The sequence below is a fragment of the Serratia sp. C2(1) genome (genome assembly GCF_036352655.1).
In the GTDB taxonomy this organism is placed as follows: Bacteria; Pseudomonadota; Gammaproteobacteria; order Enterobacterales; family Enterobacteriaceae; genus Serratia; species Serratia inhibens.
On the sequence record NZ_JAZFBA010000001.1, the window covers coordinates 1,151,418 to 1,265,409 of the forward strand.

Annotated in this window: 110 protein-coding genes, 2 tRNA genes and 1 pseudogene (2 of these 113 only partly in view); 60 read left to right on the forward strand and 53 right to left on the reverse strand. The window is 54.4% G+C overall.

The features are described from left to right. A protein-coding gene (pabB, locus tag V2S86_RS05315) for an aminodeoxychorismate synthase component 1 (RefSeq protein WP_330761546.1) crosses the window boundary here: on the reverse strand, positions 1–69 show its beginning. It extends 1,305 nt beyond the left edge of the window; the window shows 69 of its 1,374 coding nt (coding positions 1–69); it begins with the start codon at positions 67–69; its stop codon lies off the left edge, out of view. A gap of 499 nt (positions 70–568) precedes the next feature. On the opposite strand from pabB, the gene V2S86_RS05320 reads away from it, so the two are divergent. Further along, positions 569–1,576, forward strand: a complete 1,008-nt coding sequence (locus V2S86_RS05320) for a glycosyltransferase (RefSeq protein WP_330761547.1) — start codon at positions 569–571, stop codon at positions 1,574–1,576. A 63-nt stretch (positions 1,577–1,639) separates the two neighbouring features. Then, positions 1,640–1,885, forward strand: a complete 246-nt coding sequence (locus tag V2S86_RS05325) for a YoaH family protein (protein WP_330761548.1) — start codon at positions 1,640–1,642, stop codon at positions 1,883–1,885. A gap of 32 nt (positions 1,886–1,917) precedes the next feature. Here the strand turns inward: V2S86_RS05325 and purT are convergent, their stop codons facing one another. Next, the gene (gene purT / locus V2S86_RS05330) at positions 1,918–3,096 is read right to left on the reverse strand and encodes a formate-dependent phosphoribosylglycinamide formyltransferase (protein ID WP_330761549.1); all 1,179 of its coding nucleotides are present in this window, start codon (positions 3,094–3,096) and stop codon (positions 1,918–1,920) included. A 241-nt stretch (positions 3,097–3,337) separates the two neighbouring features. On the opposite strand from purT, the gene dbpA reads away from it, so the two are divergent. The 4 genes from dbpA (at position 3,338) to yebF (ending at position 5,911) form a co-directional block, all read left to right on the forward strand. Beyond that, positions 3,338–4,720, forward strand: a complete 1,383-nt coding sequence (gene dbpA / locus V2S86_RS05335) for an ATP-dependent RNA helicase DbpA (protein ID WP_330761550.1) — start codon at positions 3,338–3,340, stop codon at positions 4,718–4,720. Positions 4,721–4,809: 89 nt separating this feature from the next. Continuing rightward, complete coding sequence (locus tag V2S86_RS05340; RefSeq protein ID WP_330761551.1) at positions 4,810–5,133, forward strand: YebG family protein; 324 nt, start codon at positions 4,810–4,812, stop codon at positions 5,131–5,133. 39 nt (positions 5,134–5,172) lie between these two features. Continuing rightward, the gene (gene yqfB / locus V2S86_RS05345) at positions 5,173–5,481 is read left to right on the forward strand and encodes a N(4)-acetylcytidine aminohydrolase (protein WP_330761552.1); all 309 of its coding nucleotides are present in this window, start codon (positions 5,173–5,175) and stop codon (positions 5,479–5,481) included. A gap of 70 nt (positions 5,482–5,551) precedes the next feature. Then, positions 5,552–5,911, forward strand: a complete 360-nt coding sequence (yebF, locus tag V2S86_RS05350) for a protein YebF (RefSeq protein WP_330761553.1) — start codon at positions 5,552–5,554, stop codon at positions 5,909–5,911. Between the two features lie 82 nt (positions 5,912–5,993). Here yebF and V2S86_RS05355 read toward each other — a convergent pair whose 3' ends face one another. The 5 genes from V2S86_RS05355 to mdtH form a co-directional block, all read right to left on the reverse strand. Further along, a complete protein-coding gene (locus tag V2S86_RS05355; RefSeq protein WP_004945593.1) occupies positions 5,994–6,557 on the reverse strand; it encodes a lipoprotein in 564 nt (187 codons plus the stop codon). A gap of 153 nt (positions 6,558–6,710) precedes the next feature. Next, entirely contained in the window at positions 6,711–8,351 is a 1,641-nt protein-coding gene (locus V2S86_RS05360; protein WP_330761554.1) for an ABC1 kinase family protein, read from the reverse strand. Positions 8,352–8,381: 30 nt separating this feature from the next. Beyond that, a complete protein-coding gene (gene grxB / locus V2S86_RS05365) occupies positions 8,382–9,029 on the reverse strand; it encodes a glutaredoxin 2 (protein ID WP_330761555.1) in 648 nt (215 codons plus the stop codon). A gap of 128 nt (positions 9,030–9,157) precedes the next feature. Beyond that, a complete protein-coding gene (locus V2S86_RS05370; RefSeq protein WP_006316788.1) occupies positions 9,158–9,406 on the reverse strand; it encodes a hypothetical protein in 249 nt (82 codons plus the stop codon). Positions 9,407–9,492: 86 nt separating this feature from the next. Further along, complete coding sequence (gene mdtH / locus V2S86_RS05375; RefSeq protein WP_330761556.1) at positions 9,493–10,698, reverse strand: multidrug efflux MFS transporter MdtH; 1,206 nt, start codon at positions 10,696–10,698, stop codon at positions 9,493–9,495. Between the two features lie 345 nt (positions 10,699–11,043). On the opposite strand from mdtH, the gene rimJ reads away from it, so the two are divergent. The 4 genes from rimJ to murJ all read left to right on the forward strand — a co-directional run bounded on the left by rimJ (position 11,044) and on the right by murJ (position 14,896). Then, positions 11,044–11,628, forward strand: a complete 585-nt coding sequence (gene rimJ / locus V2S86_RS05380) for a ribosomal protein S5-alanine N-acetyltransferase (RefSeq protein WP_330763156.1) — start codon at positions 11,044–11,046, stop codon at positions 11,626–11,628. A gap of 8 nt (positions 11,629–11,636) precedes the next feature. Then, positions 11,637–12,281, forward strand: a complete 645-nt coding sequence (locus V2S86_RS05385; RefSeq protein ID WP_330761557.1) for a YceH family protein — start codon at positions 11,637–11,639, stop codon at positions 12,279–12,281. After that, entirely contained in the window at positions 12,274–13,194 is a 921-nt protein-coding gene (locus V2S86_RS05390) for a Gfo/Idh/MocA family protein (protein ID WP_330761558.1), read from the forward strand. Before V2S86_RS05385 ends, V2S86_RS05390 begins: the two co-directional genes overlap by 8 nt. A 166-nt stretch (positions 13,195–13,360) precedes the next feature. Next, on the forward strand, positions 13,361–14,896 hold the full coding sequence (gene murJ / locus V2S86_RS05395) for a murein biosynthesis integral membrane protein MurJ (RefSeq protein WP_330761559.1): 1,536 nt from the start codon (positions 13,361–13,363) through the stop codon (positions 14,894–14,896). Between the two features lie 74 nt (positions 14,897–14,970). Here the strand turns inward: murJ and argS are convergent, their stop codons facing one another. Beyond that, a complete protein-coding gene (gene argS / locus V2S86_RS05400) occupies positions 14,971–16,701 on the reverse strand; it encodes an arginine--tRNA ligase (RefSeq protein WP_330761560.1) in 1,731 nt (576 codons plus the stop codon). Between the two features lie 920 nt (positions 16,702–17,621). On the opposite strand from argS, the gene V2S86_RS05405 reads away from it, so the two are divergent. Further along, the gene (locus tag V2S86_RS05405) at positions 17,622–18,185 is read left to right on the forward strand and encodes a VOC family protein (RefSeq protein ID WP_330761561.1); all 564 of its coding nucleotides are present in this window, start codon (positions 17,622–17,624) and stop codon (positions 18,183–18,185) included. On the opposite strand, the gene V2S86_RS05410 is transcribed toward V2S86_RS05405, so the two are convergent. Continuing rightward, positions 18,182–19,333, reverse strand: a complete 1,152-nt coding sequence (locus V2S86_RS05410; RefSeq protein ID WP_330761562.1) for a MalY/PatB family protein — start codon at positions 19,331–19,333, stop codon at positions 18,182–18,184. The genes V2S86_RS05405 and V2S86_RS05410 overlap by 4 nt on opposite strands. Before the next feature lie 102 nt (positions 19,334–19,435). Here V2S86_RS05410 and cutC point away from each other — a divergent pair, with 102 nt between their 5' ends. Both cutC and V2S86_RS05420 read left to right on the forward strand, forming a co-directional pair. Continuing rightward, positions 19,436–20,194, forward strand: a complete 759-nt coding sequence (gene cutC, locus V2S86_RS05415; RefSeq protein WP_311992323.1) for a copper homeostasis protein CutC — start codon at positions 19,436–19,438, stop codon at positions 20,192–20,194. Positions 20,195–20,711: 517 nt separating this feature from the next. Beyond that, positions 20,712–21,209 (forward strand): hypothetical protein, encoded by a 498-nt coding sequence (locus V2S86_RS05420; protein WP_330761563.1) that lies wholly within the window; start codon positions 20,712–20,714, stop codon positions 21,207–21,209. 71 nt (positions 21,210–21,280) lie between these two features. Here V2S86_RS05420 and cmoB read toward each other — a convergent pair whose 3' ends face one another. The 5 genes from cmoB to V2S86_RS05445 form a co-directional block, all read right to left on the reverse strand. Further along, entirely contained in the window at positions 21,281–22,252 is a 972-nt protein-coding gene (cmoB, locus tag V2S86_RS05425; RefSeq protein ID WP_006316954.1) for a tRNA 5-methoxyuridine(34)/uridine 5-oxyacetic acid(34) synthase CmoB, read from the reverse strand. Then, entirely contained in the window at positions 22,249–22,992 is a 744-nt protein-coding gene (cmoA, locus tag V2S86_RS05430) for a carboxy-S-adenosyl-L-methionine synthase CmoA (protein WP_006316952.1), read from the reverse strand. Before cmoA ends, cmoB begins: the two co-directional genes overlap by 4 nt. 103 nt (positions 22,993–23,095) lie before the next feature. Continuing rightward, complete coding sequence (locus V2S86_RS05435; protein ID WP_330761564.1) at positions 23,096–23,491, reverse strand: MAPEG family protein; 396 nt, start codon at positions 23,489–23,491, stop codon at positions 23,096–23,098. A gap of 102 nt (positions 23,492–23,593) precedes the next feature. Then, positions 23,594–24,409 carry a DUF72 domain-containing protein gene (locus tag V2S86_RS05440; protein WP_330763157.1) on the reverse strand — a complete coding sequence of 272 codons (816 nt, stop codon included), beginning with the start codon at positions 24,407–24,409 and terminating at the stop codon, positions 23,594–23,596. 68 nt (positions 24,410–24,477) lie between these two features. Then, complete coding sequence (locus V2S86_RS05445) at positions 24,478–25,056, reverse strand: hydrolase (protein WP_330761565.1); 579 nt, start codon at positions 25,054–25,056, stop codon at positions 24,478–24,480. A gap of 241 nt (positions 25,057–25,297) precedes the next feature. Here V2S86_RS05445 and V2S86_RS05450 point away from each other — a divergent pair, with 241 nt between their 5' ends. The 7 genes from V2S86_RS05450 to ruvB all read left to right on the forward strand — a co-directional run bounded on the left by V2S86_RS05450 (position 25,298) and on the right by ruvB (position 30,903). Continuing rightward, positions 25,298–25,489 carry an FmdB family zinc ribbon protein gene (locus V2S86_RS05450; RefSeq protein WP_006316937.1) on the forward strand — a complete coding sequence of 64 codons (192 nt, stop codon included), beginning with the start codon at positions 25,298–25,300 and terminating at the stop codon, positions 25,487–25,489. A 73-nt stretch (positions 25,490–25,562) separates the two neighbouring features. Further along, entirely contained in the window at positions 25,563–27,347 is a 1,785-nt protein-coding gene (gene aspS, locus V2S86_RS05455) for an aspartate--tRNA ligase (RefSeq protein ID WP_330761566.1), read from the forward strand. Then, entirely contained in the window at positions 27,347–27,793 is a 447-nt protein-coding gene (nudB, locus tag V2S86_RS05460) for a dihydroneopterin triphosphate diphosphatase (RefSeq protein WP_330761567.1), read from the forward strand. The genes aspS and nudB overlap by 1 nt, the downstream gene beginning before the upstream one ends. Before the next feature lie 19 nt (positions 27,794–27,812). Beyond that, the gene (locus tag V2S86_RS05465) at positions 27,813–28,556 is read left to right on the forward strand and encodes a YebC/PmpR family DNA-binding transcriptional regulator (RefSeq protein ID WP_330761568.1); all 744 of its coding nucleotides are present in this window, start codon (positions 27,813–27,815) and stop codon (positions 28,554–28,556) included. Positions 28,557–28,630: 74 nt separating this feature from the next. Beyond that, the gene (ruvC, locus tag V2S86_RS05470; protein WP_004945529.1) at positions 28,631–29,152 is read left to right on the forward strand and encodes a crossover junction endodeoxyribonuclease RuvC; all 522 of its coding nucleotides are present in this window, start codon (positions 28,631–28,633) and stop codon (positions 29,150–29,152) included. Between the two features lie 112 nt (positions 29,153–29,264). Further along, on the forward strand, positions 29,265–29,879 hold the full coding sequence (ruvA, locus tag V2S86_RS05475; protein WP_006316691.1) for a Holliday junction branch migration protein RuvA: 615 nt from the start codon (positions 29,265–29,267) through the stop codon (positions 29,877–29,879). A 19-nt stretch (positions 29,880–29,898) separates the two neighbouring features. Further along, positions 29,899–30,903, forward strand: a complete 1,005-nt coding sequence (ruvB, locus tag V2S86_RS05480; protein ID WP_006316692.1) for a Holliday junction branch migration DNA helicase RuvB — start codon at positions 29,899–29,901, stop codon at positions 30,901–30,903. A 54-nt stretch (positions 30,904–30,957) separates the two neighbouring features. On the opposite strand, the gene znuB is transcribed toward ruvB, so the two are convergent. Further along, on the reverse strand, positions 30,958–31,743 hold the full coding sequence (znuB, locus tag V2S86_RS05485) for a zinc ABC transporter permease subunit ZnuB (protein ID WP_330761569.1): 786 nt from the start codon (positions 31,741–31,743) through the stop codon (positions 30,958–30,960). Then, positions 31,740–32,498, reverse strand: a complete 759-nt coding sequence (znuC, locus tag V2S86_RS05490; RefSeq protein WP_330761570.1) for a zinc ABC transporter ATP-binding protein ZnuC — start codon at positions 32,496–32,498, stop codon at positions 31,740–31,742. Before znuC ends, znuB begins: the two co-directional genes overlap by 4 nt. A gap of 78 nt (positions 32,499–32,576) precedes the next feature. Between znuC and znuA the strand changes: the two genes are divergently transcribed. The 3 genes from znuA to lpxM all read left to right on the forward strand — a co-directional run bounded on the left by znuA (position 32,577) and on the right by lpxM (position 35,995). Beyond that, positions 32,577–33,533, forward strand: a complete 957-nt coding sequence (znuA, locus tag V2S86_RS05495) for a zinc ABC transporter substrate-binding protein ZnuA (RefSeq protein ID WP_330761571.1) — start codon at positions 32,577–32,579, stop codon at positions 33,531–33,533. A gap of 21 nt (positions 33,534–33,554) precedes the next feature. Continuing rightward, positions 33,555–34,877 (forward strand): murein DD-endopeptidase MepM, encoded by a 1,323-nt coding sequence (gene mepM / locus V2S86_RS05500; protein ID WP_330761572.1) that lies wholly within the window; start codon positions 33,555–33,557, stop codon positions 34,875–34,877. Between the two features lie 149 nt (positions 34,878–35,026). Next, positions 35,027–35,995: a lauroyl-Kdo(2)-lipid IV(A) myristoyltransferase gene (lpxM, locus tag V2S86_RS05505; RefSeq protein WP_330761573.1), complete on the forward strand. Its 969-nt coding sequence runs from the start codon at positions 35,027–35,029 to the stop codon at positions 35,993–35,995. Positions 35,996–36,061: 66 nt separating this feature from the next. On the opposite strand, the pseudogene V2S86_RS05510 reads toward lpxM, so the two are convergent. From V2S86_RS05510 to V2S86_RS05520, 3 genes and pseudogenes are all read right to left on the reverse strand, one after another. After that, a pseudogene (locus V2S86_RS05510) lies at positions 36,062–36,945 on the reverse strand (leucine-rich repeat domain-containing protein). A gap of 110 nt (positions 36,946–37,055) precedes the next feature. Next, positions 37,056–38,498 carry a pyruvate kinase gene (gene pyk / locus V2S86_RS05515; RefSeq protein ID WP_065506321.1) on the reverse strand — a complete coding sequence of 481 codons (1,443 nt, stop codon included), beginning with the start codon at positions 38,496–38,498 and terminating at the stop codon, positions 37,056–37,058. Between the two features lie 180 nt (positions 38,499–38,678). Beyond that, the gene (locus V2S86_RS05520) at positions 38,679–39,551 is read right to left on the reverse strand and encodes a MurR/RpiR family transcriptional regulator (protein ID WP_330761574.1); all 873 of its coding nucleotides are present in this window, start codon (positions 39,549–39,551) and stop codon (positions 38,679–38,681) included. A gap of 395 nt (positions 39,552–39,946) precedes the next feature. On the opposite strand from V2S86_RS05520, the gene zwf reads away from it, so the two are divergent. The 4 genes from zwf to mdtI all read left to right on the forward strand — a co-directional run bounded on the left by zwf (position 39,947) and on the right by mdtI (position 43,454). Further along, positions 39,947–41,422, forward strand: coding sequence for a glucose-6-phosphate dehydrogenase (gene zwf / locus V2S86_RS05525; RefSeq protein ID WP_004945501.1), 1,476 nt, complete (start codon positions 39,947–39,949; stop codon positions 41,420–41,422). A gap of 154 nt (positions 41,423–41,576) precedes the next feature. Then, entirely contained in the window at positions 41,577–42,218 is a 642-nt protein-coding gene (locus tag V2S86_RS05530; protein WP_330761575.1) for a bifunctional 4-hydroxy-2-oxoglutarate aldolase/2-dehydro-3-deoxy-phosphogluconate aldolase, read from the forward strand. Positions 42,219–42,769: 551 nt separating this feature from the next. Then, positions 42,770–43,138 carry a multidrug/spermidine efflux SMR transporter subunit MdtJ gene (mdtJ, locus tag V2S86_RS05535; protein ID WP_004945494.1) on the forward strand — a complete coding sequence of 123 codons (369 nt, stop codon included), beginning with the start codon at positions 42,770–42,772 and terminating at the stop codon, positions 43,136–43,138. Continuing rightward, positions 43,125–43,454, forward strand: coding sequence for a multidrug/spermidine efflux SMR transporter subunit MdtI (gene mdtI, locus V2S86_RS05540; protein ID WP_020453871.1), 330 nt, complete (start codon positions 43,125–43,127; stop codon positions 43,452–43,454). Before mdtJ ends, mdtI begins: the two co-directional genes overlap by 14 nt. A 52-nt stretch (positions 43,455–43,506) precedes the next feature. On the opposite strand, the gene V2S86_RS05545 is transcribed toward mdtI, so the two are convergent. Continuing rightward, the gene (locus tag V2S86_RS05545) at positions 43,507–43,851 is read right to left on the reverse strand and encodes a RidA family protein (RefSeq protein ID WP_330761576.1); all 345 of its coding nucleotides are present in this window, start codon (positions 43,849–43,851) and stop codon (positions 43,507–43,509) included. A 248-nt stretch (positions 43,852–44,099) separates the two neighbouring features. Between V2S86_RS05545 and V2S86_RS05550 the strand changes: the two genes are divergently transcribed. From V2S86_RS05550 to rnd, 5 genes are all read left to right on the forward strand, one after another. Continuing rightward, the gene (locus V2S86_RS05550; protein ID WP_330761577.1) at positions 44,100–46,004 is read left to right on the forward strand and encodes an ATP-dependent DNA helicase; all 1,905 of its coding nucleotides are present in this window, start codon (positions 44,100–44,102) and stop codon (positions 46,002–46,004) included. 65 nt (positions 46,005–46,069) lie between these two features. Continuing rightward, entirely contained in the window at positions 46,070–46,771 is a 702-nt protein-coding gene (gene tsaB, locus V2S86_RS05555; protein WP_330761578.1) for a tRNA (adenosine(37)-N6)-threonylcarbamoyltransferase complex dimerization subunit type 1 TsaB, read from the forward strand. A 101-nt stretch (positions 46,772–46,872) separates the two neighbouring features. Further along, positions 46,873–47,463 (forward strand): Slp family lipoprotein, encoded by a 591-nt coding sequence (locus V2S86_RS05560; protein WP_330761579.1) that lies wholly within the window; start codon positions 46,873–46,875, stop codon positions 47,461–47,463. A gap of 209 nt (positions 47,464–47,672) precedes the next feature. Continuing rightward, positions 47,673–49,361 carry a long-chain-fatty-acid--CoA ligase FadD gene (gene fadD / locus V2S86_RS05565; RefSeq protein WP_330761580.1) on the forward strand — a complete coding sequence of 563 codons (1,689 nt, stop codon included), beginning with the start codon at positions 47,673–47,675 and terminating at the stop codon, positions 49,359–49,361. A gap of 89 nt (positions 49,362–49,450) precedes the next feature. Further along, positions 49,451–50,572, forward strand: a complete 1,122-nt coding sequence (gene rnd / locus V2S86_RS05570; RefSeq protein ID WP_330761581.1) for a ribonuclease D — start codon at positions 49,451–49,453, stop codon at positions 50,570–50,572. A gap of 236 nt (positions 50,573–50,808) precedes the next feature. On the opposite strand, the gene minE is transcribed toward rnd, so the two are convergent. From minE to minC, 3 genes are read right to left on the reverse strand one after another with little or no spacing between them, the layout of a single operon-like run. Then, positions 50,809–51,078 carry a cell division topological specificity factor MinE gene (minE, locus tag V2S86_RS05575; protein WP_004945472.1) on the reverse strand — a complete coding sequence of 90 codons (270 nt, stop codon included), beginning with the start codon at positions 51,076–51,078 and terminating at the stop codon, positions 50,809–50,811. A 3-nt stretch (positions 51,079–51,081) separates the two neighbouring features. Beyond that, on the reverse strand, positions 51,082–51,894 hold the full coding sequence (gene minD / locus V2S86_RS05580) for a septum site-determining protein MinD (RefSeq protein ID WP_013813311.1): 813 nt from the start codon (positions 51,892–51,894) through the stop codon (positions 51,082–51,084). 25 nt (positions 51,895–51,919) lie between these two features. Beyond that, positions 51,920–52,621, reverse strand: coding sequence for a septum site-determining protein MinC (gene minC / locus V2S86_RS05585; RefSeq protein WP_212556303.1), 702 nt, complete (start codon positions 52,619–52,621; stop codon positions 51,920–51,922). Positions 52,622–52,757: 136 nt separating this feature from the next. Here minC and V2S86_RS05590 point away from each other — a divergent pair, with 136 nt between their 5' ends. The 3 genes from V2S86_RS05590 (at position 52,758) to V2S86_RS05600 (ending at position 54,884) form a co-directional block, all read left to right on the forward strand. Continuing rightward, complete coding sequence (locus V2S86_RS05590; RefSeq protein ID WP_065506311.1) at positions 52,758–53,030, forward strand: YcgL domain-containing protein; 273 nt, start codon at positions 52,758–52,760, stop codon at positions 53,028–53,030. Between the two features lie 62 nt (positions 53,031–53,092). After that, on the forward strand, positions 53,093–54,145 hold the full coding sequence (locus V2S86_RS05595) for a lytic murein transglycosylase (RefSeq protein ID WP_330763158.1): 1,053 nt from the start codon (positions 53,093–53,095) through the stop codon (positions 54,143–54,145). 82 nt (positions 54,146–54,227) lie between these two features. After that, positions 54,228–54,884, forward strand: a complete 657-nt coding sequence (locus V2S86_RS05600) for a fumarylacetoacetate hydrolase family protein (RefSeq protein ID WP_004945462.1) — start codon at positions 54,228–54,230, stop codon at positions 54,882–54,884. Positions 54,885–54,958: 74 nt separating this feature from the next. Here V2S86_RS05600 and V2S86_RS05605 read toward each other — a convergent pair whose 3' ends face one another. Then, a complete protein-coding gene (locus tag V2S86_RS05605) occupies positions 54,959–55,207 on the reverse strand; it encodes a CsbD family protein (RefSeq protein WP_330761582.1) in 249 nt (82 codons plus the stop codon). A 403-nt stretch (positions 55,208–55,610) separates the two neighbouring features. Between V2S86_RS05605 and V2S86_RS05610 the strand changes: the two genes are divergently transcribed. Continuing rightward, on the forward strand, positions 55,611–56,057 hold the full coding sequence (locus tag V2S86_RS05610) for a YcgN family cysteine cluster protein (RefSeq protein WP_065506309.1): 447 nt from the start codon (positions 55,611–55,613) through the stop codon (positions 56,055–56,057). A 506-nt stretch (positions 56,058–56,563) separates the two neighbouring features. Here the strand turns inward: V2S86_RS05610 and dsbB are convergent. Then, positions 56,564–57,094 carry a disulfide bond formation protein DsbB gene (gene dsbB, locus V2S86_RS05615; protein ID WP_126483177.1) on the reverse strand — a complete coding sequence of 177 codons (531 nt, stop codon included), beginning with the start codon at positions 57,092–57,094 and terminating at the stop codon, positions 56,564–56,566. A gap of 124 nt (positions 57,095–57,218) precedes the next feature. Further along, positions 57,219–58,790, reverse strand: coding sequence for a sodium/proton antiporter NhaB (gene nhaB / locus V2S86_RS05620; RefSeq protein WP_330761583.1), 1,572 nt, complete (start codon positions 58,788–58,790; stop codon positions 57,219–57,221). A 243-nt stretch (positions 58,791–59,033) separates the two neighbouring features. On the opposite strand from nhaB, the gene fadR reads away from it, so the two are divergent. Further along, positions 59,034–59,753, forward strand: a complete 720-nt coding sequence (fadR, locus tag V2S86_RS05625) for a fatty acid metabolism transcriptional regulator FadR (RefSeq protein ID WP_065506307.1) — start codon at positions 59,034–59,036, stop codon at positions 59,751–59,753. An 88-nt stretch (positions 59,754–59,841) separates the two neighbouring features. Here fadR and V2S86_RS05630 read toward each other — a convergent pair whose 3' ends face one another. Next, on the reverse strand, positions 59,842–61,377 hold the full coding sequence (locus V2S86_RS05630) for a SpoVR family protein (RefSeq protein ID WP_330761584.1): 1,536 nt from the start codon (positions 61,375–61,377) through the stop codon (positions 59,842–59,844). A gap of 537 nt (positions 61,378–61,914) precedes the next feature. On the opposite strand from V2S86_RS05630, the gene V2S86_RS05635 reads away from it, so the two are divergent. After that, a complete protein-coding gene (locus tag V2S86_RS05635) occupies positions 61,915–63,219 on the forward strand; it encodes a D-amino acid dehydrogenase (RefSeq protein ID WP_330761585.1) in 1,305 nt (434 codons plus the stop codon). A 72-nt stretch (positions 63,220–63,291) separates the two neighbouring features. Then, positions 63,292–64,365 carry a catabolic alanine racemase DadX gene (dadX, locus tag V2S86_RS05640; RefSeq protein WP_330761586.1) on the forward strand — a complete coding sequence of 358 codons (1,074 nt, stop codon included), beginning with the start codon at positions 63,292–63,294 and terminating at the stop codon, positions 64,363–64,365. A gap of 3 nt (positions 64,366–64,368) precedes the next feature. Here the strand turns inward: dadX and V2S86_RS05645 are convergent, their stop codons facing one another. From V2S86_RS05645 to V2S86_RS05670, 6 genes are all read right to left on the reverse strand, one after another. After that, positions 64,369–65,562 carry a multidrug effflux MFS transporter gene (locus tag V2S86_RS05645; RefSeq protein ID WP_330761587.1) on the reverse strand — a complete coding sequence of 398 codons (1,194 nt, stop codon included), beginning with the start codon at positions 65,560–65,562 and terminating at the stop codon, positions 64,369–64,371. Between the two features lie 109 nt (positions 65,563–65,671). Continuing rightward, a complete protein-coding gene (locus tag V2S86_RS05650) occupies positions 65,672–66,235 on the reverse strand; it encodes a 3'-5' exonuclease (protein ID WP_330761588.1) in 564 nt (187 codons plus the stop codon). A gap of 62 nt (positions 66,236–66,297) precedes the next feature. Continuing rightward, entirely contained in the window at positions 66,298–68,001 is a 1,704-nt protein-coding gene (locus tag V2S86_RS05655; protein ID WP_330761589.1) for an ABC transporter permease subunit, read from the reverse strand. Between the two features lie 26 nt (positions 68,002–68,027). Continuing rightward, positions 68,028–69,536 (reverse strand): ABC transporter substrate-binding protein, encoded by a 1,509-nt coding sequence (locus V2S86_RS05660; protein ID WP_330761590.1) that lies wholly within the window; start codon positions 69,534–69,536, stop codon positions 68,028–68,030. A 24-nt stretch (positions 69,537–69,560) separates the two neighbouring features. After that, positions 69,561–70,343 carry an ABC transporter ATP-binding protein gene (locus V2S86_RS05665; RefSeq protein WP_330761591.1) on the reverse strand — a complete coding sequence of 261 codons (783 nt, stop codon included), beginning with the start codon at positions 70,341–70,343 and terminating at the stop codon, positions 69,561–69,563. Between the two features lie 4 nt (positions 70,344–70,347). Further along, positions 70,348–71,157 carry an ABC transporter ATP-binding protein gene (locus V2S86_RS05670; RefSeq protein WP_330761592.1) on the reverse strand — a complete coding sequence of 270 codons (810 nt, stop codon included), beginning with the start codon at positions 71,155–71,157 and terminating at the stop codon, positions 70,348–70,350. A 152-nt stretch (positions 71,158–71,309) separates the two neighbouring features. Here V2S86_RS05670 and V2S86_RS05675 point away from each other — a divergent pair, with 152 nt between their 5' ends. Next, entirely contained in the window at positions 71,310–71,465 is a 156-nt protein-coding gene (locus tag V2S86_RS05675) for a hypothetical protein (protein WP_330761593.1), read from the forward strand. A gap of 10 nt (positions 71,466–71,475) precedes the next feature. Here V2S86_RS05675 and V2S86_RS05680 read toward each other — a convergent pair whose 3' ends face one another. After that, on the reverse strand, positions 71,476–71,958 hold the full coding sequence (locus V2S86_RS05680; RefSeq protein WP_330761594.1) for a hypothetical protein: 483 nt from the start codon (positions 71,956–71,958) through the stop codon (positions 71,476–71,478). A gap of 871 nt (positions 71,959–72,829) precedes the next feature. On the opposite strand from V2S86_RS05680, the gene V2S86_RS05685 reads away from it, so the two are divergent. After that, entirely contained in the window at positions 72,830–74,947 is a 2,118-nt protein-coding gene (locus tag V2S86_RS05685) for a TonB-dependent siderophore receptor (RefSeq protein ID WP_330761595.1), read from the forward strand. A gap of 46 nt (positions 74,948–74,993) precedes the next feature. Here V2S86_RS05685 and V2S86_RS05690 read toward each other — a convergent pair whose 3' ends face one another. Next, the gene (locus V2S86_RS05690) at positions 74,994–75,170 is read right to left on the reverse strand and encodes a GhoT/OrtT family toxin (RefSeq protein ID WP_330761596.1); all 177 of its coding nucleotides are present in this window, start codon (positions 75,168–75,170) and stop codon (positions 74,994–74,996) included. A gap of 277 nt (positions 75,171–75,447) precedes the next feature. Here V2S86_RS05690 and V2S86_RS05695 point away from each other — a divergent pair, with 277 nt between their 5' ends. Then, on the forward strand, positions 75,448–75,606 hold the full coding sequence (locus tag V2S86_RS05695; RefSeq protein ID WP_330761597.1) for a YqaE/Pmp3 family membrane protein: 159 nt from the start codon (positions 75,448–75,450) through the stop codon (positions 75,604–75,606). A gap of 344 nt (positions 75,607–75,950) precedes the next feature. Beyond that, on the forward strand, positions 75,951–76,502 hold the full coding sequence (locus V2S86_RS05700) for a GNAT family N-acetyltransferase (protein WP_330761598.1): 552 nt from the start codon (positions 75,951–75,953) through the stop codon (positions 76,500–76,502). 79 nt (positions 76,503–76,581) lie between these two features. Here the strand turns inward: V2S86_RS05700 and V2S86_RS05705 are convergent, their stop codons facing one another. Next, positions 76,582–77,154: a type 1 glutamine amidotransferase family protein gene (locus V2S86_RS05705; RefSeq protein WP_330761599.1), complete on the reverse strand. Its 573-nt coding sequence runs from the start codon at positions 77,152–77,154 to the stop codon at positions 76,582–76,584. A 616-nt stretch (positions 77,155–77,770) separates the two neighbouring features. Here V2S86_RS05705 and V2S86_RS05710 point away from each other — a divergent pair. Continuing rightward, positions 77,771–78,202 carry a GNAT family N-acetyltransferase gene (locus tag V2S86_RS05710; protein WP_330761600.1) on the forward strand — a complete coding sequence of 144 codons (432 nt, stop codon included), beginning with the start codon at positions 77,771–77,773 and terminating at the stop codon, positions 78,200–78,202. Between the two features lie 28 nt (positions 78,203–78,230). On the opposite strand, the gene V2S86_RS05715 is transcribed toward V2S86_RS05710, so the two are convergent. Then, the gene (locus tag V2S86_RS05715) at positions 78,231–79,499 is read right to left on the reverse strand and encodes a YeaH/YhbH family protein (RefSeq protein ID WP_330761601.1); all 1,269 of its coding nucleotides are present in this window, start codon (positions 79,497–79,499) and stop codon (positions 78,231–78,233) included. A 64-nt stretch (positions 79,500–79,563) separates the two neighbouring features. Beyond that, positions 79,564–81,498: a protein kinase YeaG gene (gene yeaG, locus V2S86_RS05720; RefSeq protein WP_330761602.1), complete on the reverse strand. Its 1,935-nt coding sequence runs from the start codon at positions 81,496–81,498 to the stop codon at positions 79,564–79,566. A gap of 428 nt (positions 81,499–81,926) precedes the next feature. On the opposite strand from yeaG, the gene V2S86_RS05725 reads away from it, so the two are divergent. Beyond that, the gene (locus V2S86_RS05725; protein ID WP_330761603.1) at positions 81,927–82,691 is read left to right on the forward strand and encodes a MipA/OmpV family protein; all 765 of its coding nucleotides are present in this window, start codon (positions 81,927–81,929) and stop codon (positions 82,689–82,691) included. Positions 82,692–82,856: 165 nt separating this feature from the next. On the opposite strand, the gene V2S86_RS05730 is transcribed toward V2S86_RS05725, so the two are convergent. Both V2S86_RS05730 and gapA read right to left on the reverse strand, forming a co-directional pair. Continuing rightward, positions 82,857–83,732, reverse strand: a complete 876-nt coding sequence (locus V2S86_RS05730; RefSeq protein WP_330761604.1) for a D-hexose-6-phosphate mutarotase — start codon at positions 83,730–83,732, stop codon at positions 82,857–82,859. Positions 83,733–83,811: 79 nt separating this feature from the next. Then, positions 83,812–84,807 carry a glyceraldehyde-3-phosphate dehydrogenase gene (gene gapA, locus V2S86_RS05735; protein ID WP_311992366.1) on the reverse strand — a complete coding sequence of 332 codons (996 nt, stop codon included), beginning with the start codon at positions 84,805–84,807 and terminating at the stop codon, positions 83,812–83,814. Positions 84,808–85,155: 348 nt separating this feature from the next. On the opposite strand from gapA, the gene msrB reads away from it, so the two are divergent. Beyond that, entirely contained in the window at positions 85,156–85,569 is a 414-nt protein-coding gene (gene msrB / locus V2S86_RS05740; protein ID WP_330761605.1) for a peptide-methionine (R)-S-oxide reductase MsrB, read from the forward strand. A gap of 63 nt (positions 85,570–85,632) precedes the next feature. Next, positions 85,633–85,905, forward strand: coding sequence for a YeaC family protein (locus V2S86_RS05745; protein WP_330761606.1), 273 nt, complete (start codon positions 85,633–85,635; stop codon positions 85,903–85,905). A 37-nt stretch (positions 85,906–85,942) separates the two neighbouring features. Here the strand turns inward: V2S86_RS05745 and V2S86_RS05750 are convergent, their stop codons facing one another. The 4 genes from V2S86_RS05750 to sppA all read right to left on the reverse strand — a co-directional run bounded on the left by V2S86_RS05750 (position 85,943) and on the right by sppA (position 91,080). Further along, positions 85,943–87,223, reverse strand: coding sequence for a glycoside hydrolase family 18 protein (locus V2S86_RS05750; RefSeq protein WP_330761607.1), 1,281 nt, complete (start codon positions 87,221–87,223; stop codon positions 85,943–85,945). Between the two features lie 233 nt (positions 87,224–87,456). Beyond that, on the reverse strand, positions 87,457–88,089 hold the full coding sequence (gene pncA, locus V2S86_RS05755) for a bifunctional nicotinamidase/pyrazinamidase (RefSeq protein ID WP_330761608.1): 633 nt from the start codon (positions 88,087–88,089) through the stop codon (positions 87,457–87,459). A gap of 24 nt (positions 88,090–88,113) precedes the next feature. Continuing rightward, complete coding sequence (ansA, locus tag V2S86_RS05760) at positions 88,114–89,130, reverse strand: asparaginase (protein ID WP_330761609.1); 1,017 nt, start codon at positions 89,128–89,130, stop codon at positions 88,114–88,116. A 93-nt stretch (positions 89,131–89,223) separates the two neighbouring features. After that, on the reverse strand, positions 89,224–91,080 hold the full coding sequence (sppA, locus tag V2S86_RS05765; RefSeq protein ID WP_330761610.1) for a signal peptide peptidase SppA: 1,857 nt from the start codon (positions 91,078–91,080) through the stop codon (positions 89,224–89,226). A gap of 160 nt (positions 91,081–91,240) precedes the next feature. On the opposite strand from sppA, the gene V2S86_RS05770 reads away from it, so the two are divergent. The 5 genes from V2S86_RS05770 (at position 91,241) to V2S86_RS05790 (ending at position 96,325) form a co-directional block, all read left to right on the forward strand. Beyond that, positions 91,241–91,792 (forward strand): NAD(P)H nitroreductase, encoded by a 552-nt coding sequence (locus V2S86_RS05770; protein WP_330761611.1) that lies wholly within the window; start codon positions 91,241–91,243, stop codon positions 91,790–91,792. A gap of 156 nt (positions 91,793–91,948) precedes the next feature. Continuing rightward, positions 91,949–92,992 (forward strand): selenide, water dikinase SelD, encoded by a 1,044-nt coding sequence (gene selD / locus V2S86_RS05775; protein ID WP_330761612.1) that lies wholly within the window; start codon positions 91,949–91,951, stop codon positions 92,990–92,992. Beyond that, on the forward strand, positions 92,992–94,110 hold the full coding sequence (gene mnmH / locus V2S86_RS05780; RefSeq protein WP_330761613.1) for a tRNA 2-selenouridine(34) synthase MnmH: 1,119 nt from the start codon (positions 92,992–92,994) through the stop codon (positions 94,108–94,110). Before selD ends, mnmH begins: the two co-directional genes overlap by 1 nt. Then, positions 94,110–96,035: a DNA topoisomerase III gene (locus tag V2S86_RS05785; RefSeq protein ID WP_330761614.1), complete on the forward strand. Its 1,926-nt coding sequence runs from the start codon at positions 94,110–94,112 to the stop codon at positions 96,033–96,035. Before mnmH ends, V2S86_RS05785 begins: the two co-directional genes overlap by 1 nt. After that, positions 96,032–96,325: a DUF1496 domain-containing protein gene (locus tag V2S86_RS05790; RefSeq protein ID WP_330761615.1), complete on the forward strand. Its 294-nt coding sequence runs from the start codon at positions 96,032–96,034 to the stop codon at positions 96,323–96,325. The genes V2S86_RS05785 and V2S86_RS05790 overlap by 4 nt, the downstream gene beginning before the upstream one ends. A 17-nt stretch (positions 96,326–96,342) precedes the next feature. Here the strand turns inward: V2S86_RS05790 and V2S86_RS05795 are convergent, their stop codons facing one another. The 7 genes from V2S86_RS05795 to V2S86_RS05825 form a co-directional block, all read right to left on the reverse strand. Beyond that, a complete protein-coding gene (locus tag V2S86_RS05795) occupies positions 96,343–96,744 on the reverse strand; it encodes a pyrimidine (deoxy)nucleoside triphosphate diphosphatase (protein ID WP_330761616.1) in 402 nt (133 codons plus the stop codon). A 45-nt stretch (positions 96,745–96,789) separates the two neighbouring features. Further along, positions 96,790–97,596, reverse strand: a complete 807-nt coding sequence (xthA, locus tag V2S86_RS05800; RefSeq protein WP_330761617.1) for an exodeoxyribonuclease III — start codon at positions 97,594–97,596, stop codon at positions 96,790–96,792. 100 nt (positions 97,597–97,696) lie between these two features. Beyond that, positions 97,697–98,269, reverse strand: a complete 573-nt coding sequence (locus V2S86_RS05805; RefSeq protein ID WP_330761618.1) for a TIGR00730 family Rossman fold protein — start codon at positions 98,267–98,269, stop codon at positions 97,697–97,699. Positions 98,270–98,447: 178 nt separating this feature from the next. Further along, positions 98,448–98,532, reverse strand: a tRNA-Tyr gene (locus V2S86_RS05810). A gap of 127 nt (positions 98,533–98,659) precedes the next feature. Further along, positions 98,660–98,744: transfer RNA gene (locus tag V2S86_RS05815), tRNA-Tyr, on the reverse strand. Between the two features lie 289 nt (positions 98,745–99,033). Continuing rightward, positions 99,034–99,882 (reverse strand): formyltetrahydrofolate deformylase, encoded by an 849-nt coding sequence (purU, locus tag V2S86_RS05820; RefSeq protein ID WP_006321195.1) that lies wholly within the window; start codon positions 99,880–99,882, stop codon positions 99,034–99,036. 126 nt (positions 99,883–100,008) lie between these two features. Further along, complete coding sequence (locus tag V2S86_RS05825; protein ID WP_330761619.1) at positions 100,009–100,473, reverse strand: YchJ family protein; 465 nt, start codon at positions 100,471–100,473, stop codon at positions 100,009–100,011. Positions 100,474–100,620: 147 nt separating this feature from the next. On the opposite strand from V2S86_RS05825, the gene rssA reads away from it, so the two are divergent. From rssA to V2S86_RS05850, 5 genes are all read left to right on the forward strand, one after another. Next, on the forward strand, positions 100,621–101,523 hold the full coding sequence (gene rssA / locus V2S86_RS05830; protein ID WP_330761620.1) for a patatin-like phospholipase RssA: 903 nt from the start codon (positions 100,621–100,623) through the stop codon (positions 101,521–101,523). Between the two features lie 105 nt (positions 101,524–101,628). Further along, a complete protein-coding gene (gene rssB, locus V2S86_RS05835; RefSeq protein ID WP_330761621.1) occupies positions 101,629–102,645 on the forward strand; it encodes a two-component system response regulator RssB in 1,017 nt (338 codons plus the stop codon). 199 nt (positions 102,646–102,844) lie between these two features. Continuing rightward, complete coding sequence (gene galU / locus V2S86_RS05840) at positions 102,845–103,762, forward strand: UTP--glucose-1-phosphate uridylyltransferase GalU (RefSeq protein ID WP_119802550.1); 918 nt, start codon at positions 102,845–102,847, stop codon at positions 103,760–103,762. 43 nt (positions 103,763–103,805) lie between these two features. Next, entirely contained in the window at positions 103,806–105,149 is a 1,344-nt protein-coding gene (locus tag V2S86_RS05845; protein WP_119802552.1) for a UDP-glucose dehydrogenase family protein, read from the forward strand. A gap of 9 nt (positions 105,150–105,158) precedes the next feature. Continuing rightward, the gene (locus V2S86_RS05850) at positions 105,159–106,169 is read left to right on the forward strand and encodes an NAD-dependent epimerase (protein WP_330761622.1); all 1,011 of its coding nucleotides are present in this window, start codon (positions 105,159–105,161) and stop codon (positions 106,167–106,169) included. Positions 106,170–106,384: 215 nt separating this feature from the next. Here V2S86_RS05850 and hns read toward each other — a convergent pair whose 3' ends face one another. Next, positions 106,385–106,792: a histone-like nucleoid-structuring protein H-NS gene (gene hns, locus V2S86_RS05855; protein WP_006321188.1), complete on the reverse strand. Its 408-nt coding sequence runs from the start codon at positions 106,790–106,792 to the stop codon at positions 106,385–106,387. Positions 106,793–107,490: 698 nt separating this feature from the next. Here hns and V2S86_RS05860 point away from each other — a divergent pair. Next, a complete protein-coding gene (locus V2S86_RS05860; RefSeq protein WP_330761623.1) occupies positions 107,491–108,075 on the forward strand; it encodes a thymidine kinase in 585 nt (194 codons plus the stop codon). A gap of 126 nt (positions 108,076–108,201) precedes the next feature. Here V2S86_RS05860 and adhE read toward each other — a convergent pair whose 3' ends face one another. Next, positions 108,202–110,874 (reverse strand): bifunctional acetaldehyde-CoA/alcohol dehydrogenase, encoded by a 2,673-nt coding sequence (gene adhE / locus V2S86_RS05865; protein WP_330761624.1) that lies wholly within the window; start codon positions 110,872–110,874, stop codon positions 108,202–108,204. A gap of 521 nt (positions 110,875–111,395) precedes the next feature. On the opposite strand from adhE, the gene V2S86_RS05870 reads away from it, so the two are divergent. Then, positions 111,396–112,040, forward strand: coding sequence for a YchE family NAAT transporter (locus V2S86_RS05870; RefSeq protein WP_043912971.1), 645 nt, complete (start codon positions 111,396–111,398; stop codon positions 112,038–112,040). A 690-nt stretch (positions 112,041–112,730) separates the two neighbouring features. Beyond that, positions 112,731–113,992, forward strand: the 5' portion of a protein-coding gene (locus V2S86_RS05875; RefSeq protein WP_330761625.1) for an ABC transporter substrate-binding protein. 376 nt of this gene lie beyond the right edge of the window; 1,262 of the gene's 1,638 nt are visible here — the first part of the coding sequence; it begins with the start codon at positions 112,731–112,733; its stop codon lies beyond the right edge, outside the window.

Genomic DNA, 113,992 nt, shown 5'->3' on the forward strand with positions numbered 1-113,992 from the left:
AGCGAAGTGCTCCAGTAGGGCGGTACGGGTGTAAGGCAAAGACTTAAGATTCGGTGCGATCGCGCTCATGGGCCTCAATAAACCTGACTGACGGTAACGGCTGTTTCTGGCGGCTATTCTGCCATATTCGACCGACGGGCGCATGCCCTGGCGTTGGAAGCCTAAGCACACTTCACATAAACGGCGAATAAACGATTTTGTAATGAAGCATTTTTTGCGCCATTGACTAGAATCTTATGTGTTAGAAAATAATAAATTCTGCCGAGGTTAAATTAACTTTTACCTGCGGGCACTGATTGAACCATAAAGCGATGAGTTAGTTTTGTCTTGTTATTGTTTCAGGTTGTCATCAAAAATGGTGAGGGCAGATATGTTTTATTGTCGGCAGCATGGACAGCGGAGTTTCGATTTCTCGCATCTTTGTGGCCTTCACTTTTCTTTGCGGGAAATGCAGGTTAAAGACATTCATTTTGAGACAAAACGTATTCATAAAGCTTTTTTAATTATTTAACGCCATTTTTTTAGAAAAAAGAAATATTTATTCGTTACTTTTTGCGAAGAGCTGCCTATGCCCTTAATGTTGAGTGTCATTGTCCCGCTGCATAACGCGGGTGAACTGTTCGAGCCTTTTATGGCGTCTCTGCTGGCCCAGGATGAACAACGGCTGGAGGTGATCATCGTCAATGACGGCTCTACCGATGGCTCCGGCGCCGCCGCCCACCGCTATGCGCGACTGCATCCGCATATTACCGTGATCGACCAACCTAATTCCGGTGTTTCCTGCGCGCGCAATGCGGGCCTGGCCATTGCGCAGGGGAAATATGTGGCGTTTCCGGACGCTGATGATGTATTGGCACCTGAAATGTATTCAACGTTAGTGGCCCTGGCCGAACAAGAACAATTAGATGTCATGCAGTGTAATGGGGAGCGTTATTTTACCCATGGAGATGAATTGCAACCGATTATTCCGCAAAATCGACTGGGCGACACCGGCGTAATTAGCGGGGCGCAATGGTTGGATCGTGCGTTGAAAACAAGAAAGTTTATCCATGTGGTTTGGTTGGCGGTGTATCGCCTTGATTTTATTAAACGGCATCAGTTGTATTTCGAGCCGGGTTTGCATCACCAGGATATTCCCTGGACCACCGAAGTGATGTTTAATGCGCAACGGGTCAAGTACCTCAGCAAAGCCTTGTATCGGCAACGGGTGCACGATCAATCCATCAGCAATCGCCGCCGCACCGGCAAGGCGAACGTGGAATACCAGCGGCACTATATGAAAATAGTGGAAATGCTGGTGGTGCTTAACCAACGTTATGCCGGAAAAATGGTTATTCGGCCGGCGTTTCACTGGCAGATTGCCCGCGAGGCGTTGGGTATTTGCCACAGTATTCGTCGGGAGCCTGAACTGGCGGCGCAGTGCCGAATCACCGAGGAGTTTTATCAGCGTGGCATTGATCGAACCATGGCGGCTAACGCGCGCGGTCTCAAGCAGAACTGGCACGTTATGTTGTGGTTGCATCGCCTGAAACAGTGGCAAGGCGGCGATCATTGCTCGCAGCCCGCCGCCGAATAACAGGCGTTGGGATCCGCCGGTTTAAGGCGTATAATCCCCCTCCATTTTGCCGGAGAGAAACACATGCTTGCAGGTATGCCGTCATTGAGTCACCAAGAGCAGCAGGAAGCTGCGGACCGTATCCATCTGTTGATGGGACAAGGCATGAGCAGTGGTGAAGCCATCGCGCGCGTCGCGCAGGAAATCCGCGAAAAACACCAGGGCGACCAGGTTAGCGTTCTGTTTGATGACGAAGACGAAGACGAAGATTATCAGGAAAGGCCGGACGAGCAGGCTGACGACGATTCGGAAGAAGACGAAAACTATTGATGTAGCAGGGGCCGGCAAGCCGGCCCCAACGTTTACCCCTCAATCACTACCGCGGCGGCAGCCTGCTTGGCTAGCGCCACTGCATGCTCTACATTTTCCGCCGTTGCCAGTGCCACACCCATCCTGCGTTGCCCGTTAATTTCCGGCTTGCCGAACAAACGCAGCTGATTGTAGCCGGTCAGTGCGCGATCCAAACCGCTGAAGCGCAGATCGCTGCTGGTCATCTGTGGCAGGATCACCGCCGAGGCCGAAGGGCCGAACTGACGAATAGCGCCAATGGGCAGACCAAGGAAGGCGCGAACGTGCAGGGCGAATTCGGACAGATCCTGCGAGATCAACGTCACCATGCCGGTATCGTGCGGGCGCGGTGACACCTCGCTGAAGATCACTTCATCGCCGCAGACGAACAATTCAACGCCGAACAGACCGAATCCGCCTAACGCCTGCACCACGTTTTGCGCAATCTCCTGCGCACGGTTCAATGCCAGCTCGCTCATCCGTTGCGGTTGCCACGATTCACGATAATCTCCGTCCTCCTGGCGGTGGCCTATTGGCGCACAGAAATGGACACCGTCGATCGCACTGATGGTCAACAGGGTAATTTCAAAATCAAACTTCACCAGCCCTTCGACAATCACTCGCCCGCCGCCGGCGCGGCCGCCCTGTTGGGCATAATCCCAGGCGGTTTTCAACTGCTCCGGGCTGCGGATTAGGCTCTGGCCCTTACCGGAGGAACTCATGACCGGTTTGATAATACACGGATAGCCAATTTCGGCGACGGCCTGCCGGAAGGCTTCTTCGCCGTCGGCAAAGCGGTAGCTGGAGGTCGGTAGGCCCAGGGTTTCAGCGGCCAGACGGCGGATACCTTCACGGTTCATGGTCAGGCGAGTCGCTTTGGCACAGGGCACTACGCGGTGTCCTTGTTGCTCCAATTCAACCAGCATGCTGGTGGCGATGGCTTCGATCTCCGGCACGATGTAATCGGGGCGTTCCTGTTCAATCAGGGCTTTCAGCGCGTTGCCGTCCAGCATATTGATGACGTGGCTGCGGTGCGCCACGTGCATGGCCGGGGCGTCCGCATAGCGGTCTACGGCAATCACTTCCAGTCCTAAACGCTGGCATTCGATGGCAACTTCTTTACCCAATTCGCCGGAGCCGAGCAGCATGACGCGGGTGGCTGACGGGCGCAGGGCGGTTCCAATAGTTAACATAGTCTCGTACCTGGATCTGTGGATTTAACGCGGTCTGATAATGGGTGTGCAGTATATACGAAAACGTTTGCGCATGCAGGAGGGGAGACGGAGGGCGACGTTATTGCCCAAAAAACCTGCCCGGCGGCTTTTTTTATGCGTGAAATCCGTAAACCCTACTATCTCTGTTATCATCTGCGGCTGATTCGGCGCCAACCCGTGGGTGCGCCGCCATTCCATTTGCCATATAAGAGTTATCGCCGTGAGCACAGTATCTTTTTCTTCCCTGCCGCTGCCAGCCGAACAGTTGGCCAACCTCAACGAACTGGGGTACGCCGAAATGACGCCGGTGCAGGCCGCCGCGTTGCCCGCCATCCTGAAAGGGCAGGACGTTCGTGCCAAAGCAAAAACCGGCAGCGGTAAAACGGCGGCGTTCGGTATCGGCCTGCTGGACAAAATCAATGTTTCCCAGGTGGCGACACAGGCGTTGATCTTGTGCCCGACACGCGAACTGGCTGACCAGGTAAGCAAAGAGTTGCGCCGGCTGGCGCGTTTCACCCAGAACATCAAAATCCTTACCCTGTGCGGCGGCCAGCCAATGGGGCCACAGCTTGATTCGCTGGTGCATGCGCCGCATATCGTGGTGGGCACGCCGGGGCGTCTTCAGGAGCATTTGCGCAAGAAAACGCTGGTGCTGGATGAATTGAAAGTGCTGGTGTTGGATGAAGCCGATCGCATGCTGGACATGGGCTTTGCCGATGACATCGACGACGTGATCAGTTACACCCCGCCGCAGCGCCAGACTCTGTTGTTCTCGGCGACCTATCCGAGCGGTATTGAGCGTATCAGCGCCCGCGTGCAGCGTGAGCCGTTGAATGTGGAAGTGGACGATGGCGACGATCAGACCTCCATTGAACAACGCTTTTACGAGACTACCCGCGATCAGCGCCCGGCGGTGCTGGTGTCCGCCATTCGTCATTATCAGCCTTCTTCCTGCGTGGTGTTCTGCAACACCAAGCGCGATTGCCAGAGCGTATATGAAGCGCTGGAAGCCCGTGGTATCAGCGTATCGGCGCTGCATGGCGATTTGGAACAGCGCGATCGCGATCAGGTGCTGGTGCGTTTTGCCAACCGCAGTTGCCGGGTGCTGGTAGCGACCGACGTAGCCGCTCGTGGGCTGGATATCAAAGAGCTGGAGCTGGTCGTCAACTATGAGCTGGCATTTGATCCGGAAGTACACGTACACCGTATTGGCCGTACTGGCCGCGCGGGCCTGAACGGCCTGGCGATCACCCTGTGTACGCCGCAGGAGATGGAGCGTGCGCATGCGGTCGAGGAGTACCAGCGCAAGGCGGTCACCTGGGCGCCGGTGTCTGAATTGAGCGGTGCTTCCAATACCACGCTGGAGGCCGAAATGGTCACCCTGTGCATCGACGGCGGGCGCAAAGCCAAAATTCGCCCTGGCGACATTCTCGGTGCCTTGACCGGCGACGCCGGGTTGACGGCCGCTGAAGTGGGGAAAATCGACATGTTCCCGGTACACGCCTATGTGGCGATCCGCAAGGCCAGTGCTCGCAGGGCGCTGCAACAGCTTCAGCAGGGCAAAATCAAAGGCAAGAACTGCAAGGTGCGGTTGTTGAAATAATTCGCGTCAGGGGTGCGCCTTGCATCCCTGCGTAAAATCACCTTATACTGTATAAAAATACAGTATTCTAACCTTTGAGGAATGCACACATGGCCGTTGAAGTAAAATATGTGGTGGTGAGAAACGGTGAGGAAAAGATGACTTTCGCAACCAAGAAAGAAGCCGATGCTTACGACAAAATGCTGGATCTGGCGGACAGCCTCGGTGAATGGCTGCAGCAGGCGCCTTTGAACCTGGATGACGAGCAGCGTGAAGGGCTGAGCTTCTTCCTGGCGGAGCATAAAGACGCGCTGGGGCAGATTCTGCGTGGCGCCGCGCCGGCGGAAGCACCGAAGAAACCGGCCAAAGAGAAAACGGAAAAATCCGTCGCTACCTCAAAAGAGGGATCTGCGTCAGAAAAGCAGGCGGCATAATGACTTATGTTGCGGCAATGTGATGAAAAAGGATCTAGAATGACCCGTGAAATAACTTTCTTCAGTCGCTTTGAGCAAGACATTTTGGCCGGGCTCAAGACGATTACTCTCCGGGACGCCAGTGAATCCCACTTTCAGCCCGGTGAGGTATTGCGCGTTAGCCGTAATGAAGATGGCGTATTTTTCTGCTTTATTGAAGTGCTGTCAGTCACGCCGGTTCACCTGGATGCGCTAACCGAACAGCATGCCAAACAGGAAAATATGTCGCTCAGCGAGCTGAAGCAGGTGATCAAGGAAATCTATCCGGGGTTGGATGAGCTGTTTGTCATCAGCTTTGTAAAACGCTGATCCTTTGCCAGACCTGTTGTGAGCCAGGAGGCAAATGCCCATGGATAGTGTTAATCACACAGGAGGGCATATGAAAAGAACGGGACTGAGTGTGGCCGTAGCGCTGCTGACCATGGCAGGTTTGACAACGACGGTACAGGCACAGGAGCAGCGCACGGCCAAAGTGGCGCAATGTAGCGGCCTGCAACCGGTAGACGTCGCCGCTCAGGTAAAACGCGATTATCTGCAGAACCGCATCACGCGCTGGGCATCGGATAAAAAGTTGCTGGGTACGGCCACCCCGATAGCCTGGATCAGCCCGGAAGCCATCACCGGCAAGGACGCGATCTGGCAGGTGCCGTTGAGGGTACGGGGTACCAAGCAGGATAAAACCTATAACGTGACCCTTGACTGCAACGCGGGTGAAATCAGCTACAGCGAACCGCAGTAACGCCACTGCTTTCAGGCTATCGCCTGCCTGAAAACTAAAAAACCCGCCTTGTCAGCGGGTTTTTTAGTTTTAGCGATTTACCTTAGTCGGTGAACGGAATAACCAGTTCACCGGGCTTCACTTCCAGCCCTTTTGCCAGCTTCTTCGCCAGCGCTTCGGTCTTGCTATTATCCGGGTTCAGCACGTAGGCCGGTTTTTGATCGAAGTAGGATTTCAGCGACTGATTCAGATAGGGGGTCAGCGCTTTCATCACCGTCTGCATTTTTTCCGGTTGCACGCTATAGTCGGTCAGCTCCATGTCCTTCAGGAATACCGCACCTTGCTCACGGTCATAGACCGGCTGCGCCTTCAGCGTCAGTTTCAGGTCGGCCGTCTGCGGGCCGAGGATCGAGCTGATATTCACCTTGGCATCGCCGGAAAGGGTGACCTTGCCCGGCTCACTGCGGCCAATCTGGCTTTTTAACTGAGTCAGCACAATATTGGCATCCAACAGCCCCGGCACGCCGATTTGCTTCTGATAATCGTTGTGCTTTTGCAGGTAATCATTCACTTCCTGTTCGCTGAGCGTGTATTGAGTGAGTTGATTACAACCGGCCAATACGCCGGCGAACAGCAGGGCGGCCGCGCCCATCAGAATCTTCTTCATTTGTGCCTCATAGCTACTGCCAACAAAATGCTGCAGATAATTGATTTGTCATTATAAACGGTCACCGCCTGCGAGGGAAATCCCTGGCGGTGGCAAACAGAATGATAGTGCGCGTGAAAGAGGGCATCACCTATCGGATAACGCTGAAACTGCTCAGCGCCGCAGACGCAGCGCCAGCAACAGTACGCCGCTCAAACAGGCCAGCCCACCCAACGCGGGAAACAGCGGAATGCCCCAAAGCCGCAGCGAAGCGTGCATCAGGTAGGGGGAAAGCCCCAGCGCGAAGGCTGCGGTAACAATGGCGATAGCCAGCGTGACCGCGGCCCGTTCCAGCGCTTTGCTCAGCTGATCGATATTCTTGACGTTGATGTCGGCGCCGATTTGACCCCGCTTCATACGGCGCATCATCAGCCGCAGGGTTTGCGGGATCTCTTCACCGGCATCCAGCACTTCTGCACCCAACGCCAGCATGCGCCGCTGCACGGCATCGGGGGAGTAACGCTGCAACATCACCTGCTGCAGCATGGGTTTTAACGTGGCGATAATGTCAAAGTTGGGATCGAGCCGGTGCAGCACGCCGTCTGCGGTGATCAACGCCTTGAACAGCAGCACCAGGTCCGGCGGCATCGCCAGTTGGTGCTCACGTGCCATTACCAGCAGATCGGTCAACGCCTTGCCTAACGTCAGGGTGGCGGAGGCTTGCTTATCGAGGAAGTTTTGCGCCGCCAGTTCCAGATCCAACAGATCCAGCGGATCGCTATCCGACCAGGCAATCAGGGTATTAACGATGCCACCGGACTCGCGTTCAGCGATGGACTGCAACAGAAGTAACAGTTGATTGCGACGCCGTTCGGAAAGCTGCCCCACCATGCCGAAATCGATAAAACCGACGCGGTTACCCGCTAACGCCATGACGTTGCCGGGATGAGGGTCGGCGTGGTAAAGGCGATGCTCCAGCACCATTTTCATAAAAGCTTGTGCGCCGCGTTGCGCCAGTAATGGGCCGTCAAACCCGGCCGCCGCCAACTGCTGCGGGTTCTCCGGCGCTATGCCCGGCAAGAATTCCTGAACCAGCAGGCGTTTTGACGACCATTGCCAGTAAATCTTCGGGATTGCCACCTCCGGCTGCTGGGCAAAATGTTCCGCCATCCGCTCGCAGTTATTGCCTTCGTGGGTCAAGTCCAGTTCGTGATTGAGTGCGGTCGCCAGCGCTCGCACCATCTGGCGGGGGCGGTGACGGGCCAGCGCCGGGCTTTGCTGTTCAACGGTTTCCGCCAGATAAGTCAGCAGGCGTAAATCGGCGTGAATGGTTTTCGCCAGGCCCGGCCGCAGCACCTTGATCACCACCGCTTCGCCGCTGTGCAGGCGTGCGCGGTAAATTTGCGCCATCGAGGCGGCGGCCAGCGGCGTGCTGTCAAATTCGGCAAACAGGGTATGGGGATCGGCGCCCAGATCGGCCGTGACTTGCGCCGCCAGCTCGCGCCACTGCAGGGTAGACGCCTGGCTGTGCAAGCGATCAAGTTCGTCGGTCCAACTTGAGTCAAGCAGGTCCGAACGGGTAGCCAGAATTTGCCCGAATTTGACAAAGGTGGGCCCCAGCGCCTCCAGCGCGGCGCGCAAACGCACCGGCAAGGTTTGGTTGTCTGGTTGAACACCCCCGTTTTCGGCACCGCTCAGCAGGGAGCCCAAGCCCAGCAGGCGAATGATATCCTGTAATCCGTAGCGGATTAACACCGAGGAAATTTCTTTCAGTCGTGCCCGGTCGCGGGCGGTGACCAACACCATTTTCAGCATATGCGCGCTATATCCTTATTGCGAAAGGGCTTACTGTTCCATATCGAGCAGCAGTGGAACATCACTGAGCTGCGCCATATGGTTGCGGTAGGCCTCAACGTTTTCCGGTAGCGCAACCCCGGCGACGATCGACAAAGAACGCAGCAACGGAAACAGCTGAATGTCATCTTCCGACAAGGTGCCATTCACCGCATCAGGGGCGACAATCAGGCCGGAAAGCGCCTGGAGATCGATCTCCAGCTCAGCAATGAGATCGGCGCTGTTGGCCAGATGCTCGGCAAAATCACCGATCGAGGCCTGTTTCTTGCGGGTAAAGTATTGGCGTGCGCTGTCAGTGGCGAACTCTTCGAAATCGGCATTGGCAATGCGCGGCAGCAGTAATTTTGCGGAGTAAGCACCGACCCGTTGCAGCCAGTCGGCGATGGCCGGGTTGGTTTTACCGGTCAGCAGCGGCCGGCCGTCGAGGTTATCGACGTAGCGTACGATATCCATGCTTTCCGGCAGATAACTGCCATCGTCTTTTTGCAGAATGGGCGCCATTTTCTTGCCAATTATGCTGATGGGGGTGGCTTCATCATCGTTCAGCAAGGTGACGAGGCGGACAGGCAGATTCTTCAGGCCGAAAATCATGCGGGCTTTAACGCAGAATGGGCAATGATCGTAGATAAACAGTTTCATGCTTGCTCCGGTTGTCAGGTTTGAACAGCAATAGTTATCACAGCATACGGAGGCTGTCGCGAAGAGTTGTGTTGGAAGGTGCGTTATTGTGGCGTGGCCCGCGCATTACGCACGGGCCATAGCAGAGATTATTTTTTGGTCGGCACTGAATTGATGACGTCTATCAGGTGTGTACGCGCCTCTTCCAAATCGATTTTATCGCGCTCGTTGGCTGCGTTGACTATCTGCAACTGTTTGATGATGTCACTTTTCAAAGTGGCATTTTCAGCAATGATATGAGCCAGCGCTTTTTCTACCAACGTTGAGCGCGCGTAGATCATGCGCAAGTTAAGTACCATGTGTTCCAGTAGTTGAGGTAATTTTTCTTCATCTGTCATTGCCAACTTCTCCTGTTCCCGTTTTTACTATCAGGATAGCAGCTCTGGGAAATTCGGCTGATTTTCTGGCAACTTAGAGAAAAAACTCAGCCGCCGCGCAGGATCGCCGGTGCGGCAGTGCGCGGATTGAACTGCCAGTACAGAGCGAACAGGGTCATAAAACCCACGATACCCAACAGGATCCACGGCAGTTCGGGCATGTTCATCGTCCGTCCGGTGTCGTACATCCAACCGCCGCCGGTGTAACCGATCGCGCCACCCAACGCCAGGCCGAGGCGGCTGAATCCCATATAGCTACCGCGTGCGCGCGGATCCGCCAATGAGGCGCTGAGGGTTTCCCGCGCCGGTTCGGCGATGATGGAACCGAGGTAGAAGCAGCAGATCAGGATGAAGACGCCTTGCAGGCTGGTCGCCAGGCCGACGGGCAGCAGGCTGAGGGTCATCAGCAGCAGGCCTGCCATCAACCGCTGTTCCAGGCGAAAACGCTTTTCGCTCCAGCGTGCCAGTGGGTAGAGCAGTGACAGCGACAGCGCGGCCTCAATGGCATACATCCATTTTACCGCTGCCGGCGAGCCGGCGATTTCATTGACCACGATAGGCAACATCAGCATCACCTGAACCGACAGCATGTAGTAGCCGGTCAGCGTCAGCACATAAGTCAGGAAACGGCGGTCGCGCAGCACGCGCATCATGCCTTCTTTCATCGGGGCGCGGACGGTGGAAATACGGTAAGCCGGCAGCAGCCAGGCGTTCCAACCGGCCGCCAGCACGAAAATGGCCGCGCCAACCCAGCAAACAAAGTGGAAATCATATTGCAACAGCCAACTGCCGATCAGGGCACCAATCACTGCGCCGGCGCTGTCTTGCATCATCAACAGAGAGTAAAAGCGACCGCGTTCATGCGGGCGGGTGAGCTTAATCACCAGCGCGGTACGCGGCGGATCAAACAGCGTGCCACCGAGTGCGGAAAGGGCGCAAGAGAACCACAGCAGCCAAGGCTGATCGGCCATCGCCATGGTGGCGAAGCCTGCCGCACGCATCAGCATGCCGGTGACGATCATCGGTTTGGCGCCGAACCGGTCGGCTATCGCGCCGCCGAAGATCCCCAACCCTTGCTGAATCAACTGCCGTAAACCCAGGGCGACGCCAACCACTACCGCAGCCCAGCCGAGTTGATCGACAAAGCGGATCGAAATAAGCGGAAAGACCACAAAGAAGCCCAAAACCACTAACAAATTATCGAGTAACAGGAAATATTTACCCAAGCTCCGAGCTTGCGATACCAGAGACATGCTTCACCACGAGCAATTAAGTAGGGAGAGGAGAGTGACCCGTCTAGTTTGTACCCAATCGCCTGAGGCCGATAGGGGCGAGGTAGATAATATTTTTTATCGTCAATACGTTACCCGTACGGCAAAACAGCACGAAAATAGCCGTAAAATGATTAATCGCTTATTTACTGAGCTGTCGGGGTTTTACCTCCAGGGCAGGCTACGGTTATATTAAATGAGGGGAAGTGCGGTTCTGCGCCGGTCGTTGAAAAATAATGGCTCAGGATATGATCGTTACGGGATTATTATCCGGACGCGCACCCAATAAATACTTCTTATCGAACCGTTCTGACCGCGGGGGAAATGATGTTTGGCTACCGCTCTGCATCACCGAAAGTACGTCTCATCACCGACCGACAGGTCGTGCGTTTGGTTCATGAACGCGACGCTTACCGTATGGCGGAATACTATGCCGAGAACCGGGCTTTCCTGAAGCCCTGGGAACCGGTGCGGGATGAAAGCCATTGTTATCCTTCCGGCTGGCAGGCGCGGCTGGGGATGATCACGGAAATGCAAAAGCAGGGCAGCGCTTACTATTTTATCCTGCTCGATCCGGAAGAAAATGAAGTGCGGGGCGTGGCGAACTTCAGCAACGTACTGCGCGGTTCGTTTCATGCCTGTTTTCTCGGCTATTCGCTGGCTGAAAAGTGGCAAGGGCAGGGCTTGATGTATGAAGCCCTGCAGTCTGCGATCCGCTATATGCTGCGTCAACAGCGCATGCACCGCATTATGGCCAACTATATGCCGCACAATCAGCGCAGCGGCGCGCTGCTCACTCGTCTGGGATTTGAACGTGAAGGTTATGCCAAGGATTATCTGCTGATCGACGGGCAGTGGCAGGATCACGTCCTGACGGCATTCACCAATAAAGAATGGCTACCGCCACGCTGAGAGCAAAAATGAAATACGAATTAAGCGCTAAAGAAGCCCGAGTGATTGGCTGCCTGCTGGAAAAACAGGTAACCACGCCGGACCAGTATCCTCTCTCCCTGAATGGGATCACCCTCGCGTGCAACCAGAAAACCAACCGCGAACCGGTGATGGATCTGACGGAAAGCGAAGTGCAGCAGGTTCTCGACCTGCTGCTGAAAAAACATTTTATCCGTACTCTGAGCGGTTTCGGTAACCGGGTGGTCAAGTATGAGCACCGCTTTTGCAATTCGGAATTCGGTCAACTGAAGCTGTCTGCCGCCGAACTGGCGGTGATAGCCACCCTGTTGCTGCGCGGGGCGCAAACCCCCGGTGAACTGCGTACCCGTACCAATCGCATGCATGAATTCAGCGATGTCTCTGAAGTGGAGCAGGTACTGCAGCAATTAAGCGCCCGGGAGGATGGCCCGTTTGTCGTGCGTTTGGCGCGGGAGCCGGGCAAGCGCGAAAGCCGCTTTATGCATCTGTTCAGCGGCCCGATTGATGAGGCGGCGGCGGAGGTTGCGGCGATCGATGACGCTGAATTGAGTGGGCGCGTCAGCGTGCTGGAAAGCGAAGTCGCAGAATTGAAACAACAGTTGCAGGCGTTACTGGCTCGGGGGCAGCATGACTAAATTACGCGTTGGCGTAGTGGGTCTGGGGGGCATCGCGCAAAAAGCCTATCTGCCGATCCTCTCTCTGGCAGCGGATTGGACGTTGGTCGGCGGCTTTTCCCCTAATCAGCAAAAAGCGCAGCCGATATGCGACAGCTACCGCATGGCCTGTTTTTCCAGCCTGGATAGCCTGGCGCAGCAGTGTGACGCGGTATTTGTTCACAGTAGCACTGCCAGCCATTTTCAGGTGATAAGCGAACTGCTGCGTCATGGCGTGCATGTTTATGTCGATAAACCGCTGGCGGAGACCCTGGAGCAGGGCGAGCAGTTGATCGCCTTGGCCGAGAAGCAGCGCAAAACGCTGATGGTGGGTTTTAACCGCCGTTTTTCCCCCGTGTACCGCCAGTTGAAACAGGAAATGCAACGGCCGGCGTCGATTCGCATGGATAAGCACCGGGCCGACAGCGTCGGGCCAAACGGCCTGCGTTTTACCTTGTTGGACGATTATTTGCACGTGGTCGATACCGCGCTGTGGCTGGGGGGATGTGAGGGGCAGTTACTCAGTGGCAGCCTGCGTGCCACAGATGCCGGTGAACTGCTGTATGCCGAACACCACTTTGCCTGCGGCGAAACGCTGGTGACCACCAGCATGCATCGCCGGGCCGGTAGCCAGCGCGAAAGCGTGCAGGCGGTGGCCGAGGGCGCCGTGTATCAGGTGAACGATATGCGACAATGGTTGCGGGAAGATCCGCAGGGCTTGCTGGAGCAACCGCTGGCCGGTTGGCAAACTACCCTGGCGCAGCGCGGTTTTGACGGCGCCATCCGGCATTTTATCGCGTCTGTCAGCAACCAAACCGTGCCGGAAACGGCCGGGGAACAGGCCATCGCCGCTCAGCGGGTGATTGAACGGCTGCTGCAGGATGCCGGTTTGTAAGGCGACGCCCCAGCGTGGGGCGCACGCGCTATTGCGGGATGTGCCTATAACTCCATGTAACATATGGCGGTAGCTATTCTGCTGTGGATGCGTAAACTTATCCGCTAGTTTTACGGACGCCTGCTGATGCAGGCGTCGACATTTACGGGACACATCAGACAACCACATGAACCTACTAAAATCACTGGCCGCCGTGAGCTCTATGACGATGTTTTCACGGGTGCTGGGCTTTGCCCGTGACGCCATAGTGGCGCGCGTGTTTGGTGCCGGTATGGCGACGGATGCCTTCTTCGTGGCGTTCAAACTGCCTAACCTGTTGCGCCGTATTTTTGCCGAAGGCGCATTTTCTCAGGCCTTTGTGCCGATCCTGGCCGAATACAAAACCCAGCAGGGTGAGGAGGCGACTCGCACTTTCGTCGCCTACGTTTCCGGCTTGCTCACGCTGGTGCTGGCGGTGGTCACCGTATTGGGGATGCTGGCTGCCCCTTGGGTGATCTACATTACCGCGCCGGGTTTCGCCGATTCGCCGGACAAGTTCGCGCTGACGTCGTCGCTGCTGCGCATCACTTTCCCCTATATTCTGCTGATTTCACTGGCTTCTCTGGTGGGTTCGATCCTCAACACCTGGAACCGTTTTTCGATCCCGGCCTTTGCGCCGACGCTGTTGAACGTCAGTATGATTGGCTTTGCGCTGTTTGCCGCACCTTATTTCAACCCACCGGTGCTGGCGCTGGCCTGGGCGGTGGTCGTGGGAGGCGTGCTGCAACTGGGCTACCAGCTCCCACACCTGAAAAAGATCGGCATGCTGGTATTGCCGCGCCTCAAACTGGGCGATGCCGGCGTATGGCGGGTGATGCGCCAAATGGGGCCGGCGATCTTTGGCGTTTCGGTAAGCCAGATCTCGCTGATTATCAACACCATTTTCGCCTCGTTCCTGGTCTCGGGCTCGGTATCCTGGATGTACTATGCCGATCGTCTGATGGAGTTTCCTTCCGGCGTGCTGGGCGTGGCGTTGGGTACCATCCTGCTGCCGTCGCTGGCCAGGAGTTTTTCCAGCGGTAACCACGATGAGTATTCGCGCCTGATGGATTGGGGGCTGCGTTTGTGCTTCCTGCTGGCGCTGCCGAGCGCTATCGCACTGGGGATATTGGCCAAACCCCTGACCGTATCGCTGTTCCAGTACGGCAAGTTCAGCGCCTTCGATGCGGCCATGACCCAGCGTGCGCTGGTGGCGTACTCGATAGGCTTGATGGGATTGATCGTGGTGAAGGTACTGGCGCCGGGCTTTTATTCGCGGCAGGACATTAAAACACCGGTGAAAATCGCCATTATCACGCTGATCATGACGCAGGTGATGAATCTGATGTTTATTGGCCCGCTAAAGCATGCCGGCCTTTCGCTGTCGATTGGGTTGGGAGCTTGTCTAAACGCCTCGCTGCTGTACTGGCAGCTGCGTAAGCAAAAAATTTTCCACCCGCAGCCAGGCTGGGCAACCTTCCTCATCAAACTGGTGATGGCGGTGATCGTGATGTCAGCGGTGTTGGTGGGCGTGATGTGGCTGATGCCGGCCTGGGATCAGGGCAACATGCTGGAGCGCCTGCTGCGACTGGCGGTGGTGGTGGTGGCCGGCGTGGTCGCCTATTTTGGCGTGTTGGCCGGTTTGGGCTTCCGCCCTCGGGACTTCGCCCGCCGGGTGGCATAAACGGGGGATCCCCGGCAGCCATTGCGCAAAAAAAGGGTCGCCTCGGCGACCCTTTTTCATTTTTAAACGTTGTCTTACATGCGTTCGACAGTGTCGATACCCAACGTATCCAGACCGGTTTTCAACGTCCTTGCGGTCAACAATGCCAGTTTCAGGCGGCTTTGGCGCGCTTCTTCACTGTCTGCATTCAGGATTTGGCAATGTTCGTAGAAGCCAGAGAACAGGCCTGCCAGGTCGTACAGGTAAGTACACATCACGTGCGGCGTGCCATCGCGTGCGACCGTAGTGATGACTTCTTCAAATTGCAGCAGGCGGGTCGCCAGCGCAATTTCACGCTCTTCGCTCATCACCAGCGGCAGCGTCAGATTGCTTTCATCGAGACCGGCGCGTTTGAATACCGAAGCTACGCGGGTATAGGCATATTGCATATAAGGGGCGGTATTCCCCTCAAACGCCAGCATGTTGTCCCAGTCGAAGATGTAGTCGGTCGTACGGCTTTTTGACAGATCCGCGTATTTGACCGCGCCGATACCGACCACGTTCGCCAGGTGCTGCATTTCTTCTGCCGGCATATCCGGGTTTTTCTCGGCAATCAGTTTGCCGGCGCGATCGATAGCTTCATCCAGCAGGTCGGACAGCCTCACGGTACCGCCCGCACGGGTTTTGAACGGCTTGCCGTCTTTGCCCAGCATCATGCCGAACATATGGTGTTCCAGCGAGAGAGAGTCCGGGATGTAACCGGCTTTACGCACGATGGTCCATGCCTGCATCAGATGCTGGTGCTGGCGGGAGTCGATGTAGTACAGCACGCGATCTGCGCCCAGCGTTTCGTAGCGGTATTTGGCGCAGGCGATATCGGTGGTGGTGTACAGGTAACCGCCATCCTTCTTCTGGATGATGACGCCCATAGGTTCGCCGTCTTTATTCTGGTATTCGTCGAGAAATACCACGGTGGCGCCTTCGCTTTCCACCGCCAGCCCCTTGGCTTTCAGATCGGCGACGATGCCCGGCAGCATCGCGTTATACAGGCTCTCGCCCATTACGTCGTCTTCGGTCAGAGTGACATTCAGGCGGTTATAGGTGAGCTGGTTTTGCGCCATGGTGATGTCGACCAGTTTACGCCACATCGTCAGGCAGTATTGATCGCCGCCCTGCAATTTCACCACGTAGGCGCGGGCGCGTTCGGCGAAATCGGCATCTTCGTCGTAGTGTTTCTTCGCTTCACGATAGAACTGTTCCAGATCGGACAAGCCCATGTCGCTGGCATTTTCATTCTGCATTTTTTCCAGGTAGGCAATCAGCATGCCGAACTGGGTGCCCCAATCGCCGACGTGGTTGGCGCGGATCACTTTATGGCCCAGGAATTCCTGAGTGCGTGCAGCGGCGTCGCCGATAATGGTCGAACGCAAGTGACCGACGTGCATCTCTTTCGCCACGTTGGGCGCGGAGTAGTCGATGACGATGGTTTGTTGTTTAACCGGTGCAATGCCAAGCTTTGGCGCACTCAGCACTTGATCGACCTGCTGCGCAACCCATTCGCCGTTCAGGAAGATATTAATAAAGCCGGGACCGGCAATTTCTACTTTGCTGGCGATGTCGCCGAGATCAAGCAGCTGTACCACTTTTTCCGCCAACTGGCGTGGTGGCATGCCGAGTTTCTTGGCTACGGACATCACGCCGTTGGCCTGATAGTCGCCAAATTGTGCTTTTGCTGACTGACGGACCTGCGCTTCGCAATCGGCTGGCGCGCCTGCGGCAATCAACGCCTGGCTGACTTTATCTGAAAGAAGAACCTGAATATTCACCGGGTTACCTTAATGACGAACGAGGGGCCGTATGCCATGCCCCTGCGGGATTCAAAGGTGGTTTTCTGGCTGCGCGTCAAGACGGCGGCCCACCACAAAACAGCCTGTAATTGTAACCGATCTGATGTGTTACGTCAGCAGTTGGCGCGGGAGAGAAGGCGAAAGTGCAGGTTTGAAAATGCCCGCCCAACAGAGAGTATGTGTTTTAAAGAGAGTGTGTGCAGTACGAGAAGGTCAAGAGGAGCGAAAAGAAATAGGTGAGAAGGAAACGAAATAAGCAGTTCTACTGCTTTTTGTTATGACGTCGGGAGTCCAGAGTGTTAATGCGACGTGATTTGAAATGGCGGTATATCGCGTATGCGGCAATAACTATCAACAGCAAGGATGTGATTAAAAGAAACATAGGTATTATCTCAAGTTTTGATTTTACCCAAAGTAGCTTAATTGGTTTTTATAAGCAATTATTAAAGAGGTCTTTAAGATAAGTCTCAGCGATTTATAGGGTAAAAATCAATAAAAACAATAATGTGTCATTCCGTTTATCACTGTAATCTTATTGTATTATATTGTTAATGCTGTGGTTTTCATGTCGTGTTATCGGGTGTGAATGATCCGTTTTTGGCATTCGAAATGGCTTGTTAAGTTAATAGTCTCTGAAATGCTTCTATCATAAGAAAAAGATATGCATTATTGCGAATATTCTGAATTTTAATTAATTTATTAAGATTTTAAAATCGACGTTAATAAAATCTATAACGCTTATTCTTTTGTGCTCTTTCTCGGCATTAGCCGAAAGATTTTACGTGACGGTCATGCAGAGGACACAAATGTGACATTTTGCCCGGGCAAAACGTGGATAGCAGCGCCCCAGCCGTGTAAATTACCCCCCTGAATTTGCTTTCCGTTGTTTCGAGGACCTTATGACGACCTTCCCGGCCATTGCCGAGCTTAATGATTTAGCGCTGGATCTGCCGCGTTTCGAACTGGCGCTGAACCAGTTTGCGGAAAAACTGCACCTGGATTTGTCGCAGTTCAGTGCGGACCACATTTCGGTGCGTTGCCACCAAAACACCACCGCTGAACGCTGGCGACAGGGATTGCTGCAGTGCGGTTCGTTGTTGTCTGAAACGACGATCAACGGACGCCCGATTTGCCTGTTTGATCTAACGCAGCCGTTGCAGGTAGGACCGTGGTTAATTGACTGCGTGGAACTGCCTTATCCGGGGGACAAGCGCTATCCGCACGAGGGATGGGAACATGTGGAACTGGTGCTTAGCGGCGACCCTGCATCGCTGTATGCACGCGCGCTGAGCCATTTGCCCGACGAGGCATTGTTGGCACCGTGGATCAAGTTGAAACAGAGCTCGCCGCGGGGCGAGAGCGAACGGCTGCCGAATCCGACGCTGGCGATCACTGACGGTAGCGTGACGATTAAGTTTCACCCTTATTCCATCCGGGAAATCGTCGCCAGCGAACAAGCTTAACCGGGCATCAGCGCTTGGGTGGCCAGCATCATGCGATCCAGCGCCTGCGCAAGCAGCTCGCGTCGGCAGCCGAAATTCAGGCGTACAAAACGGCGGTTACCGAAATCCAGGCCCGCACTTAAGCCCACCCCGGCCCGTTCAAAGAAAGCGTGCGGATTGTCGGTCGCCAGTTGACTGCAATCGATCCAGGCCAGATAGGTGGCTTCGATCGGATGCAACAACAGGCCGGGCATGGCGTTAATGCGCTCGGTCACCAAATTTCGGTTGGCGCGCAGATAAACCAACAGGGCGTCCAGCCACTCTTGCCCGTCCTGATAGGCAGCCTGAGCGGCGACCAGTGCCAGCACGTCAACGTCCGGGACTATGCCGCTGCGCGCCCGCACCAGCTTTTGACGAAGGCCGGCGTTGGGGATCACCGCCATTGATGCACCCAGTCCGGCAATATTGAAGGTTTTCGATGGCGACATCAGCGTAATGCTGCGTTGGGCGGCATCTTCATTGAGCGTGGCAAAGGGGATGTGTTCACAGCCCGGTTCAAGCAACAGATCGCAATGAATTTCATCAGAACAGACGATCAAATCATGACGACGGGCGAATTCATGCTGGTGCAACAACTCCTCCCGTCGGTAGACGGTTCCGCCCGGATTTTGCGGGTTGCACAACAACAGCAATTTTTCGCTGCCGTTGAGCTGACCCGTTACCGCGTTGAAATCCAGCAACCAGCGCCCATCGTGCAGTGCGAGCGGGACCGGCAGATGCGGGCGTCCGGCGAATTTCGCCGCCTTGCGAAACGGCGGGTAGATGGGCGATGGCGCCAGGGGGCCTTCGCCCTCGGCGGTAAAGGCGCGGACGCACAAATTGAGCCCACAGACCAGGCCGGGCAGGAAAATCAGCCATTCGGGCAAAATGTGCCAGCCGTAGCGTTCTAGCATACGGCGGGCAAAAACCGCGATAAGTTCAGGGGAGGGATGGCCGTAACCGAACACGCCATGGGCCACGCGCCGCTGCAATGCGTCGATGATGACGGGCGGTGACGGGAAATCGGTGTCGGCGACCCAGAGCGGAATAATGTCGCGGTCGCGATATTTATCCCACTTAACGCTGTCACTGTGACTACGGTCTACCCATTGATCAAAATTGAATGCCATAGTTATTATCCTGAACCGGTTCATATCTACCAATGAGCCTACGCGAGAAATTCTGAAGTTAACAAACTGCCGTCACATTTTGGCCGTTATCTGGGGGTGACAATGATTAAACTGGAAGTTTGCTGCTATAGCGTCGATTGCGCGCTGACGGCTGAGCGGGCAGGCGCTGACCGCATAGAATTGTGTGCCAGCCAAAGTGAGGGCGGTTTGACGCCCAGCTACGGCTCTTTGCGTCTGGCGCGCGACAGGGTATCCGTCCCGGTGCATCCGATAGTCCGCCCGCGCGGCGGGGATTTTTGCTACGGCGCGGTGGATTTCGACGTGATCAAGCAGGATATAGTGCAGATCCGCGATATGGGCTTTGCCGGCGTAGTCGTTGGCATGCTGGATGAAGAAGGGCACATCGACCTGCCGCGCATGCGCGAAGTCATGCGGTTGAGCGGCAATATGGCGGTCACCTTCCATCGCGCTTTCGACATGTGTCAGAACCCGATGGTAGCACTTGATCAACTGACGCAACTGGGCGTGGCACGGATCCTGACCTCCGGCCAACAGCAAAACGCTGAGCTTGGACTGCCGTTGCTGCGCGATCTGGTGCAGGCCAGCCAAGGGCCGGTGATTATGGCCGGTGCCGGTGTGAGACTCAGTAATCTGCACAAGTTTGTGGATATTGGTATTCAGGAGGTACACAGCTCTTCGGGCCACGCGGTACCTTCGACCATGCGCTATCGCAAAGCCGGTGTGACCATGTGTTCAGACAATGAGTTTGATGAATTTAGCCATTATTGCGTGGATGGCGAAATGGTGGAGGCGATGAAAAACGCGCTGGCCTTGGTTGATCCCTTGGCGCAAAGCGCATAAACACGCAGCTAACCGTGTTCTGATAACCGGTTTCCGGGCCGCAAGACCCTTTAGCGTGTCGCTGAGTTTTCGGCGATTACGCGAGTACCAGGCCCCGACGTTTTGTCGGGGCTTTTTTTATGTCTGTAGTGCAAAGTTGAACCAGAGATCAATCGCCTATGATTCCCACTCCTGGAGTTTGTCGGTGACTATGTCATGACATGATCGTGATTTGCATGATCGGCGACAGACAACGTTTGTTGTGCAAGTGCTGGCACAAACGCCCCTTCATGACAGCTCAATAACGGAGCAGTAACCTTCTTATCGGCCATGTAAATGGCTGCATCAATAATAGGAGTTTGCTGAGTTATGGAGGAGAACATGAAGTTCTATCTGATTTTTCTGCTATTGACCTGCCTTTCATTATCCGGTTGTGTCGCGGCCTATTACCGTTAAGGAAAACACTATGCGATGTCTGATGGTTTTTTTGTTGGTATGTTCGTTAAGCGCCTGTGCAACGCTGTATTACAGGTGATAAATGAGACTACTAACGGTTTTTTCGATACTGATGTTGTCTGGCTGCGTGTCGGTTTATGGGCCGACAAAAACCGGTAACCAGCCTGCTGAAGGGGCAACCGCAGTTGAGCCAAGCCGGCCGGCCGCCGCCAGCGTCACTTTGATAGGTAATAGAAAGCCTGATGAACTGGTTGCGAAAGTGGTTGCCGTTCTTGACGGAAAAGGAATTACGCCTACGCTAACGGACAATCACTTGGGTGTCGTCGGTGCAACCGGCAGAGATCCCGAACTGGCAGGACTTTATCTGGACTGTGCCGCACAGGCCACGCCATCAAATCTGACTGAGGAGTATAGAATTCTGGTGCAAGTATACCGCGCCGGCGAGGGGAGCAATGTCATGGTGCAGGTTAACGGTATCGCCGGGCTGACAACCGTAGACGGCAATGACAAGGTCAAACCCTTTGAATGCAAATCCAGTGGGGTACTGGAAAAGGACTTGCTTGAAGCCCTGCAAAAATAACCTGTCAATAACGTCATCACCCCGGCAGACTTTATTTCTCAGGCTGGGGAGATGACGTTTTTTAGTGCCGTTTATGGCTTCTTCGCTACCAACACCGCACGTAACGGGGCCGGGTAACCTTCGATTGTCTTGCTGTTATCCTTGGGATCAAGGAATTCGGCCAGTGATTCGCTGGTCATCCAGTCGGTTCGGCGCTGCTCTTCGGTGCTGGTTACACACATGTCGGCGATCTTCACGTCGACAAAACCGCATTTTTCCAGCCAGCATTTCAAGGCTTCGGCCGAAGGAATGAAATAGACGTTGCGCATCTGGGCATAACGATCGCCCGGCACCAGCACCTGGTTGCGATCGCCTTCCACCACCAGGGTTTCCAATACCAGTTCACCTTCGGAGACCAACTGGTTTTTCAGTTGATACAGATGGTCCAAGGGTGAACGGCGGTGGTACAGCACGCCCATGGAAAATACCGTATCGAAAGCGGCCAGCTCAGGCAACTGCTCAATACCCAGCGGCAGCAGATGAGCGCGTTGATCGCCGCCCAGCAGTTTGCGAACCGCTTCGAACTGGCACAGGAACAGTTGCATCGGATCAATGCCCACCGCCATCTGCGCGCCGGCACCCACCATTCGCCACAGGTGATAGCCGCTACCGCAGCCGACGTCCAGAATGGTGCGGCCGGCCAGCGGCGAAATGTGCGGCAGAACGCGATCCCATTTCCAGTCGGAGTGCCATTCGGTGTCAATGTCGATGCCGTACAACGAGAAGGGGCCTTTACGCCATGGCATCAGGGTTCGCAGCATCTTTTCGATGCCTTCCAACTGGCCCGGCGACAGCGGGGCGTCCATCTCGGCGCGCACGCCGTGCAGCAAATCGAGACGGGTTGGCGTCAGTTCCGGCAGGTGTTCGACCGAGTTAAACCACTGCTTGAACTTGCCGTGCAGCGACTCGCGCTGCCAGGCGCTGAGCTGAGCGGGCAGGGTATCCAGCCAGTGGCTGAGGTTGCCTTTAGCGATGCGCTGATAGAAATCACCAAACTCAATCATTGCTCAGCTCCTGCTTTCAACGCGATCAATGAGCCGAAGTTAAAGCACTGGAACCACACTTCCGCATGTTTAAAACCGGCCTGCTTCAGGCGGGCTTTGTGCGCCTCTACCGAGTCGGTCAGCATGACGTGTTCCAGCATGCTGCGCTTTTGGCTGATCTCCAGCTCGCTGTAGCCGTTGGCGCGTTTGAAATCGTGGTGCATGTTGAACAACAGTTCGCCGACGTCAGCATCTTCAAAGCTGAATTTCTCCGACAGCACCAGCGCGCCGCCTGGGCGCAGGCCGCGATAAACCTGCTCCAGCAGGCGAAGACGGTCGGCCGGCTCGAGGAATTGCAGGGTAAAATTCAGCACCACCATGGAGGCATTTTCGATCTTGATATCGAGGATATCGGCCTCGATAACCTCTACCGGGGTGTCGGCGCGAAAGGCGTCGATATGGCGGCGGCAGCGTTCGACCATCGCCGGAGAGTTGTCGACGGCAATGATGTTGCAACCCGCCACCTTGATATTCCGACGCATCGACAGCGTTGCCGCGCCCAGCGAACATCCCAGGTCATACACCTGGCTGTCGGGCTGCACGAAGCGTTCGGCCAGCATGCCAATCATCGAAATGATGTTGGAATAGCCGGGAACGGAACGCTGGATCATGTCCGGAAACACTTCAGCGACGCGTTCGTCGAAGGTCCAGTCGCCCAGTTTGGCGATGGGGGCAGAAAAAAGAGTATCGCGGTTTGGCATAGCGGGAAGTCAGTTCAGAATTCGAAGGCGCGTATTCTAACAGATAACGGCAAAAAAGCGGAGCGGAAGCAGGCGGCGTGGCCGCCTGATGACGAACAGGAGATCAATACAGGCTGAAAATCAGATCCCAGGGCAGATAGAAAATGTTGGCCAACACCATCAAGACCAACGAAATATAGGTTGCCGCCATGCCTGAACGGCGCCAACGGACTTCACGGTTACGCAAACCGTAGTAGTGCACCAGGCGCCCGATCATCAACATCAGGCCGCAAATATGGATCATCCATATTCCTGCGCCGTTCATTTCCATGATCACCAGCAGTACGGCGGCGATAGGAATATATTCTACGGCATTGCCGTGAACGCGGATGGCGGTCTGCAGCTCATAAAAGCCACCGTCTCCGTAAGCGACACGGTATTGCATCCTTAACTTAACCACGTCATAAGAGAGTTTGATCAACAACAATGCGCCGAGCACGACATAAAGCGCGCTTACCATTTTTAACTCCATTCCCTAACCAAAACTGGCAGCGAGCATCATAGCGGCCATTGCAATCACTGTCGCGAGGAAAAATCTGATGTAATCGGTCAGATTAATAGGTCAAAACAGTGCATCCTGCTCAGGCCAGTCCGGGGGCGGGGGCAAATTAGGAATAGCCTGATGAAGCTGCTGCCAGATTTTTTGCGCCTGTTGCGGTGAATCGCCATTATCCGGCGTATGAATAAACAAGAAGGGGGTGTATTGCTGTTGCCAGGTGGGCAGCTTCTGCTGCCAGGCCTCAAACCACCGCAGATTGTCTTGCAACACGTCGCCACCGATAAAACGGACCAGCGGGTTGTTGGCGGTGACCAGTGCATGTACCGGCAGCTTGGGTTTCTTTTGCTGAGCGTCACGTACCGCCGCGCTGTCAGGGGCGGCATGATGCACCGGCCGGCTGTCGAGGATAACCCGGTTGATGCCGCGCTGATGCAAGCCCTGATTCAACAGGCGCTCTTCCTCGCCCTTGGCGAAGAATGCCGGGTGACGTACTTCTACGCCGTAGGTGAACTCTTTCGGCAACCCGTCAAAGAACTGCCACATTCGCGGCAATTCATCCGGCCCAAATGCCGAGGGTAACTGCAACCAAAGCTGCCCGATACGCTGATGGACCGGGTTCAGGCAGTGATAAAATGCCTGCAGCTCGGCATCGCAGTTACGCAGTGCGGCCTTATGGCTGATCTCTGAGGGGAATTTGAAACAAAACCGAAAATCATCGGTGGTCATGTCGCGCCAGCGTTGAACGATCTCCAGTTTGGGTAACGCGTAGAAAGTCGTATTGCCTTCCACGCAGTTAAAATAGCGGCTGTAATCCGCCAGATCGCGCAGCCCGATGCGATTCCAGGCTGTGTGCTGCCACTGTGGTAGTCCGATGTAGATCAACGCGTCATCTTCCTTAATGCTCTTGTGAGATAAACGTAGGCGCAGCATGCCGCGCCCTGTCATTGTTACTCGCCGAGTGCGGCAAGAATTTCGCCGGTGCTGCGCACGCGGGCCAGGCGCGGGAAGATATTCTCGACGGCAAACCTGTGCATCTCGGCATTTTGCGCGCTGCACAGGTCTTCGGCGATCACTAACTCGTAACCCTGTTCCCAAGCGGCGCGGGCGGTAGATTCAACGCCGATATTGGTGGATATCCCGCCCAACACAACGGTTTTAATGCCGCGGCGGCGTAATTGCAAATCAAGATCGGTACCGTAAAACGCGCCCCATTGACGTTTGATCACCAGAATATCGCCGTCGCTGACCGCCAGAGGGGCCGGGAATTCCCACCAGTTCGCCGGTAATCCACCCGCCGGCGACGGAGCGGGCTTGTCCACCGGCTGTTTCAGCGCATCGGCAAATGTATCGGACCAGCCAACGCGCACCAGGATCACCGGCGCGCCGAGCGAGCGAAAACGCGCCGCCAGTTGCGCGCCGTGGGCGACCACGCTTTCGGCGCTGTGCGGCCCACCGGCGTAGGGCAGGATACCGTTTTGCAAATCAATCAGCACCAGCGCTGTGGTTTGAGCGTCAAGTTTCAACATAGGGGCTCCCGTTATTGAGTGAATAAAATATGTGCAGCCAAAACGGCGCACTAAAACAAGGGGGAATTCAGGCTACGTGAAAAAAGGGTCACCGGTTAATGAGAAATTTGTTAATCAATGTGTTACTTCGAACAAAAACACGCCATTTAGTGTTGCAACAAAGCTGTGTTCGCACTTATCTGGAGCATGAATTTCCTTTATAATGATCGCCTTTTTTCAACACACTTTATTCCAACGACCTATGCCGATTTATGAATATGCATGTGGTGCTTGCAGCCTTCGGTTAGAGAAATTGCAAAAATTTTCCGATACGCCGCTGACTGACTGTCCGGCGTGTGGGCAGCCCGCGTTAACCAAGTTGATTTCTTCCACGGGTTTCCAGTTAAAGGGCACCGGTTGGTATGCAACAGACTTCAAACCGGGTAATAAGTAGAGTTCATCAGATAACAGCCGCGTGGCCGGCGCGAAAGCCCGCGCGGAATCGGCTTAAGCCAAAAGGATAGCGTATGCGTACTGAATATTGCGGGCAGTTGAATCTGTCCCACGTGGGCCAGGAAGTCACTTTGTGTGGTTGGGTCAACCGTCGTCGCGATCTGGGCGGCCTGATCTTTATTGATATGCGCGACCGCGAAGGCATCGTGCAGGTGTTCTTCGATCCGGACCAGAAAGCCGCGTTTGACAAGGCGTACGACCTGCGCAACGAGTTTTGCATTCAGATTGTCGGCACCGTGCGTGCACGCCCGGACAGCCAAATCAATAAAGATATGTCCACCGGTGAAGTGGAAGTGTTCGCTCATGCTCTGGAGATTATCAACCGCTCCGAGCCGTTGCCGCTGGACTCCAACCAGGTCAACACTGAAGAAGCGCGTCTGAAATATCGCTACCTGGATCTGCGTCGTCCGGAAATGGCCGATCGCTTGAAGACTCGCGCCAAAATCACCAGCTTCGTGCGTCGCTTTATGGACAGCAACGGCTTCCTCGACATCGAAACCCCGATGTTGACCAAAGCCACGCCGGAAGGCGCGCGTGACTATCTGGTGCCGAGCCGCGTGCACAAAGGTAAATTTTACGCGTTGCCACAGTCGCCACAGCTGTTCAAACAGCTGCTGATGATGTCGGGCTTCGATCGCTACTATCAAATCGTCAAATGCTTCCGTGATGAAGACCTGCGTGCCGATCGTCAGCCTGAATTTACTCAGATCGACGTTGAAACTTCCTTCATGACCGCCGATCAAGTGCGTGAAGTGATGGAAAAATTGGCGCGTGACCTGTGGCTGGATGTGAAGGGCGTGGATCTGGGCGATTTCCCGGTCATGACCTTCGCCGAAGCGATGCGTCGCTATGGCTCCGACAAACCGGATCTGCGTAACCCGCTGGAGCTGGTGGACGTTGCCGACCTGGTGAAAGACGTTGAGTTCAAAGTGTTCTCCGGCCCGGCTAACGACGCCAAAGGCCGCGTCGCCGCTATCTGCGTTCCGGGCGGCGCGCAGCTGACCCGCAAGCTGATCGATGAGTACGGCACCTTCGTTAACATCTATGGCGCCAAAGGTCTGGCCTGGCTGAAGGTCAACGACCGTGCCGCCGGCATGGAAGGCGTACAAAGCCCGATCGCCAAATTCCTCAGCGCGGAAGTGCTGGAAGCGATCCTGGCGCGCACCAACGCGCAGACCGGCGACATCCTGTTCTTCGGCGCAGACAGCTTCAAGATTGTGACCGATGCGATGGGCGCGCTGCGTCTGAAACTGGGCCGTGATCTGCAACTGACCAAGCTGGACAGCTGGGCACCGCTGTGGGTGGTGGACTTCCCGATGTTCGAAGAAGACGGTGAGGGTGGCCTGGCGGCGATGCACCATCCGTTCACCGCACCGCGCGACATGAGCCCGGAAGAACTGAATTCGGCGCCAACCACGGCCATTGCCAATGCCTATGACATGGTGATCAACGGCTACGAAGTGGGCGGCGGTTCGGTGCGTATTCACCGCAGCGAAATGCAGCAGACGGTCTTCAGCATTCTGGGTATCGACGAACACGAACAGCGCGAGAAATTCGGCTTCCTGTTGGATGCATTGAAGTACGGCGCGCCACCGCACGCCGGCCTGGCCTTCGGTCTGGACCGTCTGGTGATGCTGCTGACCGGCACCGACAACATTCGTGACGTGATTGCCTTCCCGAAAACTACCGCAGCCGCCTGTCTGATGACCGAAGCGCCAAGCTTCGCCAATCCGGCGTCGTTGCAGGAGTTGGGGATTTCCGTGGTCAAGAAAGCCGCGTTGCCGGAAGAGAACGAGTGATGAGTTACAAGCGGCCCGAGTCCATTTTGGTCGTGATTTACGCCAAATCGAGTGGACGGGTGCTGATGTTACAGCGGCGCGACGATACCGAGTTCTGGCAGTCGGTTACCGGCAGCCTGGAGGAAAATGAGTCGCCGCCGCATGCCGCACGGCGTGAGGTCATGGAAGAAGTCGGCATCGATATCGAAGCAGAGAATCTGCCGTTGTTCGATTGCCAGCGCTGTGTGGAGTTTGAACTCTTTGTCCATTTGCGACATCGCTATGCCCCGGGGACCACGCGCAATAAAGAGCACTGGTTCTGTCTGGCGTTGCCTGAAGAGCGCGATCCGGTGATTACCGAGCATCATGCTTACCGCTGGCTTGAGGCGGCGCAAGCCGTGAGGTTGACCAAGTCCTGGAGCAATCAGCAGGCGATTGAAGAGTTTGTGATTAATTCAGTCCAGTAATTTTTTTCGGAGATTTTTTATGGCAGGTCATAGTAAGTGGGCCAACACAAAGCACCGTAAAGCTGCGCAGGATTCCAAGCGCGGTAAAATTTTCACCAAAATTATTCGCGAGCTGGTGACCGCCGCGAAACTGGGCGGTGGCGATCCGGGGGCTAACCCGCGTCTGCGTGCGGCGATCGACAAGGCGCTGTCCAACAACATGACGCGTGATACCCTGAACCGCGCCATCGCGCGTGGTGTGGGCGGTGATGATGATACCAACATGGAAACCATCATTTACGAAGGTTACGGCCCGGGCGGTACCGCCGTCATGATCGAATGCCTGAGCGACAACCGCAACCGTACCGTGGCCGAAGTGCGTCACGCCTTCACCAAATGCGGCGGTAACCTCGGCACCGACGGTTCCGTGGCTTATCTGTTCACCAAGAAGGGCGTGATCACTTACGCTCCGGGCCTGGATGAAGACGCGGTGATGGAAGCGGCGCTGGAAGCCGGCGCTGAAGACATCGTCAGCTACGACGACGGTGCTATCGACGTGTTCACCGCCTGGGAAAACCTGGGTGAGGTGAAAGACGCGCTGACTGCGGCCGGTTTCACCGCCGACGCGGCGGAAGTTTCCATGATCCCATCGACCAAGGCCGATATGGATGAAGAAACCGCGCCGAAGCTGTTGCGTTTGATCGACATGCTGGAAGACTGTGACGACGTGCAGGAGGTTTACCACAACGGTGAGATCTCCGACGAGGTTGCAGCGACGCTGTAATAGACGTTGAAGTACGGCGCTGCTCTGTGGCAGCGCCTGGCGATGTTAATGCTTAACGCAAGGTGGGTGTAGGGATGACGATCATACTGGGTATCGATCCCGGATCGCGCGTCACCGGTTATGGCCTCATTCGCCAGCAGGGCCGCCAGCTGAGCTATATCGCCAGTGGCTGCATTCGCACCGTGGTGGATGACATGCCGACGCGGCTGAAATTGATCTACGCAGGCGTCAGCGAAATCATCACCCAGTTTAAACCGGATTTTTTCGCCATCGAACAGGTGTTTATGGCGAAGAACCCGGATTCTGCGCTCAAACTCGGGCAGGCGCGCGGCGTGGCGATCGTTGCCGCCGTGAACCAGGATCTGGAAGTGTTTGAATATGCGGCGCGTCAGGTGAAGCAAACGGTGGTCGGCACCGGCGCGGCAGAGAAGGCGCAGGTGCAGCACATGGTGCGCTCGCTGCTGAAACTGTCGGCCAATCCTCAGGCGGACGCCGCCGATGCGCTGGCTATCGCCATCACCCACTGCCATCTCAGCCAAAACGTGTTGCGAATGAGCGAAGGGCGGTTAAACCTGGCTCGTGGCCGTTTAAAGTAGCGCTGAATCCGTGACAACTCAGGCTGGATATTCATCCAGCCTTTTTTATGTTATAAGCTTTACCAGCACGGCATGACAGTCGGTCATGCTCAAGAATTCTGCAGGAGGGTAAATGATAGGTCGTCTCAGAGGATATATTCTGGAAAAGCAACCGCCGCTGGTATTACTGGAGGCAAACGGCGTGGGCTATGAAGTGCATATGCCCATGACCTGCTTTTATGAGCTGCCGGATCTGGGGCAAGAAGCTATCGTATTTACCCAATTCGTGGTGCGCGAAGACGCGCAGCTATTGTACGGCTTCAACGATAAACAAGAGCGCGCGCTGTTTCGCGAGTTGATTAAAGTGAACGGCGTGGGACCAAAACTGGCGCTGGCAATCTTGTCCGGGATGTCCGCACAGCAGTTTGTCAGCGCGGTCGAACGCGAAGAGATCACCTCGCTGGTGAAATTGCCTGGCGTTGGCAAGAAAACCGCTGAGCGCCTGGTGGTCGAAATGAAAGACCGCTTTAAAGGGCTTAATGGCGATCTGTTCAATAACAGCAGCGAAATCACGCTCCCCGCTACGGCAACGCAGGCGGCCGAGATGGATGCGGAAGCAGAAGCCGCTTCTGCGCTGGTGGCATTGGGCTATAAACCGCAAGAAGCCAGCCGCATGGTCAGCAAAATCGCCAAGCCGGGTGCCGATTGCGAAACCCTGATCCGCGACGCGCTGCGCGCCGCCCTGTAAGGTTGATAAGGGATAGAGAATGATTGAAGCCGATCGCCTGATTTCTGCTGAGCCGATCAACGAAGAAGAAATTCTCGATCGCGCCATTCGGCCAAAATTACTGACGGAATATGTCGGCCAGCCGCACGTGCGTGAACAGATGGAGATTTTTATTCAGGCGGCAAAGCAGCGTGGCGACGCATTGGACCATTTGCTGATCTTCGGCCCGCCTGGACTGGGTAAAACCACGCTGGCGAATATCGTCGCCAATGAGATGGGCGTTAACCTGCGCACCACTTCCGGTCCGGTGCTGGAAAAAGCGGGCGATCTGGCGGCAATGCTGACCAACCTCGAACCGCACGACGTCTTGTTTATCGATGAGATCCATCGTCTGTCGCCGGTGGTCGAAGAAGTGCTGTACCCGGCAATGGAAGATTACCAGCTGGATATCATGATCGGCGAAGGCCCGGCCGCGCGTTCGATCAAACTCGATTTGCCGCCCTTTACGCTGGTGGGGGCTACCACCCGTGCCGGCTCTCTGACCTCACCGCTGCGCGATCGCTTCGGGATTGTGCAGCGCCTGGAGTTCTATCAGGTCGCCGATTTGCAGCATATCGTTTCACGCAGCGCCAATTGCCTGGGGCTGGATCTCTCGGAAGAGGGCGCTCACCAGGTGGCACGCCGGGCGCGCGGAACGCCACGTATCGCCAACCGCTTGCTGCGCAGGGTGCGCGACTTTGCCGAGGTCCGTGCCAACGGCGTGATCAATGGCGAAGTTGCGATGCAGGCGCTGGACATGTTGAACGTTGACGCCGAAGGTTTCGATTATATGGACCGCAAGCTGTTGCTGGCGATAATCGACAAGTTCATGGGCGGGCCGGTGGGCCTGGATAACCTGGCGGCGGCGATTGGCGAGGAACGGGAAACCATCGAAGACGTTATCGAACCCTTCCTGATCCAGCAAGGTTTTATCCAGCGTACGCCGCGTGGACGTATGGCGACCAATCATGCCTATAAACACTTTGGTATTGAACGCGAAGAGTAAGCATTAAAAAGGGCCGCTGTCGCGGCCCTTGTCACGTCTGTCGGCAGCCCGGAATCAGGCCTGCTGCTTCCTGAATAAACTCAGCACAAACAGCACCGCAGCGCTCAGCACCACAGATGGGCCGGCCGGGGTATCGTAAAATGCCGAGAAGGCCAGCCCGCCAGTCACGGCAAGCATGCCTGTCAGCACCGCGAAGCCGGCCATTTGCTCAGGCGTACGGGCGAAACGACGTGCCGTCGCCGCCGGAATAATCAGCAAAGAAGTGATGATCAGTGCGCCGACGAACTTCATCGCCAGACCAATGGTCAGGGCGGTGACCAGCATCAGCACGGTGCGTGCCCGCACCAGATTAACGCCGTCTACATGCGCCAGCTCAGGGCTGATGGTCATCGACAGCAGGTTGCGCCACTGCCACCACAGGATCAGCAGCACGATGCTGACGCCGATGCCAATCATCCAGATATCGCTAAAGGTGACAGACAACAGATCGCCAAACAGGTAGGCCATCAGGTCGACCCGCACGTTGGACATAAGCGCCACTACCACCAAACCCAGCGACAGCGCGCTGTGCGCCATAATGCCGAGCAGGGTATCAACGGAAAGTTGCGGCCGGCGCTCCAGCCACACCAGCACCAGAGCCAGCACCAGCGTTACGGCAATCACCGCATAAAAAGGATTCACATCCAACAGCAGGCCGAAGGCGACACCCAACAGCGAGGCGTGCGCCAAAGTATCGCCAAAATAGGACATTCGGCGCCAGACGACAAATGAGCCTAGCGGACCGGCGGCCCCAGCCAGCAGCACCCCGGCCAGCCAGCCGGGCAATAACAGTTCGATCATGCCTCACGGCCCCCGGTTTTCTTCAACAGGATTCGTCCTTGCAGGTCGTGACGGTGGTTATGGTGGTGGCGATAAACCGCCAGCTGCTCCGCTCCCCGATTACCAAACATGGCGATAAATTCAGGGTGCATGGAGACCACTTCCGGCGCGCCGGAACAGCAGATGTGTTGGTTGAGGCACAGTACTTCATCGGTTTTCGCCATCACCAGATGCAGGTCATGGGAAACCATCAATACCGCACAGCCCAACTCTTTACGCAATTGATCGATCAGATCGTACAGCGCCAGTTGGCCGTTGACGTCGACCCCCTGCGTCGGTTCATCCAGCACCAGCAACTGTGGTTTATTCAACAGCGCACGTGCCAGCAGAACCCGCTGGTTTTCGCCGCCGGAGAGCTTTTGCATGGGTTGATCGAGCAGATGGGCCGCCTGCACGCGTTTCAGCGCAGGCAGAATATCCGCTTTTTTTACACCGGGTTTCAGGCGCATAAAACGGCTGACGGTGAGCGGCAGGGTGGCGTCAAGGTGCAGTTTTTGCGGCACATAACCGATGCGCAGGCCTGGCTCGCGCTCAATGGTGCCTTCGGTTGGCGCAATGAGCCCCAGTACCACCCGCACCAGCGTAGATTTACCCGCGCCGTTAGGGCCGAGCAGCGTCAGAATACGGCCCGGTTGGAGGCTGAGCGAAATATTCGACAGGACCTTACGGCTACCAAAGGAGACGGTGATATTTTTTAGCGTTGTCAGTGTAGACATCTCGTGATTACATTTTGCAGAACTAACCGAATGTTATAATATCACGCCTCGCTGATGAAAACGACGGGATTACTGAGAATGGCACAGAAAAATAAATGGCTGCAGCGTACGCTGCTGGCCAGCGCATTGATGATGGTCGGGCCGCTGAACGGCGCTAATGCCGCAGTAGTGACTTCCATTCGTCCGCTGGGATTTATCGCCTCTGCGATAGCCGATGGCGTGACACCCACCGAGGTGCTGTTGCCGGATGGTGCTTCGCCGCATGATTTTGCTTTGCGGCCTTCCGATATTCAACGCCTGCGAGCCGCCGATCTGGTGGTGTGGGTGGGGCCGGACATGGAAGCTTTTCTGACCAAGCCGCTAACCCCGGTTTCGGCCAATCGGCAGTTGGCTATCAGTGAACTTAGCGGGATCAAACCATTGTTGGTGAAGGGCGACGATGAACACGAACATGGCAATGATCATGCAGCCGATGCGCATAATCATGCGGACCATGAAGAAGAGGACGGCCATCATCACGGCGAATACAATATGCACGTTTGGTTGTCCCCGGAAGTGGCAAAAGTGACCGCGATCGCGATTCACGACAGGTTATTGGAACTTATGCCGCAAAATAAGGACAAATTAGACGCAAACCTGCGCCAGTTCGAGAATCTGCTGACGCAAACTGACAAAAATGTTGGTAACATGCTTAGGCCTGTGCAAGGTAAGGGATATTTTGTTTTTCATGACGCTTACGGCTACTTTGAGAAACACTTCGGCTTGAGCCCACTGGGCCATTTTACCGTTAATCCCGAAATACAGCCTGGAGCACAGCGCTTACACCAAATTCGAACACAGTTGGTTGAGCAGAAAGCAGTCTGCGTTTTTGCTGAACCACAATTCAGGCCGGCCGTAATCAATGCCGTTGCCAAAGGGACCAAAGTGCGTTCTGGAACGCTGGACCCGCTGGGCACCGGCATCGCACTGGGGAAAGACAGCTACGGGAACTTCCTGACTCAGTTGTCAAACCAGTACGTGAGCTGCCTGAAGTAAAGATTATGAGGATAATATCGAGTGCAGCAGATAGTCCGAACTATCGCTCTGGCGTATAACAATCTGCCACGGCCCCATCGCGTCATGCTGGGGTCGTTGACAGTGGTTACACTGGCCGTTGCCGTTTGGCGGCCTTTTGTTTATCACCCAGAACATAACCCCATCGTTAAGAACATCGAGTTAGAATCCAGCCAGTTGCGGTCCTTGCTGCCAGAAGCCAGTGAGCCGATCGACCTTGACCAAGCCACTCCCGATGATGACATCCCACAGGATGAGCTGGACCAGAAGGTCGCCGGCGAAGATGGCGTGCATGAATATGTAGTTTCTACCGGCGATACCCTGGGCAGCATTCTGACCCAGTACGGCATAGATATGTCAGACGTATCTCTGCTCGCATCGCAAAATCGCGACCTGCGTAATCTGAAGATCGGCCAGCAACTGTCGTGGACGGTAAACGATGCCGGCGATTTGCAACGTTTGACCTGGGAAGTCTCCCGGCGTGAAACTCGTACCTACGATCGCGTTGGCAACAGTTTCAAGGAAACTCAGGAAGCCCAGCAGGGCGAGTGGCGTAATAACGTGATCAGCGGCCGCCTCAATGGCAGCTTCGTCAGCAGCGCCAGCAATGCCGGCCTGAGCCGCGCTGAAATCAATGCGGTGATCAAAGCGCTGCAGTGGCAGTTGGATTTCCGCAAACTGCGCAAAGGCGACCAATTCTCGGTATTGATGTCCCGCGAACATTTTGACGGCAAGAGCGCGCAGAGCCAGTTGCTGGGCGTGCGCATGCGTTCCGGCGGCAAGGATTATTACGCTATCCGCGCCGAAGACGGCAAATTTTACGATCGTCAAGGCTCCGGCCTGGCGCGCGGCTTTATGCGTTTCCCAACCATGAAGCAGTTCCGCATTTCTTCAAACTTCAATCCGCGCCGGGTGAATCCGGTAACCGGGCGCATTGCGCCGCACAAAGGCGTCGATTTTGCGATGCCGGTCGGTACCCCGGTGCTGGCGGTGGGTGACGGTGAAGTATTGATCGCCAAACGCAGCGGTGCCGCAGGCAATTATGTGGCGATCCGCCATGGTCGCCAGTACACCACACGTTATATGCACCTGAAAAAATTGCTGGTTAAACCGGGACAGAAGGTGAAACGTGGCGACCGTATCGCGTTATCGGGCAACACCGGTCGTTCTACCGGGCCGCACCTGCATTTCGAAATGTGGACCAACCAACAGGCAGTCAACCCATTGACGGCGAAACTGCCGCGCTCTGAAGGGCTGAGCGGTAAAGATCGCAGCGATTATCTGGCGCAAGTGAAGGAAGTGGTTCCTCAACTGCAGCTGGATTGATCCTTCTGTTCGGGCGCGCCGCCGCGCCAGTGATCCCATCGGCCTGATTGCAGGCCGATGCTGTTTTATATTGGCGATTCGTGGTTGTTAATTGCAAAATCATTCTTTGCAATTATGATTAGCCGAACCGCTAAGTTAAGAGCTTGTGCATGCAAAACGAGAAAAAATCGAACCTGGAGTTCATTCCGCAATTTCAAAAAGCCTTTTACCATCCGCGCTACTGGGGCGTTTGGCTGGGAACCGGGTTGATGGCCGGCATTTCACTGATCCCAGCACGCCTGCGCGACCCGGTGCTCGGAGCCGTAGGCAAGCTGGTCGGTAAAGTGGCCAAAAGTGCGCGCCGCCGAGCGCGTATCAACTTGCTGTATTGCCTGCCTGAAGTGCCGGAAAACGAACGCGAGCATATTATTGACGAGATGTTCGCCACTGCACCGCAATCGATGATTCTGATGGCGGAACTGGCCTGCACCAAACCGGAGAAAGTGCTGAAGCGCGTGCGTTGGCACGGCGAAGAGGTGCTGGATAAGATCCGCGAGGAAGGCCGAAACGTGATTTTCCTGGTGCCGCATGGTTGGGCGGTGGATGTGCCCGCAATGCTGATGGCGGCGCGTGGCCAGCCGATGGCGGCGATGTTCCACAACCAAAGCAATCCCCTGGTGGATTATCTGTGGAATGCGGTGCGCCGTAAGTTCGGTGGCCGGATGCATGCGCGTAATGACGGCATCAAACCGTTTATCAGTTCAGTGCGTCAGGGATATTGGGGCTATTATCTGCCCGATCAGGATCACGGCGCCGAACACAGCGAGTTCGTCGACTTCTTCGCTACCTATAAAGCGACGCTGCCGGCGGTAGGCCGCCTGATGAAGGTGTGCCGTGCGGCAATCGTGCCTTTGTTCCCGGTGTATGACGGCAAAACCAGCATGTTGGATATCTATATTCGCCCGCCGATGGATGATTTGGCCGTGGCTGACGACCCCTATATTGCGCGCCGCATGAATGAAGAAGTGGAGAATTTGGTGGGGCCGAATCCAGAGCAGTACACCTGGATCCTCAAACTGCTGAAAACGCGTAAAGAAGGGGAAACCGAGCCCTATTCGCGCGACGATTTATACCGTTAAGCGGCATAGTCGCTTAAGATCAGGGCCAGTCATCGAAAGGTGGCTGGCCCTTTGTTTTTGCTGCGCTTATATATGCACCAGGCATCCCTGCGCCATCAGCGGCTCCAGCACCGCCGGCATCTGGGCGAAGTTGTTCCAGCGCAAATCCAATCGCCGCAGACGAGTCAATGCCGCCATGCTGTCCGGCAGTTCACTCAAGCGGTTGGCACGCAGGTCAAGCGTGGTGAGTGCGGTGAGTTGACCAAAGCTGTCTGAAAGCTGCCGTAGCCGATTGGAGCGCAGATTGAGGTCGGTCAGCTGGCTAAGTGGCAGAATGCCGCAGGCAGCTTGCTGATGGCGTTATTTTCCACGTCCAGTACCGCCAGCTCAGAGCATTGCGAGATTTCTTCCGGCAGCGTTTCCAGGCGATTGTTCATCAGATGCAGTTCCCGCAGCGCGCTCAACTGGCCGATGGCGGCCGGCAACGCGGTAATCTGGTTGTTATATAGCCTCAGTTCCTGCAAATCACTCAATTGAACAATGGCCGCAGGCAATTCGCTCAGTTGGTTATCGGTCACGTTCAGATAACGCAATTTATGCAGGCAACCCAGTTCGATGGGCAGCGTGCTGAAAGCGTTGTCGCTCAGATAAAGATAAGTCAGTTCGCTGAGTTGGCCGATGCCGGCAGGTATCCGGTCGGCTTTGTTGTGACCGCAATCCAGCATCGCCAGCTTTTTCAATTGGCCCAGTTCTTCCGGCAGTTCACTGAGTTGGTTGCAGGAGATATTCAGTACCTGCAGGTCGCGATGCTGAAAGATCTGCGCCGGAAACTGGCGGAGGCGATTGCCGTACAAGCTGATTTTCAGTAATGCGCTGCCCTGCAGGCGGGATTCCTCCAGGCTTTCCAACTCCTGGCCGTCAAGATCCAGTGCAAGCGAGCTGCAGTTTTGCTGTGGGTGTTGATGAAGCATCTTGGTTCTCCGCTTGCCGTAGTGGCGACTGGAGACGAGTTTATCAGGCGGAAAGAGCGGTGCGGGAAAAAATGCCGGCCGGGTTAACGGCCGGCGGCAGGTAAGCGCTATTACTCGACGCGCAGGATACGGCTGGTGTTGGTGGTACCAACGGTTTCCATCACGTCGCCCTGCGTCACGATCACCAGGTCGCCTGAAACCAGGAAGCCTTTGTCGCGCAGACGATTCACCGCATCATTGGCCGCGACGACGCCGTCGTTATGGCTGTCGAAATAAACCGGCGTAACGCCGCGATAGAGCGCGGTCAGGTTCAGTGTGTGCTCATGGCGTGACATGGCGAAGATCGGCAACCCGGAGCTGATGCGGGACATCATCAGCGCAGTACGGCCTGATTCTGTCATGGCGATCAGCGCAGTCACGCCTTTCAGGTGGTTGGCGGCGTACATTGAAGACATGGCGATGGCTTCTTCGATGTTGTCGAACTGCACGTCCAAACGGTGCTTGGAGACGTTGATGCTCGGGATCTTTTCCGCGCCCAAACAAACGCGCGCCATTGCCGCCACGGTTTCGGCCGGGTACTGGCCCGCTGCGGTTTCGGCAGACAGCATGACGGCGTCGGTACCATCCAGCACGGCGTTCGCCACGTCCATGACTTCGGCGCGGGTCGGCATCGGGTTGGTGATCATCGATTCCATCATCTGGGTCGCGGTAATGACGGCGCGGTTCAGCGTGCGGGCGCGACGGATCAGTTTTTTCTGGATGCCGACCAGCTCAGGATCGCCGATCTCGACGCCCAGGTCGCCACGGGCAACCATCACCACATCGGAAGCCAGGATGATGTCGTCCATTGCTTCGTCGCTGCACACGGCTTCGGCACGTTCAACTTTAGAAACGATCTTGGCGTTGCAGCCTGCATCGCGCGCCAGACGGCGTGCGTAGTTCAGGTCTTCGCCGGTGCGCGGGAAGGAAACCGCCAGATAGTCGACGCCGATTTTCGCCGCAGTGATGATATCGGCTTTATCTTTCTCGGTCAGGGCTTCTGCGGACAGGCCGCCGCCCAGCTTGTTGATGCCTTTGTTGTTGGACAGCGGGCCGCCAACGGTCACTTCGGTAAACACTTTCATGCCCTGAACTTCGAGCACTTTCAGCTGTACGCGGCCGTCGTCCAGCAGCAGTACGTCGCCCGGTACCACGTCGGCTGGCAGGCCTTTATAGTCGATACCGACTTTTTCTTTATCGCCTTCACCTTTTGACATGTTGGCATCGAGCAGGAATTTGTCACCAATATTGAGGAAGATTTTGCCTTCCTTAAAAGTGGAAACGCGGATTTTCGGCCCTTGCAGGTCGCCCAGAATAGCGACGTGACGCCCCAGTTTGGCAGCGATTTCGCGCACTTTATCTGCGCGAGCCTGATGATCTTCCGCGCTGCCGTGGGAAAAGTTGAGCCGAACCACGTTAGCGCCGGCGGCAATGATCTTTTCCAGATTATTGTCGCGGTCAGTAGCCGGGCCAAGGGTGGTAACAATTTTGGTTCTTCTGAGCCGTCTGGACATGTATTACTCCGTTGACTGGTGAAGCAAAGTATTGGTGTTGCGATAACGTCGGATAACGAAACCAGGAGTGAAATGTAATTTTACTACACTGATGTTTCACCCGGGTTACCCGCATGAGCGTTTTACAGGTACTGCCTCTAATACTGCCGTTCAAATTTTCCCGGCAGGTTTTTACATCGATTACGAGTCGAAATTATTCGGGATAACCGCACCCTTATCAAAGCGCGATTCTTTTAACGCTTCCTTGACCCGCTTCAAGTTATCTCTGAATTTAGCCCCTCTGCGCAAGGTAAATCCGGTGGCCAGAACGTCGATGAGCGTTAATTGCGCAATTCGGGACACCATCGGCATATAAACGTCAGTATCCTCCGGCACATCAAGCAGCAGAGACAGCGTCGCCGCGTGGGCGAGAGGGGTATTGCGTGAGGTGATGGCGATCACCGTGGCGTCGTTTTCACGCGCCAGTTGCGCCATTTCAACCAGGTTTTTGGTGCGGCCGGTGTGGGAAATCAACACCACCACGTCGCCTTCGCTGGAGTTCATGCATCCCATGCGCTGCATGACGATGTCATCGAAGTAGACCACCGGGATATTGAAACGGAAAAATTTGTTCATCGCGTCGTGAGCGACCGCTGCCGATGCGCCTAAACCAAAGAAAGAGATCTTTTTTGCCTGCGTAAGCAGGTCAACAGCACGATTGATTGCGGCAATATCTAAATTTGCCTTTACTGTATCCAGACAGGCCATGACCGATTCAAATATTTTACCGGTGTAGGAATCGACGCTGTCATCTTCCTCCACGTTACGATTTACGTAAGGGGTGCCGTTGGCCAGACTTTGCGCCAGATGCAGCTTGAAATCCGGGAAACCCTTGGTATCGAGACGGCGACAAAAACGATTGACGGTGGGCTCGCTGACGTCCGCCATTTTGGCCAGCGTTGCGATACTGGAGTGAATGGCGGTTTGTGGGGAGGCCAGGATCACCTCGGCGACTTTCCTTTCAGATTTGCTCAGGAGCTCCAGATGGCTCTGGATTTTTTCCAGCGTATTCATATAACGAGAGTCACTCATGGTTTTATACCCGCAATCTTTCAAGTTTCCACCTGAAATCCATCGGATATGTCGATTTCAATCAAAGGAGAAATCAATGCCGGTTTAATGAAAATATACTACGTGCCGGTAACCGTTGGCAGTCTCGACAGAGGGTATGCAGACTTTTTTCATCAGAACATGACCTGTGTCTAACTTTCATAATGGTAAAAGAGCGTCAAAAAAGACAGAAAATTACAGTTTTTAGTTTCGGCGGTGGCGTTTAGGCCCGATCGCGCTTAACACTGGAGTTTCTGGGGCTTTTTTTCTGCTTTTGATCCGGGTTTACTGGCCGTAGTCAAAGAGAGTACATTAGTAATGTAAGAAAATTACAAATATCCTGCAACGAGGAGATGAACATGGCGGTAACCTCTACAGCCCAGGCGTGTGACCTGGTTATTTTCGGCGCGAAGGGCGATTTGGCGCGTCGTAAGCTGCTGCCTTCCCTGTACCAGTTAGAAAAAGCCGGCCATATCCACCCGGAAACCCGGATTATCGGCGTTGGTCGTGCCGAGTGGGATAAAGAAGCCTATATCAAGGTGGTCAAGGAAGCGCTTGGCACCTTTATGAAAGAAAAGCTGGATGACGAACTCTGGGCCACGCTGAGCGCACGCCTGGATTTCTGCAACCTGGATGTGAACGACAGCAAAAACTTTACCAAACTGGGTAAAATGCTGGACCAGAAACATCGCACCACCATCAACTATTTCGCCATGCCGCCGAGCACCTTCGGCGCGATCTGCAAAGGGTTGGGCGAGGCAAAGCTGAATCACGACCCGGCGCGCGTCGTGATGGAAAAACCCTTGGGGACCGATCTGGCATCTTCCCGCGTGATCAACGATCAAGTGGCGGAATATTTCAACGAGTCCCAGGTTTACCGTATTGACCATTACCTCGGTAAAGAAACGGTACTGAACCTGCTGGCGCTGCGTTTCGCCAACTCACTGTTTGCCTCCAACTGGGACAACCGTACCATCGATTCCGTACAGATCACCGTGGCGGAAGAGGTGGGCATAGAAGGGCGCTGGGGTTACTTTGATCAGGCCGGCCAGATGCGCGACATGATCCAGAACCACCTGCTGCAAATTCTGACCATGATCGCCATGTCGCCGCCGGCTGATTTGACCACCGATCGTATTCGTGACGAGAAAGTGAAGGTGCTGCGCTCGCTGCGCCGCATTAATCAGACCAACGTGCGTGAAACCACGGTGCGCGGCCAATACACCGCCGGTTTTGTGCAGGGCAAAAAAGTGCCGGGCTATCTGGAAGAGGAAGGGGCGAACAAAAGCAGCAACACCGAAACCTTCGTCTCTATCCGCGTGGATATCGACAACTGGCAGTGGGCCGGCGTACCGTTCTATCTGCGCACCGGCAAGCGCCTGCCGACCAAATGTTCTGAAGTGGTGGTTTACTTCAAGAACCCACCGTTGAACCTGTTCAGCGACTCTTATCAGCAACTGCCGCAGAACAAATTGACCATTCGTCTGCAGCCGGATGAAGGTATCGAGATCCAGGTGCTGAACAAGGTGCCGGGGTTGGATCACAAGCATCGCCTGCAAACCACCAAGCTGGATCTGAGCTTCTCGGAAACCTTCAACCAGGAGCACGTGGCAGACGCCTACGAGCGTTTGTTGCTGGAGACCATGCGCGGTATTCAGGCGCTGTTCGTACGCCGTGACGAGGTGGAGGAAGCCTGGAAATGGGTGGACTCCATCATGGACGCCTGGAAAGCGGACAACGAAGCGCCGAAGCCGTACCAGTCCGGTACCTGGGGCCCGGTAGCCTCGGTCGCGATGATCACCCGCGATGGCCGTTCCTGGAACGAGTTCGAGTAACAGGCCGCCGGCAGTTTATCTGCCGGCATTTTTTTGCCCGTTGAACGCGGGACAGCAACCTCACTTAGGGTACGGCCGGACGCCCGCATTAACTTGCGGAGCCCTGTGGCAGGGGCGTGCCATTCATAAACCGTAAGTAGTGGAGAAGGTATTGATGAAAAACTGGAAAACCAGCGCAGAACAAATCCTGACGGCAGGTCCGGTGGTTCCGGTCATCGTGATCAATAAACTGGAACATGCGGTGCCGCTGGCCAGGGCGCTGGTCGCCGGTGGCGTTCGCGTGCTGGAGGTGACATTACGTACCGCCTGTGCCATGGAGGCAATCCGCGCCATCGCCAAAGAAGTGCCGGAGGCGATTATCGGTGCAGGCACGGTAATTAATCCCCAGCAGTTGCAAGAAGTGACCGAGGCCGGTGCGCAATTCGCTATCAGCCCGGGCCTGACAGAGGTGCTGCTGAAAGCCGCTACTGCAGGAACCATTCCGTTAATTCCGGGCATCAGCACCGTTTCAGAGCTGATGTTGGGCATGGATCACGGCCTGCGCGAGTTCAAGTTCTTCCCTGCAGAAGCCAACGGCGGCGTAAAAGCGCTGCAGGCTATCGGCGGCCCATTCCCGCAGGTGCGTTTTTGTCCGACCGGTGGCATCACGCCGAATAACTACCGAGATTACCTGGCGCTGAAAAGCGTGCTGTGCATCGGTGGATCCTGGCTGGTGCCTGCCGACGCGTTGGAGAGCGGCGACTACGAACGCATCAGCGAACTGGCGCGCAGCGCCGTCAAGGGCGCTGCGTTGTAACCCGCGCAGGGCCTGGGTTTGGCGATAGTTTGCCCACGAATTAAATCACCAAGGTTCAACGGCTCGTTGAACCTTTTTTTATTTTTAAAATGCTTAACTTTCTTATTTTTAACCCGTTTTTTTCTGCTTCTTGTGAAAATGGCAGTTTGCTTTCTTATTTTGGCTGTGGTACAAATATCGCAGTTGAAAATTTTACTTTTATGAGGATATTGGGCAAATCGCACGGTGTGCGGCTGAGAATAGAGAATAATTATGATGAAACTTAACGGAACTACCCTCAGAACCTCTACTTGCCAGCTTTTCCTGTCTGCCATCCTTGCCAGTGAGCATCACTGGTGCAGCGAGCTATAGCGTCTTTCTCCCTTAACCGGTGCTGGTGACAGGCTCAGTCCTCCGTCATTCCGCGTAGCCGGGCAAACATTCTTATTGCGTTTGGGTCAGTTTATCCCCAGGGATCTCTGCGTCGTCGGCGCCTTGTTGCGCCTGTCCGACGAGATAAATCGGGATAAATACGCCTTAGCGTGCGTTATTCGCCGTTTGGGAGAAAAATTATGATTTATTGGATCTTTTTAGGTTTGGCTATCGTGGCCGAAATTATCGGTACTCTGTCAATGAAATACGCCAGTATCAGCGGCGGCATGACCGGGCATATTGTGATGTATGTGATGATCACCGCTTCTTACGTAATGCTGTCGCTGGCGATAAAACGCGTCGCCCTTGGCGTGGCTTATGCGCTGTGGGAAGGCATCGGTATCCTGTTTATTACGCTGTTCAGCGTGCTGTGGTTTGATGAGCCGATCTCTGCTTTGAAAGTGTTGGGTCTGGTGACGCTGATTGCCGGCATCATGCTGGTGAAGTCCGGTACCCGCAAAGTACGAAAACAGGTCAGCCCGCGAGGTGACAACCATGCAACAGCTTGAGTTGTACCACATCGGGTTTCTGGCACTGGCGATTGTCCTGGAAATTGTCGCCAACATCTTTTTGAAAATGTCGGACGGCTTCCGCAAAGTGTGGATGGGCCTGTTGTCTCTGCTGTCGGTGTTGGGCGCGTTCAGTGCGCTGGCGCAGGCGGTGAAGGGGATTGATCTCTCGGTGGCCTATGCGCTTTGGGGCGGTTTCGGTATTGCCGCGACTATTGCCGCCGGTTGGATCCTGTTCGGCCAGCGGCTGAATGCCAAGGGCTGGATCGGCCTGGCGCTGCTGTTGGCGGGAATGGTGATCATCAAACTGGCTTAATCAGAGCGCAAGACAAAATAAAAACCGCAGGGCACTCCCTGCGGTTTTTTGTTTACAGCGCGGCGATAATCTTGATTTCAACCTTGTACTTCGGGTTCATTAATTTGGCCTGCACGGTACAGCGTACCGGTGCGCTGCCGGCGACCACCCAGGCATCCCAGGCGGCGTTCATTGCGGCGAAGTCGGCAGCATCAGCCAGGAAAACAGTGGCGTCCAACACTCGACTCTTGTCGGAGCCAACGCGGGCCAGCAGCACGTCAATGGCGGCCAGGGCGTTTGCCGTCTGTGCTGTGGCGTCGTCATCCAGATTTTCCGGCACGCTGGTGTAATAGACGGTGTCGTTGTGTACCACGGCTTCGGACCAGCGCTGATCGGGGTCAATACGTTCGATATTCATTCAGTTATCTCCATATCATCATCATCTTAAGGGTAACACAGCCACCGATAGAAATGCGTGGCGATAAACCCGTCGTCTTTCAAACTACAGCTTTGTTACCTGCACTGTGCTGTACAGAGATGTACAAATGCCGCGAGCGTATGGATGCGCCAGAGCGGCCAACTTGAAAGCCATCGGCTAAAAGTCGGTGGTAGCCGTGCGGCAGGATTGGCATAATCACCGCTGAATTACACTGGCAGAGAGATAGCGTGACGGACGATTTCGCAACAGACGGCGCACTGGCGCAGGCAATCAAGGGTTTCAAACCGCGCGAACCTCAGCGGCAGATGGCGGAAGCCGTAACCGAGGCCATTAATTTCAAACAGGAGCTGGTGGTCGAAGCGGGCACCGGCACCGGTAAAACCTTCGCCTATTTGGCGCCGGCGCTGCGTGCCGATCGCAAAGTGATTATCTCCACCGGTTCAAAGGCCCTGCAAGACCAGCTTTATGCGCGCGATCTGCCTACCGTCGCCAAAGCGCTCAACTACAAAGGCAAGATGGCGCTGCTGAAGGGGCGCTCCAACTATCTGTGTCTGGAACGCCTGGAGCAACAATCGATGGCCGGCGGGGAGTTGGCCGGGCAGACGCTGATCGATCTGGTTCATCTGCGTAAATGGTCGTCATTGACCAAAGAAGGCGACATCAGCAGTTGCAGCGACGTGGCGGAAGACAGCTTTATCTGGCCGCTGGTGACCAGTACCAACGACAACTGCCTGGGCAGCGACTGCCCGCTGTATAAAGATTGCTTTGTGGTCAAAGCCCGCCGTCGAGCCATGGATGCGGACGTTATCGTGGTGAACCATCATCTGTTTCTGGCGGATATGGTGGTGAAAGAGGGTGGGTTTGCCGAGTTGATCCCTGAAGCCGACGTGATGATTTTCGACGAGGCCCATCAGATCCCGGATATTGCCAGTCAGTATTTCGGCAAGCAGCTGACCAGCCGCCAACTGTTGGATCTGGCTAAAGATATTACCATTGCCTACCGTACCGAAGTCCGTGACGCCGCACAGTTGCAAAAAAGCGCCGATCGCCTCAGCCAGAGCACCCAGGATTTCCGTTTGATGTTGGGAGAGCCGGGGTTTCGCGGCAACCTGCGCGACGTGCTCAGTCAACCGAACGTGCAGCGCGCCCTGCTGCTGCTCGATGATGCGCTGGAGCTGTGCTACGACGTGGTTAAACTGTCCCTTGGCCGCTCGGCCTTGCTGGATGCCGCTTTCGAGCGCGCCACGCTGTATCGCGCACGCCTCAAGCGACTGAAAGAGGTCAACGAGCCGGGCTTCAGTTACTGGTATGAATGCAATTCACGCCATTTCGTGCTGGCGCTGACGCCGCTGACGGTGGCCGATCGCTTCCGTGAGCTGTTGGATGAAAAACCGGGCAGTTGGATCTTCACTTCGGCCACGTTGTCGGTCAATGAGCAAATGGGGCACTTTACCGAGCGGTTGGGCCTGACCAAAGCCAAGACCTTGCTGCTGCCCAGCCCGTTCGACTACGCCAAACAGGCGTTGCTGTGCGTACCGCGTTTTCTGCCTTCGCCCAATCAACCCGGCGGCGCCCGCCAGCTGGCGCGCATGCTGCGACCCTTGATTGAAGCTAATAACGGGCGCTGTTTCTTCCTTTGCACCTCGCACCAGATGATGCGCGAACTGGCGGAGGAGTTCCGCGCCACCATGACACTGCCGGTACTGTTGCAGGGGGAAACCAGCAAAGGCCAACTGTTGGCGCAGTTTGTCGAAGCCGGCAACGCGTTGTTGGTGGCGACCAGCAGTTTCTGGGAAGGGGTGGACGTGCGCGGTGACGCGCTGTCTTGCGTGATCATCGACAAACTGCCGTTCACCTCGCCCGACGATCCGCTGTTGAAGGCGCGAATTGAAGATTGCCGGCTGCGGGGCGGCGATCCGTTCAACGACGTGCAATTGCCGGATGCGGTCATTACCCTGAAGCAGGGTGTCGGGCGCCTGATCCGCGATACTGACGATCGCGGCGTGCTGGTGATCTGCGATAACCGCCTGGTGATGCGGCCTTATGGCGAGGTGTTCCTCAATAGTCTGCCGCCGACGCCGCGCACCCGGGATATCGCCCAGGCGATTGCCTTCCTGCAGGCTGAACGCTAGCGGATAGGCGCGGAGACGGGGCTGTGCTACAATGCGCGCCCTGTTTTTTCCCGCCAGAGGTTGGTATGTCCACGCGAATTTTAGCGATCGATACGGCGACGGAAGCCTGCTCCGTTGCCATCTGGAATCAAGGCGAAGTCCACGCCCTGTTTGAGCTGTGCCCACGTGAGCATACGCAACGCATTTTACCGATGGTACAACAAGTGCTGGCGGAAGCCGGTTTAACCCTTGATCAACTCGACGCACTGGCTTTTGGCCGTGGGCCCGGCAGCTTTACCGGCGTACGTATCGGCATCGGCATCGCGCAAGGGCTGGCGCTGGGGGCCGGGTTGCCAATGCTGGGCATTTCAACGTTGCAAACCATGGCGCAAGGTGCCTGGCGCGTTACCGGCGCCGACCGAGTGCTGGCGGCGATTGACGCGCGGATGGGGGAAGTCTACTGGGGCCAGTTTGAGCGCCGGCAAGACGGCAGTTGGCTGGAAAGCGAAGGTGAAGCGGTGCTTTCACCACAGCAAGCGCTGGAACGTGCACAGGGCCTGCAAGGCAACTGGGCGCATGTTGGGACCGGCTGGCAAACCTACCCGGACTTGATTGCAGGCTCTTCTCTGAGCCTGCGCGACGGGCAAATGCTGCTGCCGCAAGCGGAAGATATGCTGCCGCTTGCACTGCTTGCCTGGCAGCAAGGATTGGCGGTGACAGTAGAAAATGCCGAACCGACTTACTTGCGTAACGAAGTCACCTGGAAAAAACTGCCCGGGCGCGAATAACGGTGCCCTATTGTGCTGCGGTTGAGTCCGGGCTATGAATGATCTGCAACTTGCTCAGCGATTTGCTGTCAAAGTTACAGTCATTTCAGGAGATTGCGACGATGTTAACCCGCACTGTAAGTAAAAAGATGTCGCTGCTGGCCATGGCCGGCGGCGCGCTGGCATTGTCAGGTTGCGTAACCGTACCGGATGCGATTAAAGGCAGTACGGCAACGCCGGTGCAGCAGCTATCTTCGGTGCAGAATGCGCCGAATCTGTTTGCCGGAGCTGAAGCCCGCTTTGGCGGCACCGTAGTAAACGTCGCTAACGAACAGGGACGCACAGTGCTCGAGATCGCGGCGGTGCCGCTCGATTCAGGCGCCCGGCCGATTTTGGGCGAGCCGTCGCGGGGCCGTTTGCTGGCCACGGTTAACGGTTTTCTGGAGCCGGTTGATTTCAAGGGGCAGTTGGTTACCGTTGTCGGGCCAATCACTGGGGTGAAAGAAGGCAAGATCGGCACGACGCCTTACAAGTTCGTGACGATGAACGCTACCGGTTACAAGCGCTGGCGCCTGACCCAGCAGGTGATGATGCCACCGGCGCCGATGGGGCCATGGGGCTGGCGTAGCGGTACCTGGGGCCCGGGTTGGGGAGTAGGGTACGGCTGGTACAATCCTGGTCCGGCGCAGGTGCAAACCATCGTTACCGAGTAGGCTTTTGCTTGAGGTCAACAAATTTTAATAGGGCGGCTCCGGCCGCCTTTTCTTTTGGCGCAGGGAAATACCGCCAATTAGTGATGTATATCGCAACCTGAATTAATGTTTAAAACCCAAACTGGTCTGCTGAGTTAAAATATTGTTATGGTTTGGCTGCGTTTTTGGGGGCTGCGATGATAATGAGCAATGATTTGAGGAGTAATACCTTGGATAAGGTCTGGTTAAAACGTTACCCGGCGGATGTTCCGGCAGAGATCGACGCCGATCGTTATTCATCTTTGGTCGAAATGTTTGAAAATGCGGTTCAGCGCTATGCCGATCAACCGGCTTTCATTAACATGGGCGAGATGATGACCTTCCGTAAGCTGGAAGAACGCAGTCGGGCCTTCGCCGCTTATCTGCAAAATGAACTGGGCTTGCAGAAGGGCGATCGCGTTGCCCTGATGATGCCAAACCTGCTGCAGTATCCGATCGCGCTATTCGGTATTTTGCGTGCCGGTATGGTGGTGGTAAACGTTAACCCGCTGTATACGCCGCGCGAACTGGAACACCAACTGAATGACAGCGGCGCCAGCGCCATCGTAATCGTCTCCAACTTTGCTCACACGTTGGAAAAAGTGGTGTTCAATACCCAGGTAAAACATGTGATCCTGACGCGTATGGGCGACCAGCTCTCCACCGCCAAAGGCACGTTGGTTAACTTCGTGGTGAAGTACATTAAGCGATTGGTGCCGAAATACCATCTGCCTGCCGCGATTTCTTTCCGCAGCGCTTTGCAGCGTGGGCGCCGCTTGCAGTATGTCAAACCTGGCATCATCAATTCCGATCTGGCTTTCCTGCAATATACCGGCGGTACCACCGGCGTGGCGAAAGGCGCGATGCTGACGCACCGCAATATGCAGGCCAATTTGGCGCAATGCAACGCCGCCTACGGGCCGCTGTTCCGCGATGGCCAGGAATTGATCGTCACTGCATTGCCGCTCTACCATATTTTTGCGCTGACGGTGAATTGCCTGCTGTTCCTCGAGTTGGGCGGTCGTAATTTGCTGATCACCAACCCGCGCGATATTCCGGGGTTGGTGAAAGAGCTGGCCAAATACCCCTTCACCGCTATCAGCGGCGTCAATACGCTGTTTAATGCGTTGCTCAATAATGAAGATTTCCACAAGCTGGATTTCTCGACCTTGCGTTTCTCGGTCGGCGGCGGGATGTCGGTACAAAAGGCGGTTGCGGACAAATGGGAGAAAGTCACCGGTCGGCATTTGCTGGAGGGCTATGGCCTGACAGAATGTGCGCCGCTGGTCACCTGTAATCCGCACGATCTGACGCACTACAGCGGCAGCATCGGCCTGCCGGTATCCTCCACCGATATTCGGCTGGTGGATGATAATGGGCATGATGTGCCGGTGGGGGAGCCGGGCGAACTGTGGGTTAAAGGTCCGCAAGTTATGTTAGGCTATTGGCAGCGGCCGGACGCCACCGATGAAGTGTTAAAAGAGGGCTGGCTCGCAACCGGCGATATCGTTACAGTGGACGAGTCGGGCTTTGTACGCGTGGTCGACCGCAAGAAAGACATGATTCTGGTTTCCGGTTTTAACGTTTACCCGAATGAGATCGAAGATGTGGTCAGCCAGCATCCGAAGGTGCTGGAATCCGCGGCGATTGGTGTGCCGAATGACGTATCCGGTGAAACGGTCAAGATTTGCGTGGTGAAGAAAGACGCCTCTCTGACCAAGGAAGAGCTGTTGACCCATTGCCGCCGGTACCTGACCGGGTATAAAGTGCCTAAAATTGTTGAGTTCCGCGACGAGTTGCCGAAATCTAACGTCGGTAAAATTTTGCGGCGAGAACTGCGTGATGAGCAGAAAAAGCCGCCAGCGGCAGATGCCGCCTAGGCTATCATCCACGCCTTACAGATCAACAACGCCGGTGAATGCCGGCGTTGTTGTGTTTGAATCATGAAAACGACCAAGAGAATGACGTTTTGAACTATCAGTTGATCACTACCGATGCCGGATTGCAGCAGGTCTGCGAGCAGGCGAGAAACCATGCCCAGATTGCGTTGGACACCGAATTTGTCAGAACGCGCACCTATTATCCGCAGTTAGGCCTGATTCAGTTATACGACGGTGAACAACTTTCCCTGATCGATCCCTTGCCGATCAAGCAATGGCAGCCGTTTATCGATCTGCTGAGCGATACCCAAATTGTGAAATTCCTGCACGCCGGCAGTGAAGACCTCGAGGTGTTCCTGAATGCGTTCAAAACGCTGCCGACCCCGATGGTCGACACCCAGATATTGGCAGCCTTCACTGGCCGACCGCTGTCTTGCGGTTTTGCGACGCTGGTGACGGAGTATATGCAGGTAGATCTGGATAAAAGCGAATCCCGCACCGATTGGCTGGCGCGCCCGCTGACGGAAAAACAGTGCGTATACGCCGCGGCCGATGTGTTCTACCTGTTGCCGATGGCTAAACAACTGGTGCAGGAGACCGAAGACGCCGGTTGGACCGCCGCCGCCGCCAATGAGTGTCTGCTGCTGTGTCAACGCCGCAGCGAGTCGCTGGCGCCGGAATTGGCCTACCGTGAAATCACCAACGCCTGGCAGTTGCGTCCGCGCCAACTGGGTTGTTTGCAGAAGCTGGCGGAATGGCGGCTGCGCCAGGCGCGTGAGCGTGATTTGGCGGTCAACTTTGTGGTTCGCGAGGAAAATCTCTGGCAGGTGGCGCGCTATATGCCAACGTCGCTGGGGGAATTGGATTCGCTTGGCCTGAGCGGCCCGGAAATTCGTTATCACGGTAAGACGTTGCTGGCGTTGGTGGCCGAGGCCAGCGAGCTGGATGAGGCTGCACTGCCGGCGCCGTTGTCCAACCTGATCGACCAGCCGGGTTATAAGAAAGTGTTCAAGGATATCAAAGCGGCGATCGTTATTGTCAGTGAACAAAGCGGGTTAAGCAGTGAATTGCTGGCATCGCGCAGGCAGATTAACCAACTGCTGAACTGGCACTGGAAATTGAAAAGCGGCGATAGCCTGCCTGAATTAGTCAGCGGTTGGCGCGGTGATTTATTAGCGTCACCACTTCAGGACATTCTGAAAAATTATTAATCGGTAGGTAGGAAAATCGGGGCAGGGTAAGGAAACGCTGCTCTGGTTATTCGTGAAAAATAAGCGAAGAAAATATTTTTCGACAGGATTTACTTTAAACAACTGCGGCGCAACATTAATTGAGATTAATCCCAAAGGCAAAAAAACGATTAATGGGTGTTTTTTATCTCAATAACTGGATGTGCATACAGTTACCCCCTGCAAAAAATATACAGGGGGTAATTAATGCGTCGCAATCATTTAGCTGCTTCTTCCGATTCCGGTAATGTCACGTTGAGTTCAAGTACCGAAATATCATCCCCTTTCTGCTCAAACTGCACGTGCAGCATTTCAGGGTCGATTTGAATGTATTTGCAAATCACCGCCAGAATATCGCGTTTTAAATCAGGTAGATAGTGGGGCTCGCTGTCCCCACGACGACGCTCTGCGACGATAATTTGCAGCCGTTCCTTGGCTATATTGGCTGTCGGTTTTTTGCGGGACAGAAAGAAGTCTAGTAATGCCATGGTTTATCCCCCAAAAAGGCGTTTCAGGAAGCCCTTCTTCTCTTCTTCAATGAAGCGGAAGGGGCGTTCTTCTCCTAACAAGCGGCTAACGGTATCGTCATAGGCCTTACCGGCATCTGACTCGATATCAAGAATTACAGGCTCACCCTGGTTAGAGGCGCGCAGCACGGACTGGTCTTCCGGAATAACGCCGACCAATGGAATGCGCAGAATTTCCAGTACGTCCTCCATGCTTAGCATATCGCCACGGCTGACGCGGCCCGGGTTGTAACGGGTCAACAACAGGTGCTCCTTGATAGGAGCTTCGCCTTTCTCAGCGCGACGGGATTTGGAAGACAGGATGCCCAGGATACGGTCAGAGTCACGTACCGATGAGACTTCCGGGTTAGTGGTGATCACCGCTTCATCGGCGAAATACAACGCCATCAGCGCACCGGTTTCGATGCCAGCAGGGGAATCGCAGACCACGAAATCAAAATTCATCTCGCCCAGATCGTTGAGGATTTTCTCAACGCCTTCCCGGGTCAGTGCGTCTTTGTCGCGGGTTTGCGAAGCCGGCAGGATATAAAGGTTATCAGTGCGTTTGTCTTTGATTAACGCCTGATTCAGCGTGGCGTCACCCTGGATCACGTTGACGAAATCATACACCACCCGGCGTTCACAGCCCATGATCAGGTCAAGGTTCCGCAGACCGATATCGAAATCGATCACGACGGTTTTCTTGCCTTTTTGGGCTAAGCCGGTAGCGATGGCCGCGCTTGAAGTGGTCTTGCCAACGCCCCCTTTACCCGATGTAACAACAATAATGCGTGCCATGAAATGGATTCCTTGTCAAAAGGGCTTAATTTAAAGGTTGTATGGTTAAAGCGTTATCCAACAGGCTGAGCCGTGCTGCCTGCCCGAGATAATCGGACGGGATTTGGTCGCTCAACCAGTATTGCCCTGCGATAGAGACTAGCTCAGCACCCAGGTGCGTGCAAAAAATCTGGCACTGCGTATCGCCTGAAGCACCGGCCAGCGCACGACCGCGCATCATGCCGTAAATGTGAATATTGCCGTCGGCAATTAATTCGGCCCCGGCGCTGACGCTGCTGGTCACGATCAGATCGCAGTTGCGGGCATAAATTTGTTGGCCAGAACGAACAGGGGCACTGATGATTCGCGTCTTGGCAGGGGCGTTGATATCCACCACCGGGGCTGGCGCAGGGGCCGGTTCCGGGGCGGCCATTTTCTGGCCTTTGCCTTCGTTCAGTAACGGCAGCCCGGCACGGGTTATAGCGCGTTTCTGACGCTCATCTCTGCAACCGCTGATGCCAACAACGCGCAGACCCGCAGCCGTGACAGCCTGTTGAAGTTCTTTCCAGTTTGCATCGCCGTTCAGCGTTGCAACGTTGATAACAACAGGAGCGTTTTTCAAAAAAGCGGGCGCTTGCTCCACTTTTTCCAGTAACGCCTGACGAATTACCTCGGGTTCCGAATTATGCAAATGAACAACCGATAGGGTAAAACTGCTGCCTTTTAGCTCAATTGGCGATTGTGACATCTATCCTGACTCAGTCTCAGCAACTTTAAATCCCCGGAATACCAATCGGGGTGCGATATTCCGATGTACTATAAGCATGTTATAGTCAGAGTTATATCCAGGCAAGACGCTGCCCCAATTAAATAGAGTTAAAAAAATGCTTTGTGTGATCTATAGAAGCCCAAAACGGGATCAAACTTATCTTTATGTCGAAAAAAAAGACGATTTCTCCCGAGTGCCGGAAGATCTGATGAAAAGTTTCGGTACGCCGCAATTGGCGATGGTGCTTTCCCTCGAAGGCCGGGAAAAGTTAGCTTCGGCGGATATTGAGAAAGTGAAGGAAGCCTTGAAAGAAGAAGGGTTTTATCTGCAATTCCCACCGCCAGTGGAAAATTTATTAAACCGGCATTTGTCAGAGGACAAAAAATAATCACCGCCGGCGCGTAGGGGCCAGGCTAAGTCAGCCCCCTAAAACGGCTAAGGAGCCCTGTGATGAAATTGTCGGCGATAGTAGTGGCATCAACCCTGCTGGCGCTGGGATGCGGCGTCTGCCAACAGACGGCGGCTCAGGTTGCTCCGTCGAGCGTGCCTGCGTCGACAACTGCTGCTGTGAGCACATTGGCCGAAATCGGTCGCGATCCGGCGCAATTTCCGGCCTATGTCGAGCAGTTGAAAGGCAAAGCGCTGGCACAGGGGATCAGTCAGAAAACCATCGACAACGCCTTCGCCAACGCACATTTCGTTGACCGTGTTATAAAGGCCGATCGTAATCAACCGGAAAAGAAAATCACGCTGGACGATTACCTTAAACGCACACTGCCGGCCGCCAAAATCCAACAAGGTCGAACGCTATCCCGGCAATATCGGCCGCAACTGCTGCGCGTTACCGCTCACTACGGCGTCCCCGGGCGTTATATCGTGGCGTTGTGGGGGATGGAAAGCGCCTTCGGCAAGATTCAGGGCCGTGAAGATGTCATTTCGGCTCTGGCCACGCTGGCGTTTGAAGGCCGGCGTGAAGCCTTCTTTAGCCAACAGCTGATGGCGGCGCTGCAGATCCTTGAGCAGGGGCATGTCAGCAGTTCCCAGCTAAAAGGGTCTTGGGCCGGCGCGATGGGCCAATGTCAGTTCATGCCGACCTCGTTCCTGAACTATGCGGCGGATGGCGACGGCGATGGCCGCATCGATATCTGGAACAATCCTGGCGACGTATTCGCTTCCACCGCCAACTATTTGGCGAGCGAGGGCTGGCAACGGGGTATCGGCTGGGGTAGGGAAGTGAGGTTGCCGGCCGGCTTCGGCGCCGATAGCCTGGGGTTGAAAGATCGTCAGGCTCGCAGCGTAAACGAATGGCAAAAACAGGGCGTGCGGCGGCCTGACGGTTCAGCGCTTCCGCACTCCACCCTGCGAAGCTGGGTTATCACACCGGATGACATGCAGGGCCGCGCGTTTCTGGTTTATGATAATTTCCGAACCATCATGCACTGGAATCGCTCTTACTATTTTGCGATTGCCGTGGGTATGATGGCTGACGGTATCGGACAATAAAATAGCGCTACGGTACCCCACCAGAGCGTGGAATAACGGGCTTAGCATGCTAAGCCCCTACATGATTGTAGGGAGAGGCGGTATGTATCAACATAGAGACTGGCAGGGTTCACTACTTGATTTCCCGGTTAATAAGGTGGTTTGCGTCGGCAGTAACTATGCCGATCACATTAAGGAAATGGGCAGTGCGGCCTCGGCAGAGCCGGTAGTGTTTATCAAACCTGAAACAGCGCTGTGCGACATTCGCCAGCCGGTGGCGATCCCCAAAGAGTTTGGGTCGGTGCACCATGAGGTGGAACTGGCCGTGCTTATCGGTACGCCGTTAAAGCAAGCGAATGAAGATCGCGTAGCTCGTGCTATCGCCGGTTATGGCGTGGCACTCGATCTGACGCTGCGCGAATTGCAGGCGGGTTTCAAGAAGGCTGGGCAACCCTGGGAAAAAGCCAAGGGTTTTGACGGTTCTTGCCCGATCTCAGGTTTTATTCCGGTAGCGGAGTTTGGCGACCCGCAAAATGCCGAGCTGTCGTTGACGGTAAATGACCAACTGCGTCAGCAGGGCAACACTCGCGATATGATTACCCCAATCTTGCCGCTGATCAGCTATATGAGCCGTTTCTTCACACTGCGCGCGGGCGACATCATTCTTACCGGCACGCCCCAGGGCGTCGGCCCGATGAGTTCTGGCGACATGTTGAAAATTACGCTTAACGGCAAATCACTGAGCACCCGGGTGATTTAACCGCGTGACTAAAGAAAACTAAAAAGGCCCTTAAAGGGCCTTTTGTTTGTCCGTATTTCGCATCGGTTACCTGATTACTTGCGGCCCAATAGGAAGCCGAAAACGATACCGACCGCGGCGGCGATGGCGACGCCGGCAAGCGGATTTGACTCAACCTGGGTCCGCACGGTGTCCGCCGCGTCGCGAGCCGCATAGGTGGCCTGAGAGGCGTACTTGCGGGCTGCACCCTTGGCCTGGTGTTCCGGCGAATCTGTCGCCTCACCGAAGGCTTCCTGAACAGCGCCGGCAGCTTCATTGACCTTGTTTTCTGCTTTTCCAAACATGTTTAGCTCCTTATCTCTGTTCTAAAGGCGAACATTAAACATAGCAGCATTATCGCAGGTCGGGCGGCATAACCTGCTTTATGAGAAGAATCCGAGCATTACGCAGGGGTAGCTGACAGCGCCAGACGGCAGAAGCCAAAAAGGTGATGGGTCTGAAATTTGTTCGTATAATGGAGAAAAGGGGGCGGTTTTCCCGCCAGATAAAATCGGCAACACCTTGATATTCCGGTTGCCCAAAGTTGGACGTCATTGTTTTAAATAGCGTTTTTTTTAAGCGAAAATTGCGTTATCATTATGATTGTATTGTGTTTTTAGCCTTTTCATTCGGCTGAAATATCTATATAGTGCACCCTCAAAACCTGTGCGCAGGTTATCTATTCATTTACCTATACCGGACGCGAATATGTCACAAACCCCTTTTTGGCAACAAAAAACGCTGGCGGAAATGTCAGAACAAGAGTGGGAATCGTTGTGCGACGGTTGTGGGCAATGCTGTCTGAATAAGCTGATCGACGAAGATACCGACGAGATTTATTTCACCAACGTAGCCTGCAATCAGTTGAATATTAAGTCGTGCCAGTGCCGCAACTATGAGCGTCGCTTCGAACTGGAAGAAGATTGCATCAAACTGACGCGAGAAAACCTGACCACCTTTGACTGGCTGCCGCCTACCTGTGCGTATCGCCTGATTGGCGAAGGAAAACCGTTGTTTTCATGGCACCCGCTGGTAAGCGGCTCCAAGGCGGCTATGCACGGTGAACGTATTACGGTGCGACACATTGCGGTGCGTGAGAGTGAAGTGGTGGACTGGCAGGATCACATTTTGAACAAGCCAAGCTGGGCGAGGTAAGGAAAAAAGCCCCTGCAAAGAGAGGGGCAAGACACACAACAACACCAGGGAAATCGGTGATACAACATGCGGTTACTATAAGGATTTTTTGACTGAAGTTCATCAGAATATTGATGCAATAATGCATCACTATGATGAGTTTTTTTGTATGAGCGTGATGAATACAAAAGCATCACCCTTTGTGTCTGGCTGCCAGGAAGCGATTGGGTAAATGCATTGCCTCTGCGATTAACGCGTTATGCCCTTCAAACTTAATGTTATGTAAATTACCCGCCAAAACCCGTCTGAATGCTTCTTTATCGTTGTGATATTAGGTAGTTTGACCGCTCTCCCGCCAAGTTCCGAGAGTACAATAATGAAAATGATACGACTGTTTGCCGTCGCTGGAGCATTGATAGTGCTCGTTTATTACCTTACGCATACTTGACGTTGGGTTACCTCTGAAAATCACAAGCAATCCCATGTAAAACGGCGCCCAGAGGCGCCGTTTTCATTAATGCCGCATTTTAGCGGCCGAACAGGTCACGGCGACGCGGCCGGACAAACTGCGCGATCAGCACGACGATGGCGATGAGCAGGTAGGCCGCGAAGATACCCACCAGCCACTGCGGCATTTCCAGCGACAGGAACTGCCATTGGCGCACCGAACAGTCACCGGAAGCGTGAAACACCGCCGGTAGCCATTTATCCAGCGGCAGCCAGGACGGGAAGCTGACGAAGAAATCACAGGTATTGAACGGCGAAGGGTGCAGTTGGATCATGGTGTGTTTCCATGCCAGTTGTACACCTTCCCAGGCGCTGTAAATCCACAACAGGATAGCGACATAGCGCAGCGGCGTTTTCGGCGCGATGGCACCGACCAATGAGGCGCCGAGAATGCCAAACAGCGCGCAGCGTTCATAAATGCACATCACACAGGGTTGCAGCAGCATTACGTGCTGAAAATAGAGCGCGACTAATTCCAGCACCAGCGCAGTCAGGGCCATTAGCAGCCAAGCACCGCGCCCCTGCGAGCAACGGTTAAAGAATTGCAACATATATTTATTCTTCCATGCAGTAAGCAATTGAACCGGCAGTGTAAACCAATTCAACCCCGCTGCCAGCCACCTGGGCCGGATTCAGCACAAAAATAGTCGCTGGCAACAGAGTGGGCGGGCACTGTTAATGTGCAGTGGCTTCGATTGAAGGCAACGTCAGCCAATGCCACTGGGTTAGCAGGTCGGTTATTGGCGCCAGAGTAAACTGTACGCACAATAGCCCAACGAGGGTTAATACCACAGTATAGGGCAAAGCCATCCACACCATTCGCCCATAGGACAAACGCACCAGCGGCGCCAATGCGGACGTCAGCAGGAACAAAAATGCCGCCTGGCCATTCGGCGTGGCGACCGAGGGCAGGTTGGTTCCGGTGTTAATGGCGACTGCCAGCATCTCGAATTGCTTCAGGGAGATGGCTCCGCTGTTGAACGCGGCGCGCGCCTCATTGATATAAACCGTGCCGACGAACACGTTATCGGAGACCGACGACAACAGGCCGTTAAACAGATAAAACAGCGCCAACTGCGAAGAGGGTTCCGCCTGCAGGACAAACTGGATGATGGGGCTGAACAGGTGCTGCTCGATGATCACCGCGACCACGGTGAAAAATACCGTTAGCAGGGCAGTAAAGGGCAGCGCTTCCTGGAATGCCTTGCCGATAGCGTGCTCGTCGGTTACGCCGCACAGGGAGGTGGCGAGAATGATCACCGACAGGCCTATCAGGCCAACCTCCGCCAGATGAAAGGCCAGCGCCATGACCAGCCAAATGCCGATAAGCGCCTGCACCGCCAGCTTGACCTGTTCTTGTCTGCTGCGTCCTGCGGTGGCCTGACGGTCAAACTCTTTCAGTACCTCACGTACGCGTTCCGGCAGTTTGGCGCCATAGCCGAAAATGCCAAAGCGTTCGAGCAACAGGCAGAGCAGCAGGCCGCAAACCATCACCGGCAGGGTAACCGGCGCCATACGCAGGAAGAAATCGGTAAATCCCCAGCCGGCGCTTTTGGCGATAATCAGGTTTTGTGGTTCCCCCACCATGGTCATTACGCCGCCCAGCGCGGTGCCAACGCCGGCGTGCATCAGCAAGCTGCGCAAGAAGGCGCGGAACTGCTCCAGCGTTTGCTTGTGCTCGTCACTTGCCAGTTCGCTGTCGTCACCGACATCGCTATGACCGTCTGACCGGTTAGACGCCACGTTGTGGTAGATCGAGTAAAAGCCTGTGGCGACGCTGATCACCACAGCGACCACCGTCAACGCATCCAGGAAGGCGGACAGCAGCGCCGCGGCCAGGCAGAACGCCAGCGAAAGCAGCATTTTCGAGCGGATGTTGAGCAACAGTTTGGTAAATACGAACAGCAGCAACTGCTTCATAAAGTAAATGCCTGCGACCATAAAGATCAGCAGCAGCAGCACATCCAGATTATGGGCAATTTCTTCGCTCACGCGAGCGGGGCTGGTCATGCCAATCAGCACCGCTTCAATCGCCAGCAGGCCACCCGGCAACAGCGGATAACACTTCAGTGCCATTGCCAGGGTAAAGATAAACTCGATCACCAACAGCCAACCGGCGATAAAGGGATCGACCAGGAAGAAAACCAGCGGGTTGACCAATAAGAAAACGATAATGGCCAATTTATAGCCGCCAGGTGAATGCCCGAGAAAGTTCTTCACCAGGGCACTGCGTAAGGTTGTTTCCATTTTGCGTGATATGTCCTGAAAATACGTTGTTGCATATTACCCTAACAATGCCGCCGGGGCGGAGGCAATAGGGCCTTGCTTTACGAAGAGAAATTTCTCCGAAGCGGTGTTTTTGCACAATTTTTGCCACTTTATGCACACTTTCGTTTAATGTTTTTCGCTCACGCTATGTCATGCTGGAGCGATCTGGTATGATCAGCCGATTACTATTACTGATTATCGTCGCAACGGAACGTCAAAAACATGGTCATAAAGGCGCAGAGTCCTGCCGGTTTCGCGGAAGAATACATTATCGAGAGTATCTGGAATAATCGCTTCCCCCCTGGCTCTATTTTGCCCGCGGAGCGTGAGCTTTCAGAACTGATTGGTGTCACGCGCACCACGTTACGTGAAGTTTTACAACGCCTGGCCCGCGATGGCTGGCTGACCATTCAGCATGGCAAACCGACCAAAGTAAACAATTTCTGGGAAACCTCCGGCCTCAATATTCTTGAGACTCTGGCGCGCCTCGATCATAAAAGCGTCCCGCAACTGATCGACAATCTGTTGTCAGTGCGCACCAATATCGCCTCAATCTTTATTCGCGCCGCAGTGCGCAATCATCCTGAGCAGGCTCAGGAAGTGCTGGCGAAAGCCAGCCAAGTGGAAGATCAGGCGGATGCCTTCAACCTGCTGGATTACGAGATTTTTCGCGGTCTGGCGTTTGCGTCCGGCAACCCGATTTACGGTTTGATCTTCAACGGCCTGAAAGGCTTGTATACGCGCGTTGGCCGTTACTACTTCTCCAATCCGGAATCACGCAAGCTGGCGTTGGCCTTCTACAGCAAGCTGTCGACTCTGTGCCATGAGAAATCGCACGATCAGGTTATGGACTGCGTGCGTAACTACGGTAAAGACAGCGGTGCCATTTGGCACAGCATGCAAGGCACCATGCCGAGCGATCTGACCGAAGCTCGCCGTTAATTCATCACGTTTTCAGCATGAAGCAAAAGGGGCGCCACTTGAAAGTGGCGCCCCTTTGTCATTATGGACACTGAGTTATCAAGCGAACTTAGAGCGGTGTCGGGCGTGGCGGGCAACGATCCAACAACTCGACGCTACCGTCTTCGTTCTGCTGTTCCAGAATAATGTCGAAGCCCCACAGGCGATGCAGATGCTTCATCACCTCGCGGCGGCTCTTGTCGAGCGGCGCGCGATCTTGCGGGATGTAGCGCAGCGTCAAGGAACGATCGCCGCGTAAATCCACATTCCAAATCTGAATGTTCGGCTCATGGTTGCTCAGGTTATATTGCGCCGACAGCTCTTGGCGAATCGCCCGGTAACCGGCTTCATCATGAATAGCCGCAATTTCCAGATAGTTATTGCGATCGTCGTCCAGCACGGTGAACAGCCGAAAATCACGCATGATCTTGGGTGACAGGAACTGGCTGATGAAGCTTTCATCCTTGAAGTCGCGCATGGCGAAATGCAAGGTTTCCAGCCAGTCTTTACCGGCGATATCCGGGAACCAGTAACGATCCTCTTCCGTCGGCGATTGGCAAATGCGCTTGATGTCCTGGAACATGGCAAAGCCCAGTGCGTACGGGTTGATGCCGTTGTAATACGGGCTATTGTACGGCGGTTGGTACACCACGTTAGTGTGACTGTGCAAGAATTCCAGCATGAAACGATCGGTGACCCGACCTTCGTCGTACAGGTGATTGAGGATGGTATAGTGCCAGAACGTCGCCCAACCTTCGTTCATCACCTGCGTTTGTTTCTGCGGATAAAAATACTGGCTCACTTTGCGCACTATGCGCAGAACCTCACGTTGCCAAGGCTCAAGCAGTGGCGCATTTTTTTCCATAAAATAGAGAATGTTTTCCTGAGGTTCGCTCGGATAGCGGCGGGCCTGTTCAGGTGCCTCTTCGCGTTCGACCCGTGGCAGGGTTTTCCACAGCGTATTGACCTGACTTTGCAGGTACTCCTCACGGCTTTTCTGTCGCGCTTTTTCTTCGACCAGCGAAATTTTCTGCGGCCGTTTGTAACGGTCCACACCGTAGCTCATCAGCGCATGGCAGGAGTCGAGCAGCTTTTCTACTTCCTCAACGCCATAGCGCTCTTCGCAATGGCTGATGTAATGGCGGGCGAACAGCAGGTAGTCGACGATCGAACTGGCGTCGGTCCAACTGCGGAACAGGTAATTATTTTTGAAGAAGGAGTTGTGCCCATAGCAGGCGTGCGCCATCACCAGGGCCTGCATGGTGATGGTATTTTCTTCCATCAGATAGGCGATGCAGGGATTGGAGTTGATAACGATTTCATAAGCCAGGCCCTGTTGCCCGTGTTTGTAACGCTGCTCGGTTTCGATAAACTTTTTGCCGAATGACCAATGGGTATAGTTAATCGGCATGCCGACGCTCGAATAGGCGTCCATCATCTGCTCTGAGGTGATGACCTCGATCTGATGTGGGTAGGTGTCGAGCTTGTAATGTTTGGCTACGCGATCGATGTGCTCCAGATACACCTGCAGCAACTCGAACGTCCAGTCCGGTCCATCGCTCAGACGCTTATCTTCCTTGACCTTATCATGTGTTGAAGTAGTCATCAGCGCACCCTCGTTATTACGGACCTTGCTCGAACGGCAGACCCTGTATCAATCGTAGCTCAAACTGCGCATAGGGAATAATGATATAAAGCGTAAAAATTCAACGATCTGCCCGCAACCTCTCCACGACGGCGAACCGAGGGGGTTTTGTCCTGAGTTTTTTCTGCTATGGCAGGCCCAACTCTCGGTAAAAGGTTATAGTGATAAAAGGGATTTTTATTGGTTTTTTATTCTGATTAAATGCGCTTATTTTGCTTTTATATTCTGTTAAAGGCTTGTTGCGCGCTGCGGCTTTTTTTGATGACATCAATGCTGTCATTGACAGCATATCAGCGATTGTTGCCCTCTGAAATCGGCCTTCTACGACATCTTATCGCTATTTATAGGTAGGTATTGCAAAAGGCGCGGCCATGAACGATAAATTAATTGTGAATAGGGTCACGTTTGATGACGAAGATGTTGGACGGATTTTTCCACTGAGTTAATTTCCTGTGAGCAGAAGATTATGCTTTGTGAAGCCTTGAGCTGGAGTCAGCGATGCGAGTGGTAATTTTAGGTAGTGGGGTGGTGGGTGTTGCCAGTGCCTGGTATTTGGCGAAAGCCGGACATGAGGTGACGGTAATCGATCGCCAACCTGGCCCGGCAATGGAAACCAGCGCGGCGAACGCAGGCCAGATCTCACCGGGTTATGCGGCTCCGTGGGCTGCGCCGGGCGTGCCGCTGAAAGCCATCAAATGGATGTTCCAGCGCCATGCACCGCTGGCAGTGCGTCTGGATGGCAGCAGTTTCCAGTTGAGCTGGATGTGGCAAATGCTGAAAAACTGCGACACCTCGCACTACATGACCAATAAAGGGCGTATGGTGCGGCTGGCGGAATACAGCCGTGACTGCATCAAGGCACTGCGCCAGGAAACCGGCATTCAGTACGAAGGGCGCCAGGGCGGCACGCTGCAGCTGTTTCGCACTCAGCAGCAGTTTGAAAATGCGGCGAAAGACATTGCTGTGCTGAAAGACGCGGGCGTGCCGTATAAACTGCTGGAAGCTCACCAACTGGCAACGGTTGAACCTGCGCTGGCACAGGTAGCGCACAAGCTGACCGGTGGTCTGCAATTGCCGAATGATGAAACCGGTGACTGCCAGCTGTTTACCCAGCAACTGGCCAAGTTGGCGCAGCAGGCGGGCGTCACCTTCTTGTATAACCGCAGTGTTGATCGGCTGCTGGTGGACGGCGATCAAATCAGCGGCGTGCAGTGCGGCGCAGAGGTGTTCAAGGCCGACAGCTACGTGGTGGCCTTCGGTTCCTACTCCACCGCGCTGTTGCGCGATCTGGTCTCGATCCCCGTTTACCCGTTAAAAGGGTATTCACTGACCATTCCTATTACGGATGAAGCTGCGGCGCCGTTCTCGACCGTCCTGGATGAAACCTACAAAATTGCCATTACCCGTTTCGACCGACGTATTCGTGTCGGCGGCATGGCGGAAATTGTCGGCTTTAATACCCAGTTGGAGCAGAAACGTCGGGAAACGCTGGAAATGGTAGTACGCGATCTCTACCCTAACGGCGGGCGGGTTGAAGAGGCCACTTTCTGGACCGGTCTGCGTCCTATGACGCCGGACGGCACACCGATCGTCGGCAAGACCTCGCTGAAAAACCTGTTCCTCAATACCGGGCACGGCACTTTGGGCTGGACCATGGCGTGCGGCTCCGGGCAGTTGCTCTCCGATCTGATTTCCGGCACCACGCCGGCTATCCCTTCAGACGATCTGGCGGTGGCGCGATACCGCGCCGACTTTCGCAACGAGCACCCCACACCCTTGAACGATGTGCATCCAGCGCGTTAATCCTCTTAATTTATAATGCTGTAGTCACGGGCGCCTGCCCGTGACCTCAACCGCCAGTCCGCAGGAGAATCCATGCCTCGCCCGATTACCGCCACGCTGCATCTTTCCGCTTTTGAAAATAATCTGCAGGTGGTTCGCCGTTTTGCCCCCAGCGCTAAAATTTGGTCGGTAGTAAAAGCCAACGCTTATGGCCACGGGATCAAGCATGTCTGGCGCAGCCTGGCGGAGACCGACGGTTTCGCCTTGCTGGATCTTGCCGAAGCCATTTTATTGCGCGAGTCTGGCTGGCAAGGGCCGATTTTGCTGTTGGAAGGTTTTTTCAAGCCGCAGGATTTGGCCCTGCTCGATCGTTATCGTTTAACTACCTCGGTGCACAGCGACTGGCAACTGGCGGCGATCGCCGAGGCCAAATTGTCCGCGCCGCTGGACGTTTATCTGAAAGTGAACAGCGGGATGAATCGCCTGGGCTTTGCCCCAGATCGTTTGCATAGCCTTTGGCTGCAGGCGCGGGAGATGGGTAATATCGCCAGCCTGACGCTGATGAGCCACTTTGCCACCGCCGACGGCCCGCAAGGCGTGGAAGAGCAGATGACGACCATTGAGGGCGCAGCGGCGGGAATCCCCCTGCCGCGCAGCCTGGCGAACTCCGCCGCCACGTTGTGGCATCCGCAAACCCACGGCAACTGGGTGCGGCCAGGTATCGTCTTATATGGCGCATCGCCAAGCGGCCAGTGGCGCGATATCGCCGACAGCGGCCTGCGGCCTGCCATGACGCTGAGCAGTGAAATCATTGGTATTCAGGCGCTGAAAAGCGGTGATCGCGTGGGCTACGGCTGGCGCTACAGCGCCAATACCGCGCAGCGTATCGGTGTGGTGGCCTGCGGTTATGCGGATGGTTATCCTCGTCATGCGCCGAGCGGCACGCCGGTCTGGGTGGGTGGCGTGTTGACGCGTACCGTAGGCACGGTCTCCATGGATATGCTGGCAGTCGATCTGACGCCCTGTCCACGCGCCGACATTGGCACTGAAGTAGAACTGTGGGGGCAGCACCTGCCGGTTGACGATGTCGCCGCTGCGGCAGGTACGCTGGGTTATGAGTTACTGACGGCGCTGGCTGCGAGAGTGCCAGCCACCGTCGAAGCATAAGCCTCAGGCAACTTTCTTCAACTGACCTTTTATTTGCTTGCTGCGCTGCCGTGCGTGCAGCGCCAGCAGGCAACCCGCCAGCATCACCAACGCCAGCGACAGCTTCGGCTGCAACGGCATCGCCATTGCCAACAGGCCCAACGCTGCGCCGCCGGCCATCTGCACGAAGCCCACCAACGCCGAAGCGACGCCCGCTTCATTGGAGTACGGCTCCAGCGCATAGCTGGTCGCCGGGCCCATCATAAACGCCAGGCCCGCACAGGCGAAGGCGACCGGCAGCATATACGCCAGCCAATGAGTTTGCGCCGCGCCGGAAAGCAGGCTAACGCCCAGTAACAGCCCAATACAGCCGATCCCCATCAATACTCCGCCGGTCGCCAGGCAAATCGGCCGGCCGACTTTGTGAATAATGCGGTTGGCGAAAAAACTGACCAGCATGATCCAAAAGCCGTTGGCGCCGAATACCAGCGAGAACTGTAGCGGCGTCAGTCCGGCAGTGCCCATCAGCACGTTCGGCGCCAGCGAAACATAGGTTAACGCCATCCCCATCGCCCCGGAGTTCACTACCGCGAAGGACAGGAAGTTGCGATCGCTGAGGATACGAGCATATTGCCGCATCGGCAATCCTTTGACCCTAAGGGTATCCGCCGGCCGGGTTTCCGGCAGGCGCAAGGCGATCAGCACCAGCACGGCGAGGGCATAGCAAACCAGGAACCAGAAGGGGGCGCGCCAGCCGAAAGCTTCCGCCAGCAAGCCGCCGAGCAGCGGCGCCAGCGCAGGAATAATATTCAGCGTGCCGTTGAGAAAACCGTAGGCACGTGCGGCGTCGTCGCCATTCAGGCGGTCACGCACGCCGCTGAACGCCACGACCGCCGTACAGCACACTGCCACGCCCTGCAGCAGGCGTGAGGCAACAAACAGCGTTGGCGTGGTCGCCAGTGCCGCCATTGCCGCGCCGATCATGTAGATAACAACACCGGCCAGCGCGACCGGCTTGCGGCCGTAGTTATCAACCAGCGGGCCGGCGATAACCTGCCCAAGACCCAACACCAGAATGAACAGTGAAATGGTGGATTGAATCAGCGCTTCACTGCTGTTGAGGCCAAGTGCGATAGCGGGAATGGTCGGCAGATAGAGATCGATGCCCAGTGGGCCGAGCAGCACCAGGCTAAGAAGCAGAAACAGAAATTTTTGCATAACAAAAACAGCACGTCCTAGTGACAAAGAGGGGTAGAGTAGAGATTCTGACGTCAAATGGAAAGCGGCAAAGCTCAAGCGTTCGTCAGGTGAATTTTACCGGCCTGAATTACACGGCGGAGGCCTGGCGATAATAAAGTGCAGAAACCGTATCCGCCACATAGCGTGCCTGGTGTTTGGCGTCGTCCAACGCACGATGCGGTGTACCTTCGAAGGGCCGTTCCTTCTTCGGGTTGAAGCCGTGCAGTTCGGCCAGGGTGATCACCGTCCGCACGTCCTGCGTGTCCCAAAACTTCCACGGACAGGGCATTTCAAACTGTTGGAAAGCATGTTCGAGGATCGTACAGTCGAACTCCTTACCGTTCCCCCAGACTTTCACCCTGTCAGTGGTGCTGTTCATATGAATAAAACGGCTCAGGCTGGTCAGCACGCGCTTCAGGCTTTCGGTTCCGCCAAAGGCCAGCTTGCGCGCTTCGTCAGATTGCTTTGCCCACCAGGCCACGGTATCCAGACTGATGGTTCTGCCAGGCTGGTCTTTTTGGCTGCTGACGGCGTTTTCGAATTCCGCGCCGAGCCGGCCGGTCTTGGGATCAAAAAATACGGCGGCAACCACCAGGATCACCGCACTGGGTTTTATGTCCAGAGTTTCAATGTCTAGCATCAGATGGTGCATTGGCGGTCTCCGCAGGCTGAATCATCGTAGTATGTTACTACAAACCGGGCGAGGATGCGCAGTCAGCCACGGCGCCGGCCTGCGGCATTCGCCAGAGTGACCGCCAGCACTGCCAGCAGCACCAGGGCAGCCACCGGGGTCACGACGCCCCAGGGCGCTCGTTCGATATAAGGCATGCCTTCGGCCAGTACCAACCCCCATTCTGCGCTGGGCGGTTGAGGCCCGAGCCCAAGGAAACCCAGCGCCGCCAGCGCCAACGCAATCCCCGGCAGGCGCAGCATGGCGTGACGAAGCAACGGTCCCACTAACGCCGGCAGCAGGTAGTGCGTCAGCGTGCGCAGGCGGCCTATTCCCAATACGGGCAGCATGCGGATATAGGGCTGCGTGCGCGCCTCCGTCAATAGCGAGGCGCAGTGTGCCGCCAGCGGTGCCCAACTGACCAGCATGACCGCGCAGGCGGCACCGTAGGCCGAGGGGCCGGTAATGGCGATCACCAACAGACCCGCCACCACGGGCGGCGTAGCGTTGGCCAGTTCAATCACCCCGCACATCAGGCGCGGCATCAGGCCAAGCAGCATTCCGAGGAGCAACGAAGCGAAGCTGACGCCCAGCGCCAGCAGGCTGGTATTCACCGCCCCCTGGGCGACCCGCGCCAGAATGTCCCGGCCAGTGGCGTCGGCACCAAAGGGCAGTGCCAGGCTCGGCGGTTGCAGGCGCATATGCAGGGACGAGAACGGGTCGCGGATGACCCCGCTCAACACCAGCAGGCATAGCAATAACGCGGCGAGGGCGGCGATAAGATAACTGCCTTTGGCGCTGTGCTGGGGTTGCGGCGAATTGGGCAGCGACGCGGCGATGCGGCCCAGCAGCAGATAATGCGCTCCCTGCGCCAGGAAACCGGCGCTGAAAGCGATCGTCAGCAAAATCAGGATGCCGCACTGCAACGCTGGCAGATCCTGCGCGATGGCGGCACCTAAGGTCGCCCGACCAAGACCGGGTATGGCAAACACTTTCTCGACGGCAATGGCACCGCCGGTAAGCCCCACCAGCACCAGACCGATCTGGGGCAGCAGGGCGGGCAATGTGCGGCGCAATACCGCCAACAGGCGTTGCCTCCGGGAGATATCGGCAAGGCTCCAGGTGATCAACCAGCGTTCAGAGAAGGTTGCGGCCAGCCCGTCGCTGAACAGCAGGCCCAGCAAGCCTCCTGCCGGCAACCCCAGCGCCAGCGCAGGCAGAACAACGTGTTGCAGGCTTTGCCAACCATAGGGGGGGAACCAGCGCAACCAGACGGCGCCGACAATCAGCAACAGCGCCGCCAGCAAAAATTCCGGCAGAGAGGTCAGCGCCACGGCCAGGACACCGGCAGGGCGCTGGCTGTGGCCATGCAGGCCACGCCACAGGGTTGGCCACGCCAGCAGCAGTGCGACCAACAGCGCTACCGTGAGTGCACAGGCCATCAGGAACAAAGACACTCCGGTGGCTTGCAGCATGCCTTCCAGCACCGGGCGCCCCGAGATCCAGGAGTTGCCGGCATCCCCGCGCAGCAAGCCGGAAAACCACCGGCCGAGCAGCATCAACGGCCCGTCATCCAGATCGAATCGCTGGCGAATGGCGTTCAAGGCTTCCGGCGTCGCCTCTTGCTCGCTTGAGCGAGCCCTCAGCAGGCTGAGCGCCGGATCGCGCCCGGAAATCCAGGGCATCAGACCAATGAGCAAAATCATCGCCAACAGGGCAAGCAAGCGTGAGACGAGCGGCAACAACATCTTTTTTATCGAGTACTTTTTCACGATCAGGGCTGCCCGGCGGAAATAACGCTGCGCGGAGTCACCAAGCGACGTTCACGCGGGTCGCGTTCTGCGTATTGCATCGCAACGGCTTCGCCCTGGATCACCCTTTCATGCAACAAGGGGATGGCGGCATGCGTGGCGAGGATGCGGCTCTCCGCCTCGATAATCGCCTGGCGCCGCTGGGCACCGGCCGGTATGGCGGCGGCCTGGGTTAATGCTTCGTCGACTTTGGGGTCACAGAGTTGAGCGATATTGAACGATCCCTGACAGGCAAAATCGCTGTACATGTAAGCGACCGGATCGCCGGAATCCAACACTGTGGCGCGCGACAAAATGAACGCGTCGAATTTGCCCGCCAACGCATCGGCTTCAATATGGGCGTATTCCCGCACTTCCTGCTTCACGATAAAGCCGGCGGCGCTGAGCTGTTGCGCCAGATAAACCGCGACTTCGGGCAGTTCTGCCCGATCGCTGAAGGTCGCCAGGGTAATGGTTTTGCCTTGCACCGCCGCCGCCGGCTTGGCCGGTTGCGGTTGCCGCAAAGAGGCGGCCCAGGGCAATGCCGGCCCCAGCAAGCCGCTGGCAAGATCGGCGCGGCCTTCGTAGACGTTGTCCACCAACTGTTGGCGTTGAACCGCCGCTGCCGCTGCTGCGCGAACTGCGGGATCGCGGAAAGCGCCGAGGCGAGTGTTCAGATACAGCGTATTGGTGCGCGGCATCGGGACTTCGTGGATCAGCCCTGCTTCAATGAGCGGCAACTGCGATACCGGCAGGGCCTCAACCAGATCGGCGCTGCCGGTGCGCAAGGCGGCGGCGCGGGCGTTGCTGTCCGGCACAAAACTGACGTCTATCCCCGGCGCGGCGGCTTTTGCGCCCCAGTAGCCCTCAAAACGGTCTAGCCGTGCGCTGCTGGTGCCGTTGATTTCCGTCAGTACAAAGGCGCCGGTGCCGGCCTGCAACGGATTAACCACGCCGTTGGCGGCATAAGCCCGTTCGGCGAGGATCGCCAATTGCGGGCTGGACAGCCGTTGCGGGATCAGGGGGTCAGGATGAGCGGTAGTGATCACCACGACGTTATCGCCTTCGGTGGCAACCGATAGCTCCACGCCATCAAGAATGCGCGGTTTTGGCGCGGCATTCATTGCGGCTGAAAGTGAGCGCACTACGCTTTGCGCCGTCATCAGGCTGCCGTCATGGAAACTGACGCCCTGACGCAGCACAAAACGCCAGCGGCGTTCATCTATCTGCTGCCATTCAGTCGCCAGTGCCGGCTCGGCATCGCCATTGGCGTTCAATGTCACCAGGGTTTCGGCATTGCTCCAGCGCGAGAGTTTAAATGCGTCATCGCTCAACGGCGTTAACCCGGAGCGGGGCGGTTGCAGCATGGCCAGCCGGATACGTTTTTCTTCGGTGGCACTTTCTTTCGGCTTCGCAGGTTCAAAGCAACCGCCAAGCAGCAAACTGCCGGCAAGCAGGCAGCCGGTGGGGCCAATAAAGCGCAGGTTCAGCATGCAAAATACCTCAGGATATCAGGGCTAAAAAGAGGACAAAGATGGGATTGCGGCGATCAAGGCGCGGGTAGCGACATGCCGGGGCGTTTGCAGGAGCTCCTGGGTTGGGCGATCTTCCACAATGGCGCCGCGATCCATCACCAGCGTGCGTTGGCATAAGGCGGCCACCAACGAAATATCATGGGAGACCAGCAACATTCCCATACGTTGCTGACGGGCAATACGATCGAGCAGGTTGATGATCTGCCGGCGCAAGGGCAGATCCAGGCCGCTGACCGGCTCATCGGCCAGTAAAAAACGGGGTTGCAGCGCAATGGCGCGTGCCAGCGCTACCCGCTGTGCCTGCCCGCCGGAAAGCTGGCCGGGCCTGGCGTACAGCAGGTGCTCATCCAGTTCAACCTGACGCAGAGCGCGCTCGGCAGTGATACCCAGATCCTGCGGCAGACCGAGTTGGCGCAGCGGGGCGATAATCAGTTCGGCGACCGTATGGCGCGGATTGAGCGAAGCGTGGGCGTCTTGCGGTACATACTGCACCAAACGTCGGTACCAGCGCAGCCGGCGCACGGACGCCGGGCGAATTGCTGTGCCCTGGCAGAGAATGTGGCCGAAATCCGGTGCCTCTAGCGCTAACAGCAGTTTAAGCAAGGTGGATTTGCCGGCACCGGAACAGCCAACCAGCCCGATGCGCTCTTCGGCATGCAAATTCAGATCAGTAGGGCCGAGACCCCCTGAGGCTGGCGTATATTGCCGACAGACATTTTGCAGGCTGATAAAGGGCGGTGTGGCGTTGACCGGCGAGTGATTCATTGGATTATCCCGCCATACTCATGGTGGGAGCATCACCGAATGCCGGGCGCAGTGCCGCGGCAACCAACCGCTGGGTATAGGGATGTACAGGTTGGCTCAATAGCTGTGCGACAGCCCCGTGCTCGGCTATCTTGCCGTTCGCCAGCACGATGGCGCGTTGGCACAGGCTGGCGGCGACGGAAAGATCGTGGGTGATAAACAGCAGCGCCGGTGCGGTGGGGCGTTCGGTATAGCGCTTGAGAATATCAATTAACTGATGCTGGCTGACCATATCCAGCGCGGTGGTGGGCTCATCCGCTATCAACAGATTTTTCTCGCCGCTCAGCGCCAGCGCCGCACAGACTCGCTGGCATTGGCCACCAGACAATTGTCCCGGATAGCGCATCATGATGATGTCCGGCGGCAAGCCCAGCGCGGCCAACAATTCGGCGGCGCAGCATTGGGCGTGTTCTTTGTTCATGCCGTTCTGGCCACGCAAGGCCATGATCAGTTGTTTACCCACGGTGGTCAGGGGATTGAGGCTGCTAAAAGGATCTTGAAAAATGGCCGCCAGCGCGAGGGACTTGCGCTGTTGTAAACGTTGGCCGCTGATTTCCTGCCCCAGCAGCCGTATCGATCCGCTGAGTGTTGCGTCGAATGGCAAGGTGCCCAAAATGGCCGCGGCGGTGAGTGACTTGCCTGAGCCGGATGCGCCAAGCAGGCACAGTCGCTCGCCGGCATGCAGGGTGAAGTTCAGATCGCTGATTTTGACTTCCCCGTTAATCGACAGTGTCAGATGTTCGACGGCGAGCAACGGTGGGCTTTGGGTTTCCATTAGCGTATCTGTAAGTGTTGTTTTTGATATGTAATAACATAACACTCATTGGCGGGAAATGACCAGCAGATTTCTGAAATACTTTGAAATGTTCTAAAGCAGGGAAATCAAGGTATGATGCTCAAGGTATTGTTGTCAGGTTGGTTCTATCGGTGAGAACGTTTATTTTTATTCTGTGCATGGCCGGCTATATGTTGGTGCTGGGTTATCTGGGTGTTTACGTCACCGATAAGTTGTGCGAGCAATCCAGTAACTACACCAAGCTGTGCCGTATGGTTGATATCTCCGAGCCGCATATTCCCAAATAAATGACTGCCGTCACCCCAGATAATCGGTAGTAATCAACGGCGTCATTATCCCGGACAAACCGGTCAACGTAGCCCATTGCCGCCAGCCCAAACGTGCCAGCCAATCCTGGCGCAACGGCGGTGTTGCGAGTTGCCCCAGCGCAACCGTGCCGGTGAGCAAGACCGTCAGGATCACGAAGACCAACCCGCGGCTCCAGGAATTAAATTCGATATGCAACACGTTGGCGTAATACAGCCGCATCAGAATAAAATAGGCCAGCATCAGCCAGGCGAAACGCGTTCGTTTTTTCAGCAGTTGGTAGAGCATGAAGGCGATGAACAGGCTATGAAGCCATGAGGTCAACGGCGATTCGATGGGGTGTCTGACACAGACGTTATACACCGCCAGGTAGATATTAAAGATCAATAGCGTATAGACGGCATATATATACCAGCCATAGATGATTTTGAGCTTTTTGGTGTTTGGCGGGATAGGGCAATAGTCCGGTATCATGAGAGCCTCCTGAGCTGAATAGCGTTATAACATCAGGTGGCTAAATGAAAATTAAACGCCAAACGGGCTTTATTTTACCCCAAAAGTGGAACTAATCGGCCCTTGCCGGGTCTGTTCAACCAATAACGGCCAGGGCGTTTTCAGCGAAAGAGTAATGGCAAGATAGCGATATGAAAAATTATAAAAACAGTCGTTCGACAGTATGTTTACTGGTCGCCACGTTGGGACTTTATTTTTTCCTGCCACCGACGTTGATAGCTTTGGTCTGCCAAGCGTTTAATTTGAATCCTTTCTTTCTTATCAGGTCATGGCATCTTAATCCCTTCTCTGCTGCCCGGGGCATTCCGCTCTATCAAACCGTTGTGCCTATATTAATTGTGTGGACTTTGGTCAATGTCCTTCTAGCGGCCATTTTTTTGGCCATAGTGGGTTTATATCGACGGTTGAGCAGGGCAAAGCATTGATGGTTTCATGCTGCATGCCGGTAAAAGCACCTCGCAAAGGATAATGACAGTCGTTATCCATTTAATAGCGGTAAGGAAAAAAGGTTACCGACTTGTGTACTACCCAAGCCGGCAAGACATTGCTCACATTGCTTCCGGTATGTGTTGCCAGTCTCGAGCTGGCATTTTTTATGCCTTTCATTTCAGGCATTAACCATAACCTCCCCATGGATTTTCAACTGCGATGAAACACGTCGCCGGTTCATAAAAAACACCCTCATGTTTGAAATTATTTATCGATAAAGATAATAATTATCATTAATATTCGCTTCTTGTTGTATCAAGTACACCTATAGATCCTCTACGAACGTTGTCAGACGGGGAAGCCTATTGGTGTGATTTAGGATATTTTCCAGGGGTTACAAGAGATGCCGATACCTTTTTCTGTCAAACGGTCGCGCAGGGTATGCGCGTTCGCCATGTTCCTGCCGCTGACGTCGCTCGCTGAAGATACTTTGGTGGTCACGGCCAAACCTGCCGATACGGCGGAAACCGCGACTCGGGGCTATCAGGCTACGACCAGCCAGGGAGCGACCAAAACCGACAGGCCGTTAATCTTGACGGCCCAGTCGGTCTCGGTCGTTACCCGTCAGCAGATGACCGATCAGAATGCCCAGACGGTTAACGATGCGCTGAAATATACTCCCGGTGTTTTCACCAACTTTTCCGGCGGAGCCACCCGGTATGACACCATCGCATTGCGCGGCTTTCATGGTGGTGACGTCAATAATACCTTTCTTGACGGCCTGCGGCTGTTGAGCGATGGCGGCACCTATAACGCATTGCAGGTTGATCCCTGGTTCCTGGAACGTGTCGACGTCATCAAAGGACCTTCTTCGGTGATGTACGGACAAAGTATCCCGGGTGGGCTGGTGGCGTTGACATCCAAGCGGCCTCAGTTCGCCACGGAAGGGCACGTGAACCTGATGGCGGGCAACAACGGCACGAAGGGCGGCGCTTTCGATGTGACCGGACCGCTGTCTGAGCAGTGGGCTTACCGGCTGACCGGCATGACGCGCAGCAGCGAAACCATGTATGACCATCAGCGTGAAGAGCGTTATGCCATCTCCCCCTCATTACTGTGGCAGCCGGATGAAAATACCTCGCTATTGCTTAAAGCTTACCTGCAGAAGGATCCGTCCGGCGGTTACCACAGCGCTGTGCCGGCAGATGGCAGTCTCTATTCCCGCTCGGGTGACAAACTGGGGCGCGGATTCTTTGACGGTGAGAGCAGCCGGAATGTGTTCAAGCGTTGGGAACAGATTTACAGTTATGCTTTCTCCCACAATTTTAACGACGTCTGGACTTTCCGTCAGAATGCCAGTTACACCCACTCCAATGTTGAGTTGCAGCAGGTATATCAAATTGGCTGGAATGACGATCACCGCTTGCTGAACCGTTATTACAGCGGCTCTGCCACGTCGCTGGACGCCTTTGCCGTCGATAACCAACTGGAAGCCGACTTTGCCACCGGGGAGCTGGATCATAAGGTCACGCTGGGCCTGGATTACCAGCGCTTTCGCAATAATTTGTGGGAAGAGTCTGCCGCCGCATCGCAGCTTAATCCTTATACCGGTGCGTCCGGCGGGCCGGCGTTAACCGGCCTGACGCATACCGATTCCAGACGGCACTACGAGCAAAGCGGCGTTTATCTGCAGGATGAAATCAGCTTACAGGACTGGTATCTGAATTTGTCCGGCCGCTTCGATCGCATCGAGTCTAAAAATACGACGCTCAACACCGGCACCCGCGACGCGCGCAGCGATGATAACTTCAGCGGCCGTGCCTCCTTGTTGTATCACTTTGATAATGGTCTTTCACCTTACGCCAGCTACAGCACCGCGGTAACGCCCGAGGCGTTGCCCGATCAAAACGGACACATGCTGAAACCGAGCACCAGTGAGCAGTATGAGGTGGGGTTGAAATACCAGCCGCCAGGCAGTGCCTCGATCTACAGCGTGGCATTGTACGATTTGACGCAGAAAGACGTTGCCAACCGGGTGGTGCAGCAAAGTTATTATCTGCCGGCCGGCAAAGTGCATTCGCAGGGGATTGAACTGGAAGCCCGCAGCAAGATCACCGAACGTTTCGATCTGATTGCCGGTTATAGTTACAACAAAGTGAAGTTTAAAGACGCGATCGATGGCAACAACGGCAATACGCCGTATTTGGCGCCTGACCAAATGGCTTCTCTATGGGGCAAATACGCGGCCGAGTTCGGCGTGGATCTTGGCGCGGGGGTACGCTATATCGGCAAGCAGTGGGCAGACAACGAAAATACGCTACGCATTCCTTCGGTGACGCTGGTGGATGCTTCGGTGAGAATGAATCTCGATCGCGTGAATCCGTCACTGAAAGGTGCCTACGTTCAGGTAAACGTCAATAATCTGACCGACAGGAAATACGTCGCGGCCTGTTATGGCACCGGTTATTGCTATTGGGGGGCGGAACGTTCTGTGGTGGCTACCCTGGGGTACGATTTCTGAGGAAAGGGCCCGTATCGCCCCGTCGCTTTGCCGACGGGGTGGATCGCTAGAACAAGGAGAAAAGCAACACCACCGGCAGGCTTAGCGGCCAGGTCAAACCAATAGTTAACGCGCTGATAAAACGAATTTTGACGGTATCCCGGCTGACTAAATAGGTAAAAACCATAGAAACCAAAAGGCCAATTAAATAAAAATATTGCGTTGCAACCCACAGCGGTGACATGAAACCTTATCCCAGTCGTTTTTTTCAGCCGCGAATTCTAGGGACTTAATTCCCCATAATCAATGCTTATTAGTTGTTTATTTAGTTTATTATTTATAACCATGTAAATAATGCTGTTATTAGCGTTTGGCGCGAGGAATGCCGCCCCAGTGGACGGTAATGGCGATGACGAAGAACATAACTCCCCGCATCTTGCTATTGCCCAATTATGCGGACATTTGAAAATGTTTAATAGATATAATATGTTGGTAGGCCATGGAGCAAATGAGGAGCGAGTATGAGCTTTTGGAGAATCGTATTTACCATTATTCTACCGCCGCTGGGTGTGTTGCTTGATAAGGGCATCGGCGGGGCTTTTATCCTCAACGTTATCCTGACCCTGTTGGGCTATTTCCCTGGCCTGATTCATGCTTTCTGGATCCAGACTAAACAGTAGCGGCGCCAACGTCGGACCAAGCCGTTTTGCACCGGGAATATCTTCAGCCCGGACTATCAGCCCTGGTATGCGTTCGCATGCCGGGGTTTTTTATGCCCATCAGCCGTCTAATAAATGTTGAGGCCGTAGACGAACAACCATGAAAAAAGCATCGCCAACAGACTTACGATGCAAAGGATGGAGATCATTTCCTTCACGTCAAAATTCCTTTTTGATATTAATCATATTACTTGTCATTGTTTTTACATGGGATTTTAGATCGTAATAGGTAAAAATCCTAGTTTAATATGGGTTGTATGCTGATGGGCAACCGAGCTTTGGCATTCGCATAAGAGGTATCTGTTTTGGCGATCCCCGTTTTAACCAGCCGCCGGCTGGTGTTGCGCCCGTTGGAACCGGGTGACGCCGCAGATATTCAGCATTCATTTCCATGCTGGGAAATTGTGCGTTATCTGACGAATCAAATCCCCTGGCCCTACCCAGCAGGGGCCGCGCTCGATTTTATAAACCGTGTTGCGCTGCCGGAGATGGAAAGAGGAACCGGATGGTTTTGGTCCATTCGCCGCAAGGAAGATGAACGGAACTTGATCGGTGTGATTAACCTTAGCCTGGGGGGCGGCAGCAATCGTGGTTTCTGGTTAGCGCCGGAATGGCAGCATCAGGGGGTAATGAGCGAAGCCAGCCACCGCGTCACGGAGTTCTGGTTTAATGTGCTGGGGCAGGAGGTGCTGAGAGTGACCAAAGCAAAAGGTAACCAGGCATCGCGGCGTATTTCAGAGCGCAATGGCATGCGGGTCGTCGCCACCCAAGACACAGACTATATCGGTGGTCGCATGCCATCAGAAATCTGGGAAATGACCCGGGACGAATGGAACGCCAAGGTGGAGGCCGGTTAACGGCGTTAACGCTACGTCGCTATACTGGGATCCGCCGGAGGCTAAAAAGAGTATGCGTGAAGCCAAGTATGGATTGTTGCTAAACCGGTTTGGTGTGTTCGGCTGCGTGCATGGACAAATAGGCTTTAAGATTCTCGTCGTTAAAACCAAGTACCCCCAAGATCTCAGCCATAAAACTGACGGGCGCGGTGCCTGGCGCGGTAACTACGCGTTGGTCTGCAACGGCATAGGGCACATCCTGATAGTACGCGGCACCGGCATAGTTCAGTTGCGACAGGTTTTCAGCCGAATTTGAGGTATGGCGGAGGTTATCGAGCACGCCCGACTGCGCCAATACGCGGGTTCCGTCGCAGATCCCTGCGACGACGATGTTCTTTTTGTGAGCTTCGGCGACCAGGGCCGTGATATCCGGTGCCTGCCCACTTTGCCAGGCCGTGCCGCCGCAGACGATCAGCAGGTCAATATCCGCAAGTTCGATGGCGTCGATCGATAACTGTGGGGTTACCAGCAGGCCTCCGGAGGAGATCACCGAGGCGCCTTTGGGCGAGGCAAAGCGGGTATCGAAACCGTAATAGCCGCGACAAGTGGAATTGATCAGCGCGGTTTCCCAATCGGAAAAGTTATCGGTAAGAACAGTGATGGCACGTGTCATTGGCGCGTTTTCCCTTATGATGCTGAAAATAGCCCACGGAATTGCTCACCCGCAGGATCTCAAATTTAGCGGGCGTCACTGTCAATTTCTGGCAGCAGTGGTTTTCCGGCGTTAAAAAGATCCCGCGCGACGGCGGGATTAAGGGATGATAGCGAGCTATTGGATCTTATTCTGGTTACGAGTGAGGTGGTGTGAACCTTCGGAAGGTGACAGTAACCCACGTAAACTTTATGGACAAGTGAAAGATTCATGGCGCGGCATGTATCAGAATATCCTCAAACAGGGTTTTACGCGGTAGCTTGACGGGTTGAAAGCGTTACTGTGGGACCACTTCCTTGTGGGTAAGTCGTCCTAACGTCGTTTCCGCTTGGTGTTGAAAGTACTTGTTTTTCTTTGCCGCCAATAGAGGACAAAGGAAAATACGACAACTGCCATCAAAACGACGATGATTGCGATTGGAAGTAGTTCCATAGCACCCACCTAAGATTGCAATTTGGCAATCCATTAAATAGGAATATTCCTAACCTGTGCAATGAGCAGCGCGTAAAGAAAACGTAATTAGGAATTCCCTTAGTGGTGGACTGCGCTAAAGGAAAGAAAGAAGGGGACAGGAAAAATGATTTTTCGCCTTGCAACAATGCAGGATATTAATGTGTTGATCGGTTTTGATACGCTGGCATCGCATGATCTGCACCGTCATACCGAGATCCGCGAGTGGTGCGAAGCCGGTGTCTGCCAGATTGCAGAGCTTGCTGGTGAAATAGTGGCTTATGGCGTGCTGCACTATCACTTTTACGGTTATGGATTTATCGAAATTCTTATGGTCGATGAGCGGTTTCGACGAAGAGGCGTGGGGCGAAAGTTACTCGAACACTTAAAATCGCTTTGTGAGCGCCCCAAGCTTTTTACCTCAACTAACGGTTCGAATGGACCCATGAAGAAGCTATTACTGGAAGCCGGCTTTACGGAGAGCGGTTGTATTGAAAACCTGGATGAAAACGATCCTGAGAGGGTGTTCTTTTTTCCTGTAAAAGGAACAGCCAGCTAACAGAATTAGCTGGCTGTTTTAATGAATATTATGCCGTTTGCTTATGGAAAAGCTCGCGGAATACCGGGTAAATATCGTCTGGCTCACGGATATGCTGCATGGCGAAGTTATCGAATTTCACCTGCAGGTCTTCATATTCACGCCACAGCGTTTGGTGGGCGCGGCGCGTGATTTCGATGTAGCTGTAATAACGCACCATCGGCAGCAGTTTCTTCGCCAACAGTTCGTGGCACAAGGGTGAGTCATCGGCCCAGTTATCGCCATCCGAGGCCTGTGCGGCATAGATGTTCCATTGAGCCGGGTCGTAACGCTCTTCAACCACTTCATTCATCAGTTTCAGCGCGCTGGAAACGATGGTACCGCCGGTTTCCTGCGAGTAGAAGAATTCCTGCTCATCCACTTCCTTCGCCTGGGTGTGGTGGCGGATATACACCACGTCGACGTTTTTATAGGTCCTGCTCAGGAACAGATAGAGCAGGATATAGAAACGTTTTGCCATATCCTTGGTGGCCTGATCCATGGAACCGGAAACGTCCATCAGGCAGAACATTACCGCCTGACTGGAAGGTTCCGGACGACGTTCATAGTTCTTGTAACGCAAATCAAAAGTATCGATAAAGGGGACGCTTTCGATTTTTTTGCGCAGTTCGGCAATTTCTTTGCGCAGCCGCTCTTCTTCCAGCAGCTGCACCGGCTCGGTGTTTTCCAACTGGGTGAGCTCGTCTTCCAGCTCATGCAAGGCTCGCCGTTTTCCGGCAGTCATGGCGGTACGCCGCGCCAGCGAGTTTTGCAGCGAACGCACCACGCTGATATTGGCCGGTACGCCGTTGGCGGTGTAACCGGCCCGATGAGTTTTGTACTCGGTAAGCTGCTTATACTGATTCTTTTTCAGGTTCGGCAGCGCCAAATCCTCAAACAGCAGATCAAGGTATTCGTCTTTGGATATCTGAAAAACGAATTCATCCTCGCCTTCGCCGTCCTGGCTGGCGTTCCCCTGACCGCCACCACCGCCACCGCCGCCCTGAGGGCGCTCGACACGGTCATTCTGCACAAAGTGATCGTTACCTGGATGAACGCGGTGGCGTGTGCCACCGCGGCCTTGATGAAACATCGGCTCGTTGATATCGCCATTGGGGATCGAAACCGACTCCCCGCTGTCCACGTCGGTGACCGAACGCTTGTTGATGGCTTCGGCAATCGACTGTTTGATTTGCGACTTGTAGCGGCGCAAGAAGCGCTGGCGGTTCACCATGCTCTTGTTTTTGCCGTTAAGCCGTCGGTCAATAAAATACGCCATACTTCCCCCAAACGACGTTGCCAACTTTCTACGCCATCTCCATGACGCTAATTCTCATTAGCCGTTATGAAGACTTTCTGACCCGCAGATACCATTCACACAGCAGGCGAACCTGTTTGCGGGTATAGCCTTTTTCCATCATGCGGTCGACGAAGTCGTCGTGTTTCTTCTGCTCATCCGTTGAGGTTTTAGCGTTAAACGAAATCACCGGCAGCAACTCTTCGGTGTTCGAGAACATTTTCTTCTCGATCACGGTACGCAGCTTCTCATAGCTGGTCCAGTTAGGGTTACGACCACTATTATTAGCACGGGCGCGCAGCACGAAGTTGACTATTTCGTTGCGGAAATCTTTCGGGTTGCTGATGCCGGCCGGTTTCTCGATTTTCTCCAGTTCAGCGTTCAGGGACTCGCGATCGAACAGCTGGCCGGTATCTGGATCACGGTACTCTTGATCCTGGATCCAGAAGTCTGCATAGGTCACGTAGCGGTCAAAAATGTTTTGACCGTATTCCGAATAGGATTCCAGATAGGCAGTCTGGATCTCTTTACCGATAAATTCGGCGTATTTCGGGATCAGATAGCCTTTCAGGTGTTCCAGATATTTTTCCGACAGATCCTGAGGGAATTGCTCACGCTCGATCTGCTGTTCCAGAACGTAGAACAGGTGTACCGGGTTAGCGGCGACCTCGGCGTGATCGAAGTTGAATACCCGCGACAGGATTTTGAACGCGAAACGGGTGGACAGGCCATTCATGCCCTCATCGACCCCAGCGTAGTCGCGGTATTCCTGATACGACTTGGCTTTTGGATCGGTGTCCTTCAGGCTTTCGCCGTCATAGACGCGCATCTTCGAGTAAATGCTCGAATTTTCCGGTTCTTTCAGGCGCGAGAGCACGGTAAAGCGTGCCAGCGTCTCCAGCGTGCCTGGCGCGCAAGGCGCATGGGTTAACTCGCTGTGATCCAGCAGTTTGTCGTAGATTTTCATCTCTTCCGACACCCGCAGGCAGTACGGCACCTTGACGATATAAACGCGGTCGAGGAAGGCCTCGTTGTTTTTGTTGTTGCGGAAGGTCACCCATTCGGATTCGTTGGAGTGAGCCAGAATAATCCCGCTGAACGGCAGGGCGGAGATGCCTTCGGTACCGTTATAGTTACCTTCCTGGGTGGCGGTCAGCAGAGGGTGCAGCACCTTAATCGGCGCTTTGAACATCTCTACGAACTCCATGATCCCCTGGTTGGCACGGCACAGGGCACCGGAATAGCCGTAGGCGTCCGGATCGTTCTGGGCGTGGTTCTCCAGTTTACGGATATCCACTTTCCCCACCAGCGCAGAGATGTCCTGGTTGTTCTCATCCCCGGGTTCCGTCTTGGCGATGGCGATCTGTTCCAGAATCGAAGGGCGTACTTTCACTACTTTGAATTTGGTGATGTCGCCGCCAAATTCATGCAGGCGCTTCGCGGCCCACGGCGACATGATAGTGCCGAGGTAGCGGTTCGGGATGTTGTATTCTTTTTCCAGAATATTGGCATCTTCCTGCGGATTGAACAGGCACAGCGGATGGTCGTTGACCGGGCTGCGCTCTCCGTTGGCGCTCAGCGTGTAAATCGGTACGCGTTGCATCAGCGCTTTCAGGCGTTCCGCCAGCGATGATTTCCCGCCGCCCACCGGGCCCAACAGGTAAAGGATTTGTTTCTTCTCTTCGAGCCCTTGCGCGGCGTGCCTCAGGTAAGAAACTATCTGTTCAATAGCTTCTTCCATGCCGTAGAACTCTTCGAATGCCGGATAGCGTGCGATCACCCGGTTGGAGAACAGGCGAGACATGCGTGACTCAAGCGCGGTGTCGACCATAACGGGTTCGCCGATAGCCATCAGCAGACGTTCGGCCGCATTAGCATATGCACTGCGATCTTGCCGGCAAATGGTAAGAAATTCCTGCAGTGTGAACTCTTCGTCCTTGGCAGCTTCATAGCGCTGGCGATAGTGGTCAAATATGTTCATGATGCCCGTCCTTTTCGTTATTAGCACAGGTTAAAGGGAGCTGGTGATAGTGTTTTGGCTCCCGAAAGAAGAAGTTATTACCTGAGTACAGCAACCCGTATGCCAACTTGGTGCGCTTATTATCGCGAGTTGCGCTGTATTGCCACTGGGCCCAGGATAAATTCACCTTCTGATTAAGCTTAGTTGGCATACCGGAAAATTTCCTGCGCCATAAAAAGCTTTTTTTAAGTCATATCAATGACTCAGTTGTGACAGGACTGGCCAAACGCCTTGTCTGGCGCGGGTTGCGGCAAAAAACGTCATTGTTCTGCCATGATTAATTCATATTTCCGATCTAAGTTATTCGATCTTGGTCGTTTTCTATTGTAAAGATTAGGCGTGTTACGGTGTTTTCACATAAACTAAGTCGGCTATTAACCCTGTTATTTATGGAAAAAGAACCAGTGAAGATATTTCAACTCAAAACGCTAGCAATTATCGCTTCCGCAATGGTTTGCGCACAAAGTGCTCAGGCAGGAACCTGGTCGCTCGGTGCTGCAGCGCTGGTTAGCCCTGACGCGTACCGTGGTTATGATACCCGCGTCTACCCGGTGCCAGTCATTAACTATGAAGGTGACGATTTCTACTTCCGCACGCTGACTGCCGGGTATTACCTGTGGAAAGATCAGGAAAACCAACTGAGTCTCATGGGGTATTACTCGCCGTTCGGCTACCGCCCTGGCGATAGTGACGACGACCGCATGAAGCGCCTGGATAAACGTCGCGGTACGTTGATGGCTGGCCTGGCTTATACCCATAATGCTGAATGGGGCTCGATCCGCACCACCTTTACCGGTGATATGCTGGACAACAGCAACGGTCTGGTAGGGGATGTCGCTTACCTCTACAAATTCGATTTAGACGCTTTGACTCTGGTTCCTGGTGTGGGCGTGATGTGGAACAGCAAAAACCAGAATAAATACTACTATGGCATCAGCGATCACGAATCTCGCCGCAGTGGTCTGGATAGCTACACGCCAGGCGACAGCTGGGCGCCTTACGTTGAGCTAAGCGCCAACTATCAAATCAACAAGGACTGGAATGCCTTCTTCACCGGGCGTTACATCCAACTGTCTGATGAAGTCAAAGACAGCCCAATGGTTGATAAATCTTACACCGGGTTGTTGATGACGGGTGTGAGCTACACCTTCTAACATCAAATTGCACAAACATTGTGCAATGGCTGCATTATAAAGGGGCGCTCGCGCCCCTTTTGCACATCTGCAGTGCGTTAAATGATGCTGACATCGTGCAGGTAGCGTGGGATATATCGTTTGAGTGGGATTAAGCAGGGCGAACGGTTTGTCGCCCTGAAAGCATCAGGCGCTTTTACGGCTGCGGAAGGTGACCGCCAGTCGTGCGGGTTGTTCGCCTGCGGCCACCAGTGGTTTACTGACGCGGCCGGTTTCCACGCAAACCATGGTTTTATAACCGTCATTCGTCATATCTGCCATGCTGCAGGACAGTTCCACGCCCGGGTTCCAGGCAATGACATCGCTCATATGATGGTGATGAACCTCAATGGTGCGTTGCAAGGCAGGATCTTTGATCAGGCTGAAAGCGTCCGGCTTGGTGTAGACCCGATCGGTTTGGCCAATAAACGCCAAATCCCCAGTCTGGCGAGCTTCTGCGCCACCGGCCACTTTGTCGAGATAAGGTTCGCCGAGGCCTGCAACTTTAACTTGTTCAATATCACCGATCTGGAAATAAGTGTGCAGCGCAGCGGTAGCCTGATAGTCGCCGTGGGACTCCAGCTCGATCTCGCATTCTTCGCCCAGCTTGAAACGGGCAATCAGCGTAAAGGCATGTGGCCACAGCTTGCGGGTTTGCTCATTGTCTTTCAGCGTAAAGGTCAGAATGACACCGCTGTCGTCTTCATCATGCGCAGTCAGGTTCCAGGGTTGATTGCGGGCGAAACCGTGCGAGGGTTGTGCTACCGGGCCAAACCAGGGCCAGCAAATAGGCACGCCGCCACGAATGGCGTTCCCTTTTTTGAATGGCGTGTTATTGCTCAGCCAGATCACCGGTTTATCGCCGGCAGGTTGCCAGGCCAGCAGATGCGCGCCCTGTAGCGCGACAGCAGCGCGAACTTTCGGGTGGGAAACGACTACCACCGGCAGTTCTTCGAGCTGACGTTGACTGATGTAAGGTGAAATTTGTTCGGTAACGGGCAGGGTGAAAATTTTTTCGTTCATTATGTAGCCTTTTGTTCGCCGTAGAAACAAAAAAGGCGACAAAAAATGTCGCCTTCATTATCAGCTTTACATCATTCCATTATTTGGAGATGTGAGCGATCAGATCCAGAACTTTGTGAGAGTAACCAGTTTCGTTGTCGTACCAGGAAACCAGTTTCACGAAGTTGTCGTTCAGTGCGATACCTGCTTTGGCGTCGAACACGGAAGTCAGGATTTCGCCATTGAAGTCAGTAGAAACCACTTCGTCTTCAACATAGCCCAGAACGCCTTTCATAGAACCTTCAGACGCGTCTTTGATGGCTTTCTTGATTTCTTCGTAGGTCGCCGCTTTTTCCAGACGAACGGTCAGGTCAACGACAGACACGTTTGGAGTTGGAACGCGGAACGCCATACCGGTCAGTTTGCCTTTCAGCTCTGGCAGAACGATGCCAACTGCTTTAGCTGCGCCGGTAGAAGAAGGGATGATGTTCTGGGATGCGCCGCGGCCGCCGCGCCAGTCTTTGTGAGACGGGCCATCAACGGTTTTTTGAGTCGCGGTGGTCGCGTGAACGGTAGTCATCAGACCTTCGACGATGCCGAAGTTGTCGTTGATGACTTTAGCCAGCGGAGCCAGGCAGTTGGTGGTGCAAGATGCGTTGGAAACGATATCCTGGCCAGCATATTTTTCAAAGTTTGCGCCACGTACGAACATTGGGGTCGCATCTTTTGAAGGGCCGGTCAGAACAACTTTCTTAGCGCCTGCAGTGATGTGTTTACGTGCGGTTTCGTCGGTCAGGAAGATACCGGTCGCTTCTGCAACCACGTCAACACCCACTTCGTTCCACTTCAGGTTAGCCGGGTCTTTCTCTGCGGTAACACGGATGGTTTTGCCGTTAACAACCAGATGGCCGTCTTTGACTTCTACAGTGCCTTTGAAACGGCCGTGAGTAGAGTCATATTTCAGCATGTAAGCCATGTACTCTGCGTCCAACAGGTCGTTGATTGCAACGATCTCGATGTCGGAACGTTCTTGAGCAGCACGGAAAACAATGCGACCGATACGGCCAAAACCGTTGATACCTACTTTGATAGTCATATATTCCACCAGCTATTTGTTAGTGAATAAAAGGTTGGTTGTAAAATTACAAAAACCTTACCAAGCGTCAAGCGGAATCGTGTCAATTCTTGCTGCAAATCAAATCACAGAGCTTGATCTGCGTGCTTATTGCACATTCCGTTTGCGTTCGGCCTCATCCGTTATATGGGGTCAAACCGCTAAGTATAAAGTCACGCTGCTTTATATATGTGATCGGTATCACATAATGTCGCGACGTGACCTTTATGCGCTACAGTTTAGGCCAAAAAGCACTGCAATGTTGTTAATTTTTTGTTATTATTACTCATTGTTTTCGTTGACATTATCCACATTCAGAGAATCACGCAAATGGCTAAAGAAACAACCCCTGACCATCCGGCCACGGAACTGAATGAAATCCAACGTTATGTGACCCAACAACGTGGTACCGAAGCGCCATATTCCGGTAAATTGCTCCACAACAAGCGCGAGGGTGTATACCATTGCCTGTGTTGCAATCATCCGCTGTTCTATTCCGACAGCAAATATGACTCCGGCTGCGGCTGGCCAAGCTTCTATGAGCCGGTATCCGACGATGCGATTCGTTATCTTGATGATAATTCGCATAATATGCATAGAATCGAGATTCGATGCGGCCAGTGTGACGCTCATCTGGGGCACGTATTCCCCGATGGCCCGCAGCCTACCGGTGAGCGCTTCTGCGTTAACTCGGCTTCGCTGAGTTTTACCGACGGTGAGAATGGCGAAAAAACCGCCGGCTGAGGATTATTCAGCCAGAAAAATCGATTCAGCTAATTATTCTTCCACGAGTGAGGAAATGCTCTGATGGACGTGAAAGACCTGATTGCCGCAATGACCCCGGAAATCTATCAGCGCCTGGTGCAGGCCGTAGAATTGGGCAAATGGCCGGACGGCGTTGCGCTGACGCCGGAACAGAAAGAAAACAGTCTGCAAGCGGTAATGCTGTGGCAGTCGTTGAACAATGCCGATCCGCAACATATGACTATTGGCACTGACGGCCAGATTGCGATGAAGAGCAAACAGGAACTGAAACAGCAGTTCGTTGCCGAACCGCTGGTCAAGTTGAAGCCGCAATAAATCGCACAGCAGGGCGATGCAAACATCGCCCTCTGGTTTAGCGTTTCCCGCCGTTTATCCTCAATGATTCCGCCAACTGGCGTGCCAGCCGATTGTTGTCGTCTGCGCCATACTCCCAGAACATGGCTCCGCCCAGCCCCTTGTTTTTGATGTAGTCAGCCTTGATCGCGACCGAACGCGGATTCTCATACGAAATAGCAAACAACGGTTTGCCCTCGGCGGATTGCAAGGTCAGGTAAGGGACCTGAGCGTCACTGTCCCAATGGGCGCTGAAGCGGCGCTGCGGATCGTTCAGCAGCTTGCTGACGATATCGTTGTACTTGAAGTAGCTGTCCTTGCTCAGATCCAACCCCAGTGACTTGAACACGGCGGTTTCACGCGCGGTAAAATAGGGCTGGGTAACCGGGTTTTTGGCCGCATCCGGTTTATCCCAATCGATGCCCGGCTCCGTAGCCCGTTTGGGCACCCGGCCGTAAAAACCGATGCCCAGGTTCAACTGTGCGGGTTTCAGTCCGGCAGCCAGATAGTTATCCACCACAAAATTGGCGCTGTAACGATCGGCGGCGGCGACGGTTGGCCACTGTTTGGAGTCATACAGGTTGGAATTGAAATACTGGGTGCCGTACGCCATATCGTAGGTCATCAGATTGATGTAATCGAGGTAGGGTGCAATGCCTTTCACATCGACCCATTCCTGCGGACTTTTGGCATTGGCGCCGACGGCGATAGTCAGCAATTTCCCTTGATCCAGCGCCTTATGCAGTTCCCCCAGAAGCAAGGTGAAGTTGGCGCGATCCGCAGGTTGGCTTTCGACCAGGCCCCAGGCGCCGTTGACCGGGTATTCCCAGTCGAGATCGATGCCGTCGAGTTGGTAGTGTTTAATCACCTGTTGTACCGAGCGGATAAAGATAGCCCGGCTTTCCGGTGTGGCAGCGACACCGGAAAAACCGCGCGCTCCCCAACCGCCAACGGAAAGCAGCACCTTCAACGCCGGGTTTTGTTTGCGCAACACCGGCAACAGCTTCAGATCGGCCTCAACCTTCGGCGATAAATAGATCTGATGCAAACGCGCCGGGTCTTTCAGCGCCGGATTGGTTTCCTCTTTCTCGTTGTTGTAAATCAGGCCGAAAGAGTAGTTGAGGTGGGTGATTTGGGTGACATCCAGCTTGTTGATATCGCCACCGGGGCCGGCAGTGACGTCGCCGCCACCGTTAAAATAACCGACGGACAGGTAAGAAGCCGCGTGAGCCATACCGGCTCCGGCCATACCTAACTGCACCGCTACCAGCAAAGGCAGCAGTTTACGGGGTAATGCCATGTTATCTCCTTTGGTCGACAAGGCCGACCGAAACCGCCTCAGGCGGTAACATAAAGCCGGGCTCAAAGGGGCCCCGGATGCGTATAACTCATTGATGCCAAGGCATCAGCGGTCATAACAGCAAAAGCAACGCGCAGGAACAAGATGTAATCACAGGAGAATGGTTGGAATGTGAGCGATGTCGAGATTTGCGTGCGGGGAGAAGAAGCGGGCGCGTTGGGCGCCCGATGGAATTAATGTGCGATGAATTGTGACAGGGTAACGAGCCGTGCGCCGGCCTGTTCCATCATCTGGAACGCTTTCTGGCTATCGCCTGGTTGCAAATCGACGCCACGGCAGCCGTCGGTAATCACTACGGTCTCATACCCAAGCTCCAGCGCATCCAGAACGCTGAACTTCACGCAGTAATCGGTCGCCAGCCCCATGATGGCCAAATGGGTGACGCCCTGTACCCTCAACCAGCCGTCCAGCGCGGTTTGCGCGCGGTGGCCGTTGTCAAAGAATGCGCTGTAGCTGTCGATATCCGGATTTTGGCCCTTTTGGAATACGGCGGCAATCGCCTGTTGGTGCAACTGCGGATGCAATTGCGCCCCTGGGCTTTCCTGCACACAGTGCACTGGCCACCACATCTGCGGCAATCCTTCCAGTTCACCCAGCGTGTTGACCTCGGCGCCTGAATTTACCGCAAAGCTACGGTGATTGGCAGGGTGCCAGTCCTGGCAAGCGACCACCGGTTCACCGCGTGCCATGCAGGCGGCTATCGCCTGATTGGCGGCGATAACGGTGGCATCGCCGTCCGTCACCGCCAACGCGCCGCCGGGGCAAAAATCATTTTGCAAATCGATCAACAACAGGGCTGTTTTCATCTCGGCTCCGTAATCTGGGCAGGGTTAGCCGGTAATGCTCAGCTCGCCGCGCAGGTTTTGCTGCATCTGACTGCGGATTTGTTCCGGCGTCAGCGGTTGGCTCAGCAAATAATGCAGTTTAGTCAACGCCGCTTCGACGGTCATGTCAAAGCCGCTGATGACCCCTGCATGAGCCAATGCATTACCGGTAGCATAGCCTTCCATGTTCACCCGGCCGGAGATGCACTGCGTCAGGTTCACCACCACGATGCCGCGTTCAGAGGCGTCACGTAATTCATCGACCAGCTCCGCTTTTTGCGGTGCATTGCCTACGCCATAAGAGCGTAAAATCAGCGCTTTCACCGGTTGCAGGAGGAAGTTGCGCACCACCGCACCGGAAATCCCCGGATAAATCGTCACCACGCCGATCGGTTGCGGCGTAATGTTGTGGACCTGCAATTCACCGTTACACACAGGGCTGTCGATGCCGTTCTGGCGGCGGATGTGAATCCCGGCCTCCAGCAGCGGCGGCAGATTGGGCGAAGCAAAGGCGTCAAAACCGTCTGCATGCGCTTTGGTGGTGCGATTACCGCGAAACAGCTTGTTGTTGAAGAACAGGCTGACTTCATTTACCGGATGGTTGGCGGCCAGATAGAGCGAGTTCAGCAGGTTGGTTTGGCCGTCTGAACGCAGTTCCGCCAGCGGGATTTGCGAGCCGGTCACGATCACCGGTTTGTCCAGATTTTCCAGCATGAACGACAACGCTGACGCGGTGAAGGCCATGGTGTCGGTACCGTGCAGAATGACGAAGCCGTCATAGCGATCGTAATTCTGTTTGATGTCGTCGGCGATGTGCTGCCAATCTTCCGGTGTCATGTCTGAAGAGTCGATCAGCGGCGCGTATTCATGAATGGTGAAGTCCGGCATTTCCGGCCGGTGGAACTCAGGCATCAGTGCCAGTTGGCGTTGCAGATGGCCGGAAACCGGAATGTAGCCCTGTTCCGAGCGTTGCATACCGATGGTACCGCCGGTGTAGGCGACGTAAATGGATTTTTTTTGCATAGTAATTGTTTTGACAGAAATAAGATGGGCTGAATTATAGGGGGATAACGGCAGAAAAAAAGCCCGGCGAGTGCCGGGCGCAGGAATATTTTGTTAGCGGACTTCTCCGCAGGTCAAACAGATGGCATAGCGGTTTTGCGGATCGTTCAGATTATTGAACAATCCCGGTTGCTCCTTCACCGCCATGGCGACCGATGCCAGTGGAGCCGGCAGCATCGACTGAATGGCCGCCGGCAACATGGCGTGAAGAGATACGCCAAACTGACTGAGCACCATATCGGTCAGGCTTGGGGTATCGACAAACCAGTTAAGCTGCCACTGTTTCAGTTTTGCCAACTCGGCGGCTTTCTTCACCGCATCGTCGAAATCGCCCAACTGATCGACCAGGCCATTGGCTTTAGCGTCACTGCCGAGCCACACGTGACCCTGAGCGATCTGATCGACCTGTGGTGGCGTCATTTTGCGCGACTTGGCAACCAGATCGATAAAGTTTTTATACCCGTTCTCGATATTCAACTGCATCATTTGCGAGAACTCCGGCGGTAGCGCCTTGGTCACGGCGAGATCCGCCAGCGGCGAAGTTGCGACACCGTCGGTGTGTACGCCGATGCTGTCCAGCGTTTGTTCGTAGGTATTGATCACCCCGAAGATGCCAATGGAGCCGGTGAGGGTGCTCGGGCTGGCGATAATGTAGTCCGCCGGCGTAGAAACCCAATAGCCGCCAGAAGCCGCCATGCCGCCCATCGACACCACCACAGGTTTACCTGAGGCACGGACTGCAGCCAGTTCAGAACGGATCACTTCGGAAGCGCTGACGCTACCCCCTGGGCTGTTCACGCGGAACACCACCGCTTTGATTGCCGGGTCAAGACGCGCCTGGCGCAGCTGTGCAGCTGTGGTATCCCCCCCAACGGTGCCCGGCGTTTGCGGGCCGTCCATGATGGCGCCATTGGCAAACACCACGGCGATTTTGCCGCCCTGATCCGGCGTTGGTTTTGGCTGATAATCGTAAATGCTGGTGGCGTTGAAGTCGTTGGCCTGCTTGTCCCAACCGAAGGTTTTTATCAGTTGGTTCTCGATGACGGTGCGTGACGCCAGCTCATCCACCAATTTGCTGTCCAGCGCAAACTTGGCGGTATCCCCGCCGGCGCTCTGCAAGCCGGTCAGCACGCCTGCCGCGCCCGGGAACAATTGCTGCGGCGTGATCTGACGGTTGGCCGCCACGGTCGCCAGATAGTTCTGCCACAGTCCGCCGATCCAGCGGCTGTCAGCCTCACGCGCTGCCGGTGACATATCGTCACGAATCAGCGGTTCCACGGCCGATTTGTAGGTGCCGACGCGGAAAATGTTGGTGGTCACCTTGAGTTTTTCCAACAGCGATTTGTAGTAAAGGTTGTTGGTGGCAAAACCGTGCAAATCGACCGCGCCCTGTGGCGACAGATAAATCTTGTTGGCGTAGCTGGCCAGATAATATTGCGTCTGGTTATAGCTGTCGCCGATGGCGAAGATCGGTTTGCCGCTGTCGCGGAATTCGCGCAGCGCTTTGCCGATGTACTGCAGCGAAGGCTGATCGGCACCGGCAAAGTCATTCAACTGCAATACCATGCCGGTAATGTTTTTGTCGTCTTTGGCCTTGCGGATGCTGTCAACCACATCGAACAGCGAGTTTTCCTGCAGGCGGTTGCTGGAAGCCCCCAACAGTTCTCGGCCCCACTGGCGGACTTTGTTGTTCATTGACGGTTGGTCAACGACCACGCCGCTCAGATCAACCAGCAGCGCGCCGCTCGTCGGGACGGCAGGGGTAGTGGAGCTTTGGAATGAAAGATAAATACCGACCCCAACCAGGATCAGCAACACCAAGAACAGATTAAGGATCAGTTCCCTGATAAAGTTCAGCAGACGCCATGTCCACCTGAAAACGCCGGCAATGATTTGCCACAATGTGCGCATGTGCTCTCCAACAAGAGTCGAGAATGTTCCGCTATCCTAATGAGCGGACGAAGAAAAGTCAGCTTTAAATCGAGGGTCACAGAGGCTATTGCCGAGGCTGTAACTCGACGTTGAGCTATGTTAACGTGATCTTAATGAAAATTGTTATCAGGAGTTTACAATGGATGCACTGGATCTTTTACTGAATCGCCGTTCTGCATCGCGCCTCGCGGCTCCAGCGCCAACGGGGGATATTCGTCAGAATATCATCAATGCGGGCCTTCGCGCGCCCGATCACGGCGCGCTGCAGCCGTGGCGTTTTGTGATGATCGAGGATCAGGGTCTGGAGCGTTTCAGCCAATTGTTACAAACTGCTGCGAAACAGGATCAGATGGATGATGCTGCGATAGAAAAGGCGACAAAGGCGCCGTTCCGTGCCCCGTTGATCATCACGGTGGTGGCGCATTGCAACGAAGAAACCAAGGTGCCGCGCTGGGAGCAGGTGGTTTCTGCCGGTTGCGCGGTGCAGGCGATGCAGATGGCCGCCCTGGCGCAGGGCTTCAATGGGATCTGGCGCACGGGCGCCTGGACCGAGCACCCACTGGTTCGCGAAGCCTTCGGTTGCCGCGAGCAGGACGAAATTGTCGGTTTCCTCTATCTGGGCACGCCACAGTTGAAAGCCTCTACTCAAGTTGTCGCCCCCGACAGCGCGCCGTTCGTCAGTTACTTCTGAATCCTACCACGGGGTTGGGCGAAAATGCGCCGAATCCCGCAATTCTGCGCTGTTTCTGAGCAGGCTGTACGGTTATCGGCAGCCCGCTCTTATCAATCCCGTCGGCAAGCGCTACCCTATGATATCTTGAATGCCGTTAACCGAAGGGAGTGGTATATGACATCGCCAACGATCCGTTTGACCCAGTACAGCCATGGTGCCGGCTGTGGTTGCAAAATCTCGCCGAAAGTTCTCGAAACCATTCTGCACAGCGAACGTGAAAAGTTTGTCGATCCGCGCTTACTGGTGGGTAATGAAACCCGCGACGATGCGGCGGTGTATGACATCGGCAATGGCGTTGGTATCATCAGTACCACCGACTTTTTTATGCCGATCGTCGACAACCCGTTCGATTTCGGCCGTATTGCCGCCACCAACGCCATCAGTGATGTCTATGCCATGGGCGGCAAACCCATCATGGCGATAGCCATTCTCGGTTGGCCAATCGCCACACTGCCGCCGGAAGTGGCACAGCAGGTCATTGACGGCGGGCGTTACGCCTGCCAACAGGCGGGTATCGCGCTGGCCGGCGGCCACTCGATTGATGCGCCTGAACCTATTTTTGGCCTGGCGGTAACCGGTATCGTTAATACCGAACGGGTCAAGAAAAACAGTGCCGCGCAAGCCGGCACCCAATTATTCCTTACCAAGCCGCTGGGGATTGGCGTACTGACCACCGCCGAGAAAAAAAGCAAACTGCGTCCTGAACATGAAGGCCTGGCGACTGAAGTGATGTGCCAACTGAACAAACCGGGGGCGGACTTTGCCGAGGTCGTCGGCGTGACGGCGATGACTGACGTCACCGGCTTTGGGCTGCTGGGCCACCTGAGCGAGGTTTGTCAGGGTTCCGGTCTGCAGGCGACGCTGTGGTTTGACCGGGTACCGAAACTGCCGGATGTCGAACGTTATATCGCCGAAGGCTGCGTGCCGGGCGGTACCGGGCGTAATTTTGACAGCTACGGCCATCTGATTGGCGAAATGACCGATCTGCAGCGCCAATTGCTGTGCGATCCGCAAACGTCCGGGGGCCTGCTGCTGGCGGTGCTTCCCGAAGCGGAACAGCAGGTGCTGGCGATTGCCGAACGCCACGGTATTCAGCTCACCGCCATCGGTGAACTGCATACGGCAACGCCGGGCAAGCCACTGATTGAGGTTTCGTAGTGTCACCTACGTCGCCACGGGCTGACACCCACGACTATCGTCGTATTTTTTTGCAGGATATTCCGCTGATTGACGTGCGAGCGCCGGTTGAGTTCCAACAGGGCGCCTTCGCCAATGCGCTGAATCTGCCGCTAATGAATGACAGTGAGCGGCAGGCGGTGGGGACCTGCTACAAACAGCAGGGGCAGTCTGCGGCATTAGCGCTGGGCCACAGTTTGGTAAAGGGCAGGTTGCGTGAGCAGCGCACCGCGGCCTGGTTGGCACAGTGCGCCCAATGGCCGGAAGGCTATATCTACTGTTTCCGTGGCGGGTTGCGTTCACAGTTGGTACAGCAGTGGCTGCGTGAGGCTGGGGTGACGTACCCGCGCATCAGCGGCGGCTACAAGGCGCTGCGTCATTTCCTGCTCGGCACGTTGGAACAGAGCGCAAAATTGCCCATGGTGTTGATCGGTGGCAACACCGGCAGCGGTAAAACCTTGTTGGTCAACGAGTTGGCAGAGGGTATCGATCTGGAAGGCGCAGCGCGCCATCGCGGCTCATCTTTTGGCCGAACGTTGGTGGCCCAGAGCTCGCAGATTGATTTTGAGAATCGTCTGGCTGTGTTATTGCTGAAAAAACAGCATGGTGGCTGCCGCCGTTGGATACTGGAGGATGAAGGGCGCATTATCGGCAGCAACAATCTGCCGCTACCGATCTTCAACAGCATGCAGCAAGCGCCGGTGGCCGTTATTGACGATCCCTTTGAGGTGCGTCTGGCACGGCTGCAGGATGAATATATCGTTCGCATGCGCATCGGGTTTGAACAGACCTACGGCGCGGAGCTGGGCTGGCAGAAATACGCCGAGTACCTGCATCACGGCCTGTTCGCCATTCGACGTCGCCTGGGTATGGAACGCTTCCAACTGCTGACGCAGCGGCTGGAATGGGCGTTGCAATTCCAGCATGCCAGCGGTAATAGTGAAGCGCATCAGGAGTGGCTGGTGCCGTTGTTGCAGCACTACTATGATCCGATGTATCACTATCAATTGGAAAAGAAATCCCGGCGGATTGCCTTCCGCGGGAATTATGCCGAAGTAAGAGAATTCCTGATGACGTACAGCCAGAATAACGGTGAATAATGCGACTTTTTATTGCCGAGAAACCGAGTTTGGCGCGCGCCATTGCCGACGTTCTTCCCAAACCGCATCGTCGCGGTGACGGATTTATCGCCTGCGGGAACAACGATGTGGTCACCTGGTGTGTGGGCCATTTATTGGAGCAGGCGCAGCCGGATGCCTACGACAGCCGCTATGCGCGATGGTCGTTGGCAGATCTGCCCATTATCCCCGAAAAGTGGCAATTACAGCCGCGTCCCTCGGTCAGTAAACAGCTTAATGCCATCAAAAAGCTGCTGCATGAGGCCGACGAGGTGGTGCATGCCGGTGACCCGGATCGCGAAGGGCAATTGCTGGTGGACGAGGTGTTGGACTATCTGGCGTTGACGCCGGAAAAACGTCACAGCGTGCGCCGTTGCCTGATTAACGATCTCAACCCGCAGGCGGTGGAGCGCGCCATCGATCGGTTGCGTGACAACCGCGATTTTATCCCGTTGTGCGTCTCCGCACTGGCGCGTTCTCGCGCTGACTGGTTGTATGGCATCAACATGACCCGCGCCTATACCCTTTTAGGGCGGAATGCCGGCTACGACGGCGTGTTGTCCGTTGGGCGGGTACAAACGCCGGTGCTGGGATTAGTGGTGCGGCGTGATGAAGAGATTGAAAACTTTGTGCCGAAAGACTTCTTTGAAGTCAAAGCGCACATTGTGACGCCGAAGGAAGAGCGCTTTGTCGCGCTTTGGCAGCCGAGTGACTCCTGTGAACCTTATCAGGACGAGGAAGGGCGTTTGCTGCACCGGCCGTTGGCGGAGCACGTGCTTAAACGCATTGAGGGCCAGCCGGCGCTGGTCACATCCTACAATGATAAACGGGAATCGGATACCGCACCGCTGCCGTTTTCACTGTCGACGCTGCAGATTGAGGCTTCCAAACGTTTCAACCTGAGTGCGCAGCAGGTGTTGGACGTATGCCAGCGGTTGTACGAAACCCACAAGCTGATTACCTATCCGCGTTCTGACTGCCGTTACCTGCCGGAAGAACATTTCGCCGGGCGTCATGCGGTGCTTAACGCGATTAGCGTTCATCAGCCGGATCTTTACCCGCAACCGGTGATCGACAGCGATCGCCGCAACCGTTGTTGGGACGACAAAAAAGTCGATGCTCACCACGCCATTATTCCTACCGCCCGCGCCAGCAAAGTGAGCCTCAGCCAGGACGAACTGAACGTCTACGGGCTGGTGGCACGCCAGTATCTGATGCAGTTTTGTCCGGATGCCATGTTCCGCAAATGCGTGATTGAACTGGATATCGCCGGCGGTAAATTCGTTGCGAAGGCGCGTTTCCTGGCCGAGGCAGGCTGGCGAACGCTGCTGGGCAGCAAAGAGCGCGACGAAGAAAACGAAGGCTCTCCGCTGCCGGTGGTGGCGAAAGATGATGAACTGCTGTGCGAACGTGGTGAGGTGGTGGAGCGTCAGACGCAGCCTCCGCGGCCCTTTACCGATGCCAGCCTGCTTTCTGCCATGACCGGCATAGCGCGTTTCGTACAAGATAAAGCGCTAAAGAAAATCCTGCGAGCGACCGATGGTTTAGGTACCGAGGCGACGCGTGCGGGCATCATTGAGTTACTGTTCAAGCGGGCGTTTTTGTATAAGAAGGGGCGCTATATTCATTCCAGCGAAACCGGGCGGGCGCTGATCCATTCGCTGCCGGATATTGCGGCTCGCCCTGATATGACGGCCAATTGGGAAGCTACGCTGACGCAAATCAGTGAGAAATCCTGCCGCTATCAGGACTTTATGCAACCCTTGGTCGGCACTTTGCAGGAACTGATTTATCAGGCTAAGCAAAGCCGGGCGAGTATGGCGTTTCGCGGGCTGCCGCCGTCACCTTCCGCCGGGGCGAAAAAACGCAAGAAAAGCGCCGGCAAGGCGCGGGAGAAAAGCGAATGAATCACAGATTACTGATGCTGGTCGCAGGCGGGGTGCTGTTTGCCACTGCAGCGGCGGCCAATCGTGGTGATGTGGATGTGGTGTTACCGGTGGCGCCGGAAATCTGGGGGGCGGCGAAAAACGCCGCCGCTCAGCCGGCGGCACAACCTTGCAGCCGTTGCTGCATTTATCAGGATCAAAATTATTCTGAAGGGGCGGTGCTCAAGATCGAAGGGGAAATGCTGCAATGTACTCGCGATCCCAACGTAGTTGGCACCAATCCGTTGGTTTGGATCCGTTTGAAAAAGTGACGCGGTAACGTAGCCGGTCAGTTTTTAGGTGACAAAGAGGCAATATAAGCGGCTAACAGCGGCACATCCGCCGGGGCCAGTGAATAGTCGCCGGCTTGTTCCGGTGTAAGCCAGGCAAAATCAGAATGGCAGCGATTCTGTAATTCACCGCTGAATGCCTCAATACGCCAGGCATGCAACCGGATAATGCGTTCGTTGTGCTGCCACTGGTTGCTGGCGACGTAATTCCCTACGCTCGCCATAATCCCCAACTCTTCATCCAATTCGCGTGCCAGCGCCTGCGGCTGGCTTTCGCCTTCCTCAACCTTGCCGCCGGGAAATTCCCACAAACCAGCCTGATCGCTGTTTGCATCACGTTGGGCCAGCAAAATTTTGCCATTCTTTTCAATGATGGCGGCGACGACGTCGATGATTTTCATGCGTACCACATTGTGAAACCCCGGCCGCGGCCGGGGTTGGAAGAATTACAGCGAGAATTCAGCCCAGACCGGGGCGTGGTCCGAAGGTTTTTCCATTCCGCGGATCTGATAATCGATGCCGGTTGCGGTGCAGCGCGCTGCCAGCGGCGTGCTGGCCAGCAGCAGATCGATGCGTAGACCCCGGTTCTCGTCGAAGCCGCGTGAGCGGTAATCGAACCACGAGAATTCATCGTTGCGCTCTGGGTTGGCATGGCGGTAGGTATCCACCAGACCCCAGTTCAGCAAGCGGTCCATCCATTCACGCTCTTCCGGCAGGAAGGAGCATTTGCCGGTACGCAACCAACGTTTACGGCTTTCTTCACCGATACCGATATCGTAATCACTTGGGCTGATATTTACGTCGCCCATCACCAGCACCGGCGATTCCACCGACAGTTGCTGCTCCAGGTAGTTTTGCAGATCCTGATAGAAGCGTGACTTGGCCGGGAACTTGATCGGATGGTCACGGCTTTCTCCCTGCGGAAAATAGCCATTAATTACGGTCAACGTGCCTTGAGGTGTGGCCAGATCGGCCATGATGATGCGACGCTGTGCGTCGTCGTCATCGGTAGGGAATCCGCGGCGTACGGCAATAGGTTCGTCTTTGGTCAGCAGTGCGACGCCGTAGTGGCCTTTTTGACCGTGATAGAACACGTGATAGCCATGCTGGCTGACTTCTTCCAGTGGGAACATGTCATCGTGAACTTTGGTTTCCTGCAGGCCAATCACATCGGGTTGGTGCTGTTCGATAATTGCGGACAGTTGATGCGGACGCGCGCGCAGTCCATTGATATTGAAAGAGACAAACTTCATGAGCGGTGCCGTTTTCGCGAGAAAAATGTGTTGAGATAGTAGCAGAGTTTGGCCGGAAATGTAACGCAGGCCGGCGGCACTTGCCGCCAGCGGGATGGGATTATTTTGCCCAGCGATCGTAATTTTTCGGTTGATAATCGTCGAATTGTTGCAGCAAGGTATGTGGTGATTCGCTGAGGTGCAGGGTACCGAGGTAGTCATGGCGCATAAAGCCCTGATCGGCTACGTGCAGCAGGAAATTGTTTAACGGTCGATAGAACCCATTTACATCCAGCAGGCCAACCGGCTTACTGTGATAACCGATTTGGCCCCAGGTCCAGATCTCGAACAGTTCTTCCAGAGTACCAATACCGCCGGGCAGGGCGATAAAACCGTCCGCCAGGGCCGCCATGCGTGCCTTGCGGGTGTGCATGTCCGGCACGACTTCCAGCTCGGTCAGATTACGATGCGCGGTTTCTGCTTCTACCAGCCGTTCAGGGATGATACCCACGGCTTCACCACCGGCCTCAAGCACTGCGTCCGCCACAATGCCCATTAACCCTTTTTTACCGCCGCCATAGATCAGGCGTCTGCCCCGGGCTGCAAGCGCTTGGCCCAGTTGCCGAGCATTATCGGCATAGGCAGGGTTAACGCCTTCGCTGGCGCCGCAAAAAACGCAGATATTGTTACGCATGCACTTTTTCCTTACTGCATTAAAGAAGTCAGTGGTATAGCGAATTGTTGGCTGGAGTTCAAGTTGAGCGTGGGATGAATGGTTAAGGTAACTGATAAATGTGACGTGCAACTATTTTGATTAGTGATGTGACAGGCTACGGCTGAGTTTGATTTAAATTAAGGGGGAAGTACAAGGATGGTGGTGGGGGAAGGATTCGAACCTTCGAAGTCTGTGACGGCAGATTTACAGTCTGCTCCCTTTGGCCGCTCGGGAACCCCACCATGATATTCATGGATTTACAAATTGTCGTTCCGGTTTTAGCCGGAAGAAACCTGGCCGGTTTCTTTGTCCTCCTCAGTGTTTTATGCAGCTTCAGCTTTCGCTGTGCTCTCAACAACAGAGAGAAGATGGTGGTGGGGGAAGGATTCGAACCTTCGAAGTCTGTGACGGCAGATTTACAGTCTGCTCCCTTTGGCCGCTCGGGAACCCCACCACTGGCCTTGCTTGCGAAACGTCTGTCTCGGTAAGCGGGGCGCATCATATCAAATGAAACGCGTGTGTAAAGTATTGAAATGCAGAAAATGAATCGTTTGCCGTTTTTTTGCCCGCGGCGGTGCATTCCTGAACGAAAGCCGCCGCTTTATACCCCGCACCTTTCAAGCTGCAGCGTTTTTGGCTGCGTTTTATCCCCTTGAGGTGCGAATATATTCGCACCTGCAATAGCTGGGGATGAGCAAGTGGCCTCCCGCTGCAACTTGAAATTCACGGGGCATATTGAGCAATTACAGAATAACCGTCCGGTTGCCGTAAACAAATACTCGCTGCGCCAACACATGATACAGCGCGCGGCTGAGCGCGTTTTTCTCAACGTCACGCCCGGCACGCATCATATCTTCAGCAGAATAAGTGTGATCAACATGAATCACGTCCTGCATGATGATCGGTCCTTCATCCAGATTATCGTTAACGTAGTGCGCGGTAGCGCCGATGATTTTTACTCCGCGTTCGTAAGCCTGATGATAAGGCCGCGCACCAATAAAGGCCGGCAGGAACGAATGGTGGATATTGATCACCTGATTCGGGTAGTGCTGAACGAATGCCGGAGTCAGCACGCGCATATATTTGGCCAGCACCACGTAATCCGGCTGATATTGGTCGATCTGGGCCACCATTTTTTGATCGTGCTGGTCGCGTGTCAGCCCTTCATGGCTGACCAGATGGAACGGAATATCGAAGCGTTCCACCAGTGTTTGCAGTGTATCGTGGTTGCCGATAACCGCCGCAATCTCTACATCCAGGCCACCGTAAGCGCTTTTCATCAGCAGATCGCCCAGGCAATGCGCTTCTTTGGTCACCAGCACCACAATGCGGCGGCGGCCGGAGTTATGCAGTTCGCGAATGGAACCTGTCGGCAGCGCACTGTCGAGATCGGCCAACAGTGTGGTGTCGTTGAAGATACCTTCCAGCTCGGTGCGCATAAAGAAACGCCCGGTGCGGTGATCAACGAACTCATTGTTTTGAACAATATTGAGCTCATGTTTGTAGCAAATGTTGGTGATCTTGGCGATCAAGCCTTTGGCATCAGGACAAATGGTGCGCAAAACTTTTCTTTGTACATTTTGGTGTGGCATGGGAATGAGGATCCTGTCTGATACTGAACGTCCTGTCTGTGCAGGCGAGCGTTTTTATAGTCTTCATCTTCAAGCAGCAGCCTTGTCGGCTGTGGCTCGAACTCTATGGGGCACAGTGATAATCGGCTAGCGCCCGCAGCACTTTTTATATTTTTTACCTGAACCACAGGGGCAAATTGCATTTCTGCCAGGCTGGGGTTTGGTTCCGTCAATATAGTACCAGCGTTGGTCAAGCTGAAGGAAGCGCGAACGCTCATGCATCGCTTTGTGTTCGTCGCTACCGGTGTCAACAAAGCGCGCAATGAATTCGACAAAACCTTCCCCGGCATCATGACCTTCGTTTTCTTCCACCACCGTCAGGCCAAGCCATTCAGTGCCTTTGAAACTGTCGAAAATGGACTTGCGCCATTCCTCGGCGTGGCAATCGGGGTGCCAGGTAGCAATCAGATAATCAACGTTGTGTTTCACATAGGCGGTAAAGCGCGAGCGCATTAACGTGCCTGGCGTGGGAGCAGGTTTGACCCCGTTAATGTAGGGTTCGCAGCATGCGCTATACTCCAGACCGCCGCCGCAGGGGCATAATTCAGGCAAGATGGCTCCTAATATGGCCGGAACGCAAAGGAACGGACCAATGATGATGAAAATAATTTAGCGCATATGTTACCTAACATTATTCGGTCGTGACAATCTACGCTGACGGCTGGTTTGATACAATTCATCGGACAAAGGGCAGACGTTATGCGGCAAATTAAAGTGGGGCTGGCATTAGGAGCGGGGGCGGCCAAAGGTTGGGCGCATATCGGCGTTATCAACGCGCTAAAGAAATTGGGCGTAGAGGTCGATATAGTAGCCGGTTGCTCGGTTGGTGCGTTAGTGGGCGCCGCATTTGCCAGCCATCGTTTGCCGGCCATGGAAACCTGGGTGCGTTCGTTCAGCTATTGGGATGTCATTCGGCTGATGGATTTATCCTGGCAACGGGGCGGGTTGTTGCGAGGGGAACGGGTCTTCAATGTGGTGGGGCAGTTGTTGAAGATCGATGATATTGCCGAGTGCTCGCTGAAATTTGGTGCCGTAGCGACTAATCTGAGTACTGGACGGGAGCTGTGGTTGACGAAAGGGGATATCCATCAGGCGGTGCGTGCTTCATGCAGCATGCCCGGTTTGTTGGCGCCGGTATGGTTCGACGGTTATTGGCTGGTCGATGGCGCCGTGGTCAACCCGGTTCCCATCTCATTAACCCGCGCGATGGGCGCCGATATCGTCATCGCCGTTGATCTGCAACATGATGCGCATTTGATGCAACAGGATTTGTTCTCGGTCCGCCACGATGAGGAAGAGCCGAACGATCTTCCTGCCCGTAACTGGCGAGGGCGTTTGCGGGAGCGAATCGGCAAGATGACGTTAAGAAAGCCTAATTTCACGCCAACGGCGATGGAAATCATGGGGACTTCGATACAGGTGTTGGAAAATCGGTTGAAACGCAACCGTATGGCAGGCGATCCTCCCGATGTGTTGATCCAACCCTATTGCCCGCAGATTTCAACGCTGGACTTTCACCGCGCCCAGGAAGCTATTGAGGCTGGACAACTGGCGGTAGAAAAACAGATCGATATGTTGTTGCCATTGATAAAAAATAAATAACTACCGGTTCCAGGGGGCGCAACGTGCGGTTGGGAAATTTTCCGGCAAGCGTAAATGACCTTTTTGAGCCACTATTACACTATGAAAAGGGAAGAGGCTCGGCTGATGGCATTACCATTCACTCACAAGCGCATTTTGATCGTCGAGGACGAACTGGTGTTTCGTTCCGTGCTTGTTGGCTATTTGAAATCGTTGGGAGCGGAAACCAGTGAAGCGACCAATGGTTTGCAGGCGCTGAGTGCAGTAGACGATGTCCATCCCGATTTAATCTTGTGCGATCTCGCTATGCCGGAAATGGGCGGGATCGAGTTTGTAGAACACCTGCGGCTGCAAGGTGTGAAAATCCCTGTGCTGGTGATTTCGGCTACGGATAAAATGGCGGATATTGCCAAAGTGCTGCGCTTGGGCGTCCAGGACGTGTTGCTAAAACCGGTGGCCGATCTCAACCGGTTGCGTGAAGCGGTATTGGGGTGTTTGTACCCCAATATGTTTACCTCTCCGGCTCTGGAAGAAGCCGATCTGTTCAAAGATTGGGATGCGTTGAGTAAAAATCCTTCTGAAGCGGTAAAATTGCTCAAACAACTTCAGCCGCCAGTACAACAGACCGTAGCTCATTGTCGGATCAATTACCGGCAATTAACCACCGGCGAGAATCCGGGGTTGGTATTGGATATAGCGGCGCTGTCGGATAAGGATCTCGCTTTCTATTGCCTGGATGTAACCCGGGCCGGCGATAATGGCGTATTGGCGGCACTGTTGCTGCGTGCTTTATTTAATGGATTATTGCAGGATCATTTAGCTAATCAGCGTCATCGGCTACCGCAAATGACGACATTGTTAAAGCAAGTTAATCAATTATTGCGACAAGGTAAGTTGGAAGGGCAATTCCCCTTGTTAGTCGGTTATTATCACGCCGAATATAAAAACCTGATTCTGGTCTCTGCCGGCCTGCATGCCAATGTGAATACCGGTGACAATCAAATCCAACTGAGCAACGGCGTGCCTTTGGGCATGCTGGGCGCGACCTACATGAATCAAATCAGCCAACATTGTTCCGCCTGGCAGTGTCAGGTCTGGGGCTCTGGGGGCAGGCTGCGGTTGATGCTCAGCGCTGAACAGTAAGCAATTGTAAAAATGTTATTTGAAATTCAAATATTGAACCTGCTTATTTTTACCTCAAGAAATCTGATTAGGTAATTGTCCTAAATTTTTTCTATTTGTGCTCAGACTAATGCCTGGCAGACATAAGCTGGTATACTCCGAAGGTTTTTTGTGTGGCGGCTGAAGCTCATAAAACGAGCGCTATTAGAGAGAGGAAATAATGCCTGCTGTAAATCGTAAAGTCAGAAAAGCAGTGATCCCGGTTGCAGGCTTGGGAACACGAATGTTGCCGGCGACAAAAGCCATCCCCAAAGAAATGTTGCCGCTGGTTGACAAACCATTGATCCAGTACGTGGTCAATGAATGCATTGCGGCAGGGATTAATGAAATTGTGCTGGTCACCCATTCCTCCAAGAATTCGATTGAAAACCATTTCGATACCAGTTTTGAGCTGGAAGCGATGTTGGAAAAACGCGTTAAACGTCAGTTGCTGGATGAAGTCCAGTCTATCTGCCCCAAGGGCGTTACCGTGATGCAAGTGCGTCAGGGCGTAGCGAAAGGCCTTGGGCACGCCATTATGTGCGCTTATCCGTTGGTGGGCGATGAGCCGGTTGCCGTGATTTTGCCGGACGTAATCCTTGATGAGTACAGCGCCGATCTGAAAAAAGACAATTTGCACGAAATGCTGCAGCGGTTCGAACAAACCGGTATCAGCCAGATCATGGTCGAACCTGTGCCGCAGAAAGATGTCGGCAATTATGGCGTGGCGGATTGCAAGGGTTATGAACTGCAGGCGGGTGAAAGCGCTCCGATGGTCAGCGTGGTGGAAAAACCTTCGCCAGACGAAGCGCCGTCAAATCTGGCCATTGTGGGCCGTTATGTACTTTCTGCCGATATCTGGCCGTTGCTGGCAAAAACGCCTCCAGGCGCCGGCGGAGAGATTCAGCTTACCGATAGCATTGAAATGCTGATGCAGCAAGAAACGGTAGAAGCCTATCACCTCAAAGGGGTGAGCCATGACTGCGGCAACAAACTGGGCTACATGCAGGCTTTCGTCGAGTATGGTTTGCGCCATGCCAGCCTTGGCAAAGAATTTTCTCAGTGGTTGCAACAGTTGCTGGCCGCTGATAAGAAGTAATTTATTTATCTTTCGTCTTAATTTGAAAAACTAGGATTTTCCCATGAAAGTAACAGTTTTTGGTATTGGCTATGTTGGCCTGGTGCAGGCTGCGGTACTGGCCGAAGTCGGTCATGACGTTATGTGTATTGATGTAGACGAGCGTAAAGTCGAAAACCTGAAAAAAGGGAATATCCCTATTTTTGAACCTGGCCTGACACCGTTGGTGCAACAGAACTTTGAAGCTGGACGTTTGCACTTCACCACGGATGCCAAAGCCGGCGTTGCACACGGTACCATTCAGTTTATTGCTGTAGGGACGCCGCCAGACGAAGACGGCTCTGCCGATCTGAAATATGTGACGGCCGTCGCGCGTACCATCGCGGAACATATGACCGATCGCAAAGTGGTGATCGATAAATCTACGGTTCCGGTCGGTACCGCAGATAAAGTCCGCCAGGTGATGGAAGAAACCCTGAAGCAACGCGGTAGCACAGTGCCTTTCGACGTGGTTTCCAATCCCGAGTTCCTGAAGGAAGGCGCGGCGGTTGCGGACTGCATGCGTCCGGAGCGTATTGTTATCGGTACCGATAACAAAGAGGTTATCGAGCCGATCCGTGAGCTTTACGAGCCGTTCAACCGTAATCACGATCGCATGATCATGATGGATATCCGCAGCGCCGAGCTGACCAAATATGCCGCCAACTGCATGCTGGCAACCAAGATCAGCTTTATGAACGAAATGTCTAACCTGGCTGAAATGCTGGGGGCGGATATTGAGAAAGTACGTCAGGGGATCGGTTCTGACTCGCGTATCGGTTACCATTTCATCTACCCTGGCTGTGGTTATGGCGGTTCCTGCTTCCCGAAAGACGTTCAAGCGCTGATCCGCACCGCGGAGCATATTGGTTACCAGCCAAAACTGCTGCAGGCGGTAGAGCAGGTTAACTATCAGCAAAAATATAAGCTGACCAAATTTATCAAACATCACTTCGGTGAGGATCTGAAAGGCAAAACCTTCGCATTGTGGGGGCTGGCCTTCAAGCCGAATACCGACGACATGCGTGAGGCATCCAGCCGTGTGCTGATGGAGCAACTGTGGGAAGCGGGTGCTATCGTGCAGGCCTTCGACCCAGAAGCTATGAACGAAGTTCAGCGTATCTATGGTCAGCGTGACGACCTGAAGTTGGTAGGCACCAAAGAGGCGGCACTGCAGGGTGCTGACGCCTTGGTTATTTGTACCGAATGGCAGAATTTCCGCGCGCCGGACTTCGATGTGATTAAAGGTACTCTGAAACAGCCGGTAATCTTTGACGGCCGTAACTTGTTTGATCCGGAACGTCTGGAAAGCCGTGGCTTCACGTATTATGCAATTGGCCGTGGCGCGTCCATTCAGCCGGTTATCTAAGGGGTTAACATGAAATTCCTGGTTACAGGCGCTGCAGGATTTATTGGCTATCACGTTGCTGAGCGTTTGTTGGCTGCCGGGCATCAGGTTGTCGGTATCGACAACCTGAATGATTATTACGATGTGGGCCTGAAAATGGCCCGCCTTGAATTGCTTTCAGACAAATCCGACTTTCAGTTTATTAAGCTGGACCTGGCCGATCGCGAAGGTATGGCGGAGCTGTTTTCAGAGCAGAAGTTTCAACGGGTGATTCACCTTGGGGCACAGGCGGGCGTGCGCTATTCGCTGGAAAATCCTCTGGCCTACGCGGATGCCAATCTCATTGGTCATTTAAATGTGCTTGAAGGGTGTCGCCACAATAAAGTTGAGCATCTGTTATATGCCTCTTCCAGTTCGGTATACGGCCTGAACCGCAAACTGCCATTTTCGACAGAAGACTCTGTTGATCATCCGGTGTCATTGTATGCGGCCACCAAAAAAGCCAATGAGCTGATGTCGCACAGCTATTCCCATTTATATGGTATTCCGACCACAGGTCTGCGCTTCTTTACCGTATATGGCCCATGGGGCCGCCCAGACATGGCATTGTTTAAATTTACCAAGGCCATATTGGCGGGCGAAAGTATCGATGTATATAACCACGGTGAGATGCACCGCGACTTTACCTACATTGATGACATTGCTGAGGCTATTGTGCGACTGCAGGCGGTTATTCCTCAGTCCGATGTGGCATGGACGGTCGAGCAGGGTTCACCGGCGACCAGTTCTGCACCCTATCATGTCTATAATATCGGCAATAGCAGCCCGGTGAAGCTGATGGAATATATTCACGCACTGGAGCAGGCGTTAGGGATTGAGGCGCGCAAGAATATGCTGCCGATGCAACCTGGTGACGTTTTAGATACCAGTGCCGATACCGCCGATCTTTATCGTGTTATCGGCTTCAAACCGGAAACCAGCGTTGAAGAAGGCGTGAAACGCTTTGTCGAGTGGTATAAGTCATTTTATAAAGTTCAGTAATTGAACAACTGAGCAATGTTATAAAGGGGCTACGGCCCCTTTTTTATGGCTTGAAAAACGTCTGGCTGCCAGTAGTTAACGGGGATAAGAAGAGTGAGAGGTTTTGCGTGTATCGGATATTTGCCTAAAAGCTAAGCTGCAGGACAGGAACGCAGAAAATACGCATAACAAAAAGGCTCCTCGAGGGAGCCTTTTTAACATGCAGCGAAACGCTATTACAGCAGGAAATCGTCCAGAGATTTACCTTGCTCTTCGATAGCTTTCTTAATCACTGCTGGTGTACGGCCTTGGCCGGTCCAGGTTTTCAGTTCGCCGTTTTCGTCTTTATATTGGTATTTGGCTGGACGTGCTGCACGTTTAGCTTTACCGGCAGCTTTAGTTGCAGCCATAGTTTGCAGCAGTTCATTCGGGTCAATACCGTCAGCAATCAGCATTTCACGATATTGCTGCAATTTACGAGTGCGTTCTTCCACTTCTGCTTGAGCCTGGCTGTCTTCTTCGCGACGTTCGTTCACAACAACTTCCAGTTTTTCAAGCATCTCTTCCAGCGTTTCCAGGCTGCATTCTCTTGCCTGTGCGCGTAGAGTACGGATGTTGTTCAAAATCTTTAATGCTTCGCTCATTGTCCTAGTCTCAAATTATATTGGTGGGGGGCGTCTGGATAATAATAGAGTGCTCTTTTCTTTTCTGCAATAGCCAAATTGAAAGGAGTACTCAAATTTATCTTTAAAAAAACGATTAATCAGATCAGTCCGACTAATATAGGTAGGGATGTTAAGTATTACAACCTCCATTTTTAAGTCAAATTTTCAACAGCCGCACTATGTTTGACGGGGCTGCAAGGCATTTATGGCTAAGTTATAATTGTGTTTTATATCAATATTACGATGAATTCTGTGGGCTCAATCACGCGGTTTAGTCTGCAAACATTGTAAACAATGGGGGTATGCAGGTAAAGATAACGTCAAGAACTGTGCCTTTGCCTGTTTTATGTCATTAAATTTCTCGGCGTCACCCTGGAGGGCTAATAGATTCGAACCTGTAACGGGGTTGCGATGGTGCAGCGGCATCTCTCCACCCGCTTAACCATTAATGCCGAGGGCAAATCATTAGCGGTAATTAATAGTGATGGCAGGCAAAGATTATCCTGTAAATAGATGTAAAAGGGGGGGCGGGTCAGAACGAAATGTTTCATTTGAAAGCCTGCTATTACCTTTGCCGGGATATTGATCCGAGAACATGAGCAGGCAGCCGGGTTATGGTACACTTAGCGCTTGAATCAACGTCTGAATATTTCTTATACCATTGGAGTTGCGGGCCCATGGCTCAACTTTATTTTTATTATTCTGCTATGAATGCGGGAAAATCCACCGCGCTGTTACAATCTTCATATAATTATCAAGAACGTGGTATGCGCACGCTGGTGTTTACTGCTGAAATCGATCACCGTTTTGGCGTCGGTAAGGTGAGTTCGCGCATCGGGTTGTCGTCCCAGGCGCAGCTCTATAATAATGATTCCATGCTCTATGCCATGATTGCTCAGGAACATCAGCAGCAGCCGGTACACTGCGTGTTATTGGATGAAAGCCAATTCTTGACGAAGGCACAGGTTGAGCAATTGTGCGACGTAGTTGACCAACTGGATATTCCGGTGCTGTGTTATGGGCTGCGCACCGATTTCCTGGGGGAGCTGTTCATAGGCAGTCAATATTTGCTGGCCTGGGCGGATAAGCTGGTGGAGTTGAAAACCATCTGCCATTGCGGTCGCAAGGCGAATATGGTGCTAAGGCTGGATGAAAGCGGTCAGGCAATGCATGCGGGTGAACAGGTAGTGATAGGCGGTAACGAGAGCTATGTGTCCGTTTGCCGCAAACATTACAAGGAAGCCATACACGCACCGGAATGAGTCTCTGGACGGCGTAGCGTGCTTTGTGGGGCGTTTTGGCACTATTGAGCTGCAAGGTCGAGTGAATTATCCCGCAGCATAAAAAAAACCGCCTTTCGGCGGTTTTTTTGTCGGCTCAATGAACCGTTATTTTTTGGACTTTTTTTCCGCTTTGGCCGCAACCGGTGCAACCACAACTTCTTCATCGTCCGCTTCGCTGAACTTACGGCCGTAGAAGGTATCCAGCATGATTTGCTTCAGTTCGGCAATCAGCGGATAACGCGGGTTGGCGCCGGTGCACTGGTCGTCAAAAGCGTCTTCGGACAGTTTGTCGACCTTCGCCAGGAAATCGGCTTCCTGCACGCCGGCTTCACGGATGGAAGCAGGGATGCCCAGCTCGGTTTTGATCTCATCCAGCCATACCAGCAGCTTCTCGATTTTTTGCGCGGTACGGTCGCCCGGGGCGCTCAGGCCGAGGTGGTCGGCGATCTCGGCATAGCGACGACGTGCCTGAGGGCGGTCGTACTGGCTGAAGGCCGTCTGCTTGGTCGGATTGTCGTTCGCGTTATAGCGAATGACGTTGGAGATCAACATGGCGTTGGCCAGGCCGTGCGGGATGTGGAACTCAGAGCCCAGTTTGTGGGCCATGGAGTGGCAAACCCCCAGGAAGGCGTTGGCAAACGCGATACCGGCAATGGTCGCGGCGTTGTGCACACGCTCACGGGCGACCGGGTTCTTGGCGCCTTCTTTGTAGCTGGCAGGCAGATACTCTTTCAGCAATTTCAGCGCTTGCAGCGCCTGGCCGTCAGAGTATTCGTTCGCCAGTACCGAAACATAAGCTTCCAGCGCGTGGGTAACCGCATCCAGGCCGCCGAAGGCGCACAGCGATTTCGGCATGTTCATCACCAGATTGGCGTCAACGATCGCCATATCCGGCGTCAGCGCGTAGTCAGCCAGCGGATATTTCTGGCCGGTCGCATCGTCGGTCACTACCGCAAACGGCGTGACTTCCGAACCGGTGCCTGAGGTGGTGGTGACGGCAATCATTTTCGCTTTGACGCCCATTTTCGGGAACTTGTAGATACGTTTACGGATATCCATAAAGCGCAGCGCCAGGTCTTCGAAATGGGTTTCCGGGTGTTCGTACAAGACCCACATGATTTTCGCAGCATCCATCGGTGAACCGCCGCCCAGCGCGATGATCACGTCTGGTTTGAAGGAGTTCATCTGCTCGGCGCCTTTACGCACGATGGTCAATGTTGGGTCCGCTTCTACCTCAAAGAACACTTCTGTTTCAATGCCGTGCGATTTCAGAACCCGGGTGATCTGGTCTGCATAGCCGTTATTGAACAGGTAACGGTCGGTCACAATGAAGGCGCGTTTTGCCCCGTCGGTCGCTACTTCTTCCAGCGCGATAGGCAGTGAGCCACGGCGGAAGTAGATTGATTTCGGAAGTTTATGCCACAACATGTTTTCTGCTCGCTTCGCTACAGTTTTCTTGTTGATCAAGTGTTTTGGACCGACGTTTTCAGAGATGGAGTTCCCCCCCCATGAACCGCAGCCCAGCGTCAATGACGGAGCGAGTTTAAAGTTGTACAGGTCACCGATACCCCCCTGAGAAGCCGGGGTGTTGATCAGGATACGTGCGGTTTTCATCTTGTCGCCGAAGAAGGCAACGCGTTCCGGCTGGTTATCCTGGTCGGTATACAGGCAGGACGTATGGCCGATACCGCCCATGGCGACCAGTTTTTCGGCTTTGCTGACGGCGTCTTCAAAGTCTTTGGCGCGATACATTGCCAGCGTCGGAGAGAGTTTCTCGTGAGCGAAAGGTTCGGATTCATCAACCAGCTTCACTTCACCGATCAGCACCTTGGTGCTTGCAGGCACTTTAATACCGGCCATTTCGGCAATTTTCGGTGCGGACTGGCCCACGATGGCCGCGTTCAACCCGCCGTTTTTCAGAATGATGTCCTGGACCGCTTTCAGCTCTTTGCCTTGCAGCAGGTAGCCGCCATGGGAAGCGAAACGTTCACGCACTGCATCATAAATGGAGTCCACAACGATGACAGACTGCTCGGAGGCGCAAATAACCCCGCTGTCGAAGGTTTTGGACATCAGGATCGAAGCAACGACGCGTTTGATATCCGCCGTTTCGTCAACCACCACCGGGGTGTTACCGGCACCGACGCCGATGGCAGGCTTGCCGGAGCTGTAGGCGGCTTTCACCATGCCTGGGCCGCCGGTAGCGAGGATCAGGTTGATGTCCGGGTGGTGCATCAACTGGTTGGACAGTTCAACGGTAGGCTGATCAATCCAGCCGACGATATCTTTTGGCGCCCCGGCGGCAATCGCAGCTTGCAGCACGATATCCGCGGCTTTATTGGTGGCGTTTTTCGCACGTGGGTGCGGAGAGAAGATAATGCCGTTACGGGTTTTCAGGCTGATCAGCGCTTTGAAAATGGCCGTAGACGTTGGGTTGGTGGTCGGCACGATACCGCAAATCAGACCGATAGGCTCGGCGATGGTGATGGTACCGAAAGTATCGTCTTCGGACAGGATACCGCAGGTTTTTTCATCTTTATAAGCGTTGTAGATATACTCTGAAGCGAAGTGGTTTTTGATCACTTTATCTTCAACGATACCCATACCGGATTCTTCAACGGCCATTTTGGCCAAGGGAATACGGGCATCGGCAGCGGCGAGGGCAGCAGCGCGGAAGATTTTATCAACTTGCTCTTGAGTGAAGTTGGCATATTCGCGCTGGGCTTTTTTGACACGTGCGACTAGCTCGTTCAGTTCAGCGACATTCGTTACAGCCATAATGCTCTCCTGATAATGTTAAACTCTTTCAGTAAATAAGCCGTGCGAGCAACTAGTATAGACACCCAAGCGGAAAATGCTGCTTAAAAACAAGGGCTTTCCGTACTGTACAACGCATGCTGCTGATTTGCTTAAAGAGCTTTCCCACGGCTTCCGGGGAGAAGCGGCGGGCTGAACAGAGATACCTCTTTTTCCTTAACCTGTTCTACTCCCTGACTACGACTAAGAGCTTAACTACTCTTGATTAGCGGTTTTGTGATTTAAATCATGAAAAGTGCAAGCTGACACCATTCAGCTTGAGTTGTTGAGAATTACTCTCAATAAACCTGTGGCAGACGCTTTTTTTTAAACATAAAAAATCATAAACCGTACATTGATTTAACAATAGCGAATTATTTCAGATTGTTTGCTCTTAAGGGATAAAAATGCTGCATTCGGCCAATGGATTACCCGTGGCAATTCCATTACATTAGCGCGCGTAGGCAGTATCACTTTTCTGAGCTATTTAAGCGGAGTCATTTGTGGGCCAATCTCTGTTGGATTTTTCCGGCTACATTAAATTTTTTGTCGGCCTGTTTGCACTGGTGAACCCGGTAGGCATTTTGCCGGTGTTTATCAGCATGACCAGCTACCAGGCAGCGGCCGGGCGTAATAAAACGAACATGACCGCCAACCTGTCGGTCGCCATTATCCTGTGGACCTCGTTGTTTCTGGGGGAGGGGATTTTGCGCATGTTCGGCATTTCCATTGATTCGTTCCGCATTGCCGGCGGCATTCTGGTGGTGACCATTGCCATGTCGATGATCAGCGGCAAGCTGGGTGAAGATAAACAGAACAAACAAGAAAAATCAGAGAGCGCGATCCGTGAAAGCATTGGCGTAGTGCCGTTGGCGCTGCCGCTGATGGCGGGGCCGGGCGCCATCAGTTCTACAATAGTCTGGAGTTCCCGCTACCATAACTGGCAAAACCTGCTGGGCTTTAGCCTGGCGATTGCGTTGTTTGCCTTCTGCTGTTGGTTGCTGTTCCGTGCCGCTCCTTTGCTGGTGCGACTCTTGGGGCAAACCGGCATCAACGTTATTACCCGTATTATGGGGTTGTTGCTGATGGCATTGGGTATCGAGTTTATTGTTACCGGTATTAAAGCCATATTCCCGGGGCTGCTGTAATCAGGTCGGCGAGTCGCGAATAGGATAATTCGCGACTCAAATTAATTTTAAGAATTAAAATTAATTATCAGCTCGCATTATTATAGTGCGAAATATGAATGAATTTTCTTCACTTGCACCAGAATGTGGCATAAATCTCACTTTGCTGCTCAATAAAAGCTCTAAGCGTTATTTTTAACCCTTATCTTGCGCCTTTTTTGCCCTTTATCGCCTGCCTGACGTCAAATCTGCTGTTAATTTAGTCACATCATTCTGTAGGGCTTGTCTCGCTTTCATCCAGGTGTTATTAGTGATTAACCGCGTATAAGCAGGTGTTTGTTCTTTGAACTGCCGCTTTGTTAAATGAATGTTTCTTTGTTGTGCTTGCCGGTCTTTCCCATGGGGCTTGTGTAATGGGTTTTCTTATTTTTATCAATTAAATCATTACGTTGATTTGTGTTGCGGTTGTCTGGGTGGGGATGCGCTAAATCGCACTTTGGTCAATAAAAGAGAATTGCGTAACATTTTCGTAAAAATTATTGGCTATGGAATTTGGCTTCTGCTAATTTCCGAGCAACTTTATACGCTTCATTAATTGCAAAGCGTCGTCAAAGTGGGAACGATTCTTGCTGGTGTCCGTTATTTAGAATTCTTATAAATACTTCACGAATATCGATAAGCAATGCTTGTTGGTGAAAAGGAGCCTCGACTATGCAGCAAACAATGAAGCGCACACCGTTGACCATGTTCTTTGCCGGCATGCTGAATCTCGGCGCCGTTTATTCCGTACAGGCGGCCGATGTCCCGGCAGGGGTGCAATTGGCCCAACAGCAAAGCATTGTGATCAACAATGGCAGCGAAGTCGCTTCATTGGATCCGCACAAGGTCGAAGGAACGCCTGAAAGCAATATCATTCTTAACCTGCTGGAAGGATTGGTCAGCACCGACGCCAATGGGCATGTGGTGCCGGCCGCCGCGGCAACCTGGGAAAATCAGGATTTTAAAACCTGGACTTTCCACCTGCGCCCGGATGCGGTGTGGAGCGACGGATCCCCGGTTACCGCACAGGACTTTGTCTACAGCTGGCAGCGTCTGGCCGATCCCAAAATCGGTTCCCCCTACGCCAGCTATTTGCAATATGCCAAAATTGAAAACGTTGACGCTATCCTGACCGGCAAGAAAAAACCGCAAACCCTTGGCGTTAAGGCCATCGATGACAAGACGCTGCAGGTTCAGCTGAGTGAGCCGGTGCCGTACTTTGTCAGCATGTTGAGCCACACCTCGCTGAAACCGGTAAAACGAGCGGCAGTTGAAAAGTTTGGCGATAAATGGACGTTGCCCGCCAACTACGTCGGCAATGGCGCTTACCGCCTGAAAGAGTGGGTGGTGAATGAGCGCATCGTGCTTGAGCGCAGCCCGAGCTACTGGAACAACAAAAAAACGATTATCGACCAGGCGACCTTCTTGCCGATCGCTTCAGAGGTCAGCGACGTCAACCGCTTCCGCAGCGGTGAGATTGATATCACCAACAATGCCATTCCGCCGAACCTGTTCGTGAAGATGAAAAAAGAAATCCCGGAGCAACTGCACGTTAACCCGTTCCTGTGCACGTTTTATTACGAGATCAATAATCAGCGCGCACCCTTTACCGACGTTCGGGTGCGCACTGCGGTGAAATTAACGCTCGATCGCGACATCATCGCCAACAAAATCATGGGGCAGGGCCAGATCCCGGCGTACAACTTCACTCCAACCTTTACCGATGGCGCCAGGTTCACCGCGCCGGAATGGGCGAGTTGGAGCCAGGAGCAGCGTAATGCCGAAGCGAAAAAACTGTTGGCGCAAGCCGGTTTCACTGCGGCAAACCCCTTGAAGTTCACGCTGTTGTACAACACCTCAGATCAAAACAAACAGCAGGCGATCGCTGCGGCTTCGATGTGGAAGAAAAACCTCGGGGCGGATGTCACGTTGCG

Coding starts and splice junctions, on each gene's coding strand:
- V2S86_RS05805 (WP_330761618.1), bottom strand. CDS start 98,269: ATGCGTAACAATATCTGCGTTTTTTGCGGCGCCAGCGAAGGCGTTAAC.
- V2S86_RS05745 (WP_330761606.1), top strand. CDS start 85,633: ATGGACGTGAAAGACCTGATTGCCGCAATGACCCCGGAAATCTATCAG.
- V2S86_RS05410 (WP_330761562.1), bottom strand. CDS start 19,333: ATGGCATTCAATTTTGATCAATGGGTAGACCGTAGTCACAGTGACAGC.
- tsaB (WP_330761578.1), top strand. CDS start 46,070: ATGTCCACGCGAATTTTAGCGATCGATACGGCGACGGAAGCCTGCTCC.
- cutC (WP_311992323.1), top strand. CDS start 19,436: ATGATTAAACTGGAAGTTTGCTGCTATAGCGTCGATTGCGCGCTGACG.
- V2S86_RS05670 (WP_330761592.1), bottom strand. CDS start 71,157: ATGGAAACCCAAAGCCCACCGTTGCTCGCCGTCGAACATCTGACACTG.
- mdtJ (WP_004945494.1), top strand. CDS start 42,770: ATGATTTATTGGATCTTTTTAGGTTTGGCTATCGTGGCCGAAATTATC.
- xthA (WP_330761617.1), bottom strand. CDS start 97,596: ATGAAGTTTGTCTCTTTCAATATCAATGGACTGCGCGCGCGTCCGCAT.
- aspS (WP_330761566.1), top strand. CDS start 25,563: ATGCGTACTGAATATTGCGGGCAGTTGAATCTGTCCCACGTGGGCCAG.
- V2S86_RS05450 (WP_006316937.1), top strand. CDS start 25,298: ATGCCGATTTATGAATATGCATGTGGTGCTTGCAGCCTTCGGTTAGAG.
- lpxM (WP_330761573.1), top strand. CDS start 35,027: ATGCAAAACGAGAAAAAATCGAACCTGGAGTTCATTCCGCAATTTCAA.
- pyk (WP_065506321.1), bottom strand. CDS start 38,498: ATGTCCAGACGGCTCAGAAGAACCAAAATTGTTACCACCCTTGGCCCG.
- V2S86_RS05635 (WP_330761585.1), top strand. CDS start 61,915: ATGCGAGTGGTAATTTTAGGTAGTGGGGTGGTGGGTGTTGCCAGTGCC.
- ruvA (WP_006316691.1), top strand. CDS start 29,265: ATGATAGGTCGTCTCAGAGGATATATTCTGGAAAAGCAACCGCCGCTG.
- V2S86_RS05530 (WP_330761575.1), top strand. CDS start 41,577: ATGAAAAACTGGAAAACCAGCGCAGAACAAATCCTGACGGCAGGTCCG.
- V2S86_RS05860 (WP_330761623.1), top strand. CDS start 107,491: ATGGCTCAACTTTATTTTTATTATTCTGCTATGAATGCGGGAAAATCC.
- V2S86_RS05705 (WP_330761599.1), bottom strand. CDS start 77,154: ATGACACGTGCCATCACTGTTCTTACCGATAACTTTTCCGATTGGGAA.
- V2S86_RS05435 (WP_330761564.1), bottom strand. CDS start 23,491: ATGGTAAGCGCGCTTTATGTCGTGCTCGGCGCATTGTTGTTGATCAAA.
- ruvB (WP_006316692.1), top strand. CDS start 29,899: ATGATTGAAGCCGATCGCCTGATTTCTGCTGAGCCGATCAACGAAGAA.
- V2S86_RS05520 (WP_330761574.1), bottom strand. CDS start 39,551: ATGAATACGCTGGAAAAAATCCAGAGCCATCTGGAGCTCCTGAGCAAA.
- yeaG (WP_330761602.1), bottom strand. CDS start 81,498: ATGAACATATTTGACCACTATCGCCAGCGCTATGAAGCTGCCAAGGAC.
- V2S86_RS05560 (WP_330761579.1), top strand. CDS start 46,873: ATGTTAACCCGCACTGTAAGTAAAAAGATGTCGCTGCTGGCCATGGCC.
- dadX (WP_330761586.1), top strand. CDS start 63,292: ATGCCTCGCCCGATTACCGCCACGCTGCATCTTTCCGCTTTTGAAAAT.
- V2S86_RS05850 (WP_330761622.1), top strand. CDS start 105,159: ATGAAATTCCTGGTTACAGGCGCTGCAGGATTTATTGGCTATCACGTT.
- V2S86_RS05695 (WP_330761597.1), top strand. CDS start 75,448: ATGAGCTTTTGGAGAATCGTATTTACCATTATTCTACCGCCGCTGGGT.
- V2S86_RS05355 (WP_004945593.1), bottom strand. CDS start 6,557: ATGAAGAAGATTCTGATGGGCGCGGCCGCCCTGCTGTTCGCCGGCGTA.
- nudB (WP_330761567.1), top strand. CDS start 27,347: ATGAGTTACAAGCGGCCCGAGTCCATTTTGGTCGTGATTTACGCCAAA.
- minE (WP_004945472.1), bottom strand. CDS start 51,078: ATGGCATTACTAGACTTCTTTCTGTCCCGCAAAAAACCGACAGCCAAT.
- grxB (WP_330761555.1), bottom strand. CDS start 9,029: ATGAAACTGTTTATCTACGATCATTGCCCATTCTGCGTTAAAGCCCGC.
- mdtI (WP_020453871.1), top strand. CDS start 43,125: ATGCAACAGCTTGAGTTGTACCACATCGGGTTTCTGGCACTGGCGATT.
- V2S86_RS05600 (WP_004945462.1), top strand. CDS start 54,228: ATGTATCAACATAGAGACTGGCAGGGTTCACTACTTGATTTCCCGGTT.
- V2S86_RS05710 (WP_330761600.1), top strand. CDS start 77,771: ATGATTTTTCGCCTTGCAACAATGCAGGATATTAATGTGTTGATCGGT.
- V2S86_RS05360 (WP_330761554.1), bottom strand. CDS start 8,351: ATGCTGAAAATGGTGTTGGTCACCGCCCGCGACCGGGCACGACTGAAA.
- znuB (WP_330761569.1), bottom strand. CDS start 31,743: ATGATCGAACTGTTATTGCCCGGCTGGCTGGCCGGGGTGCTGCTGGCT.
- V2S86_RS05845 (WP_119802552.1), top strand. CDS start 103,806: ATGAAAGTAACAGTTTTTGGTATTGGCTATGTTGGCCTGGTGCAGGCT.
- V2S86_RS05320 (WP_330761547.1), top strand. CDS start 569: ATGCCCTTAATGTTGAGTGTCATTGTCCCGCTGCATAACGCGGGTGAA.
- V2S86_RS05590 (WP_065506311.1), top strand. CDS start 52,758: ATGCTTTGTGTGATCTATAGAAGCCCAAAACGGGATCAAACTTATCTT.
- dsbB (WP_126483177.1), bottom strand. CDS start 57,094: ATGTTGCAATTCTTTAACCGTTGCTCGCAGGGGCGCGGTGCTTGGCTG.
- V2S86_RS05790 (WP_330761615.1), top strand. CDS start 96,032: ATGAATCACAGATTACTGATGCTGGTCGCAGGCGGGGTGCTGTTTGCC.
- V2S86_RS05665 (WP_330761591.1), bottom strand. CDS start 70,343: ATGAATCACTCGCCGGTCAACGCCACACCGCCCTTTATCAGCCTGCAA.
- msrB (WP_330761605.1), top strand. CDS start 85,156: ATGGCTAAAGAAACAACCCCTGACCATCCGGCCACGGAACTGAATGAA.
- V2S86_RS05595 (WP_330763158.1), top strand. CDS start 53,093: ATGAAATTGTCGGCGATAGTAGTGGCATCAACCCTGCTGGCGCTGGGA.
- yqfB (WP_330761552.1), top strand. CDS start 5,173: ATGACCCGTGAAATAACTTTCTTCAGTCGCTTTGAGCAAGACATTTTG.
- mdtH (WP_330761556.1), bottom strand. CDS start 10,698: ATGTCTCTGGTATCGCAAGCTCGGAGCTTGGGTAAATATTTCCTGTTA.
- sppA (WP_330761610.1), bottom strand. CDS start 91,080: ATGCGCACATTGTGGCAAATCATTGCCGGCGTTTTCAGGTGGACATGG.
- V2S86_RS05680 (WP_330761594.1), bottom strand. CDS start 71,958: ATGATACCGGACTATTGCCCTATCCCGCCAAACACCAAAAAGCTCAAA.
- rimJ (WP_330763156.1), top strand. CDS start 11,044: ATGTTTGGCTACCGCTCTGCATCACCGAAAGTACGTCTCATCACCGAC.
- V2S86_RS05750 (WP_330761607.1), bottom strand. CDS start 87,223: ATGGCATTACCCCGTAAACTGCTGCCTTTGCTGGTAGCGGTGCAGTTA.
- pncA (WP_330761608.1), bottom strand. CDS start 88,089: ATGAAAACAGCCCTGTTGTTGATCGATTTGCAAAATGATTTTTGCCCC.
- V2S86_RS05370 (WP_006316788.1), bottom strand. CDS start 9,406: ATGACAGATGAAGAAAAATTACCTCAACTACTGGAACACATGGTACTT.
- V2S86_RS05715 (WP_330761601.1), bottom strand. CDS start 79,499: ATGGCGTATTTTATTGACCGACGGCTTAACGGCAAAAACAAGAGCATG.
- V2S86_RS05465 (WP_330761568.1), top strand. CDS start 27,813: ATGGCAGGTCATAGTAAGTGGGCCAACACAAAGCACCGTAAAGCTGCG.
- nhaB (WP_330761583.1), bottom strand. CDS start 58,790: ATGGAAACAACCTTACGCAGTGCCCTGGTGAAGAACTTTCTCGGGCAT.
- V2S86_RS05785 (WP_330761614.1), top strand. CDS start 94,110: ATGCGACTTTTTATTGCCGAGAAACCGAGTTTGGCGCGCGCCATTGCC.
- hns (WP_006321188.1), bottom strand. CDS start 106,792: ATGAGCGAAGCATTAAAGATTTTGAACAACATCCGTACTCTACGCGCA.
- murJ (WP_330761559.1), top strand. CDS start 13,361: ATGAACCTACTAAAATCACTGGCCGCCGTGAGCTCTATGACGATGTTT.
- V2S86_RS05445 (WP_330761565.1), bottom strand. CDS start 25,056: ATGTTGAAACTTGACGCTCAAACCACAGCGCTGGTGCTGATTGATTTG.
- zwf (WP_004945501.1), top strand. CDS start 39,947: ATGGCGGTAACCTCTACAGCCCAGGCGTGTGACCTGGTTATTTTCGGC.
- cmoA (WP_006316952.1), bottom strand. CDS start 22,992: ATGCCAAACCGCGATACTCTTTTTTCTGCCCCCATCGCCAAACTGGGC.
- znuC (WP_330761570.1), bottom strand. CDS start 32,498: ATGTCTACACTGACAACGCTAAAAAATATCACCGTCTCCTTTGGTAGC.
- V2S86_RS05730 (WP_330761604.1), bottom strand. CDS start 83,732: ATGAACGAAAAAATTTTCACCCTGCCCGTTACCGAACAAATTTCACCT.
- cmoB (WP_006316954.1), bottom strand. CDS start 22,252: ATGATTGAGTTTGGTGATTTCTATCAGCGCATCGCTAAAGGCAACCTC.
- ruvC (WP_004945529.1), top strand. CDS start 28,631: ATGACGATCATACTGGGTATCGATCCCGGATCGCGCGTCACCGGTTAT.
- V2S86_RS05685 (WP_330761595.1), top strand. CDS start 72,830: ATGCCGATACCTTTTTCTGTCAAACGGTCGCGCAGGGTATGCGCGTTC.
- selD (WP_330761612.1), top strand. CDS start 91,949: ATGACATCGCCAACGATCCGTTTGACCCAGTACAGCCATGGTGCCGGC.
- V2S86_RS05795 (WP_330761616.1), bottom strand. CDS start 96,744: ATGAAAATCATCGACGTCGTCGCCGCCATCATTGAAAAGAATGGCAAA.
- V2S86_RS05630 (WP_330761584.1), bottom strand. CDS start 61,377: ATGACTACTTCAACACATGATAAGGTCAAGGAAGATAAGCGTCTGAGC.
- V2S86_RS05545 (WP_330761576.1), bottom strand. CDS start 43,851: ATGAATATCGAACGTATTGACCCCGATCAGCGCTGGTCCGAAGCCGTG.
- V2S86_RS05325 (WP_330761548.1), top strand. CDS start 1,640: ATGCTTGCAGGTATGCCGTCATTGAGTCACCAAGAGCAGCAGGAAGCT.
- V2S86_RS05610 (WP_065506309.1), top strand. CDS start 55,611: ATGTCACAAACCCCTTTTTGGCAACAAAAAACGCTGGCGGAAATGTCA.
- gapA (WP_311992366.1), bottom strand. CDS start 84,807: ATGACTATCAAAGTAGGTATCAACGGTTTTGGCCGTATCGGTCGCATT.
- rssB (WP_330761621.1), top strand. CDS start 101,629: ATGGCATTACCATTCACTCACAAGCGCATTTTGATCGTCGAGGACGAA.
- yebF (WP_330761553.1), top strand. CDS start 5,552: ATGAAAAGAACGGGACTGAGTGTGGCCGTAGCGCTGCTGACCATGGCA.
- V2S86_RS05655 (WP_330761589.1), bottom strand. CDS start 68,001: ATGTTGTTGCCGCTCGTCTCACGCTTGCTTGCCCTGTTGGCGATGATT.
- galU (WP_119802550.1), top strand. CDS start 102,845: ATGCCTGCTGTAAATCGTAAAGTCAGAAAAGCAGTGATCCCGGTTGCA.
- fadR (WP_065506307.1), top strand. CDS start 59,034: ATGGTCATAAAGGCGCAGAGTCCTGCCGGTTTCGCGGAAGAATACATT.
- V2S86_RS05690 (WP_330761596.1), bottom strand. CDS start 75,170: ATGTCACCGCTGTGGGTTGCAACGCAATATTTTTATTTAATTGGCCTT.
- V2S86_RS05770 (WP_330761611.1), top strand. CDS start 91,241: ATGGATGCACTGGATCTTTTACTGAATCGCCGTTCTGCATCGCGCCTC.
- ansA (WP_330761609.1), bottom strand. CDS start 89,130: ATGCAAAAAAAATCCATTTACGTCGCCTACACCGGCGGTACCATCGGT.
- purU (WP_006321195.1), bottom strand. CDS start 99,882: ATGCCACACCAAAATGTACAAAGAAAAGTTTTGCGCACCATTTGTCCT.
- rssA (WP_330761620.1), top strand. CDS start 100,621: ATGCGGCAAATTAAAGTGGGGCTGGCATTAGGAGCGGGGGCGGCCAAA.
- V2S86_RS05385 (WP_330761557.1), top strand. CDS start 11,637: ATGAAATACGAATTAAGCGCTAAAGAAGCCCGAGTGATTGGCTGCCTG.
- V2S86_RS05725 (WP_330761603.1), top strand. CDS start 81,927: ATGGAAAAAGAACCAGTGAAGATATTTCAACTCAAAACGCTAGCAATT.
- minD (WP_013813311.1), bottom strand. CDS start 51,894: ATGGCACGCATTATTGTTGTTACATCGGGTAAAGGGGGCGTTGGCAAG.
- znuA (WP_330761571.1), top strand. CDS start 32,577: ATGGCACAGAAAAATAAATGGCTGCAGCGTACGCTGCTGGCCAGCGCA.
- V2S86_RS05660 (WP_330761590.1), bottom strand. CDS start 69,536: ATGCTGAACCTGCGCTTTATTGGCCCCACCGGCTGCCTGCTTGCCGGC.
- V2S86_RS05390 (WP_330761558.1), top strand. CDS start 12,274: ATGACTAAATTACGCGTTGGCGTAGTGGGTCTGGGGGGCATCGCGCAA.
- V2S86_RS05605 (WP_330761582.1), bottom strand. CDS start 55,207: ATGTTTGGAAAAGCAGAAAACAAGGTCAATGAAGCTGCCGGCGCTGTT.
- V2S86_RS05405 (WP_330761561.1), top strand. CDS start 17,622: ATGACGACCTTCCCGGCCATTGCCGAGCTTAATGATTTAGCGCTGGAT.
- purT (WP_330761549.1), bottom strand. CDS start 3,096: ATGTTAACTATTGGAACCGCCCTGCGCCCGTCAGCCACCCGCGTCATG.
- V2S86_RS05420 (WP_330761563.1), top strand. CDS start 20,712: ATGAGACTACTAACGGTTTTTTCGATACTGATGTTGTCTGGCTGCGTG.
- adhE (WP_330761624.1), bottom strand. CDS start 110,874: ATGGCTGTAACGAATGTCGCTGAACTGAACGAGCTAGTCGCACGTGTC.
- V2S86_RS05340 (WP_330761551.1), top strand. CDS start 4,810: ATGGCCGTTGAAGTAAAATATGTGGTGGTGAGAAACGGTGAGGAAAAG.
- V2S86_RS05650 (WP_330761588.1), bottom strand. CDS start 66,235: ATGCACCATCTGATGCTAGACATTGAAACTCTGGACATAAAACCCAGT.
- V2S86_RS05645 (WP_330761587.1), bottom strand. CDS start 65,562: ATGCAAAAATTTCTGTTTCTGCTTCTTAGCCTGGTGCTGCTCGGCCCA.
- minC (WP_212556303.1), bottom strand. CDS start 52,621: ATGTCACAATCGCCAATTGAGCTAAAAGGCAGCAGTTTTACCCTATCG.